The sequence below is a fragment of the Pontivivens ytuae genome, from assembly GCF_015679265.1.
In the GTDB taxonomy this organism is placed as follows: domain Bacteria; phylum Pseudomonadota; class Alphaproteobacteria; order Rhodobacterales; family Rhodobacteraceae; genus Pontivivens; species Pontivivens ytuae.
This window is the reverse complement of the sequence record NZ_CP064942.1, coordinates 57,672-171,101: the sequence shown is the minus strand read 5'-3', so window position 1 is coordinate 171,101 and position 113,430 is coordinate 57,672. Positions and strand designations below refer to the sequence as shown.

The 113,430-nt window shown below is 67.5% G+C and carries 100 protein-coding genes and 1 pseudogene (2 of these 101 running past the window's edge); 57 read left to right on the top strand and 44 right to left on the bottom strand.

Going from position 1 to position 113,430, the window contains the following annotated elements:
- The 4 genes from I0K15_RS00625 to edd all read right to left on the bottom strand — a co-directional run.
- Positions 1-82: the start of a DUF502 domain-containing protein gene (locus I0K15_RS00625; protein ID WP_196103526.1), read on the bottom strand. 647 nt of this gene lie to the left of the window's left edge; only the first 82 of its 729 coding nucleotides appear in the window; the start codon lies at positions 80-82; its stop codon lies beyond the left edge, outside the window.
- Between the two features lie 157 nt (positions 83-239).
- On the bottom strand, positions 240-959 hold the full coding sequence (locus I0K15_RS00620) for an SDR family oxidoreductase (RefSeq protein ID WP_196103525.1): 720 nt from the start codon (positions 957-959) through the stop codon (positions 240-242).
- A complete protein-coding gene (locus I0K15_RS00615) occupies positions 956-1,591 on the bottom strand; it encodes a bifunctional 4-hydroxy-2-oxoglutarate aldolase/2-dehydro-3-deoxy-phosphogluconate aldolase (RefSeq protein WP_196103524.1) in 636 nt (211 codons plus the stop codon). Before I0K15_RS00615 ends, I0K15_RS00620 begins: the two co-directional genes overlap by 4 nt.
- Positions 1,592-1,677: 86 nt before the next feature.
- Complete coding sequence (edd, locus tag I0K15_RS00610) at positions 1,678-3,495, bottom strand: phosphogluconate dehydratase (RefSeq protein WP_196103523.1); 1,818 nt, start codon at positions 3,493-3,495, stop codon at positions 1,678-1,680.
- A 274-nt stretch (positions 3,496-3,769) separates the two neighbouring features.
- Between edd and I0K15_RS00605 the strand changes: the two genes are divergently transcribed.
- From I0K15_RS00605 to I0K15_RS00565, 9 genes are all read left to right on the top strand, one after another.
- The gene (locus I0K15_RS00605) at positions 3,770-4,648 is read left to right on the top strand and encodes a branched-chain amino acid ABC transporter permease (protein ID WP_196103522.1); all 879 of its coding nucleotides are present in this window, start codon (positions 3,770-3,772) and stop codon (positions 4,646-4,648) included.
- A gap of 3 nt (positions 4,649-4,651) precedes the next feature.
- On the top strand, positions 4,652-5,749 hold the full coding sequence (locus I0K15_RS00600; RefSeq protein ID WP_196103521.1) for a branched-chain amino acid ABC transporter permease: 1,098 nt from the start codon (positions 4,652-4,654) through the stop codon (positions 5,747-5,749).
- On the top strand, positions 5,746-6,510 hold the full coding sequence (locus I0K15_RS00595) for an ABC transporter ATP-binding protein (RefSeq protein WP_196103520.1): 765 nt from the start codon (positions 5,746-5,748) through the stop codon (positions 6,508-6,510). Before I0K15_RS00600 ends, I0K15_RS00595 begins: the two co-directional genes overlap by 4 nt.
- 187 nt (positions 6,511-6,697) lie before the next feature.
- Positions 6,698-7,480 carry an ABC transporter ATP-binding protein gene (locus tag I0K15_RS00590; protein WP_196103519.1) on the top strand — a complete coding sequence of 261 codons (783 nt, stop codon included), beginning with the start codon at positions 6,698-6,700 and terminating at the stop codon, positions 7,478-7,480.
- Between the two features lie 5 nt (positions 7,481-7,485).
- Positions 7,486-9,288 carry an AMP-dependent synthetase/ligase gene (locus tag I0K15_RS00585; RefSeq protein ID WP_196103518.1) on the top strand — a complete coding sequence of 601 codons (1,803 nt, stop codon included), beginning with the start codon at positions 7,486-7,488 and terminating at the stop codon, positions 9,286-9,288.
- Between the two features lie 157 nt (positions 9,289-9,445).
- A complete protein-coding gene (locus I0K15_RS00580) occupies positions 9,446-10,606 on the top strand; it encodes an ABC transporter substrate-binding protein (RefSeq protein ID WP_196103517.1) in 1,161 nt (386 codons plus the stop codon).
- Positions 10,607-10,783: 177 nt separating this feature from the next.
- On the top strand, positions 10,784-11,266 hold the full coding sequence (locus tag I0K15_RS00575) for a fasciclin domain-containing protein (RefSeq protein WP_196105322.1): 483 nt from the start codon (positions 10,784-10,786) through the stop codon (positions 11,264-11,266).
- A gap of 190 nt (positions 11,267-11,456) precedes the next feature.
- Positions 11,457-11,945 carry a fasciclin domain-containing protein gene (locus I0K15_RS00570; protein WP_196103516.1) on the top strand — a complete coding sequence of 163 codons (489 nt, stop codon included), beginning with the start codon at positions 11,457-11,459 and terminating at the stop codon, positions 11,943-11,945.
- A 219-nt stretch (positions 11,946-12,164) separates the two neighbouring features.
- Positions 12,165-12,641, top strand: coding sequence for a fasciclin domain-containing protein (locus I0K15_RS00565; RefSeq protein ID WP_196103515.1), 477 nt, complete (start codon positions 12,165-12,167; stop codon positions 12,639-12,641).
- 293 nt (positions 12,642-12,934) lie between these two features.
- Here I0K15_RS00565 and I0K15_RS00560 read toward each other — a convergent pair whose 3' ends face one another.
- From I0K15_RS00560 to I0K15_RS00545, 4 genes are all read right to left on the bottom strand, one after another.
- A complete protein-coding gene (locus I0K15_RS00560) occupies positions 12,935-14,953 on the bottom strand; it encodes an ASKHA domain-containing protein (RefSeq protein WP_196103514.1) in 2,019 nt (672 codons plus the stop codon).
- Between the two features lie 111 nt (positions 14,954-15,064).
- Positions 15,065-15,868, bottom strand: coding sequence for an SDR family NAD(P)-dependent oxidoreductase (locus tag I0K15_RS00555; RefSeq protein WP_196103513.1), 804 nt, complete (start codon positions 15,866-15,868; stop codon positions 15,065-15,067).
- Complete coding sequence (locus I0K15_RS00550) at positions 15,869-16,609, bottom strand: DUF6134 family protein (protein ID WP_196103512.1); 741 nt, start codon at positions 16,607-16,609, stop codon at positions 15,869-15,871. It lies immediately after the preceding gene.
- Complete coding sequence (locus I0K15_RS00545; protein WP_196103511.1) at positions 16,531-17,169, bottom strand: ChrR family anti-sigma-E factor; 639 nt, start codon at positions 17,167-17,169, stop codon at positions 16,531-16,533. The genes I0K15_RS00550 and I0K15_RS00545 overlap by 79 nt, the downstream gene beginning before the upstream one ends.
- Positions 17,170-17,307: 138 nt before the next feature.
- Here I0K15_RS00545 and I0K15_RS00540 point away from each other — a divergent pair, with 138 nt between their 5' ends.
- Positions 17,308-18,441 (top strand): NUDIX domain-containing protein, encoded by a 1,134-nt coding sequence (locus I0K15_RS00540; protein WP_196103510.1) that lies wholly within the window; start codon positions 17,308-17,310, stop codon positions 18,439-18,441.
- A gap of 40 nt (positions 18,442-18,481) precedes the next feature.
- Positions 18,482-18,859 carry a nuclear transport factor 2 family protein gene (locus I0K15_RS00535; RefSeq protein ID WP_230374217.1) on the top strand — a complete coding sequence of 126 codons (378 nt, stop codon included), beginning with the start codon at positions 18,482-18,484 and terminating at the stop codon, positions 18,857-18,859.
- A gap of 6 nt (positions 18,860-18,865) precedes the next feature.
- Here I0K15_RS00535 and I0K15_RS00530 read toward each other — a convergent pair whose 3' ends face one another.
- Positions 18,866-19,093 carry a macro domain-containing protein gene (locus I0K15_RS00530; protein ID WP_196103508.1) on the bottom strand — a complete coding sequence of 76 codons (228 nt, stop codon included), beginning with the start codon at positions 19,091-19,093 and terminating at the stop codon, positions 18,866-18,868.
- Positions 19,094-19,502: 409 nt separating this feature from the next.
- Between I0K15_RS00530 and I0K15_RS00525 the strand changes: the two genes are divergently transcribed.
- Positions 19,503-20,540, top strand: a complete 1,038-nt coding sequence (locus I0K15_RS00525) for a cysteine synthase A (protein ID WP_196103507.1) — start codon at positions 19,503-19,505, stop codon at positions 20,538-20,540.
- The gene (locus I0K15_RS00520; protein WP_196103506.1) at positions 20,537-21,238 is read left to right on the top strand and encodes an alanyl-tRNA editing protein; all 702 of its coding nucleotides are present in this window, start codon (positions 20,537-20,539) and stop codon (positions 21,236-21,238) included. Before I0K15_RS00525 ends, I0K15_RS00520 begins: the two co-directional genes overlap by 4 nt.
- 28 nt (positions 21,239-21,266) lie before the next feature.
- Here the strand turns inward: I0K15_RS00520 and I0K15_RS00515 are convergent, their stop codons facing one another.
- Positions 21,267-22,808 carry an alkaline phosphatase D family protein gene (locus I0K15_RS00515; protein ID WP_230374216.1) on the bottom strand — a complete coding sequence of 514 codons (1,542 nt, stop codon included), beginning with the start codon at positions 22,806-22,808 and terminating at the stop codon, positions 21,267-21,269.
- Positions 22,809-22,919: 111 nt separating this feature from the next.
- Entirely contained in the window at positions 22,920-23,795 is an 876-nt protein-coding gene (locus tag I0K15_RS00510) for a 3-hydroxybutyryl-CoA dehydrogenase (protein ID WP_196103505.1), read from the bottom strand.
- Positions 23,796-23,941: 146 nt separating this feature from the next.
- Between I0K15_RS00510 and I0K15_RS00505 the strand changes: the two genes are divergently transcribed.
- The 3 genes from I0K15_RS00505 (at position 23,942) to I0K15_RS00495 (ending at position 25,954) form a co-directional block, all read left to right on the top strand.
- Positions 23,942-24,784: a DUF6473 family protein gene (locus I0K15_RS00505; RefSeq protein ID WP_196103504.1), complete on the top strand. Its 843-nt coding sequence runs from the start codon at positions 23,942-23,944 to the stop codon at positions 24,782-24,784.
- 58 nt (positions 24,785-24,842) lie between these two features.
- Positions 24,843-25,550 (top strand): NYN domain-containing protein, encoded by a 708-nt coding sequence (locus tag I0K15_RS00500; protein WP_196103503.1) that lies wholly within the window; start codon positions 24,843-24,845, stop codon positions 25,548-25,550.
- A 128-nt stretch (positions 25,551-25,678) separates the two neighbouring features.
- Complete coding sequence (locus I0K15_RS00495; RefSeq protein ID WP_196103502.1) at positions 25,679-25,954, top strand: hypothetical protein; 276 nt, start codon at positions 25,679-25,681, stop codon at positions 25,952-25,954.
- Between the two features lie 50 nt (positions 25,955-26,004).
- On the opposite strand, the gene I0K15_RS00490 is transcribed toward I0K15_RS00495, so the two are convergent.
- From I0K15_RS00490 to I0K15_RS00475, 4 genes are all read right to left on the bottom strand, one after another.
- On the bottom strand, positions 26,005-26,934 hold the full coding sequence (locus I0K15_RS00490; protein WP_196103501.1) for an electron transfer flavoprotein subunit alpha/FixB family protein: 930 nt from the start codon (positions 26,932-26,934) through the stop codon (positions 26,005-26,007).
- Positions 26,934-27,695, bottom strand: a complete 762-nt coding sequence (locus tag I0K15_RS00485) for an electron transfer flavoprotein subunit beta/FixA family protein (protein WP_196103500.1) — start codon at positions 27,693-27,695, stop codon at positions 26,934-26,936. The genes I0K15_RS00490 and I0K15_RS00485 overlap by 1 nt, the downstream gene beginning before the upstream one ends.
- Before the next feature lie 269 nt (positions 27,696-27,964).
- Entirely contained in the window at positions 27,965-28,537 is a 573-nt protein-coding gene (locus I0K15_RS00480) for a cob(I)yrinic acid a,c-diamide adenosyltransferase (RefSeq protein ID WP_196103499.1), read from the bottom strand.
- A 3-nt stretch (positions 28,538-28,540) separates the two neighbouring features.
- Complete coding sequence (locus I0K15_RS00475; protein WP_196103498.1) at positions 28,541-28,750, bottom strand: twin transmembrane helix small protein; 210 nt, start codon at positions 28,748-28,750, stop codon at positions 28,541-28,543.
- 149 nt (positions 28,751-28,899) lie between these two features.
- On the opposite strand from I0K15_RS00475, the gene parC reads away from it, so the two are divergent.
- The 3 genes from parC (at position 28,900) to I0K15_RS00460 (ending at position 33,586) form a co-directional block, all read left to right on the top strand.
- The gene (parC, locus tag I0K15_RS00470) at positions 28,900-31,197 is read left to right on the top strand and encodes a DNA topoisomerase IV subunit A (RefSeq protein WP_196103497.1); all 2,298 of its coding nucleotides are present in this window, start codon (positions 28,900-28,902) and stop codon (positions 31,195-31,197) included.
- An 83-nt stretch (positions 31,198-31,280) separates the two neighbouring features.
- Positions 31,281-32,474 (top strand): DUF898 family protein, encoded by a 1,194-nt coding sequence (locus I0K15_RS00465; protein WP_196103496.1) that lies wholly within the window; start codon positions 31,281-31,283, stop codon positions 32,472-32,474.
- A 2-nt stretch (positions 32,475-32,476) separates the two neighbouring features.
- Positions 32,477-33,586 carry a M48 family metallopeptidase gene (locus I0K15_RS00460; protein ID WP_196103495.1) on the top strand — a complete coding sequence of 370 codons (1,110 nt, stop codon included), beginning with the start codon at positions 32,477-32,479 and terminating at the stop codon, positions 33,584-33,586.
- Here the strand turns inward: I0K15_RS00460 and I0K15_RS00455 are convergent.
- The 6 genes from I0K15_RS00455 to I0K15_RS00430 form a co-directional block, all read right to left on the bottom strand.
- Positions 33,573-34,235 carry a hypothetical protein gene (locus I0K15_RS00455; protein ID WP_196103494.1) on the bottom strand — a complete coding sequence of 221 codons (663 nt, stop codon included), beginning with the start codon at positions 34,233-34,235 and terminating at the stop codon, positions 33,573-33,575. The genes I0K15_RS00460 and I0K15_RS00455 overlap by 14 nt on opposite strands.
- Positions 34,236-34,243: 8 nt before the next feature.
- The gene (gene nusB, locus I0K15_RS00450; RefSeq protein WP_196103493.1) at positions 34,244-34,729 is read right to left on the bottom strand and encodes a transcription antitermination factor NusB; all 486 of its coding nucleotides are present in this window, start codon (positions 34,727-34,729) and stop codon (positions 34,244-34,246) included.
- 1 nt (position 34,730) lies between these two features.
- The gene (locus I0K15_RS00445; protein WP_196103492.1) at positions 34,731-35,273 is read right to left on the bottom strand and encodes a 6,7-dimethyl-8-ribityllumazine synthase; all 543 of its coding nucleotides are present in this window, start codon (positions 35,271-35,273) and stop codon (positions 34,731-34,733) included.
- 3 nt (positions 35,274-35,276) lie between these two features.
- A complete protein-coding gene (gene ribB, locus I0K15_RS00440; RefSeq protein ID WP_422393997.1) occupies positions 35,277-36,386 on the bottom strand; it encodes a 3,4-dihydroxy-2-butanone-4-phosphate synthase in 1,110 nt (369 codons plus the stop codon).
- Positions 36,387-36,473: 87 nt separating this feature from the next.
- Positions 36,474-37,415 carry a hypothetical protein gene (locus tag I0K15_RS00435; RefSeq protein WP_196103490.1) on the bottom strand — a complete coding sequence of 314 codons (942 nt, stop codon included), beginning with the start codon at positions 37,413-37,415 and terminating at the stop codon, positions 36,474-36,476.
- A gap of 58 nt (positions 37,416-37,473) precedes the next feature.
- Complete coding sequence (locus tag I0K15_RS00430; protein WP_196103489.1) at positions 37,474-38,076, bottom strand: riboflavin synthase; 603 nt, start codon at positions 38,074-38,076, stop codon at positions 37,474-37,476.
- 81 nt (positions 38,077-38,157) lie between these two features.
- On the opposite strand from I0K15_RS00430, the gene I0K15_RS00425 reads away from it, so the two are divergent.
- The 3 genes from I0K15_RS00425 (at position 38,158) to I0K15_RS00415 (ending at position 42,578) form a co-directional block, all read left to right on the top strand.
- Positions 38,158-39,438, top strand: a complete 1,281-nt coding sequence (locus I0K15_RS00425; RefSeq protein ID WP_196103488.1) for a capsule biosynthesis protein — start codon at positions 38,158-38,160, stop codon at positions 39,436-39,438.
- Between the two features lie 85 nt (positions 39,439-39,523).
- Entirely contained in the window at positions 39,524-40,654 is a 1,131-nt protein-coding gene (locus I0K15_RS00420; protein ID WP_196103487.1) for a polysaccharide biosynthesis/export family protein, read from the top strand.
- Positions 40,655-40,658: 4 nt separating this feature from the next.
- Entirely contained in the window at positions 40,659-42,578 is a 1,920-nt protein-coding gene (locus tag I0K15_RS00415; RefSeq protein ID WP_196103486.1) for a capsular polysaccharide biosynthesis protein, read from the top strand.
- A 30-nt stretch (positions 42,579-42,608) separates the two neighbouring features.
- Here the strand turns inward: I0K15_RS00415 and I0K15_RS00410 are convergent, their stop codons facing one another.
- Positions 42,609-45,473, bottom strand: a complete 2,865-nt coding sequence (locus I0K15_RS00410; RefSeq protein ID WP_196103485.1) for an Rne/Rng family ribonuclease — start codon at positions 45,471-45,473, stop codon at positions 42,609-42,611.
- 482 nt (positions 45,474-45,955) lie between these two features.
- On the opposite strand from I0K15_RS00410, the gene I0K15_RS00405 reads away from it, so the two are divergent.
- From I0K15_RS00405 to I0K15_RS00390, 4 genes are all read left to right on the top strand, one after another.
- Positions 45,956-47,122 (top strand): N-acetylmuramoyl-L-alanine amidase family protein, encoded by a 1,167-nt coding sequence (locus I0K15_RS00405; RefSeq protein ID WP_196103484.1) that lies wholly within the window; start codon positions 45,956-45,958, stop codon positions 47,120-47,122.
- 67 nt (positions 47,123-47,189) lie between these two features.
- Positions 47,190-49,757 carry a penicillin-binding protein 1A gene (locus I0K15_RS00400; RefSeq protein ID WP_196103483.1) on the top strand — a complete coding sequence of 856 codons (2,568 nt, stop codon included), beginning with the start codon at positions 47,190-47,192 and terminating at the stop codon, positions 49,755-49,757.
- An 80-nt stretch (positions 49,758-49,837) separates the two neighbouring features.
- On the top strand, positions 49,838-50,542 hold the full coding sequence (locus tag I0K15_RS00395; RefSeq protein ID WP_230374214.1) for a class I SAM-dependent methyltransferase: 705 nt from the start codon (positions 49,838-49,840) through the stop codon (positions 50,540-50,542).
- Positions 50,543-50,669: 127 nt separating this feature from the next.
- A complete protein-coding gene (locus tag I0K15_RS00390; protein ID WP_230374213.1) occupies positions 50,670-52,145 on the top strand; it encodes an MFS transporter in 1,476 nt (491 codons plus the stop codon).
- Between the two features lie 206 nt (positions 52,146-52,351).
- Here the strand turns inward: I0K15_RS00390 and I0K15_RS00385 are convergent, their stop codons facing one another.
- A complete protein-coding gene (locus tag I0K15_RS00385; protein WP_196103480.1) occupies positions 52,352-54,130 on the bottom strand; it encodes a PQQ-dependent methanol/ethanol family dehydrogenase in 1,779 nt (592 codons plus the stop codon).
- Positions 54,131-54,303: 173 nt separating this feature from the next.
- On the opposite strand from I0K15_RS00385, the gene I0K15_RS00380 reads away from it, so the two are divergent.
- From I0K15_RS00380 to I0K15_RS00370, 3 genes are all read left to right on the top strand, one after another.
- Complete coding sequence (locus I0K15_RS00380; RefSeq protein ID WP_196103479.1) at positions 54,304-54,840, top strand: hypothetical protein; 537 nt, start codon at positions 54,304-54,306, stop codon at positions 54,838-54,840.
- A gap of 76 nt (positions 54,841-54,916) precedes the next feature.
- Positions 54,917-55,882, top strand: a complete 966-nt coding sequence (locus I0K15_RS00375) for an ABC transporter substrate-binding protein (RefSeq protein ID WP_196103478.1) — start codon at positions 54,917-54,919, stop codon at positions 55,880-55,882.
- Positions 55,883-55,884: 2 nt separating this feature from the next.
- Positions 55,885-56,499 (top strand): ABC transporter ATP-binding protein, encoded by a 615-nt coding sequence (locus I0K15_RS00370; RefSeq protein ID WP_196103477.1) that lies wholly within the window; start codon positions 55,885-55,887, stop codon positions 56,497-56,499.
- 103 nt (positions 56,500-56,602) lie between these two features.
- Here the strand turns inward: I0K15_RS00370 and I0K15_RS00365 are convergent, their stop codons facing one another.
- The 6 genes from I0K15_RS00365 to I0K15_RS00340 all read right to left on the bottom strand — a co-directional run bounded on the left by I0K15_RS00365 (position 56,603) and on the right by I0K15_RS00340 (position 61,300).
- Complete coding sequence (locus I0K15_RS00365) at positions 56,603-57,136, bottom strand: tetratricopeptide repeat protein (protein WP_196103476.1); 534 nt, start codon at positions 57,134-57,136, stop codon at positions 56,603-56,605.
- A gap of 63 nt (positions 57,137-57,199) precedes the next feature.
- Complete coding sequence (locus I0K15_RS00360) at positions 57,200-57,988, bottom strand: ABC transporter permease (RefSeq protein ID WP_196103475.1); 789 nt, start codon at positions 57,986-57,988, stop codon at positions 57,200-57,202.
- Entirely contained in the window at positions 57,985-58,698 is a 714-nt protein-coding gene (locus I0K15_RS00355) for an ABC transporter ATP-binding protein (protein ID WP_196103474.1), read from the bottom strand. Before I0K15_RS00355 ends, I0K15_RS00360 begins: the two co-directional genes overlap by 4 nt.
- Positions 58,695-59,138: a hypothetical protein gene (locus I0K15_RS00350; protein WP_196103473.1), complete on the bottom strand. Its 444-nt coding sequence runs from the start codon at positions 59,136-59,138 to the stop codon at positions 58,695-58,697. Before I0K15_RS00350 ends, I0K15_RS00355 begins: the two co-directional genes overlap by 4 nt.
- Positions 59,139-59,176: 38 nt before the next feature.
- Positions 59,177-60,133, bottom strand: coding sequence for a YVTN family beta-propeller repeat protein (locus I0K15_RS00345; RefSeq protein WP_196103472.1), 957 nt, complete (start codon positions 60,131-60,133; stop codon positions 59,177-59,179).
- A 3-nt stretch (positions 60,134-60,136) separates the two neighbouring features.
- A complete protein-coding gene (locus I0K15_RS00340; protein ID WP_196103471.1) occupies positions 60,137-61,300 on the bottom strand; it encodes an ABC transporter substrate-binding protein in 1,164 nt (387 codons plus the stop codon).
- A gap of 161 nt (positions 61,301-61,461) precedes the next feature.
- Here I0K15_RS00340 and pedF point away from each other — a divergent pair, with 161 nt between their 5' ends.
- From pedF to I0K15_RS00305, 7 genes are all read left to right on the top strand, one after another.
- Positions 61,462-62,139 carry a cytochrome c-550 PedF gene (gene pedF, locus I0K15_RS00335; RefSeq protein WP_196103470.1) on the top strand — a complete coding sequence of 226 codons (678 nt, stop codon included), beginning with the start codon at positions 61,462-61,464 and terminating at the stop codon, positions 62,137-62,139.
- Between the two features lie 5 nt (positions 62,140-62,144).
- Positions 62,145-63,035: a substrate-binding periplasmic protein gene (locus I0K15_RS00330; RefSeq protein ID WP_196103469.1), complete on the top strand. Its 891-nt coding sequence runs from the start codon at positions 62,145-62,147 to the stop codon at positions 63,033-63,035.
- A gap of 82 nt (positions 63,036-63,117) precedes the next feature.
- On the top strand, positions 63,118-63,660 hold the full coding sequence (locus tag I0K15_RS00325) for an SRPBCC family protein (RefSeq protein WP_196103468.1): 543 nt from the start codon (positions 63,118-63,120) through the stop codon (positions 63,658-63,660).
- Between the two features lie 41 nt (positions 63,661-63,701).
- On the top strand, positions 63,702-64,187 hold the full coding sequence (locus I0K15_RS00320) for a (2Fe-2S)-binding protein (protein WP_196103467.1): 486 nt from the start codon (positions 63,702-63,704) through the stop codon (positions 64,185-64,187).
- A gap of 76 nt (positions 64,188-64,263) precedes the next feature.
- Positions 64,264-66,630 carry a xanthine dehydrogenase family protein molybdopterin-binding subunit gene (locus tag I0K15_RS00315; RefSeq protein WP_196103466.1) on the top strand — a complete coding sequence of 789 codons (2,367 nt, stop codon included), beginning with the start codon at positions 64,264-64,266 and terminating at the stop codon, positions 66,628-66,630.
- A complete protein-coding gene (locus I0K15_RS00310; protein ID WP_196103465.1) occupies positions 66,627-66,851 on the top strand; it encodes a hypothetical protein in 225 nt (74 codons plus the stop codon). Before I0K15_RS00315 ends, I0K15_RS00310 begins: the two co-directional genes overlap by 4 nt.
- An 11-nt stretch (positions 66,852-66,862) precedes the next feature.
- Entirely contained in the window at positions 66,863-67,651 is a 789-nt protein-coding gene (locus tag I0K15_RS00305; RefSeq protein WP_196103464.1) for an FAD binding domain-containing protein, read from the top strand.
- A 152-nt stretch (positions 67,652-67,803) separates the two neighbouring features.
- Here the strand turns inward: I0K15_RS00305 and prfB are convergent, their stop codons facing one another.
- The 6 genes from prfB to I0K15_RS00275 form a co-directional block, all read right to left on the bottom strand.
- Positions 67,804-68,928: a peptide chain release factor 2 gene (prfB, locus tag I0K15_RS00300; protein WP_196103463.1), complete on the bottom strand. Its 1,125-nt coding sequence runs from the start codon at positions 68,926-68,928 to the stop codon at positions 67,804-67,806.
- A 150-nt stretch (positions 68,929-69,078) separates the two neighbouring features.
- Positions 69,079-69,579 (bottom strand): bactofilin family protein, encoded by a 501-nt coding sequence (locus I0K15_RS00295; protein WP_196103462.1) that lies wholly within the window; start codon positions 69,577-69,579, stop codon positions 69,079-69,081.
- Positions 69,569-70,873 (bottom strand): DUF5930 domain-containing protein, encoded by a 1,305-nt coding sequence (locus I0K15_RS00290; protein ID WP_196103461.1) that lies wholly within the window; start codon positions 70,871-70,873, stop codon positions 69,569-69,571. Before I0K15_RS00290 ends, I0K15_RS00295 begins: the two co-directional genes overlap by 11 nt.
- Positions 70,874-71,167: 294 nt before the next feature.
- Positions 71,168-71,980, bottom strand: a complete 813-nt coding sequence (locus I0K15_RS00285) for a ferritin-like domain-containing protein (RefSeq protein WP_196103460.1) — start codon at positions 71,978-71,980, stop codon at positions 71,168-71,170.
- A 90-nt stretch (positions 71,981-72,070) separates the two neighbouring features.
- Positions 72,071-72,535 (bottom strand): thioredoxin-dependent thiol peroxidase, encoded by a 465-nt coding sequence (bcp, locus tag I0K15_RS00280; protein WP_196103459.1) that lies wholly within the window; start codon positions 72,533-72,535, stop codon positions 72,071-72,073.
- 54 nt (positions 72,536-72,589) lie between these two features.
- Positions 72,590-72,967, bottom strand: coding sequence for a c-type cytochrome (locus I0K15_RS00275; protein ID WP_196103458.1), 378 nt, complete (start codon positions 72,965-72,967; stop codon positions 72,590-72,592).
- A 123-nt stretch (positions 72,968-73,090) separates the two neighbouring features.
- On the opposite strand from I0K15_RS00275, the gene queA reads away from it, so the two are divergent.
- Complete coding sequence (gene queA, locus I0K15_RS00270; protein ID WP_196103457.1) at positions 73,091-74,146, top strand: tRNA preQ1(34) S-adenosylmethionine ribosyltransferase-isomerase QueA; 1,056 nt, start codon at positions 73,091-73,093, stop codon at positions 74,144-74,146.
- Positions 74,147-74,404: 258 nt separating this feature from the next.
- Here queA and I0K15_RS00265 read toward each other — a convergent pair whose 3' ends face one another.
- Complete coding sequence (locus I0K15_RS00265; protein ID WP_196103456.1) at positions 74,405-74,653, bottom strand: hypothetical protein; 249 nt, start codon at positions 74,651-74,653, stop codon at positions 74,405-74,407.
- A 618-nt stretch (positions 74,654-75,271) separates the two neighbouring features.
- Between I0K15_RS00265 and I0K15_RS00255 the strand changes: the two genes are divergently transcribed.
- The 9 genes from I0K15_RS00255 (at position 75,272) to I0K15_RS00215 (ending at position 86,835) form a co-directional block, all read left to right on the top strand.
- Positions 75,272-75,538, top strand: a complete 267-nt coding sequence (locus I0K15_RS00255) for a hypothetical protein (protein ID WP_196103454.1) — start codon at positions 75,272-75,274, stop codon at positions 75,536-75,538.
- A 252-nt stretch (positions 75,539-75,790) separates the two neighbouring features.
- Positions 75,791-76,291, top strand: coding sequence for a twin-arginine translocation pathway signal (locus tag I0K15_RS00250; RefSeq protein ID WP_196103453.1), 501 nt, complete (start codon positions 75,791-75,793; stop codon positions 76,289-76,291).
- Positions 76,292-76,295: 4 nt separating this feature from the next.
- A complete protein-coding gene (locus I0K15_RS00245; protein WP_196103452.1) occupies positions 76,296-76,886 on the top strand; it encodes a ferric reductase-like transmembrane domain-containing protein in 591 nt (196 codons plus the stop codon).
- 306 nt (positions 76,887-77,192) lie between these two features.
- Positions 77,193-77,933: a substrate-binding periplasmic protein gene (locus tag I0K15_RS00240; protein WP_196103451.1), complete on the top strand. Its 741-nt coding sequence runs from the start codon at positions 77,193-77,195 to the stop codon at positions 77,931-77,933.
- 5 nt (positions 77,934-77,938) lie between these two features.
- A complete protein-coding gene (locus I0K15_RS00235) occupies positions 77,939-79,729 on the top strand; it encodes a methyl-accepting chemotaxis protein (protein WP_196103450.1) in 1,791 nt (596 codons plus the stop codon).
- A gap of 686 nt (positions 79,730-80,415) precedes the next feature.
- Positions 80,416-81,897 (top strand): efflux RND transporter periplasmic adaptor subunit, encoded by a 1,482-nt coding sequence (locus I0K15_RS00230; RefSeq protein WP_196103449.1) that lies wholly within the window; start codon positions 80,416-80,418, stop codon positions 81,895-81,897.
- Between the two features lie 11 nt (positions 81,898-81,908).
- Positions 81,909-84,977, top strand: coding sequence for an efflux RND transporter permease subunit (locus I0K15_RS00225; protein WP_196103448.1), 3,069 nt, complete (start codon positions 81,909-81,911; stop codon positions 84,975-84,977).
- Positions 84,978-85,001: 24 nt separating this feature from the next.
- Positions 85,002-85,160 (top strand): hypothetical protein, encoded by a 159-nt coding sequence (locus I0K15_RS00220; protein WP_196103447.1) that lies wholly within the window; start codon positions 85,002-85,004, stop codon positions 85,158-85,160.
- 178 nt (positions 85,161-85,338) lie between these two features.
- Positions 85,339-86,835: a mechanosensitive ion channel family protein gene (locus I0K15_RS00215; protein WP_196103446.1), complete on the top strand. Its 1,497-nt coding sequence runs from the start codon at positions 85,339-85,341 to the stop codon at positions 86,833-86,835.
- Positions 86,836-87,128: 293 nt separating this feature from the next.
- Here I0K15_RS00215 and I0K15_RS00210 read toward each other — a convergent pair whose 3' ends face one another.
- Positions 87,129-87,569, bottom strand: coding sequence for a hypothetical protein (locus tag I0K15_RS00210; RefSeq protein ID WP_196103445.1), 441 nt, complete (start codon positions 87,567-87,569; stop codon positions 87,129-87,131).
- 48 nt (positions 87,570-87,617) lie between these two features.
- Here I0K15_RS00210 and I0K15_RS00205 point away from each other — a divergent pair, with 48 nt between their 5' ends.
- Positions 87,618-90,974: a glycoside hydrolase family 9 protein gene (locus I0K15_RS00205; protein ID WP_196103444.1), complete on the top strand. Its 3,357-nt coding sequence runs from the start codon at positions 87,618-87,620 to the stop codon at positions 90,972-90,974.
- 520 nt (positions 90,975-91,494) lie between these two features.
- Here the strand turns inward: I0K15_RS00205 and I0K15_RS00200 are convergent.
- Positions 91,495-92,130, bottom strand: coding sequence for an OsmC family protein (locus tag I0K15_RS00200; RefSeq protein ID WP_196103443.1), 636 nt, complete (start codon positions 92,128-92,130; stop codon positions 91,495-91,497).
- 253 nt (positions 92,131-92,383) lie between these two features.
- On the opposite strand from I0K15_RS00200, the gene I0K15_RS00195 reads away from it, so the two are divergent.
- Positions 92,384-93,298 (top strand): LysR family transcriptional regulator, encoded by a 915-nt coding sequence (locus I0K15_RS00195; RefSeq protein ID WP_196103442.1) that lies wholly within the window; start codon positions 92,384-92,386, stop codon positions 93,296-93,298.
- A gap of 104 nt (positions 93,299-93,402) precedes the next feature.
- Here the strand turns inward: I0K15_RS00195 and I0K15_RS21230 are convergent.
- The 4 genes and pseudogenes from I0K15_RS21230 to I0K15_RS00175 form a co-directional block, all read right to left on the bottom strand.
- Positions 93,403-93,609: pseudogene (locus I0K15_RS21230) on the bottom strand (hypothetical protein); the annotation flags it as partial.
- A gap of 377 nt (positions 93,610-93,986) precedes the next feature.
- Positions 93,987-95,021 carry an aldo/keto reductase gene (locus I0K15_RS00185; protein ID WP_196103441.1) on the bottom strand — a complete coding sequence of 345 codons (1,035 nt, stop codon included), beginning with the start codon at positions 95,019-95,021 and terminating at the stop codon, positions 93,987-93,989.
- A 100-nt stretch (positions 95,022-95,121) separates the two neighbouring features.
- Positions 95,122-96,117 carry an SDR family NAD(P)-dependent oxidoreductase gene (locus I0K15_RS00180; protein ID WP_196103440.1) on the bottom strand — a complete coding sequence of 332 codons (996 nt, stop codon included), beginning with the start codon at positions 96,115-96,117 and terminating at the stop codon, positions 95,122-95,124.
- A gap of 65 nt (positions 96,118-96,182) precedes the next feature.
- On the bottom strand, positions 96,183-96,323 hold the full coding sequence (locus tag I0K15_RS00175) for a hypothetical protein (protein ID WP_196103439.1): 141 nt from the start codon (positions 96,321-96,323) through the stop codon (positions 96,183-96,185).
- A 116-nt stretch (positions 96,324-96,439) separates the two neighbouring features.
- Between I0K15_RS00175 and I0K15_RS00170 the strand changes: the two genes are divergently transcribed.
- Positions 96,440-97,342, top strand: a complete 903-nt coding sequence (locus I0K15_RS00170) for a LysR family transcriptional regulator (RefSeq protein ID WP_196103438.1) — start codon at positions 96,440-96,442, stop codon at positions 97,340-97,342.
- 376 nt (positions 97,343-97,718) lie between these two features.
- Here the strand turns inward: I0K15_RS00170 and I0K15_RS00165 are convergent, their stop codons facing one another.
- Both I0K15_RS00165 and I0K15_RS00160 read right to left on the bottom strand, forming a co-directional pair.
- Positions 97,719-98,561, bottom strand: a complete 843-nt coding sequence (locus I0K15_RS00165) for an FAD:protein FMN transferase (protein ID WP_196103437.1) — start codon at positions 98,559-98,561, stop codon at positions 97,719-97,721.
- Complete coding sequence (locus tag I0K15_RS00160) at positions 98,558-100,642, bottom strand: 4Fe-4S binding protein (protein ID WP_196103436.1); 2,085 nt, start codon at positions 100,640-100,642, stop codon at positions 98,558-98,560. The genes I0K15_RS00165 and I0K15_RS00160 overlap by 4 nt, the downstream gene beginning before the upstream one ends.
- A 124-nt stretch (positions 100,643-100,766) precedes the next feature.
- Between I0K15_RS00160 and I0K15_RS00155 the strand changes: the two genes are divergently transcribed.
- The 8 genes from I0K15_RS00155 to I0K15_RS00120 form a co-directional block, all read left to right on the top strand.
- Positions 100,767-101,528, top strand: coding sequence for an ABC transporter permease (locus tag I0K15_RS00155; protein ID WP_196103435.1), 762 nt, complete (start codon positions 100,767-100,769; stop codon positions 101,526-101,528).
- A gap of 105 nt (positions 101,529-101,633) precedes the next feature.
- Positions 101,634-102,617, top strand: coding sequence for a tripartite tricarboxylate transporter substrate binding protein (locus I0K15_RS00150; RefSeq protein WP_196103434.1), 984 nt, complete (start codon positions 101,634-101,636; stop codon positions 102,615-102,617).
- 51 nt (positions 102,618-102,668) lie between these two features.
- A complete protein-coding gene (locus tag I0K15_RS00145; RefSeq protein WP_196103433.1) occupies positions 102,669-103,154 on the top strand; it encodes a tripartite tricarboxylate transporter TctB family protein in 486 nt (161 codons plus the stop codon).
- A 4-nt stretch (positions 103,155-103,158) separates the two neighbouring features.
- Positions 103,159-104,676: a tripartite tricarboxylate transporter permease gene (locus I0K15_RS00140; protein ID WP_196103432.1), complete on the top strand. Its 1,518-nt coding sequence runs from the start codon at positions 103,159-103,161 to the stop codon at positions 104,674-104,676.
- Positions 104,666-105,841: a CaiB/BaiF CoA transferase family protein gene (locus tag I0K15_RS00135; protein ID WP_196103431.1), complete on the top strand. Its 1,176-nt coding sequence runs from the start codon at positions 104,666-104,668 to the stop codon at positions 105,839-105,841. The genes I0K15_RS00140 and I0K15_RS00135 overlap by 11 nt, the downstream gene beginning before the upstream one ends.
- Entirely contained in the window at positions 105,838-106,608 is a 771-nt protein-coding gene (locus I0K15_RS00130) for a citryl-CoA lyase (protein ID WP_196103430.1), read from the top strand. The genes I0K15_RS00135 and I0K15_RS00130 overlap by 4 nt, the downstream gene beginning before the upstream one ends.
- A gap of 404 nt (positions 106,609-107,012) precedes the next feature.
- Positions 107,013-108,509 (top strand): TolC family protein, encoded by a 1,497-nt coding sequence (locus I0K15_RS00125; protein WP_196103429.1) that lies wholly within the window; start codon positions 107,013-107,015, stop codon positions 108,507-108,509.
- A gap of 52 nt (positions 108,510-108,561) precedes the next feature.
- On the top strand, positions 108,562-113,430 hold the 5' portion of the coding sequence (locus I0K15_RS00120) for a DUF4347 domain-containing protein (RefSeq protein ID WP_196103428.1). Its footprint extends 31,203 nt past the window's final position; the window shows 4,869 of its 36,072 coding nt (coding positions 1-4,869); it begins with the start codon at positions 108,562-108,564; its stop codon lies off the right edge, out of view.

The window sequence follows — 113,430 nt, the reverse complement described above, 5'->3', positions numbered from 1 at the left end:
CCGTCAGGAAGTAGCCGCGCCAGCGTTGCAGCATCGAGGGGCGCGGCGCGCGCGGACGGCGATTTTTCGGCGAGCGGGCCATGGGAGTTCCGTTCCTGTGTCGTCGCAAAGAGATAGCGGCGGATCAGCCGACTGTTAAGGCTCACTCTGCATGTGTCGGGTCTTTCCGCCGGCCAAATGCCCTTCACGTCACGAAGCGAGGAGCGGATCGGCGGTGGATTGCCGGGGCGGGCCGCGCGTCAATCGGCGTAGATCATCTTCCGCGTCATCCCGCCATCCACAACTACCTGCGTGCCGGTCACGAAGCCCGCATCGGCGAGCCAGGCCACGGTCTCCGCCACATCCCGCGCCGTGCCTACCCGCCCGGCGGGATGCTGCGCATGGTCGGTCTCGGTGAGTTCCGCGGCTGCACCGCCCGGCCGCAACGCGCCGACCTCGATCCAGCCCGGCAGGATCGCGTTCGCCCGAATGTCTGGGCCGAGGCTCACGGCGAGCGCATGGGTGAAAGCGGTCAGCGCGCCTTTGGCAGCGGCATAGGCCTCCGTGTCCGGTTCGGACATCAGCGCCCGGGTCGAGGCGATATTGACAATGGAGCCCTTGGCGGCGCGCAGGGCGGGGACGCAGGCGCGGGTGACGAGGAAGGCGCCCGTGAGGTGACTGTCGAGCATCGCGCGCCAGTCGGCGAGCGCCAGCTCCTCGATCTGCCCGGTCACCGGGTTCGCGCGCCCGGCATTGTTCACCAGGAGGTCGAGCCGATCGAGCGCAAGCGTCTCCAACACACCGGCCACCGCCGCCTCGTTGCTCACATCGCAGAGATGCCCGGTGATCCCATCGAGGGCCGCAAGCGCCTCCGCGTCCGTATCCAGCACGTCGACCTGCCAGCCCTGCGCCGCGAGGTGCTGCGCCGTGCCCAGCCCGATCCCCTTTGCGCCGCCGGTAACGAGGGCCCGCCGTGTCACCGGTTGCAGAGGGCGAGGGCGGTTTCGCGGGCGAGCTTCTCGATGCCGGCCCAGTCGCCTTCGACCATCATGCTCTTGGGCGCGACCCAGGAGCCGCCGACCGTGACCACGTTGGGCAGGTCGAGATACTCCTTCGCGTTCTTCAGGCTGACGCCGCCCGTGGGGCAGAACTTGATGTGGGGCAAGGGCGAGGACAGCGCCTTGAGCATCGGCGCGCCGCCGGCGGCGGAGGCGGGGAAGAACTTCACCACCTCGAAGCCGCTATCGGCGAGGTCCATCGCCTCGGTCGGCGTCGCACAGCCGGGCAGGAAGGGCATGCCCGCGTCGATCACCCGCTCGATCAGCGCGGCCGGGGCGCCCGGCGAGACGCCGAATGCGCAGCCCGCCTCGAGGCAATCGTCCACGTCGCGCGGTGTCTTCAGCGTGCCTGCGCCCACGATGGCGCCTTCGACCCCCGCCTTGATCCGGCGGATCGCCTCCAGCGCCGCATCGCTGCGCAGCGTGATCTCCAGCGTCGTGATCCCGCCCGCGACCAGCGCCGTGGCGAGCGGAACGGCGTGGTCGGGATCCTCGATCACGATCACGGGGATCATTGGGGCGGAGCGGGCAAGCTCCAGGGTCGAGAGGGTCATGGGGTCCTCCTGTTATCCGGCCGTGCGGCCGCTTGGCCGGGGGCGGGAGCCTCCGGCGGGGATATTTCAAGACAGATGAAGCGGGATCACTCCGCGGCAAACAGGACGCTCGCGCCCCCCTCGGCCGGACCCACATTCTGGCGGAAGGCGGTGAAGAGCTCGCGCCCGATGCCGAACTGGTTGGCGGAAAGATCGGCGGTCACGGCCTCGCGCGCCTCGAAATCCTCGGCGAGGACCTCCAGCGTTCCGGCCTCGCCATCGACCCGGATCAGGTCGCCGTCGCGCAGCTTCGCGATCGGGCCGCCATCCGCCGCTTCGGGGGAGAGGTGGATCGCGGCGGGCACCTTGCCGGAAGCTCCGGACATCCGGCCATCTGTTACAAGAGCGACCTTGAAGCCCTTATCCTGTAACACACCGAGCAGCGGGGTGAGCGAGTGCAGTTCCGGCATGCCGTTCGCCTGCGGACCCTGGAAGCGGACGACGCAGACCACGTCCTGCTCCAGCTCACCGGCGTTGAACGCGGCCTTCACATCGGCCTGGTCGTGGAAGATGCGGGCGGGCGCCTCGATCACCCGGCGCTCGGGCTTCACGGCGGAGGTCTTGATGACCGCGGTGCCGAGATTGCCGGTCAGCAGCGTCAGGCCGCCGGTCGCCTGGAAGGGAGAGGCCGCGGGGCGCAGGATCATGTCATTGCCGCTGTCCGCCGGGCCGTCCTTCCACGTGATCTCCCCATTCTCGATGGTCGGCTCCTTGGTGTAGTGGGTCAGGCCCTCGCCCGCGACGGTGCGCACGTCCTCGTGCAGCAGGCCTTCGGACAGGAGCTCGCGGATCATGTATTGCAGCCCGCCCGCGGCGTGGAATTGGTTCACGTCGGCGAGGCCGTTGGGATAGACCTTGGCCATCAGCGGGGTGAGGGAGGAGAGGTCGCTCATATCCTCCCACGTGATGGCGATGCCGGCGGCCCGCGCCATGGCGACGAGGTGCAGGATCAGGTTGGTGGAGCCCCCCGTGGCGTGCAGGCCGACCATGCCATTGACGAAGGCGCGCTCGTCGAGGACCTCGCCGCAGGGTGTGAATTCGTTGCCGGCGGCGGTGATCTGGAGCGCGCGGCGAGTGGCGGCTTTCGTCAGCGCGTCGCGCAGCTCGGTGCCGGGGTTTACGAAGCTTGCGCCGGGCAGGTGCAGGCCCATGAACTCCATCAGCATCTGGTTGGTGTTGGCGGTGCCGTAGAAGGTGCAGGTGCCGGGGCTATGGTAGCTCGCCATCTCCGCCTTCAAGAGCTCGTCGCGCCCGATCTCGCCCTTGGCGAATTGCTGGCGCACGCGGGCCTTCTCGTCGTTTGGCAGGCCGGAGGGCATGGGGCCCGCGGGGACGAAGACCGCTGGGATATGCCCGAAGGTCGCCGCCGCGATCACGAGGCCCGGCACGATCTTGTCGCAGATGCCAAGATACATGGCGGCATCATAGGCGTTATGGCTGAGGCCCACCCCGGCGGCGAGCGCGATCACGTCGCGGGAGAAGAGTGACAGCTCCATGCCCGGCTGCCCTTGGGTGACGCCGTCGCACATGGCCGGAACGCCGCCTGCGACCTGCGCGGCCCCGCCTGCGGCGCGTGCCTCGGCCCGGATCATCTCGGGGAAGGTCTCGTAGGGCTTATGCGCCGAGAGCATGTCGTTGTAGGCGGTGATGATCCCGATATTCCCGGCATCGGTGAAGGAGATCGCCTCCTTGTCCGCCGTTCCGCAGCCCGCCGTCACATGCGCCATGTTTCCGCAGGACAGCGCCTTGCGGTGCGGGCCGTCATCCGCGGCCCGGCGGATCCGGTCGAGATAGGGTTCCCGAAGCGGTTTGGATCGCTCGATGATGCGGTCGGTGACGGCCTGAAGCTCGGCGCGGACGGTCATGGGAGTTCCTCCGGTGAGGCATGGCGGCGGGCAACCCGGCGGCCTGCCGCTTTTGACGTTACGTATAAGGTTGCGGTCCCATGCGAACAAGGCGGGAGCCCGGGTTCGAAGCCTGCGAAATCCCGCGCGGACCGGCAGCATTCTTGCGCGCTTTCCGCAACGTAAGGTCACATTTGTGGCGCGATAAAGCCTTGCAATGACACCGGTCGCCGTCATGCTGGTGTCACGGAGGAGCGGCGTCAGACCGCCCCCGCCCATGGGAGGGGAGCTGCGCATGGACGTGGCGCAACTGCTGATCGGCGGCATCGCCAACGGCTGCATCTACGGACTCGTCGCCCTCGGCTTCGTGCTGATCTACAAGGCGAGCGAGGCGGTGAACTTCGCGCAGGGCGACATGCTGATGCTCGGCGCGTTCCTGGGCCTCACCTTCATCAATTCGGACCGGGCGGACCTGCCCTTCGTCGTGGGGATCACGGCGGCGGCGATCTGCCTTGGCGCCTTCGCCTATGCGCTCGACCGCTTCGTGTTGCGCGCGATCTTCGGACAGCCGCATTTCGCCATGGTGATCCTGACGATCGCCCTGGGCTTCATCCTGCGGTTCGCGGCAGGCTCCATCTGGGGCTACGACCCGGTCTCGCTGGAGACGCCGTTCGCGGGCGAGATCCTGCGCTTCGGTGGGCTGACGCTGGCGGTGGCGGACCTGATCATCATCGTGGCGACCTGCGCGCTGACCATGGTGCTGTGGCTGTTCTTCGCGAAGACGCGGCTGGGCGTGGCGATGCAGGCGAGCTCGCAGAACCAGATGGCGGCCTATTACATGGGCATACCGGTGAAGCGGGTGAACTCCATCGTCTGGGCGCTGTCGGGCGTGGTCTCGGCCATTGCAGGCGTGCTCTTCGCCGCGAAGGGGGCGATTGAACCTGCGGTCGGGTTGCTCTTCGGCATCAAGGCGTTCGCGGCCGCTGTGATCGGCGGCTTCGGCTCGCTGCCCGGGGCGCTGATGGGCGGCCTACTGATCGGCGTGGTCGAGCAGTTCGCCGCCCGCTACGCGCCCTCCGGCACCGCGCAGATCGCGCCCTACGCGCTGATGCTGCTGGTTCTGATCCTGCGCCCCGGCGGGCTGTTCGCGCAGATCGCGCAGAAGAAGGTCTAGGCCATGCGGGTCCACTTCAAGAAGAGCTATGACGAGGATATCCGCCTCTTCGAGGACTGGCGGCGCGCGGCGAAATACGGCGTGCTGATCGCCCTCATGACCGCGCTGCCGTTCCTCATCAGCGACTACATCCTCGGCGAGGTCACGCTGGTGCTGGTCTGGTGCATCGCGGGGATGGGCCTGATGATCCTCGCCGGGCACACGGGGCAGGTGAGCCTCGGCCATGCGGCCTTCATGGCGATCGGGGCGTTTTCAAACCTCTGGTTCATGTCGCAGGGCATGCATTTCCTGATCGCCCTGCCGCTCGCCGCGATCTTCACAGGCGTGATCGGAGCGGTAATCGCGCTGCCGATCCTCCGCCTCTCCGGCATCTACCTCGCCATCGCGACGCTGGCGCTCTCCATCATCGTGGAGGACATCGCCATCGTCGCAGAGCCCTATACCGGCGGCGTCGCGGGCGTCTTCGCCCCGCCGATCGAGATGTTCGGCCTGACCATCGATCGCTACGGTTCGCCCAAGGCCTTCTATTGGATGTGCCTGATCTGCGTCGTCGTGGTCACGCTGGGCTACGCGAACCTGCTGCGCTCGGCGACTGGCCGGTCGTTCCTCGCCGTGCGCGACAGCGAGGTTTCGGCCCGCGCGCTGGGCGTGAACGTGACGCGGACCAAGGCGCTGGCCTTCGGCCTCTCCTGCGCGGTGACGGGGCTGGCGGGCGCGCTCTACGCCCATTTCATCCAGATCGTGAACTACGAGAGCTTCCTGATCCTGATCTCAATCACCTTGGTGCTGCAGGTGGTGATCGGGGGCCTCGGCTCGATCCACGGGGCGTTCTTCGGTGCCATCGTCGTGGGGCTCCTGCCGCAAGGCATCGCGATCCTGCGCGACTTCCTGCAAGGCTCGGTCGGCATCGACATCTCCGCCTATCCGGGCATCGACACGGCGGTCTTCGCCGCGATCATCGTCGCGATCGTGATCTACGAACCATTGGGCCTCTATGGTTTCTACATGAAGCTCAAGGCGCAGTGGCAGCTCTTCCCGCTTGCCCGCCGCGACATGTTCCGCCGCTCGAAGTCCTACCTGAAGACGGAGCGGATGCGATGAGCCTGCTCAGCGTCACCGATCTCGCGATCCATTTCGGCGGAGTGAAGGCCGTGGACGGCGTGAGTTTCGAGGTCGAGCCGGGCGAAGTCTTCACCATCGTGGGGCCGAACGGGGCTGGGAAGTCGACGATCTTCAACCTGATCTCGCGCTTCTACCAGCCGACGCACGGGCGGATCGTCTTCGACGGGGAGGACATCACGAACACGCCCGCGCACCATATCGCGGAACTCGGCATCGCGCGGACGTTCCAGAACATCGAGCTCTTCGACCATTCGACGGTGCTCCAGAACCTGCTGGTCGGGCGGCATACGAAGCGGCGGGCGACGTGGCTGGAGGATGTGCTGCACCTGCCGCGCTCCCGTTCGAATGAGCGGGAGGCGCGGCGCGCCGTGGAGGAGGTGATCGACTTCCTCGACCTCGCGGCCTACCGCGACAAGATGATCGCGGGCCTGCCCTATGGCGTGCGCAAGGTGGTCGAGATCGCCCGCGCGCTCGCCTGCAACCCGCGCCTGATCCTGCTCGACGAGCCTGCCTCGGGCCTGTCGGTCGAGGAGACCTCCGACATGGCCTTCTGGATCGAGGACATGCAGAAGGATCTGGGCCTCACGGTGCTCATGGTGGAGCACGACATGAGCCTTGTGTCCGCCGTGTCCGACCGGGTGCTGGCCGTGGCCGAGGGCAAGCCGCTCGCCATGGGCACCAGCGCCGAGGTGCAGTCCGATCCGAAGGTGATCGAGGCCTATCTGGGGACGGCGGCATGATGGGGTGGCGCAACAGAAGGCCAGCGCCCGACCTCGGGGGGGCGTTTAGAACGGCTCTGTGGCGTCGCTTTACTTCTCAAGCCCGTAGGTCGGTCTTTCTGCGCATGACCCAACAAAGCGCCCTCCCGGGGGGAGGTCGGGCGCTAGCCGGATGCTGGTCGCATCCGACCATAGGGGGAGAGACCCCATGAAAGACCTCAATCACAACGTTCTCGAGGTCCGGAATGTCGAGACCTTCTACGGCCCGATCATGGCGCTGCGCGGGGTCTCCATCGACGTGCCCGAAGGCCAGATCGTCACGATTCTCGGCGCCAACGGCGCCGGCAAGACCACGCTGATGAAGACCGTCTCCGGCGCGCTCGATCCGGAGAAGGGCACCGTCTCCTTCCTCGGCGAGCGGGTGGACGGCGACGAGCCCGACCGGATGGTCCGCCGCGGCATGGCGCATGTGCCCGAGGGCCGCGAGGTCTTCCCGTTCCTGACCGTGGAGGAGAATCTGCGCCTCGGCGCCTATACCCGCCGCGACGGCGGCATCGGCGACGACATGGAGATGGTGTTCTCCTACTTCCCGATCCTGAAGGAACGGCGCGCGCAACAGGCGGGCACGCTCTCGGGCGGACAGCAGCAGATGCTCGCCATCGGCCGCGGGCTCATGGCCCGGCCCCGCCTGATGCTGCTCGACGAACCGTCGCTCGGCCTCTCGCCGCTTCTGGTGCAGGAGATCTTCGCCATCATCCGCCGCCTGAACGAGGAGCAGGGCGTGACGATGCTGCTGGTGGAGCAGAACGCGCAGGTGGCACTGAACACCGCCGACTTCGGCTACGTGCTGGAGATCGGGCGGATCGTGATGGCGGGCGAGGCCTCCAAGCTGCTCGGCAGCGAGGACATCCAGGAATTCTACCTCGGCGGCGGCCACGCGGGCGGCCCCCGCGAGCAGAAACGCTGGAAGCGAAGAAAGACGTGGCGGTGACCGAGATGCCCCGAAACGCTATGGAGGATCCGATCACCTTCGAGGGCCACGACACCGTCGTGAAGCTTTGGGCCGCGAAATGCGCGGAGCGGGGTGGCCGGACCGCGCATCGTGAGAAGGATCTGGGGATCTGGCAGGCGTTCTCCTGGACCGACTGGTACGAGCGATCGCGCGCCATCGGCATCGGGCTTCTGAAGCTGGGGCTGACCCGCGGCACCCCGGTCTCGATCCTCAGCGAGGATTGCAAGGAGTGGCTCTATTGCGACCTCGGGGTCGCGGCTGTGGGGGGCATTCCGAGCGGGGTCTACACGACGGATTCGGCAGCGCAGCTCGAATACCTGATCAATGACAGCGGCTCGGCGTTCCTGTTCGTGGAGAATGACGAGCAGCTCGACAAGTATCTCGAAATCCAGGACCGCGTGCCGAGCCTGATCAAGGTGATCGTGTTCGATCGCAAGGGCTTGCGCACGTTTTCTCATCCTAAGGTCATGTTCCTCGACGACCTCTACGAGATCGGCGACGACGCGCCCGACGGGCCGACGCGGTTCGTGGAGGAGATCGAAAAGAGCACGCCGGACGAGACGCGGATGCTGATCTACACCTCCGGCACCACCGGGCCGCCCAAGGGGGCGATGATCAGCCACCGCAACATGCTCTTCCAGATGTGGGCGGGCGAGCAGGTGCTGCGGGTGGACCCCGATGACGAACAACTCTGCTTCCTGCCGCTCTGCCATGTGCTGGAGCGGATCGTGAGCGTGGAATACCCGATCGCCGTGGGCTCCACCGTGAACTTCGCGGAGAGCCCGGACACCGTCTTCGACAACCTGCGCGAAGTCTCGCCCCACATCTTCACCGCCGTGCCGCGGCTGTGGGAGAAGATCTATTCGCGCGTGCAGATCCTGCGCTCGGAGGCGACGCCCTTCGGCCGCTGGGCCTTCGACAAGGCGATGGCATCGGGCGCGGCGAAGCTGGCGGGGGAGAGCGCGCCGTTCCACTGGTTCTGGGACCTCGCCGTGCTGCGCAACATCCGCCAGCTCATCGGCATGGACCGGAACCGGCGCTCCACGACCGGCGCCGCCCCGATCTCGCCTGATCTGATCAAGTGGTATGGTGCCCTCGGCGTCACGCTGCTGGAGGGCTACGGCATGACGGAGAGTGCGGGCGTGATCTCAGTCAACCAGGTGGGCGACAACCGGATCGGGACGGTGGGGCTGCCGCTGCCCGGCTCCGATGTGCGGATCGCGGAGAACGGTGAGATCTGCGTGAAGGGGCCGAACGTCTTCAAGGGCTACTGGAAGAAGCCGGAGAAGACCGCCGAGGACATCCGCGACGGCTGGCTGCACACGGGCGATGTGGGCCGCATCGGCAATGACGGCGCGCTGACCATCACCGGCCGGGTGAAGGACATCATCATCACCGCCGGTGGCAAGAACGTCACCCCGGCCGAGATCGAGAGCCGGCTGAAGTTCTCCCCCTTCATCTCGGACGCCGTGGTGATCGGGGACCGGCGCAAGTACCTGACCGTGCTCATCATGATCGACCAGGAGAACGTGGAGAAGTTCGCGCAGGACAACCAGATCCCCTTCTCCGACTTCGCCTCGCTCACGCGGGCCGAGGAGGTTGTGGAGCTGATCGACGGGGTGGTGCGCGAGGTGAACAGGGACTTCGCCCAGGTCGAGCAGATCAAGTATTTCCGGCTGATCGACATCCTGCTGACGGCGGAGGACGACGAGCTGACGCCGACGATGAAGCTGAAACGCTCCTTCGTGGAGAAGAAGCACGCCGGGCTGATCGAGGAGATGTATTGAGAGCGGGGTTGGGGGCTCCGCCCCGCTCGGGCCTGAAATGCGGTGCATTTCCGGGACGGCCCGAACTCCCCGGGATATTTCGACAAGGTGGAGGGCGGGCGAACCGCCCCGGAGGACAGAGCGGGACGCCATCCCGCCGGTGCAAGGAGGAAAGATCATGAGAAAGACCCTCGCGGCGCTTGCCGCGCTCGCCATCGCCGGGGGCGCCAGCGCCCAGACCCGCGGCGTGACCGATGACGAGATCGTCATCGGCGGCTTTCACGACCTGTCGGGCGGCTTCGCGGCGTTCTCGGTCCCGGCGGTCGAGGCGGCGAACCAGCTCTTCGAGGAGGTGAACGCGGCGGGCGGCATCCACGGCCGCCAGATCCGCTACATCGTCGAGGATCACGGCTACCAGGTGCCGCGCGCGGCGCAGGCGGCCAACAAGCTCGTGAACCGTGACGAGGTGTTCGCGATGCTGCTGAGCCTCGGCACGCCGCACAACCTCGCGGCCTTCCGGGTGATGGATCCGAACAACGTGCCCTCCGTCTTCCCGCTGACCGCCGCACGGCAGATGCTGGAGGGGCCGGAGGAGCTGCGCTATGTCGCGACCGCCTCCTATTACGACGCGGTGCGGGCCGCGACCGGCTTCCTGATCGAGAGCGAGGGGATCGAGCGGGTCTGCTCGATGTACATCCCCTCCGATTTCGGGGAGGAGATCCACATGGCCACGGTCGATGAGGCCGGCGACACGGACGGGGTCGAGTACCTGACCGAGACGACGCACCGCCCCGATGAGAGCGACTTCACCGGCGCGCTCGCCCGGCTGCGGGAGGAGGGTTGCGAGCTCATCACCGTGGCGCTCACCATTCGCCCGACCATCACCGTGGTGGCGACGGCGAAGCAGATGGGCTGGGACGACGCGCGCTTCCTCGTCTCCTCCGCCGGGTTCCACACCGCCGTGGCCAAGGTGCCGGGCGGCGTGACTGAAGGGCTCTATGCTGGCGCCGGCTGGCAGGATCTGGAGGCGCGGATGGACACGCCCGAGGTCGCCGAATGGGTCGCCGCGATGCAGGAGCGGACCGGTGAGTTCCCCGGCACCGGCGCCCTGCTCGGGCGTTCTGCGGCGGAGGCGCTGATCCGCGCGCTTGAGGAAGCGGGGCCCGACCTGACGCTTGAAAGCTTCACCGCGGCGATGGAGACGCTGAACTACGACGACGCCATCGCGGGCAACCGGATGGAGATGGGGCCGGGCGACCATGCGGGGGCGACGGAGATCTTCATCTCGCAGATCCAGGACGGCGGCTGGGTCCTGATCGACAGCGTCGAGACCGAGTAAGCCCTTCTGGAAACACGCGAACGGCCCGCTCCGGCTTCCCGGGGCGGGCCGTTCGCCGTCCCGCAGGTACGGGGCGGTACATCCTGCCGCAGCCCGAAACTCCGACGCCCCATGCGCGTTAACTTTTTGTCGATGCCATGACGGCACGACGAAGTGATGGAGTTTTTGATGACCAAGATGTTCAAGACGCTCACCGCTGCCACCGCACTGGCCCTCGCGACGCCGGCCTTCGCTCAGGAAGCCGACATCGTGGCCACGGCGGAGGCCGCGGGCACGTTCGAGACGCTGCTCGCCGCGGCCTCCGCCGCCGGCCTCGTCGAGACGCTGCAGGGCGAGGGTCCGTTCACCGTCTTTGCCCCGACCGACGCGGCCTTCGCCGCGCTGCCCGAGGGCACGGTCGAGACGCTGCTGATGCCGGAGAACCGCGAGGATCTGGTCCAGGTGCTGTCGAACCACGTGGTGCCGGGCATGATCATGTCCGCCGACATCGCCGGTCAGGAGACGGAGATCACCGCGCTGGGTGGCAACCCGCTGGAGATCGACGCGACCGACGGCGTGACCGTGAATACCGCCTCGGTGGTGCAGGCCGACGTTCAGGCCTCCAACGGCGTGATCCACGTGGTCGATGCCGTGATCATCCCGGGCGAGCCGGGCGAATAATTTCAGGGTGCATGATGACGGGTCGCCTTCGGGCGGCCCGTTTTGGGTGCAGCTTTCCATAGCCGCCGCTCACGGCCTCGTGACAGCGCTACGTGTAAAAAAATTCCACAAATTCTGATCCGCCCCCGTGAGCGCCCCGTAACAGGTCCGATGCAAGACAGCATCACGCAACCAACACGGGAGATGGATCATGACCAACTTCACCAAGGGCCTCGTGGCCGCCGCCGCCCTCGCCTTCGCCGCTCCGGCCGCCGCGCAGGAAGCCGATATCGTCGACACCGCCGTCGCCGCGGGCTCCTTCGAGACGCTGGTCGCCGCCGTTCAGGCCGCGGGCCTCGTCGACGTGCTGAAGGGTGATGGCCCGTTCACCGTCTTCGCCCCGACCGACGCGGCCTTCGCAGCACTGCCCGAGGGCACGGTGGAGAGCCTGCTGCTCGAGGAGAACCGCGACCAGCTCGTCGAGATCCTGACCTACCACGTGATCCCGGGTGAAGTGATGTCCTCCGATATCGCGGGCACCGATGTGGCCGCCGTCACCGTGCAGGGCGAGGCGATCAGCGTGAGCGGCCTTGGCTCCGGCGTGACCGTGAACAGCGGTGCGAACGTGGTGCAGGCCGATGTGGAGGCGTCCAACGGCGTGATCCACGTGATCGATTCGGTGCTTCTGCCCGAGGGCTGATCCCGCGCCATCCGCGGATTTCCGCTCAGGACCCGCCTGTTCCGCAGGCGGGTCCTTTTCGTTCAGGGGCATTTCGGCGGATGTCCGCCGAGCCGAAAATCACACGATCACGAGAGCGTGATAACGCTATGTTTCAGTCGATTACACACGCGCAGGTTGAGCTTTTCCGGCATTCTGTTGCTCAAGAGATGCGGTTTCCGCCTGACCGGAGAACTCTGAATGTTTCGTACCACGCTTGCAGCGTTGGCCCTGATCGCCCCGACGGCGATGTCTGCCCAGACGGCGGATATCGTTGCGACAGCGCAGAGTGCCGGCAGCTTCGAGACGCTGGTCGAGGCCATTCAGGCAGCCGGTCTGGAGGACACCTTGAGTGCGGGCGGTCCGTTCACCATCTTTGCACCAACGGATGCCGCATTTGAAGGACTTCCGGATGGAGCGGTCGAAGAGCTGCTTGATCCGGCGAACCGCGACGAGCTTGTCGCCCTGCTGACCTACCACGTCGTGCCCGGTCAGCTTGAATCGTTCGATTTCTCCGGGACGACCGTCGCGGTCGCCACGGTAAACGGATCTCCCCTGTCGGTTGATGGCACGGCAGGGGTGATGGTCGATGACGCGGAGGTAGTGGAGGCCGACATCCTCGCTACCAATGGCGTGATCCACGTCATCGACAGGGTGCTGGTGCCTATGGGTCCTTAACCCGACACCGGTATTTGGGGGGCAGGGCGGTCTCGACCCCACGCGAGACCGCCCCACCCAATCCCCTCCATCCCGCTCTTCCAAGGCCCTCTTGAGCTCCCCACGGCTCTTGAGGGCCTCTTTTTTTGTGCGAGCGGCCGGACCGGGGCGCTGCCCCTGTTCTGGGGCTCCGCCCCGTTCGGGCCTGAAACGCGATGCGTTTCCGGGACGGCCCGAACCCCCCGGGATACTTCGAGACAGATGAAGGAGGTCGCGGACGGTAGTCGCAGCGCGTTGCGTGTCCGTTCCGAGACCTACGCCCGACGCCGGCGGCGGCGTCCTTCGCCTTCGGATCCGGTGTTGAAGCTGACTTGGGGCAGTGGCGTGGTCGCGGTCAGCCGGGGATAGGGATCGGTCGCGTGCGGGATGTTGGATGCAGCGACGAAGTGCTCCTGGAAACGGGGCTCGATCGCGGTCTCGACCTTGTGAATGCGGCGCACGGTCTGTTCGATGCCGCGGCGGGCCGCGACGTTCAGGAGCGCGATCCGGGCGCCGGTGCCGGCGGCGTTCCCGGCGCTCGTCACCTGGTCCACCTCGCAATCGGGGATCATGCCGAGGACCATGGCGTGCTTGGGCGAGATATGAGCGCCGAAGGCTCCGGCCAGCACCACGCGGTCCACCGTATCGACGCCGCGCTGGTCCATCAGCAGGCGCGCGCCGGCATAGAGCGCGGCCTTGGCGAGCTGGATCGCGCGGACGTCGCCGTTGGTGACCGTGATGCGCGGCGAGGAGCCGTCGCCCTCGTGCAGCACGTAGGAGTGGGTGCGGCCCTCGGGCACCGAGCGCACCGTGCCCGTCTGCTCCGCCGAGCCGATCAGGCCGCCCGCGTCCACGATCCCGGCCATGCGCATCTCGGCGATCGCCTCGATGATGCCGGAGCCGCAGATGCCGGTGATGGGACCCGCGGCCTCGGCAAAGCCGGGGTCGTCGGACCAGAGGTCGCAGCCGATGACGCGGAAGCGGGGCTCCTTGGTGGCGGGGTCGATCTCCACCCGCTCGATGGCGCCGGGGGCGGCGCGCTGGCCCGCGCTGATCTGCGCGCCCTCGAAGGCCGGGCCGGTGGGGGAGGAGCAGGCGAGCACGCCGTCCTTGTCGCCGAGCAGCAGTTCCGCGTTGGTGCCCACGTCCACGATCAGGACGAGGTCGTCGGAGCGGTCGGGCGCTTCGCTCAGCGCCACAGCGGCGGCATCGGCGCCCACATGGCCAGCGATGCAGGGCAGGACGTAGATCCGCGCCTCGTCGTGCAGCGCGAGCTCGAGATCGGCGGCGGCCATGTCCAGCGCCTCCGACACCGCGAGGGCGAAGGGCGCCTGGCCGAGCTCCACCGGGTCGATGCCGAGCAGGAGGTGGTGCATGACCGGGTTGGCGACGAAGGTCGCCTCGACGATGTCGGCGGGGGTGATCCCCACCTCCTCCGCCACGCCCGCGACCAGGGTGTTGAGCCCATCGCGCACGGCGCGGGTCATCTCCGCCGCACCGCCCTCGTTCATCATCGCGTAGCTCACGCGGCTCATCAGATCCTCGCCGAAGCGGATCTGCGGGTTCATCACGCCGGCCGAGGCGACGACCGCCCCGGTGCCGAGATTGCAGAGGTGCGCGGCGATGGTCGTGGAGCCGAGGTCGATGGCCAGACCATAGAGCGGCGCCTCGTAATAGCCCGGCCAGATGTCGAGCAGGCGCGCGGTGCCGCTGCCGTCGCGATGGACGGCGCAGGTGACGGCCCAGGCGCCCTTGCGCAGCACGGGTTGCAGGCGCATCAGAAGGGCGGGGGAGGCGGTGAGCCCTTCGATCTCCCACTGGTCCTTCAGCGCCACGCGCAGCCGCTCGAAATCGCCGGAGGGCTCGTGCATGTCCGGCTCCTCCACCTCGACGTAGAAGAGGCGGGTGGCGGGGTCCATAACGACCTCCCGCGTATCGGCGGACTTGCGCACGACCTGGCGGTGGACCTGGCTTTCGGGCGGGACGTCGAGCACCACGTCGCCGGTGATGCAGGCCTGGCAGCCGAGGCGGCGGCCTTCCTTCAGCCCGCGCTTCTCGTCGTACCGCGCCTCGACGGCGTTCCACTCGGACAGTGCGTCGGGCGCGGAGGTGATGCCGTGCTTGGGGAAATCGCCGAAGGCCGGGCTCACCTGGCATTTGGAGCAGATACCGCGGCCCCCGCAGACCGAGTCGAGATCGACGCCAAGCTGCCGCGCTGCGTCCAGAACCGTGGTGCCTGCCGCCACGTGGCCGCGCTTGCCCGAGGGGGTGAAGATGACAAAGGGGTCGCTCATGGCCTGCTCTCCGATACTGCGCCGCACCATACGGGTTTCACGTGGGAGGGAAAGCCGGGTTCCGGCATGGAAGCGTCGCCTGCGACATCGCGGGCGGGGAATGCGTGGCCGTCAGGAGGTCGAGCGTCCGGCTTTTCCGTCCCAGCCGGTCGCCTTGCGCACCGCAGTGATATAGGCGCGGTTGGGCAGGAGGCCGATGGTCTTGAGGATCAGCTCGAACCGGGTGGGGAAGGCGACCTCGAAACCGGGGCTCGCGAGGCCGTCGACGATACGCTTCGCGGCCTCGTCGGGCTTCATCAGGAACGGCATCTCGAACTCGTTGACCGAGGTCGCTTCCGTCTCCACGAAGCCGGGATTGACGACCGAGACGCGGATGCCGAGGTCGACGCAATCCATCGCCAGCGCTTCGCAATAGGCGATGAGGGCCGCCTTGGTGCCGGAATAGACTGCGGCGTCGGGCAGCCCGCGATAGCCGGCGACGGAGGCGGTGATGGCGAGGTGACCGTCGCCTTGCGTGATCATCGCCTTCAGCACCGGATCGGTGCAGTTTGACACGCCCTCGAGGTTCACGCGCCACATCTTCGCCGCCGTCTCCGCATCGAAATCGTTGGCGCGCATCGGCGTGTAGATCCCGGCATTGAGCAGCGCGAGGGCGAGCGGGCCCTGGGCCGTGATCTCGCTCACGATCTCCTTCATCCGGGCGAGGTCGGTGACGTCGCCGGGGGTGGGGATCACCTTGCCGTCCGGCGCCTCGGCGGCGAGCGCCTTCAGCTCATCCTCGCTGCGGGCGGTGGCGTGGACGGTCCAGCCCTTCTGTGCGAGGCGCTTGACCACTGCGCGGCCGATGCCGCCGGACGCACCGGTGACCCAGGCGGCGCCGTTGCGGGGCCGCATGACCTTGGAAAATATGCTCATTCAGGTGCTCCAGAGCGGGGCGAGGGCCGGGTTGAGGTCCTGCGGGATATAGCGCACCTGCTGGCCGCGGGCATCGAAGGTGGAGCCCACCCATTCGCCCGCATTGGAATAGTGGAGCGTCGCCTCCAGCTCCGGCCCGAGCTCCCACGCGGTCGTGGGTACGGCACCGGCGGGGGTCGGATACTGCGCGGTGCCGGCGCGTCGGGCCGCAATGTCGAGCGGCGCACCGCCTTGCGTGCTGACCCAGACGTCGCGCTGCAGGAAGGCGGGTGTCCAGTAGGTCGTTGTCCCGATCAGCCCCGGCACGGCGCCGGAGAAGGTCGAGCCCTCGACCTCCAGCACATCGCCGGTGCGGGTCGCGGTCACGAACGCATCCTCACCGTCATTGTTGGTCCGCGAGCGGATCGAGACGACCTCGCCCCCGCGCCAGCGCTCCGAATTGGTCATGGTGTAGCGGTAGGCGGCGATGCCGAGCACGCGCACAAGAATCTCGATATCGATCTCCACCGCGATCTCGTCCCCGGTGCGGGAGACGGAGATGTCGTGGTGGCCGATATCGGAACTGCCCCGCTCAAGCCGGTAGCGGCGCGTCGCGGTCGATGCCAGTGCGATGGAGGGCGCGAAAAGCGCGGCGGCCCCGGCCGCCAGCGCCGTGCGTCGTGTCAGGTGAAGAGGTTTAGCGCCCGCCCGAACGGACCCGTGAAGCGCATTCCGCCGCTCATCACGATCAGGCAGTAGCATGTCTCGTCCCCCGTGATCCGCGGCTGGTGATCGTGGTCGCCATCGGCTTCCGACACGTCACCGGCGCGCAGCACCGTATCTCCATCCGTCATTTCGCCCGCGAGGATCAGCGTCGCTTCCTCACCGCGGTGAGTGTGCTTCATGATCCCCGCGCCGGGCTTCGCGCGCAGAAGAGACACTTCCTCCCCCTCGCCGAACCCGTCGAGCACGACTTCATGTAGACCCGGCAGACGGAACTGCCAGCGCAGATCATCCACCCCGCGACCACCGACCGCAGCCGCGAGCGGGGCGGGCAGGACGCCGTTGGCGGCGGGCACTTCCTCGGGCGCGCTGGGGGCTGCATCGAGCAGGGCGAGCGTCGCATCGAGCGCGCCCTCCCGCATCGGGGCGGGGGCGGTGCCTTCGAGCAGCACGCCACCCACGCTTTCCATCTCCGCCAGGCGCGGGCGCGCGGCAGGGGCCATGGCGAGGTGCGTCTCGACAAGCAGACTCATACCCGGGCTGGCGGTGCCGCTGGCATAGGCCGCGAGCAGGGCGTCGGAAGGGGCGAAACGGGTCATCTCTTACTCAAGTCGGGTCAGTTTCAATTCGTCACTTAACAGTACGCGCAAAGGGTCAGGTCGGATCAACTCCGAAATAGGTTTCGACAAAAAAAACGCGCCGCGTTATGGGGATGCTGCACTGCGGCGGAGGGGATGATGGCGCGACGACTGTTCTTCTACGGCACGCTGCGCGATGCGGAAACCCGCGATATCGTGCTCGGCCCCTACCGCGACGCCGTGACCGTGCGCGAGGCTGTGCTGCCGGATCACGCCGTGCGCGCCGTGAAGGGCGAGGACTATCCCGTCATCCTGCGCGAGGCGGGGGCGGAGGCCACGGGCATCGTGCTCGACGGTCTGCCGGAGGAGGCGGTCGCACGTCTCAACTTCTTCGAGGACGAGTTCGATTACGAGCTGGTGGAGGCCGAGGCGCGGACCGATGCGGGTCCGATGCCGGTCGAGCTGTTCTATGTCCGCGGCGCGCATCTGAAGACCGACGGCGCCTGGGATTTCGGCGCCTGGCAGGCCACGCAGCAGCGCGCCTTTGCCGAGGCGGCCGTGGAGCTGATGGACCTCTACGGGCAGGTGCCGCCCGAGCAAGTGGATAAGATCTGGCCCGGCATCCGCTTCCGCGCCTATGCCCGCGCCCGTGCCCACGCGGAGACTGACGTGGTGAAGCTCCGTTCGAAGCTCACCCGCGATGATGTGCAGATGGAGCCGGTGGAGCGGCCTTACGTGGACTACTACGCCGTGGAGTTCCACAAGGTCACGCACCCTACCTTTTCGGGCAAAACCATGGGTCCGCTCGACCGCGCGATCTTCTGCACCGGCGATGCGGTCTGCCTGCTCCCCTACGACCCGAAGAGCGACACGGTGCTCATGCTCGAACAGTTCCGCGTCGGCGCGCTGGCCCGTGGTGCGAAGGTGCCCTGGACGATCGAGACCGTGGCGGGCCGCATCGACACCATCGAAAGCGCCGAGGAAACCGCCCGCCGCGAGGCGCGGGAGGAAGCGGGGCTGGAGATCGGGCGGGTCGTCCAACTCCCCTCTCACTACACCAGCCCCGGTACCCTGGCCGAGAAGATGACCTGCTTCATCGGCGAGGCGGACCTGTCGGGCGGCGGCGGGCTGCACGGCGCGGAGGAGGAGGACGAGGACATCCGCACCCTCATTCTCACCGTCGAGGAGGCGAAGGCCGCCTGGGAGTCCGGCGAGATCGAGAACGGACCGCTTCTCCTCAACCTCCTCTACCTCTTCATGCACCACGACCGCCTGCGCGCGGAGTGGGGGTAGAATGACGCCAAGCGATGTCGTTCGACGGTTCTGGCAAACGATGGCGACGAACGACTTCGCGGCGGCGAGCCGCCTGCTGAGCCCCGACTACCGTGGCTACTGGCCGCAGTCGCGTGAGCTGATCGAAGGGCGTGAGAATTTCATCAGGGTCAACGCCGATTATCCCGCGGAGGGGCGCTGGCGCTTCACGCTTCGGCAGCTCGTCGCCGGCGATCCCGATGTGGTGACGGAGGTAGATGTCACGGATGGCGTGATGCAGGCGACCGTAGTGACGTTTCACCGTGTGGAGCGCGGGGAGATCGTGCATCAACTCGAATACTGGCCCGATCCCTTCGACGCGCCACCGTGGCGGGCGCCGTTCGTTCGGCTGTCCGACCGGCCCGAAAGCATGGGCGGAGCCGCAGGGGAGCCGCTCTGACCTGCCTCAACGCGGTGGCAGCAGGACCAGCGTGTGATCGAGGCCTTCGAGGGCCGCGTCGATGATCGGGGCAATCTCCTCCCAGTCGCCGCCCGCGAGGCCCGCGCCGATCAGGGGATAGCCGATCCGGGCGCCCGTGTAGCGACCCCGCACGGCGTCGAAGCAGGAACGGATGGCGTCGTAGTCGGCATGCGGCCCGCGCCCGCGCCACTGGTACTGGGTGTAGGCGTTCACGACGGTGAACCGGGCCGTCTCGCGAACGATCTCGGCCGTCGTGACCGTTCCCAGCTTGCCGCGGTCGCCCTTCTCCGTCGCCTGATCGGCAGCGTAGGCTTCGGGGAACTTCTGCGCGATGGTCTTCGCGATGCCCGCCCGGAATCAAGCCGAAGGCGCCGGGCGCGCGCCTGCCCGTCGTCGTGCCGGAGGCACGCTTCCAGCGTGACGGGCTGGCGCTTTGCGATGGAGTGGAGAGTTTCGGGCGGAGCAACGACCTTGCTGAGATAAAGTGCTTCGTTCGCAGGGCTGGGGCGCCATCCCACGGGCAGGCGCGCGCCCGGCTCGGCGGTCCCCCCGGCGCGGACCCGCCTTGCCGCCTCCGACCCCACCGCATAGGTTGCCCGGACAACCAGATAGGGAGGCCGCGATGGCGAACGTGTACAGGGACCTGCCCGAGGCCATCGGGAACACGCCGCTGATCCGGCTCAACGGACCGTCGGAGGCCACGGGCTGCGAGATCTGGGGCAAGGCGGAGTTCCTCAACCCCGGCCAGTCGGTCAAGGACCGGGCAGCCCTCTACATGATCCGCGACGCGGTGGAGCGGGGCGACCTGCGCCCCGGTGGCACGATCGTGGAGGGCACCGCCGGCAACACGGGCATCGGGCTCTCGCTCGTCGGCTCCTCCATGGGGTTCAAGTCGGTGATCGTGATCCCCGAGACGCAGAGCCAGGAGAAGAAGGACATGCTGCGGCTCGCGGGTGCGGAGCTCGTGCAGGTCCCGGCCGCCCCCTACCGCAACCCCAACAACTATGTCCGCTACTCCGAGCGGCTGGCGCACAAGCTGGCGGAGACCGAGCCGAACGGTGCGATCTGGGCCAACCAGTTCGACAACGTCGCCAACCGCCGCGCCCATGCCGAGACCACCGGCCCCGAGATCTGGGAGCAGACGGGCGGCAAGGTCGACGGTTTCATCTGCGCGGTGGGCTCCGGCGGGACGCTCGCGGGCGTGGCGGAGGCGCTGCAGCACCGCGGCGTGAAGATCGGGCTCGCCGATCCCGACGGCGCGGCGCTCCACAGCTTCTACACGACCGGGGAGCTGAAATCCGAGGGCAGCTCGATCACCGAAGGGATCGGGCAGGGGCGGATCACGAAGAACCTGGAGGGCTTCACCCCCGATTTCTCCTGGAACATCCACGATGACGAGGCCGTGCAGATCACGTTTGATCTGCTGGAGCAGGAGGGGCTCTGCCTCGGCGGCTCGTCGGGTGTCAACGTTGCCGGCGCGATGCGGCTGGCGAAGGAACTCGGCCCGGGCAGCACGGTCGTCACGATCCTCTGCGACTACGGCACACGTTATGCCTCGAAGCTCTACAACCCCGACTTCTTGCGATCGAAGAACCTGCCGGTGCCTGAGTGGCTCGTGACTGAGCGCGACGACATCCCGGCCGTGTTCGAGGACGCATGACCACGCCGCTCTTTCGCGACGACGCCTATCTGCGGGAGGCGCCGGGCCGGGTCGTGGCCCATGCGGATGGCGTGGTGCTCGACGCATCGCTCTTCTATGCCACGGGCGGCGGGCAGCCGGGGGATGCCGGGCGGCTCACCTGGGAAGGTGGCGAGATGGCGGTGGCCACGGCGGTGAAGGGCGAGGGCGATGCGATCGTGCTGAAGCCTGCTGAGGGCGCCCCGCTGCCGCCGGTCGGGGCGCAGGTCACGCAGTATCTCGACTGGGACCTTCGCCACCGGCACATGCGGGTGCACACGGCGCTGCATCTGCTGTCCGTCGTGATTCCGCTGCCCGTCACCGGCGGCTCCATCGGTGCCCAGAAAGGCCGGCTCGACTTCGACATGCCGGACGCGCCGGAGGACAAGCAGGCGCTGGAGGATCGGCTCAACGCCCTTATCGCGGAGGATCATGACGTCAGCTCCGAATGGATCACCGAGGCCGAGCTCGACGCCAATCCAGGTCTCGTGAAGACGATGTCCGTCCAGCCCCCGCGCGGCGCGGGCCGCATCCGGCTGGTGCGCATCGGGGAGATCGACCTGCAGCCCTGCGGCGGCACCCATGTCCGCTCGACGGCGGAGATCGGCCCCGTCACCCTCGGCAAGTTCGAGAAGAAAGGCCGCCAGAACCGACGCGTCAGCGTGATCCTGGCGGTGTAGGGCGGCCCGCCGAGGCCGCCCCGTCAGCTCAGCCCAGAACCGGCTGAAGTTCCGTCGACCACAGCACCTCGTCGGCCATGTCGAGCAGGCTGACCGTCATGACGCGGGTGTCGGCGGCGATGTCGACCTTGCCGAAGAACTGGAGCCCGTCCGAAGGGGGCAGGTTCACGCCCTGCTCCTCGGTCGGGGCCTTGGAGAACCGGACCTCCGGTCCGAAGGTGTTGTCGTAGTCGTTGGGGCCGAAGGTGCCGGCGTGCAGCGGGCCCGAGACGAACTCCCAGAACGGCTCGAAGTCCTGGAACTGCGCGCGGTCGGGGCTGTAGTGGTGGGCGGCGGTGTAGTGTACGTCCGCCGTGAGCCAGACCGTATTGGTCACGCGGCCGTGCTTGATGAAGGACAGGATCTCCGCGATGTCCTGCTCGCGCCCCAGCGCCGGGCCGTCGCCGTTCGCGCCGTTCTCGAAGTTCTCGTCCCCGTCGCGCACGATCATCCCGATCGGCATGTCGGAGGCGATGACCTTCCACGTCGCCTCGCTCGCCGCGAGCTCCCGCTTCAGCCAGGCGAGCTGCTCCCGCCCGAGGAAGGGCGCGCCCTCCGCCTCGTCGTTCGGGGTGTTGTCGCCGCGATAGGTGCGCAGGTCGAGGAAGAAGATGTCGAGGAGCGGCCCGTAGGCGATCTTGCGGTAGATGCGATGCGGCTCCTCGGCCACCTGCCGGGTCGGCATCATCTCGTGGAAGGCCCGTGCGGCGCGGGAGGCGAGGAGGCGGGCCGACTTCTCCGTGTAGCGGTCGTCGGCGGAGAGGACCTCGTTCGGATACCAGTTGTTGGTGACCTCGTGGTCGTCCCACTGGGCCATCATCGGCACCTGCGCGTTGAAGGCGCGCACGTTGTCGTCGAGCATGTTGTAGAGGTACTGCTTGCGAAACTCGTCCAGCGTCTCGGCCACCTTTGCCTTCTGCTCGATCACCACGTTGCGCCAGGTGGTGCCGTCGGCGAGGGCGACCTCCGTCTCCATCGGGTTGTCGGCGTAGATCGTGTCGCCGGAATGGATGAAGAAGTCGGGCTCGTGCGTCAGCATCGTGGCATAGGTCCGCATCCCGCCGCGATCCTCGTCGATGCCCCAGCCCTGACCGGCGGTGTCCCCGGACCAGACGAAGGAGATGTCGCGCAGGCCCGCGGGCGCGGTGCGGAAATGGCCGATCTGCGGGGGGGAGATCGCGTTGCTGTCCGCAAGGTCCATCATGCGCACGCGGTAAAAGATGTCCTGATCCGAGGGCAGTCCGCTGAGCGCCAGCTTGCCCGTGAAGTCCGTCGGCGCGCCGATGTCGAGGGGCTGGACCGCATGAACGATGTCGAAGCCCTCGGTCGTGGACCACTCGACGAGCATCTTCGCCTCGCGGTCCGCACGCGCCCAGATCATGGCGCCGTCGTGCGCGATGTCGCCGGACTGCAGGCCGTGGGTGATGACGGGCCGCGTCTGCGCGCGGCTGAGGCCCGGCATGGCGAGGGTGCCGACGAAGGCGGCCCCGGCGGCGAGGGTCTGGCGGCGGGTCAACTTGATGCTTGGCATACTACACTCCCTGGCTGGACGGCCCCGGTCCGGGGCGCCCCCTCAGGGTTGCGCAGAGCTGCGACGGTACGGCCTCGCCACTGTTAAGCTGCGATGACCGATCTGTGACGCTCAGCGCGTCGGCACCGGCTCCTCGCCGCGATAGTCGTAGAAGCCGCGGCCGGTCTTGCGGCCCAGCCATCCCGCCTCGACATATTTCACGAGGAGCGGGCAGGGCCGGTACTTGGTGTCCGCGAGGCCGTCATGGAGCACGTTCATGATGGCGAGGCACGTGTCGAGCCCGATGAAGTCGGCCAGTTGCAGCGGCCCCATCGGGTGGTTGGCGCCGAGCTTCAGCGAGGTGTCGATGCTCTGTACCGAACCGACCCCCTCATAGAGCGTGTAGATCGCCTCGTTGATCATCGGCATCAGGATGCGGTTGACGATGAAGGCGGGGAAATCCTCGGCGCTCGCCGCGGTCTTGCCGAGCTTCTTCACCACGTCCGACAGGGTGTCGTAGGTCGCCTGATCCGTGGCGATCCCGCGAATGAGCTCCACGAGGCTCATCACCGGCACCGGGTTCATGAAGTGGAAACCCATGAACCGCTCGGGCCGGTCCGTCCGGCTCGCCAGCCGCGTGATGGAGATCGAGGAGGTGTTGGAGGTCAGGATCGTGCCCGCACCCAGATGCGGGGCGAGCCCGTCGAAGATCTTCTCCTTCACCCGCTCGTTCTCGGTCGCGGCCTCGATGATGAGGTCCGTGGGGCCGAGATCGGCGAGGGTGGTCGTGGTGCGAATGCGCTTCAGCGCCGCATCACGGTCGGTGGCGGAGATCTTCTCCCGCGACACCTGCCGGTCGAGATTGCCGCCGATCTTGTCGAGGGCGGCCTCCAGCGCGTCGGCGGAAATGTCATTGAGAAGAACGTCGTAGCCGGCGACCGCAAACACATGCGCGATGCCGTTGCCCATCTGGCCAGCCCCCACCACGCCCACCGTCTCGATCGCCATTGCACGCCTCCTATGATCGCGGAGCCACACTATGCGCCGCGTCGGAGCGGGTGCAACCGCTGTTTAGGAAACCGAAATGCCTTGCTGGTAGTTGGGTCAAGAACACGCCATGGGAAGTCTTCGCCCCGCTATTCGGAGAAGAGAATATGAGTTTCCAGTCGGTCCTCACTACAGGACTCAACTATGACGAGTATAGGTGGGGCCGTTCTCGCCAGGTGTTCAGGGGCCCGAAACCGGATCTCAGCCAGCCCTATGTCGCCTGCATCGGCGGATCGGAGACATATGGCCGCTTCGCGATGTCGCCGTGGCCCACGCAGCTTGAAAAACTGATCGAGTATCCGTGCGCGAACTGGGGCTCGCCGGGTGCGGGGCCGACCTTCTTTCTCAAGGATCCCGTGGTGCTGGAGGCGTGTTCGAACGCGCGCGCCTGCGTCATCACGGTGATGGGCGCGCATGTGACGTCCAACCGCCTCTTCTCCGTCTTCGTGCGCCGGAACATGCGCCTGCGCGAGGTGAGCGAGACCATGCGCGCGCTTTACCCGGAGATCGACTTCTCCGAGTTCCGCTTCGTCGCCAACATGCTGATCGCCTGTTGGGAGGCGAGCCCCGAGCGGTTCAAGGTGGTCGAGATCGAGCTGCGCCAGGCCTGGGTCGCGCGGATGAAGGAACTGATCGAGGATATCGAGACGCCGACGATCCTGTGCTGGCTGTCCGATAGCTCGCCGGAAATGGCCGACCGGATGGAGCCGTTCAACGCCCGCGAGAACCCGCCGAGCTTCGTCGATCGTTCGATGATCGAGGAGGTGAAGCCGCATGTGGACTACTACGTCGAGTATGTCGCGTCGGAGGAGGCAGCACTCGGCCCCCGGATCCCGGGACGTCAACGACCGGAGATCGCGCGCCGCTGCCCCTCCGACATGATGCATGCGGAGGCGGCGGAGCTCCTCTCCGACCCGGTGAGCAAGGTGCTGGGGCTGCGGTTTCTCTGACTGGACCTGACCCGTGAGCGGTTTACCATCTCGCCAGCCCAAACGCCGGGAGCCGCGCATGGCCGATCGAAGCCTCAAGCTCGCCGTCCTCATCGACGCCGACAACACCAACCACAACGTCGCGAAGGCGCTGTTCGACGAGATCGCGGCGTTGGGCGAGGCGAATGTCCGCCGGATCTACGGTGACTACACCCGCTCCGAACTCGCGGGGTGGGAGAAGAAGCTCGCCACACACGCGCTGATCCCGACCCACCAGCCGGCCTATGTGAAGGGCAAGAACGCCTCCGACATCACCATGGTGATCGACGCGATGGACCTCCTGCACAAGGGGACGGTGGATGGGTTCTGCCTCGTCTCCTCCGACAGCGACTTCACACGGCTCGCCCAGCGGATCAAGGAAGAGGGGGCGGTGGTCTACGGCTTCGGCGAGCAGAAGACGCCCGAGGCGTTCCGCGCCGCCTGCACCCGCTTCATCTACAACGAGAACCTCCTGCGCGGCGACCCGGACGGCGAGGCGCCGGTTCAGCGCCGGACACAGCCGCCCTCGGCCGCCGTTCCCCTCATCCGCCGCGCGATGTCGGAGCTGGAGGGCGAGGACGACTGGGTGCCGCTCGGCGTCCTCGGCCAGCGGATCGCCAATGCCAACCCCGATTTCGACGCGCGGACTTATGGCTGCCAGAACCTCTCGACCCTCGTCCGAAAGACCGGTGCCTTCGATCTGAACAAGGACGAGGGTAACCGCTGGACCGTGCGCCGCAAGGACTGACGATCACGTTTTGTGACGGGTCTTCCCGGCCGCCGCGGATGAGCGCATCTTTCTTTTGGGCCGCGCCTGACGCTGCCGGACCGATCCGGCGGACGGGAAACGTGGCGCGCGCCCGGACCCGTTCCGACATGCTTCTGCTCAATCGCCTGATGGGGCCGATGACGGCCCTGCTCGTCAGCATCGCGATCGCGGTGCTGCTGCTCCTGCCGGTGTGGCTCGCCGGCGATCTGCTTGGGACACCGAGCACATTCGACACCGTCGTGCTCGCCCTGGCTGCTGTCGCCGCAACGGCCATCGCCTGGCCGGTGGTCCGCCAGCTCTTGCGTGAGCCGGATGATGCGCCGGCCGACGCGTCGGCCGAGCATTCCTCCGATGATGTTTACGTCCCGCATATCGAGAAATGAAAAAGGCCCCGCACTGGCGGGGCCTTCCATATGCAGTCGATCGGAGCGGATCAGCCGAGTTGCTTTTCCAGCTCCGGCACCGCGTCGAAGAGGTCCGCGACGAGGCCGTAATCAGCGACCTGGAAGATCGGCGCCTCCTCGTCCTTGTTGATCGCGACGATCACCTTGCTGTCCTTCATCCCTGCGAGGTGCTGGATCGCACCGGAGATGCCGACGGCGACGTAGAGATCGGGTGCGACGACCTTGCCGGTCTGCCCGACCTGCCAGTCGTTCGGCGCGTAGCCGGAGTCGACTGCCGCGCGGGAAGCACCCACGGCCGCACCCATCGCATCGGCCAGCTTCTCGATCATCGCGAAGTTCTCTTCGGAGCCGACGCCGCGGCCGCCGGAGACCACGACCTTGGCCGAGGTGAGCTCGGGCCGGTCGGTCTCCTCCACCTTGTCCTCGACCCAGGACGACAGGCCCGGATCGGCGGCGGCAGCGCCGTCCTCGACCGACGCCGAGCCGCCTTCGCCCGCCGCGTCGAAGGAGGCGGTGCGGATCGTCATCACCTTCTTCGCGTCACCCGACTTCACGGTCTGGATCGCGTTGCCGGCGTAGATCGGCCGCTCGAACGTCTCGCCATCGACGATCCCCATCACGTCGGAGAGCACCATGACGTCGAGCAGGGCCGCGACGCGCGGCATCACGTTCTTCGCATTCGCGGTGGAGGGGGCCACGATGTGCTCGTAGTCACCCGCCAGGGAGGCGACGAGGGCCGCCACCGGCTCTGCAAGGTAGTGCGCCAGTGAGGCGTCGGAGACGGCCAGCACCTTCGCCACGCCGTCGAGCTTTGCGGCCGCCGAAGCGGCATCGCCCACGTCTTCACCTGCGACCAGAACGGTCACGTCGCCGAGCTGCTTTGCCGCGCTCAGCGCCTTCGCGGTCGCGTCCTGCTGGAACGCGCCGCCGGTCATTTCTGCCAGAAGGAGAACGGCCATCAGATCACCCCCGCTTCGTTCTTCAGTTTCGACACCAGCTCCTCGACGGAAGCGACCATAACGCCCGCGGCGCGCTCCGGCGGTTCGGAGGTCTTCACGATCTCCAGCCGTGGTGCTGTGTCCACGCCGTAATCGGCGGCGGTCTTCTCGTCGAGCGGCTTCTTCTTCGCCTTCATGATGTTGGGCAGCGAGGCGTAGCGCGGCTCGTTCAGACGCAGGTCTACGGTCACGATTGCGGGCATCTTCACGTTGATCGTCTGCAGCCCGCCATCCACCTCGCGGGTCACCGCGGCGTGGTCGCCGTCGATGTTCACCTCGGAGGCGAAGGTCGCCTGGCTCCAGCCCAGAAGCGCGGAGAGCATCTGCCCCGTCGCGTTCATGTCGTTGTCGATCGCCTGCTTGCCGGCGAGCACGAGGCCCGGCTGTTCCTCCTCGATCACCTTGGCGAGGATCTTGGCGACGGCGAGCGGCTCTATATCCTGGTGCACGTCGTCGGCGGCGACGATCAGGATGCCGCGGTCGGCCCCCATGGCGAGCGCGGTGCGGATCGTCTCCTGCGCCTGCTTAACGCCGATCGAGACCACGACGATTTCCTCGGCCGCGCCCTTTTCCTTGAGCCGGATCGCCTCCTCGACGGCGATCTCGTCGAACGGGTTCATGCTCATCTTGACATTGGCGAGATCGACGCCGCTCCCGTCCGCCTTCACGCGAACCTTCACGTTGTAGTCGATCACGCGTTTGACCGGCACCAGCACCTTCATCTGCGTCTCTCCACTGCGTTTGGCCGGAACGACGCCCGACCTGTTTTCTGCGCTCCGTCCTAACGGGCCACGCGGGCCGCGCCTAGAGCGAATACGGCGGCTTATTGCCTCGACACGACGATCTCGCGAGAAGTGACGTGCACGTCAATTCCAACGTCGCGTCAGAGAGGGCGGGGTAGGCGTGGCGTCAGATCAAGGAGTTGAGACTCCGGGGCTCCGCCCTTCCGGGTGCCGGTCCGTCCACTGGACGGCCCGCCGCTGGCCTTCGGTCAGCGGTTCGCACCCGGAACCCACAACACATCGTTCTTGCCGTCGTCGTTGGCGATGCGGCCGGCGACGAAGAACCAGTCGGACAGGCGATTGAGGTATTTCACCGAGGCGGGGTTCACGCTTTCCATCGTGGCAAGCTCCACCACCAGCCGCTCCGCGCGCCGCGCCACGGTTCGGCAGAGGTGCATCTGGGCGGCGAGCGGCGTACCGCCCGGCAGGATGAAGCTCCTGAGCGGCTCCAGCTTCGCATTCATCGCGTCGATCTCCGCCTCCAGCCGCTCGACCTGGCTGTCGGCGACGCGCAGGGGCGGGTATTCGCGCTCCCCGTCCTTCTCCATATCCGGCGTGCACAGATCCGCCCCAAGGTCGAAGAGGTCGTTCTGGATTGCCGCCAGCCGATCGTCCATCTCACCCTCGGCCACCTGCCGGGCGAGGCCCACCGTCGCGTTCACCTCGTCCACCGTGCCGTAGGCGTTCACCCGGATCGAGTGCTTGGCCACCCGCGCCCCGTTGCCGAGCGCGGTCTCTCCGTGATCGCCGGTCTTGGTGTAGATCTTGTTGAGCACCACCATGGCTCAGCCTCCCGTCTGCCGCGCGATCCAGACCGCCGCCACGATGATGATCACCGCGATGAACTGCAGCAGGATCCGCAGGCGCATGATCTTGTTGGCATATTTCCGATTGAAATCGCCGCCCTTGGCAAAGCCGCCGACGCCGATGAGAAGCACCACCAGCACCGCAAGGCAGGCGAAGGCGATGAGATAGAGTAGGGGTCCCTGTACCATGTCGTTCGACCTAGCCTGTCGCGCGCCTAGGGCAAAGAGGCCAGTCGGTCGCGGGCTTCTTCTTTGTCCAAATACGCAAATGCCACGGCGGCAAGCGGTGCCGCCGTTTCCGGCTTTACGCGCTTTCGCCGCCATCCTACACCATATCTATGGCCGAGATCACCGATACCCCCGACATGGACGGCAATATCAGCCGTGAGCCGCTCTCCCGCGCGATCGGCGACCGCTACCTGCAATACGCGCTCAGCACGATCATGCACCGCGCGCTGCCGGATGCGCGCGACGGGCTGAAGCCGGTGCACCGGCGGATCCTGTTCGCGATGCGGGGGCTGCGGCTCGACCCCAACGGCGCCTTCCGCAAATGCGCGAAGATCGTCGGTGAGGTCATGGGTAACTATCACCCCCATGGCGACCAGGCCATTTACGACGCGCTGGCCCGCCTCGCGCAGGATTTCAACGTCCGCTATCCGCTGGTGGACGGGCAGGGGAACTTCGGCAATGTCGATGGGGACAACCCCGCGGCCCAGCGCTACACCGAGGCGCGGCTGGCCGCCGTCGCCGCCGCGATGATGGAGGGGCTGGCCGAGAACGCGGTCGATTTCCGCCCCAACTACGACGGGTCGGAGGAGGAGCCGGAGGTGCTGCCGGCGGCCTTTCCCAACCTCCTCGCCAACGGCTCGTCCGGCATCGCCGTTGGTATGGCGACGAACATTCCGCCGCACAATGTGGGCGAGGTGATTGACGCCGCCCTCTACCTGATCAAGACGCCCAATGCGGGCATCGACAAGCTCACCGAGTTCATTCCCGGCCCGGATTTCCCCACGGGGGGCACCATCGTCGAGCCACCCGCCGCGATCCGCGAAGCTTATGCGACGGGACGTGGTGCGTTCCGCCTGCGCTCCGTCTGGCAGCGGGAGGAACTGGGCCGCGGCCAATGGCAGATCGTCGTCACCGAGATCCCCTACCAGGTCCAGAAATCGAAGCTGATCGAGCGGATCGCGGAGCTGATCAACTCCAAGAAACTGCCGATCCTCGCCGATATCCGCGATGAGAGTGCCGAGGACATCCGCATCGTGCTGGAGCCCAAGGCCCGCACCGTGGACCCGGCCACGCTAATGGAGGCGCTGTTCCGTCAGACGGACCTGGAGACGCGCTTCTCGCTCAACATGAACGTGCTGATCGACGGGCGCACGCCGCAGGTCTGCTCGCTTCGCGACGTGCTGCGTGCGTTTCTCGACCATCGGCGCGACGTGCTGGTCCGCCGCTCCCGCCACCGGATGGAGAAGATCGACCGGCGGCTGGAGGTGCTGGAGGGGTACATCGTCGCCTTCCTCAACCTCGACCGCGTGATCGAGATCATCCGGACCGAGGACGAGCCGAAACCGGTCCTGATGGCCGAGTTCGAGCTGACCGACGTGCAGGCCGAGGCGATCCTCAACATGCGCCTGCGCTCCCTGCGCAAGCTGGAGGAGATGGAGCTGCGCAAGGAACGCGACGACCTGATCGCGGAGCGCGCGGAGCTCGAAGACCTGCTCGGGAGCGAGGAGCTGCAATGGTCCCGCATCGCCGATCAGCTGCGCGAGACGCGCAAGGAGTTCGGCGCGCCCGCGAAATACAAGGGGATCACCGCGGCCGAGAGCCTCGCCGATCTCAAGCGCACCGACGGCGCCGACTATCCCACCACCGCCCGCCGCTCCGGTTTCGCCGATGCGCCAGAGGCGGCTGAAGTGCCGCTGGAGGCGATGATCGAGCGCGAGCCGATCACCGTCGTCTGCTCCCAGATGGGCTGGATCCGCGCGATGAAGGGGCACATCGCGCTCGACACCGAGATGAAGTTCAAGGACGGCGACGGACCTCGCTTCATCTTCCATGCGGAGACCACGGACAAGCTGGTGCTGTTCGGGACGAACGGGCGGTTCTACACGCTCGCCGCCTCCAACCTGCCCGGCGGGCGGGGGATGGGCGAGCCGGTGCGCCTGATGATCGACCTGCCCAACGAGGCGGAGATCGTGGCGCTGTTCGCCCATGACGCCACCCGCAAGCTGCTCGTCGCCTCGACCGCAGGTGATGGCTTCGTGGTGCCGGAGGCCGATATCGTGGCCCAGACCCGCTCCGGCAAGCAGGCGCTCAACGTGCGCGATGCGAAGGCCGCGGTCTGTCGCCCTGTCGGCGGCGATCACGTCGCCGTGGTGGGCGAGAACCGCAAGGTGCTGATCTTCCCCCTCGACGAGCTGCCGGAGATGGCACGCGGCAAGGGCGTGCGCCTGCAGAAGTACAAGGATGGCGGGCTGAGCGACGCCATGACCTTCACCCTCGCCGAGGGGTTGAGCTGGAAGGATCCGGCAGGCCGCACCCGGACGGAGACGGAGCTCGGCGACTATCTCGGCAAGCGTGCGGGCTCGGGCCGCATGGCGCCGCGCGGGTTTCCGCGCAACAATAAATTCTGAAGTGCGGTGCGGTCTGAATTCTCGTTCAGATCGCAACTGCCCCCGCTAGTGTGTCGACAAGGACGGCACCAAGGACAGAATTCATGACGACCCAATCCTCGCAAGCGCCTGTCGCGCCCCGTTTCGTGGGCGAATCGACGCCGCTGTTCTGGCTGGCCGCGCGCACGCTACTGTTCACGGTGCTGACGCTGGGCATCTATCGCTTCTGGATGCGCACGAAGATGCGCCAATACTACTGGGGTGCTGTGGAGGTCGAGGGCGAGGGCTTTGAATACACCGGCACGGGGCTCGAGAAGCTGTTGGGCTTTCTCGTCGCCATCGTGGTGCTCGCCATCATCCTCGCGATCTTCAACCTCGGGCTCTACGTCGTCGGTCTGTCGGTCTTCGACGGGAACCAGTTCGCGGGGACGCTGACGCTGCTGCCGCTGATCCCGCTCACCTACTACGCCCAGTACCGCGCGCGCCGCTATGTGCTGTCGCGTACCCGTTTTCGCGGCATCCGCTTCGGGGCGGAGCCTGCGGCTTGGCGCTATGTCGGCGTGGCGCTGGTGCAGACGCTGATCACGGTGCTGACGCTGGGTGTGCTCGCCCCGCGCCAGCACTGGAAGCTGGAGAAGTTCCGGAGTGACCGGACCTATTACGGTGATCTGAGGCTCCGGCAGGGCGGGCGCTGGCAGGCGCTGATGCGGCCCTGGCTCGGCGTGATCCTGAGCGTCGTGGCCACGACCGTGCTGATCATCGGGGCGACGGGCGCGGACTCTCCGATCGCTGCGGTGGCGTTCGGCGTGATCGGCTATCTCGCGCTGATCCTCTTCTACGTCCGCTACCAGATCGTGTCGTTCCGCATCCTGACTGGGCAGAAGGAGGCGGGGCCGATCCGCCTCCAGTCCGGCGTGCGCACGGGCCGCGTTATCGGGATCGTGCTGCTCGGCACCTTCCTCGTCTCGGTCATCCTCAGCGTCATCGGCGCGGTGCTTTTCGCGGTGATGAACCTGCTCGTCGGATCGACGATCGACTTCACCGATCCCGAGGCGATTACGACCGCGCTGGCCGGCGGGGCCGCGCTGCTCGGGTTCGTTGCGATCTACCTCCTGCTTATCGTGCTGGGCGGCGCGTTTTCGGAGATCTTCGTCTCCATGCCGCTGGTCCAGCACTATGTCGAGACGCTGCGGATCGAGAACGCGGAGGCGCTCGCCGATGTGCGCCAGCGGGCCGAGGACGACTTCATGGAGGCTGACGGCTTCGCCGATGCGCTCGATGTCGGGGCGGCGTTCTGAGCATGAACGGCACCGGCACCTATTTCGACGGCGAGATCGCCCGCGGGCGCCCGGTGCGTATCGCGCTCGGCAGCCACTCGCTGGTCATCGCGGACGAGGACGGCGGGCGGACGCTGGCGCGTTGGTCGCTGCTCGACATGCGCTTGGCCGGCCCTGCGACGGCGCGGGGGGCGGCCTTTGGCAACATCGCGGAAGGGGAGGCGCGGCTGCGCGTCTCCGACCCCGCGCTGGTCAAGGAGATCCGGGCGCGGGTGCCTGCCGCCGCCCGGCCCCTGCGGCGCGGACCCGGTGCGGGCAAGCTTTTGGCCTGGTGCGCGGCCGCGGCGGCGTCCTTCGTGTTGATCGTTTTCGTCTTGGTGCCTCTGACGGCGGAGCGGCTGACGCCCTTCATCACGGCGGAGACCGAGGCGCAGATGGGCGCGCAGGTGCGCCGCAACCTCGTGCGCGTTGCCGAACCCTTCCTTGGAGAGACGCCCCGGCGTTGCGTGGCGCCCAAGGGGATCGACGCGCTGGAGATCATGCTCGCCCGGCTCGATCCCGAGGGCGCCTATGGCGTGATGCCCGAGATCTGGGACGTCGACATGGTGAACGCCGTGGCACTGCCCGGCGGCCACGTCATCTTCTTCCGTGAGCTGATCGATGAGGCGGAGAGTGCCGAGGAGGTCGCAGGTGTCCTCGCCCACGAGATCGGGCATGTGAGCCGCCGCGACGGCCTGCGCCTGTCATTGCGCGCCGCGGGCTCCGCCGGTCTGCTCAGCATGGTCATCGGGGACTTCGCGGGCGGTGTGGTTGCGGTTGCGGTGGCCGAGCAGCTCCTCACCTCCTCCTACCAGCGGGAGGCGGAGGAGGCCGCCGACGACTTCGCCTTCGCGATGCTGACGGAGGCCGACGTGTCGACCAGCGGCATCGCGGAGTTCTTCGCTCGCCTGCACGAGGAGATCGGCGAGACGAGCGAGCTGATGTCGCACCTCGCCTCCCACCCCGACCTCGCCTCGCGCGCAGCGGCGGCCGAGGCGGCGGATCAGGCGGGCGCGGATGCGCGGCCCATACTCACGCCCGCCCAGTGGCAAGCACTGCGCGACGTTTGCGAGGAAACAGTCAGTCTGCCGTGATCCGCGGCGCGTCGCGCAACTGACCGTAGAGCTCCACCAGATAGGCGGTGGAGAGCAGCAGAAGCACCGTGTTCACGACCACCGAATACATGATGACGGCACCCGTCGCGCTGGCCGCGGGCGCCAGTGCGATCATGAGGAACAATCCCAGCGCGGCGATCACGATCAGCCCGCCAAAGGCCTGCCAGCGATAGCCCCGCGTCAGCTCCGTCGAGCGGATCATGGCGTCCATCATGCTGATCGGCCGCTCCAGCAGCAGTGCGGGCACCGAGACGCTGAACACCGTCATGGCGAAGAGGCCCGGGATGATCAGGAGCACGAAGCCAAACGCGATCATCAGCACGACGGCGAGCGTGACGCCGAGCAGGGGGAAGGCCATGCGGAAGGCGGTGTTCAGATCCTCCATCGGATCAGGGGCCGCCCCCTCCCGCGCGTCCCAGGCGGAGAGGCACAGAAGGCCGTTGATCACGGCGGAGAGGAACAGGCCGATCACGATGACCAGCACGCTCATCTCCTCGCCCACAGCGGCGCCCAGCATGTACTGGACCGCGGTCGTCGCCAGCGTGCCGACGAAGGCGATGGTGAAAAGCAGAAGGAAGTGGTCCACCACGAGGCGGACGGTGCCGCGGACCAGGTCGCCAACGGTCATGGTGAGCCTCACGAAAAGGCGTCGGGTTTGATCTCCCGCGCCATGTGATCGAGGACGGCGTTGACGAAGCGGGGCTCCTTCCCGTCGGGGAAGAAGGCCTTGGCCACGTCCACATATTCCGTGATGACGACCTTGGGCGGGGTGTCGAGCCCCGCGATCTCCGCCCCCGCGGCGCGGAAGAGGGCGCGCAGTGTCGGGTCGATCTTGCCCAGCGGCCAACGCTCGACCAGGGCGCGGTCGGTCGCCTGGTCGATGGTGGCCTGACGGTCCAGCGCCTCGCTCAGCGTCGCGCGAAAGAGGTCGACGTCGCCCTCGCTATAGGTCTCGCCATCGAGCTCCGCCCCGAAGCGGTGCGTCTCGAACTGCTCGCGCACCTCCGGCATCGGCTGGCCCGACTGCTCCATCTGGAAGAGCGCCTGCACCGCGAAGAGCCGGGAGGCCGAGCGCATCTGCCGCTTTTCCTCGCGGCTCGGTTTGGGAACGGGACGTGGCATGTCAGGCAGTATCCTTCGGACCGGCGGTTCCGGCCATGAGAATTTCGGATTGCGGGTCGGCAACCGGGGCAGGGGCGCGGAACCGGCGGTCGAGCGCGATCAGGTGCAGCGCCGCGATGGCCGCGCCGCCGCCCTTGTTCATCTGCGCGGGGTCGGCCCGCTCGACGGCCTGATCCATGTTCTCCACCGTGAGGATCCCGTTTCCGATGCAGAGCCCGTCGAGGCCCAGCAGCGTGATCCCGCGCGAGCTGTCGTTGCAGACCGTCTCGTAATGGGTGGTCGCGCCCCGAATGACACAGCCGAGTGCGACGAAGCCGTCATAGCGTCCGGTGCGCGAGGCGAGGCGGATGGCGGTGGGCAGTTCCAGCGCGCCGGGCACCTCGATCGCCTCGACCGTACCGCCGGCGCTTTCGATTGCAGACGAAGCGCCCTCGATTAGCCAGTCGGCGATGCGGCGGTAGAAGGGGGCCGTGACCAGCAGGAGGTGCGGCGCCGGGTCGAGCCGGGGCGCATCCATCGCGAAATGCTCTTCGGTGCTCGCCATGACTCAGTGCTCCCTGTCCGGAATGGGCCGCGTGCCCGCGATGGAAAGGCCGTAGCCCTCCAGCCCCACGACCTTCGGCGCGGCGGAGTTGGTGAGCAGGATCATCTCGTGCACGCCGAGCGCACCGAGGATCTGTGCCCCGATGCCGTAGTTGCGCAGGGTCTGCGGCGAGACCTCGCCGTCCATCGCCATCTTTGCGCTCATGTCGCGGAGCAGGACGACGACCCCGCGTCCCTCCTCGCCGATCAGCCGCATCGCGGTCTCAAGTTGGTGGGAGCGGCCGGGGACGAGCGCCAGCATGTCCTCCAGCGGGTTGGCGGGGTGCATGCGGACCATGACCGGTCCGTTGCTCACATCGCCCTTGGTCAGCGCCAGATGCTCCGCCCCGCCGGTGACGTCGGAGAAGACGCGCAGGGTCCACTCGCCGCCGTACTCGCTAACGACCTCCCTCGTCGCGGCCTCCCGCACGAGGTTGTCGTGGCGGCGGCGATAGGCGATCAGGTCGGAGATCGTGCCGATCTTCAGCCCGTGCCGCTGGGCAAACGCGATCAGGTCGGGCAGGCGGGCCATGGTCCCGTCCTCCTTCATGATCTCGCAGATCACGCCGGAGGGGTTCAGGCCTGCGAGGCGGGAGATATCGACCGCCGCCTCCGTATGGCCTGCGCGGACCAGCACGCCGCCTTCCTTCGCGCGCAGCGGGAAGACGTGGCCCGGCGTCGCGATGTCCTGCGGCCCGGAGGTCGGGTCGATGGCGACGGAGACGGTGCGCGCCCGGTCGGCGGCGGAAATGCCCGTCGTCACCCCCTCCCGCGCCTCGATCGAGACGGTGAAGGCGGTTTCGTGCCGCGAGGAGTTGCTCTGCGCCATCATCGGCAGGCCAAGCTGGTCGAGCCGGTCGCCGGTCAGCGTCAGGCAGATGAGGCCGCGGCCATGGGTGGCCATGAAGTTGATCGCATCCGGCGTGCACATCTGCGCGGGGATCACGAGATCGCCCTCGTTCTCCCGATCCTCGTGGTCCACCAGGATGAACATGCGCCCGTTGCGCGCGTCCTCGATGATGTCCTCGACCGAGGAGATCGCGTCCTTGAAGTCGGTGTCGCTTGGCACGGGCAAACCTTTCCTTGCAGGCGCCCCAGATAATCCAGCCACGGCCCCTTGGCTAGGGGGCCGTACCGTCATCGCGCGGACCTTGCGCCGCGTCTATTCGAAGCTGAGCTGCAGCTCCTCGCCCACGGCGAGGCGGAAGGTCGTGTCGGGCGCGAGGCGGTCGACGACCAGCGGCGGTGCCTCCTCGATCTCGGCAAGCTCCAGTCCCGCGGCAAGGGCGGCCATCGTCACCCAGTTCGCGTTGTGGCGCAGGCCGAGGGGGGCGAGGAGTAGGCGCTCGACGGCCTCGTCGGTTTCGCGCGGTCCGATCTCGAACGGCTCGTCATATTCGCTGAGAAGCCAGGACCACGTTCCGTGCGGCGCGGGCTCCGGATGCCAGATGAGCAGCGACCAGTCCCGGCGCTGGTCGATATAGACGACCGTGGCCGCATCGGACCAGTCGCGCAGGCCGCTGGGGATGTCCTCGTCCGCCGCTCCCTCGCTCGCATAGAACTCGGTGACGCTGGGCCAGCCGCGCACGTTGGGATGAGCGCCTGCGTACCACGTCATCTCGTCGAAGCTGACCGCACGGGTGGCGAAGGCTGTGAGGGGCGCAGGCAGGGTTTCGGCGGGCGGCACAGCCTCCTCCACCGTCTCCACCTCGAAGACCGGGGCGGGGAAGAACCGACCCTCCGGTCGGGGCGAGACGGCGGCATGCAGCGCCGTGCTGTTCGCGGCAAAGGCGTCGAGCTTCGCCCCCAGGTCCAGCGCGCCGTCATGCAGCGGCGCGGTCCATTCGGAGATGTCGAGCAGCCGCCAGCTTCGCGTCACCTCCGCCCCATCGACCGCGCCTGAGATGCTGAGGTCCCCCAGATCGGGCCAGTCGGAGATCACGCAGGTCGCGTCGGGTCCGGTGAGCGTGCAGATCTCGGCCCCGTCCAGCCGGACCTCCAGCGCCAGCTCCGCGGCGCCGTCCGCCTCGACGACGAGCGGCACCTGTCCCGCGGCGGCGCTCGCCAAAAGAAGGCCCGTAAAGGCCGTGAAAATCCGTTGCATGCCCCCTCCATCGCAACCGGCAGGAGAGTGGCACGCCCGAATGTCGGAACCGTGACGCTCAGCCCTGCGCGTCCGCCAGCCGGGCGACGTAGCGGGCGAGGGTGTCGATCTCCAGATTCACGGCATCGCCGGTAGAGACATCGCCCCAGGTCGTCTCGGCCTTGGTGTGCGGAATGAAATTGATGCCGAAATCGCGACCGTCAACATCGTTGACGGTGAGCGAGGTGCCGTTGAGCGCGACCGAGCCCTTGGGCGCGATGAACTTCGCAAGGCCCTCGGGCGCGCGCAGGGTGACGCGGGTGCTCTCCCCCTCGTCGCGCACGTCGATCACCTCGGCGAGCCCGTCCACGTGGCCCGAGACGATGTGCCCGCCGAGCTCATCGCCCACGCGCAGTGCGCGTTCGAGGTTGAGCCGCTTGCCCGGCGTCCATGTCCCGGCGGTCGTCTTGTCGATGCTCTCGGCACTGATCGTCACGTCAAACCAGGCCTGGCCCACGTCGCGGCCCCGATCGGTCACGGTCAGGCAGACCCCGTCGCAGGCGATGGAGGCGCCGAGATCGATCCCCTCGGGCGCGTAGTCCGTCGCGATGCGCACATGCAGATCGCCCTTCATCTCCGCCCGCACGACGCGGCCGATATCGGTGATGATGCCCGTGAACATGATGGTCGCTCCCGCTCTTTCGTGAGGCGAGAGCTATGGCCTGCCCGTTCCGTTGGCAAGCGCGGCGCGCTATGAGGGGGGATGCGTCGCAGCTTCCTGTTCCTCCAGGGGCCCCACGGTCCCTTCATTGCCGCCCTGGCCGCGCGTCTTCAGGCGGCGGGGCACCGCTGCGCGCGGATCGGCTTCAATGGCGGCGACGCGGCGGAGTGGCGGGGCGAGGGCTTCCATGCCTGCCGCGGCGGGGTGGCCGAGCTGCCGGAACTCCTCGACCGCCTGCTGCCCGACGTGACGGATGTGGTGCTCTACGGCGACTACCGTCCGGTGCACCGCGTAGCGGCGGAGGCTGCCCGCGCCGCCGGATGTCGTCTGCACTTTCTAGAGGAGGGCTACCTCCGCCCTCATTGGATCACATACGAGCGTAGCGGGGTAAACGGCAACTCCCCCCTGATGGACCTGTCGCTGGAGGAGATCGTGGCGCGCGCCGCCCGCCTCACCCGGCCCGACCGGGCCGCGCCGGACCAGTGGGGCGCGATGCTCGGCCATATGCGGCACGGGCTGACCTATCACGCCCGTATCGCCCTCGCGGCCCGTGCCTGGCCTGAAGCGCCGGAGCATCGGGAGATCGGCGCCGCGCGGGAGCGGCGCACCGTTCTGACCGCCCTCGCCGATCTGCCCGCGCGCCGCCTCCGCCGACGGTTCCGGGAACGGGCGCTGATGCGCACCGGCGCGCCTTATCACGTCGTCCTGCTCCAGCTCGGCCACGATGCGTCGGTGCAGGCGCACAGCCCCTATTCCGGGATGGCGCCCTTCGTCGCCGACGTCGCCCGCGCCTTTGCCGAGAGCGCGCCCGCGCACCATCACCTCGTCTTCAAGGCGCACCCGTTCGAGGACGGGCGGGAGAACCTGCCGCGTGAGATCCGCGCCGCCGCGCGCCGCCACGCCCTGTCTGATCGCGTGCACTTCCTCGAGGGTGAGCCGCTCGCCCGACTACTCGATGGTGCGCAGAGTGCCGTCACGGTGAACTCCACCGCCGCACAACAGGCGCTGTGGCGGGGGCTGCCCGTCCGCACCTTCGGCCGCGCGGTCTATGCCAAACCGGGCCTCGTCTCCGACCAGCCGCTGACCGCGTTCTTCGCAGCACCCGAGCCGCCGGACCATGCGGCGTACCTTGCATTCCGCCGCTACCTGCTCGCCACGTCGCAGATCAAGGGCAGCTTCTACACGCGCGGCGGGCGCGAGGCCGTTCTGCGTCGCCTCGTGGATGCAATTCTTGCGGAAAGCGACCCTTACGAGGCGACGGAACGCGGCGCGGGAGTCACAGATCGCCCGTTTTTGCAGCTTGCGACGGGGCGCGGGCGATAAAACGTTTGGGTTCGTCCGGGCCGCCGCGGTAGATGTGTGGCAGACCGGGCACAGAACTCGGCGGCCCTGAGGACAGGACAGACCCATGACCCCAGCAGTGCTCCGCCGGGCGGCGGCGATCGTGTCGCTTCTTCTCATCGCAGGCTGCAACACGCTGCCGCGCTCGGGTCCCACGATCCAGGAGATCACCGCCCAGCCCGCTGACGGCAGCGCCGCCGTCGAGATCATCGCGATCAACGACGCGGTGGCTCGGCTGACGCAGTTCGAGGAGGTTCTGGCCTTCTCCCCCGATTTCATCGGCGGGTCGGTGGAAAACATCGAGCTGATCCGCCCGCTCGACATCCTCGACATCACCGTGTGGGAGAACGGGGAGTTTCCGCTCTACGGCACGGTCGGCGGGCCGACGCTGCTCCTCGACATGCGGGTCGATCTCAACGGCTTCATCTTCATGCCGCAGGTCGGGCGGCTGCAGGTTGCGGGGCTCACCATCGAGCAGTTGCGCCAGACCCTGACCCGGCGCCTTGCGCCCATGACGCCGGAGCCTCAGGTGGAGGTGCGCCTCCAGAACGCGCAGAACAACACGGTGCGTGTCTTCGGCAGCGAGGGTGCGCTCGGCGACTTCCCCATCGAGGCTGGCACCCGGACGCTCGCGGGCCTGATCGCCAATGCGGGCGCGGCCGGCGTCGATCCCGAGGTCGCGCAAGTGAGCGTGCGCCGCGGCAGCCGGGTGGAGCGGGTCTGGCTGCAGGACATCTACACTAGCCCCAGCGCCGACATCGCCCTGCGCGGCGGCGACGTGATCAATATCGAGCGCGACCCGCGCTCCTTCTCCGCCCTGGGCGAGTTCGGCACCCAGACGCAGGTCGATTTCCCGGGCCGCGACATCTCGCTGATGGAGGCGATTGCCCGGCTCGGCGGCCTGAACGGCAGCACCGCGAACCCGCGCGGCGTCTTCGTCCTGCGTTCCGAGCGGCCCGAGGTCTACAACCGCTTCAACCAGCGCACTGCAACCGCACCGGTGCGGGTGGCCTACGCTATGGACCTGACGCGTCCGGCGGCGTTCTTCACGGCATCGAACTTCTCGGTCCGCGACGGCGACATCGTCTTCGTGTCTGAGGCGCCCTACGTCCAGTTCCTCAAGATCATCGGCTCGATCGCGCCGACGCTGAACCAGGCGAACTCGACGGCGCAGCTCCTGTCCGGCAACGCGTTCTGAGGCGATGGCGGCGCGGCGCAAGCTCGGCGTCGTCTCCCTCGGCTTCCTGCGGCAGCCCTGGCTGCGACATGCGCTCTGGAGCGCGGGGTGGGAGGTCGTGCCGGGCTGGTCGTCCTGTGACGCGATCGGCGTCTGGGGCCGCCGTCCGGTGTCGGCGCGCGGGCGGGCGCTCGCGGCGCGGCGGGGGCTGCCGGTCGTCACGGTGGAGGACGCCTTCCTTCGTTCACTCCGCCCCGGCGACGGCCCGCCGCTCGGCCTGCTGATCGACGAGGCGGGGGTGCATTACGACCCGGACGGGCCGAGCGATGTGGTGGCGGAGATTTCTTCGGCACCGGTGTTGTCGAACCGCGGGGCGGAGGCGTTGGAGTTGCTGCGTCACCACCGTCTCAGCAAGTACATGGGTCGCGCCGAGCCACCAGCGGACCTGCCGCGCCGCTACGTGCTGGTGGTCGACCAGACCGAGGGCGATGCCTCGTTGATGGGCGCGGACCGCGCCGCCTTCGCTCGGATGATGCGGGAGGCCGCGGCGGCCCATCCCGACCTGCCGCTTCTGCTGGTCCCGCACCCGGAGGTCGCCGCGGGGCGCAAGCGGGGCATGCTGAACGCCGAGGTGGTTGGAGGTGCTCGCTGGCTGTCCGCCGGCCACAGCCCCGCCGCGCTGATCGAGCGGGCGGAGGCGGTGCATGTCATGAGCTCGCAGTTCGGGCTGGATGCTGTACTGCACGGTCACAGGCCGCATGTGCACGGGCACCCGGTCTATGCAGGCTGGGGCCTGACGGAGGATGCGTGCGCGGCTCCGCGCGGCAGCGCCACCGTCGAGAGCCTGTTCGCAGCGCTCTTCGAACGCGCGCCCCTCTGGATTGATCCGGCGACCGGTGCGCGGCGAGATCTGCTGGAGACTGTGACCTACCTCGCCTCGATCACCGGCGCGGCCCGGCGCACCGGGCGCCCGATGCTGGCCCGCGGTGTCAGCCGGTGGAAGCGGCGGCGGGTCCGCGCACTCTTGTCCACTGGCGGCGCGCCGGTGCGGTTTGGCGAAGGCGCGCCGCGGCCCGGCGAAACGGCTGTCGCCTGGGCCTCCCGCGCTGACGGAGATCTGCGGATCGAGGATGGTTTTCTGCGCTCCCGCGGGCTCGGAGCGGCGCTCGTACCGCCTCTCTCGCTGGCGTTCGATGATCTGGGGATCCACTACGACCCGGCGCGCCCCTCGCGGCTGGAGGCGCTGATCGCGGCGAGCTCCGACCTGCCGGACGCCGCAAAGATGCGCGCCGCGCGGCTGCGTGCCCGGATCGTCGCGGCGGGCGCTAGCAAGTACAACCTCGGCGGTGCGTTGCCCGACCTGCCGCCGGGGCCAAAGGTCCTTGTCACAGGGCAGGTCGCCGACGACGCCTCGGTGCAATGCGGGGCAGGGGGGCGCACCGACCGAGACCTCTTGGCGGCCGCGCGGGCGGCTCATCCCGAAGCATGCCTGATCTGGAAGCCGCATCCGGATGTCGTGGCAGGGCTGCGGGCGGGTGTCATCGACGCACCCGAAGCCGACGTGACGGTCGCGCAGGGTGACATCGCCGAACTGATCCCGAAGGTCGATCGGCTCTGGACGCTGACTTCCCTCGCCGGGTTCGAGGCGCTTCTGCGAGGCGTCCCGGTCACCTGCCTCGGCTGGCCGTTCTACGCGGGCTGGGGGCTGACGGAGGATCTGGGCGAGAGCCGGCCGGAGCGGCGCCGCGCGCGCCCCGATCTTGACGGGCTCGTTCATGCGGCACTGATCGACTACCCGCTCTATCTCGATCCGCGCACCGGGCGGGCCTGCGGGCCGGAGGACCTGCTGGCCTGGCTGGAGAGCGGCGGGGTGGAGCGGTCCCGGCTGGGATGGGCGCAGATGCTGCGCCATGCGGTCCGGCCGCCTCGGACGCTCGCCGGATAAAGGAAGAGGCCCCGCAGGGCCCCTTGTGTGTCAGCTTCCGATGGTGCGCGCCCACCAGCCCTTGCGCTTGGGCCGGTCCGCATCTTCGGTCGTCGGATCGGGCGCGGTCTCGGCCGGGACGGGCTCTTCGGGGGCCGTCGCGACCTCCTCCGGCTGCTCCGCCTCGGGCATCACCTCCGGCGCCGGGCCGCTTTCGTCGACGGGTTGCGCATCGGCGATCTCGTCGGCTGCGGCGGCGGGCGTTTCCTCGCGGACCACGGCGTCGACCGGAGCCTCCTCGCTGATGGGCGCAGCTACGGTTTCGGCGTCCACCGTCTCGGCCTCGGGCTTCGTGTCCTCGGTCGCGAGCGCGGGTTCCTCGCCTGCATCCGGCGGCGTCACGTCCTCGGCGGCGGGGCCGGTGTCCTCGCGGGCCTCGGCCTCGGCGGACGTGTCCTCGGGCTGCTCCGCCTTCTTCCGGCCGCGCGAGCGGGAGCGGGACCGCTTCGGCTTCGCGGGCTTCTCCTCGGTCTCAACCTCGGTTTCAGCATCGGCGGCCTGTTCGGGCGCAGCATCCGTCGGTTCCTCTGCCGACTCCTCCGTCGAGGTCTCCTCCTCGGAGCCCTCGCCGTTCGCGTCGTCCTGCGTCTTGCCCTCGCCGTTCTCGCCGCGATTGCGACCGCCGCGCCGGCGCCGCCGGCGGCGCTTCTTCTTCGGCTGGTCCTCGTCGTCTTCGCGGGTCTCCACCACCTCGGCGACGTCTTCCTCGACCTCCTGGTCGTGGATCTCGTCGAGGTCGAGGCCGTCCACCTGGATCGCGCCGACCGTGGCGTCCTGCACCACGACGCGGCTCGCGGTCTTGAACCGCTCCATCTTGTGCTCTGGGCTTACGAGATGCGGGTCGCCGTTGATCTGGATCGCGATGCCATAGCGCGTCTCGATCATCGCGATATGCTCGCGCTTCACGTTCAGGAGGTAGTTCGCCACGCCCACCGGCGCGGTCAGGACGATTTCCTTGCAGCGCTGGCGCACGCCCTCTTCTTCCAACTCCCGGATGATCGAGAGGCCGAGGCTGTCGTTCGACCGGACGAGGCCCGTGCCGTGGCAATGCGGGCAGGGTTGGGTCGAGGCCTCGAGCATGCCGGGCCGCAGCCGCTGGCGGCTCATCTCCAAGAGACCGAAGGAGGAGATGCGACCCACCTGGATCCGGGCGCGATCGTTCTTCAGCGCATCCTTCATCCGCTTCTCGACGGCGGCGTTGTTCTTGCGCTCATCCATGTCGATGAAGTCGATGACGATGAGGCCCGCGAGGTCACGAAGGCGGAGCTGGCGCGCCACCTCGTCCGCGGCCTCAAGGTTGGTCTTGAGCGCCGTCTCCTCGATCGAGCCTTCCTTGGTCGACCTGCCGGAGTTCACGTCGATGGCGACCAGCGCCTCGGTCACGCCGATGACGATGTAGCCGCCGGACTTGAGCTGGACGGTCGGGTTGAACATCTGGCCGAGATAGCTCTCCACCTGGTGGCGGCCGAAGAGGCTGACCTGATCCTGGTAGAGCTTCACGTTCTTCGCGTGGCTCGGCATCAGCATCCGCATGTAGTCCTTGGCCTCGCGGTAGCCTTCCGGTCCCTCCACGAACACCTCGTCGATGTCGCGGGAGTAGAGGTCGCGGATCGAGCGCTTGATGAGGCTGCCTTCCTCGTAGATCAGCTGCGGTGCGATCGACTTCATCGTCAGGTCGCGGATCTGCTCCCACTGGCGGATGAGGTATTCGTAGTCGCGCTTGATCTCGGTCCGGGTGCGCTTGGCGCCCGCCGTGCGGATGATGAGACCGGCGCCCTTCGGCACCTCGATCTCGCCCGCGATCTCCTTGAGCTTCTTGCGGTCGGCCGCATTGGTGATCTTGCGGGAGATGCCGCCGCCGCGGGCGGTGTTGGGCATCAGGACGCAGTAGCGGCCCGCGAGGCTCAGATAGGTTGTGAGGGCGGCGCCCTTGTTGCCGCGCTCCTCCTTGACCACCTGGATCAGCATGATCTGGCGGACCTTGATGACCTCCTGGATCTTGTAGCGGCGCATCTTGGGACGACGGCGGGTGTCGCGGCGGACCTCCTCGACATCGTCGTCGTCGCTCTCGATCTCCTCCGCCGCGGGGACGGAGGCATCGTCGGCCTCGGCATCGGTCGGGGTCTCGCCTTCGGGCAGCGGTTCGCCCTCGGGCGTGTCCACGAGGTCGGAGGCTTCGTCGAGGCCGCTGGTCGCGTCCGGGCCGTCCCCTTCGAGCATTGGCTCTTCGAGCACGCCGCGCACGGCCTCCTCGGGCAGGGACTGTTCGGTCGCGGCGGCGGGCGTCGCCTCATCCACCACGACATCGACCGGCGGCGTGACGTCCGCGGCGGGATCGGTTACCGCCTCGGCGATGGCCTCGTCGCTGTCGGTGCGGATCGGCGCTTCCGCCGGATCGTCCGCGACGGGGGCCGCGTCCTCGTTCGCATCAACCGGAACCTCGGCACTGACGGTCTCGTCGGCCGGTGCGCCATCCTTCGCCGCCGCCGAGCGGGAGCGGGACCGCGAGCGGCCGCGGCGCGGCTTCGGCTTTTCCTCTTCCTCCTCCTCGGCGCGGCGGGCCTGTTCCTCGGCCTCCTGCTCGGCGATCAGCGCCTCACGGTCCGCGACGGGGATCTGGTAGTAGTCCGGATGGATTTCGGAGAAGGCGAGGAAGCCGTGCCGGTTCCCGCCATAATCGACAAAGGCGGCCTGGAGCGAGGGTTCGACCCGCGTGACCTTCGCCAGATAGATGTTGCCGGAGAGCTGTCGCTTGTTCAGGCTCTCGAAATCAAACTCTTCGACCTTCTGGCCGTCGACGACGACCACCCGCGTTTCCTCGCTGTGGGTGGCATCGATAAGCATCTTTTTGGGCATGCAATCTCTTCGACACGCCTTCGGGCGGCGCGGATTGCTCCGCTCTGCATCCTCGACGTGCTTTCGGTAGGGGCGATGCGCTTCGGACGGCATGCAGGAGGGGCGGTCTTTCCGCTTCCCATGCCTGCCTGTCCTGCCCGGTCGCGTTTCATCGCGTTTTCTGATCCTGGGGGGCGGACTATGCGCCCCCGGCGTTGGGGCCGGGCGCACCCGGCTTTCCTCGATACTGGCCTTCCGGCCGGTCGCGACCCGGTTCCCCGCTCTTCGTCCCGCACGGCTTGGCCGGTTCGGGCACGGTGGGCGGACGGGTCCGCGACGAATTCTCTACGAAGGTGCGACGGATCGCGCCTTGGTTCCGGTATATGACCACGAAAGCAGCAATTACAATTTGTTTTTGCGCCGCCTTTGCCGGACATGGTATCGAGAAGGCAGAAACGACGGCCTCCTGAACGGGCCGCGACAGGCACGAGCAGGTGCATGACATGCGACAGATCCTGAAGGGGCTCGCCACCGGTGCGCTTGCCCTTGCGTTATGCGGACCGGTTCTGGCCGAGCCGCGCGTCACCGGCATTTCGGCGGATACCGAAGGCTGGCTGAGCAAGACCATGACCCTGCGCATCGCGCTGAGCGAGGTCGCGCCGTTCCGCGTGGCGTTGCCGGAGGATGGCACCGTGCGCGTCGAGTTCGACGGGGCCGAGGCCGCGCCCGACCTGCGGCTGGAGCCCGACGCCTATCTGCAGCGCTACCGCGCCAGCGCCCCAGATGACGAGACGCTGCGCCTCGATATCGGCATCAACCGCGCCGCCGAGCTGGAGCAGGCACGGATCGACCGCAGTGGCGCCGCGCCCGCGCTGGTGCTGACCCTCGCGCTCGCCCGCAGCACCGTGACGCCCGGTGCCGCCCCCCAAGTCGCCGCGGCGGATGCGCTGCCGGTCATCGTGCTCGACCCGGGTCATGGCGGCGTCGATCCCGGCGCCATTCGCGACGGCGTGGCGGAGAAGGAGATCGCGCTCACCTTCGGGCTGGAGCTCGCCGAAGCCCTGCGCGCCACGGGCCGCTACGAGGTGTACCTCACCCGCGAGACCGACACCTTTCTCACCCTGCGCGAGCGGGTGCGGACCGCGCGCAGCCACGGCGCGGCGCTGTTCCTTTCGCTCCACGCCAATACGGTGACGGAGGGCAATGCCTCCGGCGCTGCCGTCTACACCCTCTCCGCCCGCGCCAGCGACCGGGAGGCCGCGGCCCTCGCCGCACTCGAGAACCGTGCCGATGCGGTGGGTGGCGCGCAACTCGCCGTGGAGGACGACGACCTCGCCGCCCTCCTGACAGATATGGCACAGCGGGAGACGAATCTGCGCTCCGTCCACCTGGCCGAGGCGTTGGTGGAGGGGTTGGGCAGCTCCGTCGGTGTGATCCGCTCCAATCCGCATCGCGCGGCCGGCTTCCGCGTGCTGAAAGCGCCGGACGTGCCTTCAGTGCTGGTCGAACTGGGTTTTCTGTCGGATTCAGAAGATCTTGCGAACATGACTTCACCTATCTGGCGGGGCCATGCCGCCGATGGGGTGATTGCGGCAGTCGACGCGTGGGCCTCGCGCGATCGTGTCCTCGCGCCGCAACTCGCAGCGACGTCCGTGCCGCTCCGGGACTGACAGTCGGCGGGCCGGATGATAGATAGACCCGAACTGCGGGCCGGGCCCGCGACGCCAGAGTAGACTTATGCGGTATCTGACTCGTTTCATCGGCTGGGTGTTCTCGGCCCTCGTCCTCGCCATTCCCATGGCGGCCCTCACCGTCGGCTTCGTGATCTGGGCCTATTCCGAGGGGCTACCGGATCCAGAGGAACTGGCGAGCTACGAGCCCCAGACGCTCAGCCGCGTCTATTCCGAGGACGGCATTCTGATGGACGAGTACCTGCGCGAGCGGCGCGTCTTCGTGCCGATCGACGAGGTGCCGGACCTGGTGAAGCAGGCCTTCATCTCCGCCGAGGACAAGAACTTCTACACCCACCCGGGCTTCGACGCGCGCGGCATGGTCTCGGCCGCCATCGACACGCTGCAGGGCAACACCCGCGGCGCCTCCACCATCACGCAGCAGGTGGTAAAGAACTTCCTGCTGTCCGGTGAGCGGGAGATCGAGCGCAAGATCCGCGAGGTCATCCTCGCCGTGCGGCTGGAGAACGTGCTGAGCAAGGATCAGATCCTGGAGCTCTATCTCAACGAGATCTTCCTGGGCCAGAACAGCTACGGCATCGTGGCCGCCGCCAACAACTACTTCGGCAAGACGCTGGAGGAGCTGACGGCGGAGGAGGCGGCCTACCTCGCCGTCCTGCCGAAGGCGCCCTCGACCTATCACCCCGTCCGGCAGGAGAGCCGCGCTATCGCCCGCCGCAACTACGTGCTGCGCGAGATGCAGGAGAACGGCTACCTCACGCAGGAGGAGTTCGAGACGGCCCGCGCGGCCCCGCTCCTCTCCGTCCAGGGCGGTGACTACCAGCCTGCGGAGCAGGTGGCGACCGACCGCAACTACTTCACCGAGGAGATCCGCCGCCAGCTCACCCGCCAGCTCGGCGAGGACCGGCTGCTGACCGGCGGTCTCACCATCCGCGCAACGATTGAGCCCGAGGTGCAGGAGGCCGCGGCCTCGGCCCTGCGCCAGCGCCTCGTGGAGTACGATCGGGAGCGCAGCGGCTATCGCGGCCCGCTCGCCCATATCGAGCAGGAGCTCGACCCGGAGAACGAGGAGCAGTGGCGCCTCGCCCTCGCCGCCACCCGCGGCGTGCGCGACGTGCCCGATTGGCACATGGCGGTCGTCCTCGACATGGACGCCGAAAGTGCCCGCATCGGCATCGAGGGCGTGGACGAGCCCGAGGAGGGCGGCCACCGCCTCTATGTCCGCGATTTCCAATGGGCCCGGCCGCGGCTGGAGGGCACGCGTGTCGGCTCCGCCCCCGACAGCCCCGACGATATCCTCGCGGTCGGCGATGTGATCCTCGTGACCGCGGGCCTCAACGAGGACGGCACCTTCCGCAACTGGAACCTGCGGCAGGTGCCGGAGCTTCAGGGCGCGTTCATGGTGATGGATCACCGCACGGGCCGCGTGCTCGCGATGCAGGGTGGGTTCTCCTACGACGCGACCAGCTTCAACCGCGCGACGCAGGCGACGCGGCAGCCAGGCTCGGCCTTCAAGCCCTTCGTCTACGCCGCCGCCCTCGACAGCGGGTTCACGCCGAACTCCATGATCCTCGATGCGCCCTTCACCATGGAGGTGCCGGGGCAGGAGGACTGGCGGCCGAAGAACTATTCCGGCTCCACTTCCTTCAACGGGCCAACGCTGATGCGCACGGGGCTGGAGCGCTCGCTCAACCTCATGACCGTGCGGATCGCCGATACGGTCGGGATGGACGTGATCGCGGGCTATGCGGAGGATTTCGGCATCTATGACGAGATGCAGCCCTACCTGCCGATCTCCCTCGGCGCGCAGGAAACCACGCTCTACCGCCTGATCTCGGCCTACGCGATGTTCGCGAATGGCGGGCAGGAGGTCGAGCCCACGATGGTAGACCGCATTCAGGATCGGCGTGGCAACACGATCTACCGCCACGATCAGCGGGTGTGCGAGGGGTGCGAGGTCACGGCCTTCTCCGACCAGCCGGAGCCCTTCATCTACTCCACTGCCGAGCGGACGATGAGCCGGATCACGGCCTTCCGCCTGATCTCGATGCTGGAGGGCGTCGTGGACCGGGGCACGGCGGCACGGCTCGCCTCCCTGCCGGTGCCGCTCGCAGGCAAGACCGGCACGACGAACGAGAGCCGGGACGCGTGGTTCATCGGCTTCACGCCGGACATCGTGGCGGGCTGCTATATCGGCTTCGACACGCCCCGCAACATGGGCGAGGGCGGCACCGGCGGCGGCATGTGCGGCCCGGTCTTCCGTGCTTTCATGGAGGATTACCTGGAGCTGCGTCCGGCCGATCCCGGCCGCTTCCAGCCGCCCACCGGCGTCGAAGCGGTCAAGATCGCCCGCGGGTCCGGCGTGCGCCTGCCCGATGCCGCGACCGGCGACTGGGTGTGGGAGGTCTTCCCGAATGGCGCGGCCCCGTCCGTGGGTCAGGCGGCCGCCGTGATCGGCGAGGCCTACGACCTCTCCGACCTGCCGGAGACCACGGGCGGCGATGTCTTTGTCGAGACGCTGCCGGGTAGCGACGCAGGCACCGGGGGCTCCGTCCCCGTACCGGCGCCGCCCTCGATCAGCGACGACGCACTAGGCGGCGGCGGGCTCTACTAGGCCCGCCAGCCACTCCGCCATGGACGCGGAGTGTTCGGCCCGCTAGGTCCTTGCAAAGACTGGATGGCGGGAGGGGTGCAGTGAGTTGGGATCAGTCCGCCGACGCCTGGATCGCGAGCCAGGGCGCGCATGGCGACTTCGCCCGACAATATGTCCTCGACACCCCTATGCTGGCCCGTGTGCGCGCCTTCGCGCCGCGCCGCCTGCTCGATCTCGGCTGCGGCGAGGGCCGCTTCTGCCGCAGGCTCGCGGGCGATGTCGAGGAGCTGACCGGCCTCGATCCCACCACCACCCTCATCGCCCGGGCCCGCGCCCTCGGCGGCGCGCGCTTCGTGGAGGGCCGTGCCGAGCGCATGCCCTTCGCCGATGACAGCTTCGACATGGTCGTGAGCTACTTGACCCTGCTCGATATCGGCGAGATCGACGCGGCCCTGGATGAGGTCCGCCGCGTGCTGCGCCCCGGTGGCCGGGTGCTGATCGCCAACCTCACCGGCTTCGCGACGGCGGCGAACGGTACGTGCGGTACGTGGTCCAGCCGACCTGATGGCAGCCGCGACATGACCGTGCGGCGCTATCTCGAATGCCGTGGTGAGATGGTCGAGTGGAACGGCGTCTCCATCGAGAACTGGCATCGGCCGCTATCGTTCTACATGCAGGCCTTCCTCTCCCGCGGCTTCACGCTCACCCATTTCGACGAGCCCGCGTGCACCGATCCTGCGCACCCCAAGGCGGAAGCCTACGACAACGCGCCCTATCACCTGATGATGGAGTGGCAGGCCCGCTGAGCGCCCGGCCTTCCAGCTTGCCGAGATATCCCCGCCGGAGGCATCTCCGCCCGCCGCACGCGAAAACACATGCCGCGACGCGCTGCCGCACTAGGTTGCCATCCAGCACCCGAGGATGGAGTCCGCCATGACCACCGCCACAGCCGCGCCCGGCGGTCAGGAAACCTTCTGCCCCAAGAAGCGCCGCCGCTTCGTCCTGATCGCCGCCATCCTCGCCTCAGCCATGGGGTTCATCGACGGCTCGGTGGTCTCGGTCGCGGTTCCGGCCATGCGCGAAAGCCTGAACGCCTCGCTCGCCGACATCCAGTGGGTGAACAATGCCTACATGCTCACCCTCTCGGCCTTCATCCTGGTGGGCGGCGCGGCAGGCGACCGCTACGGCGTGGCGCGCGTCTTCGTCTGGGGGATTGGTCTTTTCGTCGTCGCCTCCGTCCTCTGCGCGCTGGCCCCGACGGTGGAGACGCTGATCCCCGCCCGCGCGCTCAAGGGGATCGGGGCGGCGATCATGGTGCCCGGCAGCCTCGCCATCATCTCCAAGAGCTATCCGAAGGGCGAGCGGGGGCAGGCGATCGGCATCTGGGCCGCCGCCTCCGCCGTCACCACCGCCATCGGCCCGATCCTGGGCGGCGCGATCCTGAGCGCGGGCAATGCCGAGTTCTGGCGCGTGATCTTCCTCATCAACTTGCCGATCGGCGCGATCGCGCTGTGGCTGCTGATCGTGAAGGTGCCGCGCGACGAGGCCGAGCACGACGACCCGCTCGACTGGACCGGGGCGGCCCTCGCGACCCTGGCGCTCGGCCTGATCGCCTGGGCGATGACCGGGCCGGAGGGCGAGAACGGCGTGCCGGATACAGGCCATATCGCGACCTTCGGTATCGCGGGCCTCGCCGCACTCGTCGCCTTCGTGGTGTGGGAGGGGCGGGCGAAGCATCCGATGATGCCGCTCAGGCTCTTTGCCATGCCCGGTTTCGCCTCGGCCAATGCGGTGACCTTCACGCTCTACTTCGCGCTGGGTGCCGTGCTCTTCTACCTGCCGATGACGCTGATTTCGGGGTGGGGGATCAGCGAGGTGCAGGTGACGTTGCTCTTCCTGCCGCTCACGCTCTTCATCGCGCCGATGTCGGCACCCATCGGGAAGCTCGCGGACAAGGTCGGCCCCGCGCCGCTGATCGGGGCCGGTTCGGCTTGCGTGGCGCTCGCCTATGCGAGCCTCGCCTACGGGATCGGGTGGCAGAGCTTCTGGGCCCACGTCCTGCCGTCGATGGCGCTGATGGGCTTCGGCATGGGCCTTGTGGTCTCGCCGCTGTCGGCGGCCGTCATGGGATCGGTCGAGGATGAGGACAGCGGCGCCGCCTCCGGCATCAACAACGCGATCAGCCGGATGGCAGGGCTGGTGGCCGTGGCGGCTATGGGCGGCGTCGCGGCGGCGGCCTTTGCCGGGGCGGGGGGAGATGTGACCATCGGCTTCGGCGACCCGGATGCAGGCGCCGATCCCACGAGCGCGGGCTTCGCCGCCATTGCCTGGGTGACGGCCGCCCTGTCGGCGCTGTCGAGCGCGCTCGCCTTCACCACCCTGCGCTGGGGGCCGCCGCAGCCCGATTGAGTAGTGACCCGCGCCCACCCCCGAAACCGTCCCGGCCGAAGCGCCGGGACCTTTCAGAACGAAGCGCCCTCGAGCGAAAGACCCCGGATCAGGTCCGGGGTGGTAACACTCAGAAACGTCCTCCCGTCCTGCGGCGGCGCCCTCGTCGCCACATGAACAAAAAAGCGGCGCCCCGGGGGGCGCCGCAGTCTGACAGGGAGATCGTCTTACTCGCTGGCGGCCAGCTCTTCCGGCAGGCGGAAGGTCCAGAGCAGGCCACCCTGGTTCAGGTAGTTCACGGTCGCGGCCACTTCGCCACCCCAGAGCGGAACCGCGCCGCCCCAGCCGGAGATGACGGAGACGTATTGCGTCCCGTTCTGCTCCCACGTGATCGGCTGGCCGACGATGCCGGAGCCGGTCTGGAAGGACCACAGCTCCTCACCGGTCTCGTCGTCATAGGCGACGAGGTGCCCCTCGGGCGTGCCGGTGAAGACGAGGCCGCCCGCGGTGGTCATCACGCCACCCCAGAGCGGGGCGCCGTTCTGCACCTCCCACACCCACTCGCCGGTCAGTGGGTCGATGGCCTTGAGCGAGCCGATATGGTCCTCGTAGTTCGGCTTGATCGTGAAGCCGGAGCCGAGATAGGCCGCGCCGCGGCGGTAGGTCACCGGCTCGTTCCAGATATCCATGCCCCACTCGTTGGACGGGACGTAGAAGAGGCCGGTGCGCTGGGAATAGGACATCGGCATCCAGTTCTTGCCGCCGAGGAAGGAGGGCGAGGCGAAGATCGTCTCGCCGCGCGCCCCGTCGGCGGAGGCGGAGGGATCGCCGGGCCGGTTCTCCTCGACGAAGATCGGGCGGCCGTTCTCGTCGATGCCTTCGGCCCAGGAGATGTCCTTCACGAAGGGCCAGGCGTCGACGAACGCGCCGTCCTCGCGGTTCAGCACGTAGAAGAAGCCGTTGCGGTCGGCGGTGGCGTAGCGCTGGTTGCCGTCCGCATCCACGAACGGGATCACCTCGTTCACGCCGTCATAGTCCCAGCCCTCGCGCGGGGTGGTCTGGAAGTGCCACTTGATCTCGCCCGTCGCAGGATCGATGCCGAGGCGGGAGGCGGCGTAGAGCGCGTCGCCCATCAGGTCGTCGCTCTCGGTCCCGCCGGCGCGCAGCCAGGAGTTCCAGGGTGCCGGGTTGCCGGTGCCGAAGACCAGCGTGTCGGTGTCCGCGTCATAGGAGCCGCCGAGCCAGGTCGCGCCGCCGCCCGTCTGCCACATGTCGCCGGGCCAGCTCGCATTGAGCTCACCGGTCATGGTGCTCTCCTCCCCGTTGAGGGTGCCCATGTGGCCCTCGATCACGGGGCGGGTCCAGACGAGGTCGCCGTTCTCCACGTTGCGGGCCTGAACCTCGCCGACGATCCCGAACTCGCCGCCGGAGTTGCCGGTGATCACGAGGCCGTCCACGATCAGCGGGGCCGCGGTGTAGGAATAGCCGGCGCGGTAGTCGGCGATCCGGTCGCGCCAGACCACGTCGCCGGTCTTGTAGTCGAGTGCTACGATGGTCGCGTCCAGCGTGCCGAAGATGATCTTGTCGCCGTAGATCGCCGCCCCGCGGTTGACCACGTCGCAGCAGGGCAGGATGCCCTCGGGCAGGCGGGCGTCGTATTGCCAGATCTCCTCGCCTGTCTCCACGTCGATCGCGTAGAGGCGGCTGTAGGAGCCGGTGATGTACATGATGCCGTCATAGACCAGCGGCTGGGTTTCCTGTCCGCGCTGCTTCTCCCCGCCCAGCGAGAAGGCCCAGGCCGGAACCAGGTTCGCCACGTTGTCGCGGTTGAGCGTGTCGAGCGGGCTGTAACGCTGGAGGTGCCGGCCCATGCCGTTCGTCACGACCTGCGTCGTGATGGTCTGGTCGTTGGCGAGATCCTCCTCCGTGACCTGCGCCTGAGCGGCGACGGTGAGCATCGCCGTCGTCGCGGCCAACGTCGCCGCAATGGATGCGAACCGGTTCATATCATTCCTCCCGTTTGCGTTCTCTTGTCGTTGGCCGAATCGCAGATCACGGTGCGTTTCCGGCTGATGGAAGTATTCCGTGACCCCCATGAGCGCGGAATTGGCCATTGGTCGTAGGGGAAGCTTTGCCGGTTCGGAGTAGACTGGAGGCCCGGAAAAAGGAGGACGATACAATGCGTTCGACGTTGATCCTCATCCTCGCCCTGTCGCTTGTACCGCCGGCGGCGGAGGCCGGACCGCTGAGCGGCGCGCGCGAGATCTTCCTGATCGACGGGCAGGGCGAGCGGCTGCGCATCGGGCGGATCCGGTTCGAGGGGGACGGCTACGAGCTCGCCCTCGACGGCGCCGGTTTCGCCGATCATTTCCTCTCGATGCGGCCGTTCCGCTGCATCACGGCGGGTCAGCGGCAGCTCTGTCATCTGGAGTACCCTTACGCCAATGCGCGGGACCTCGGGGCGGAGCTGACGGACCTCGAATACGACCTCCTCTTCGTCTCGAAGGGGGCGGGGGAGTACGGCATCGACATGTGGAACGGCGCCTATTACCGGCTGGAGGCGGATGGCGACGGGCTGACCGGCACGCTGCACGAGGTCGACCTGCGCCCCCTCGCCGTGCCGCCGCCCGCGGGCGAGATGCGGCCGATCCGCGAGCGGGACCTTCACGCGGCCGAGCCCGCCGATCACTGGCTGCCGGTGCTGCGCATCGAATAGGCGCTCGCCTTTGGTCGTATTCAGCTTCGGTGGGCGATCGCTACTCTCAAGGAAAACTTTGGGGAGGACCGATCCAATGAAATTCGTGAAGGCCGCGATCTTCGCATCCCTGCTCGTGACACCGGTCGCGGCGGAGGAACAGCCGGTGCTCCGCGCCGCGGTGCTCGAATACGGCACGGTGAACTGGGAGCTCGACACGATCGAGCGCGAGGGCTTCGACACCGCCAACGGCTTCGACCTGCAGGTGCAGGGCGTGGGCGGCAGTGCGGCCGCGCAAGTGGCCTTCCAGGGCGGCGAGACGGATGTCATCGTCTCCGACTGGCTGTGGGTCGCGCGGCAGCGCGCGGCGGGTCGCGACTACGTCTTCATCCCCTATTCCCGCGCGGTGGGCGGCGTGATGGTGCCGGCGGACAGCGGCGTCGAGAGCCTCGCCGATCTCGCCGGGCAGACCGTGGGCATCGCGGGCGGGCCCCTCGACAAGAGCTGGCTGATCCTGCGCGCCTATGCCCAGCAGGAGCACGGGATGGACCTCGTGGCCGAGACCGAGCAGGTCTTCGGCGCGCCGCCCCTGATCTTCCAGACCGCGATGCAGGGCGAGCTGGGTGGGGCGGTCAACTTCTGGCACTTCATGGCGAAGATGGAGGCGGGCGGCATGCGCCAGATCATCTCCACCGTCGAGGCGGCCGAGGCGTTGGGCCTCGATCCGGACACGCCGCTCCTCGGCTATGTCGTGCGCGGCGAGATGCTGGAGGAGAACCCGGAGCTCGTCGCGGGCCTCGCCGCCGCCTCCCGTGCCGCAAAGGACCTGCTGGCCAGCGACGATGCGGCGTGGGAGCCGCTGCGCGAGCGGATGCGCGCCAATGACGAGGCGCAGTTCGAGGCCCTGAAAGCCGGTTTCCGCGCCGGCATCCCGGCCCCGGGTCCCGTGGACGAGGCCGCCGCCGACCGCATGCTGCGCCTGATGGCGGAGCTCGGCGGGGAGGAGCTGATGGGCACCGCGACTGAGCTGCCCGACGGCCTCTTCGTGCAGCCCGGCCTCTGAGCATGTTCGACACAGGCGGCCCCGGCCCGGTCCTCGCCCTGCAGCTGCGGGGCATGGCCTACGGAGCCGAGGCCGTGCTGGGGCCGCTCGACCTGACCGTTGAGCGGGGGGAGACGGTGGCGATCACCGGTCCGTCGGGCATCGGCAAGTCGACGCTGCTGCGCATCGTGGCGGGGCTGGAGCCCGGCTTCGACGGGCGGCGGGAGGTGCCGGGGCGCATCGCCATGGTCTTTCAGGAGCCGACCCTGCTGCGCTGGCGCTCGGCCCGCGACAACCTGCGGCTCGCCGACGGGATCGATGGCGCGCGCGCCGATGCGGCGCTGGCGGAGGTGGGGCTCGACGGTCTGGGCGACCGCTTCCCCGACCAGCTCTCCCTCGGCCAGCAGCGGCGGCTGGCTCTGGCCCGCGCCTTCGCCTCCGAGCCCGACCTGATGCTGATGGACGAGCCCTTCGTGTCGCTCGACGCGCGGCTCGCCGACGAGATGATGGGACTTTTCGAGGAGCTGCGCGCGCGCCGCCACCTCGGCACGCTCCTGGTCACGCATGTGGCGGCGGAGGCGGAGCGGCTGGCGACCCGCATCCTCACCCTCTCGGGCCGCCCGGCGACCCTCGCCTGACGCTTTCATCTTTCCGGAAAATACGCCCGCCGGAGGCGCACCTGGCCACCGGCGGTGTCGTGAGTATTTGGGCGAACTCGAAAGCCGGGATCAGAAGCCGGGATCAGAAGACGGGGGCGTAGCGCCAGTTGTCCGCGTCGGGCGTGACGACATCGAGGTCGTAGTCGGCGGCGCGCAGGCGCTGAGCGAACTCGATGCCTGCATCCGCCGCGCGGTCGACCATGGCGCGGCCCGCGGCCTCGTCCTGCGGGGTGCCGAAGCCGCGCATCAGGTCGACGCCGTGGTTGAACATGCCCAGCGGATCGCCCGCCTCTGCCGCGCGGCGGTTCCATTCGGCGGAGGCGTCGGGGTCGAATTCGCCGCCGTAGCCGTTCTGATCCATGTAGCTCATCCAGGCCATCGAGGCGGTGTAGCCCGCGTCGGCGCAGGCCTGGAACGTCTCGCGCGCCGGATCATGATCGCCGCTCTTCGTCATGCCGTAGCCCGACGCGCAGTCCATCATCGAGGTCTGGCCGTTGCGGATGTTGTCGATCACCCGGTCCAGCGACATCTCGTCGGGATTGAGGGTGCCGCCCGGATCCTCCTGAGCGAAGGCGGGCGTGGCGAGGAGCAGGCAGGCAAGCACGGTTCTGAGCATGACGGTTCTCCTTTTGCGGGACATATAGCACGAATTCGGCGCGGCCCGCAGGCGACGAAGGTGCTACCGCTTTCGTCGAACCATGCCGCGGGCCGGATCGTAGCCCCAGAGCGCGAGCGCCATGAAGGCGGCGGCGGCGAGCACGGTCCAGCCGAGCGCGTCCGGTTTCACCTCGGCATAGAGCGCGAAGCGGATGAGCTCGACTGCGTGGGTGAAGGGGTTCACCGCGCAGATGTCGCGCAGCAGCTCCGAGCTTTCCGCCATCTTCCACAGCGGGTAGAGCGCGGAGGAGAGGAAGAACATCGGGAAGATGACGAAATTCATCACGCCCGCGAAGTTCTCCAGCTGCTTGATGAATGACGAGAGCGCCAGTCCCAGCGCCCCCAGCATCAGCCCGGCGAGCAGCAGGGCGGGGAGCGCCAGCAGGTAGCCAGGCCATGGCATGGTGATGCCGAAGGCCGCGGCGATGGCGAGGAAGGCGTAGGCCTGCAGGATCGAGATCGTGGTGCCCGCCAAGAGCTTGCAGAAGAGGAGCCACCAGCGGGGCAGGGGCGAGGTGAGCAGCAGCCGCATCGACCCCATCTCCCGGTCGTAGACGAGGCTCAGCGACGACTGCATCCCGTTGAAGAGCAGGATCATGCCGCAGAGCCCCGGCACGATGTAGGTCTCGTAGGTGATGTAGGTCTTGTAGGGCGGAATGATCGAGAGGCCGAGCGCGGCGCGGAAGCCGGCGGCGAAGACCAGCAGCCAGACGAGCGGGCGCACGAGGGCCGCGATGAACCGGCCGCGCTGGCCGAGGAAGCGCAGGAATTCGCGCAGCGCGATGGCCCGGAGGGCGGTGAGCCAGCTCATGCCGGAGCTCCGGTCAGCGCGAGGAAGGTGTCGGCCACGCTGGCTGGGGCGATCTCGCCCGCGATGCCGTCGGCCAGCACCCGGCCGCGATGCACGATGACGAGGCGGTCGTCGGGGCGCACCTCGTCTGTGAGATGCGTGGCCCAGAGCACCGTGAGGCCCTCCTCGGCGCAGAGGCGGTGCACATGCTCCGTGATCGCGGCGCGGGAGGCGGCGTCGAGGCCCACGGTCGGCTCGTCGAGCAGGAGGACCGAGGGGCGGTGGATCAGGGCGCGGGCGATCTCCACCCGGCGCCGCTGTCCGCCGCTGAGTTCGCGGGCCTTGGTTTCGGCGCGATCCGTGAGGCCCGCGCGGTCCAGCGCCGCCTCGGACCGTTCGGCCGCGTCACGGCCCGAGAGGCCGTGCAGGGCCGCGAAATAGGTCAGGTTGCGCCGGACGCTCAGGTCCATGTCGAGGGTCGGCTGCTGGAAGACCACGCCGATCTCCGCCAGCGCCTTGCGCGGGGCGGTGGCGATGTCGTGCCCGGCCACCGCGATCCGCCCCTCGGTCGTGGTGAAGAGCCGGGTGAGCAGGGCGAAGAGCGTGGATTTCCCCGCCCCGTTCGGCCCGAGCAGCGCGCAGAACGACCCGCGCTCCACGTTGAACGAGAAGGCGTCGAGCGCCCGGTTCGCACCGTAGGAGAACCCGACGCCCTGGACCGACAGGGTCAACGGATGGAGATCTCCAGCCGCTGGGTCTCCCCGGTCGAGCCCGGCACCATCAGGTGGTAGCTGCCGGGCTTGATGGCGATGAAGCCGACCTCCATCGTGCCCGCCTCGTCGAACTCGACGGAGTCGAGCCCGAGCGGGCGGATCTCAAGCCCCTCGATGACGATCTCGTCGATCCAGATGGCGCGGAAGAACTCGGGCCCGACGAGGGCGAGTTCCTGGCTCCCGTCCGCCTCGATCTCGATCTCGTAATAGGTGCCCGATTGCAGCTCCAGCGGCGCGTCGGCCAGCGGCATGCCCGCGCTCAGCGTGATCGGCGGCAGGTCCTCCTTGTTGCCCGCCGACAGCAGGCCCGCGAGGCCGAAGCGGTTGTCGTCGTCATCGTCGGCCAGCGCCGGCAGTGCGGCGAGCAGTGCGCAGCCCAAGAGAAGCGTGCGAAGCATGAAGTATCCTCCCGATGGTCGTTGTTTTGGGTCTTTGGTTATTCGGTGGGCCGGTAGGCGGCCCCCCATGGGAAGCGGCCGACCTTGATCGTGTTCGTCGCCTCGCGGTTCTCCACATCGATGACGCTCACATCGCCCGAGACGCCGTTGGTGGTGAAGAGCAGCGACTTGTCGCCGTTGAAGGCCATGTGCCAGACCCGGCGGCCGACGAGGATATAGTCCTCGACCTCATAGGTCTCGGCATTGACGACGGCGACATGGTTGGAGGGTCCGAGGGCGACGAAGGCGAAGGCCTCGTCCTCGGTCAGCTCGAAGCCCACGGGCTGCACCCGGTCGGGGTGGATGCCCTGCACCTCGAACTCGATCTTGGCGAGCTCCGCCTGGCTTTCCACGTCGAAGACGCTGATGGTCCCGCCGATCTCGGCCGAGACCCAGAGCTCCGTCCCGTCCTTCACGAATTCCGCGTGGCGCGGACGCGAGTCGACGAGGGTGTTGGCGAAGAGCTCCTGCGTCTCGGTGTCGATCCAATGCGCCATGTTGGTGGTCTCGGAGGTGGTGATGGCGATGGCCCCGTCGGGGCTCACGGCCATGCCCTCCGGCTCGATGCCGACGTCGATCTGGGCGATCACCGTCCGGCTCTCGGTATCCACGACGGTGGTGATCGCGTCGTCCTCGTTGGCGATGTAGAGGTGGCGGTTGTTGGGGTGCAGCACGAACTGCTCGGGATCCTCGCCGGAGGGTAGATCGTGCAGGATCTCGCCGGTCTCGGGATCCATCACCTGCACCGCGTCGCTGTCGGAGGCGCAGATGTAGACCACGGAATAGTCGTGGGCGAAGGTGATGCCGCGGGGGCGCTCACCGGTTTCGATCGTGCGCACGACCTCCTGTGTCTCCACATCGATGACGCTGATCGTGTCGTCCTTCTCGTTCGTCACCCAGATCTCGTCGGCGAGGGCCGGGGAGGCAGCGAGCAGCAGGGGCAGGATGTAGCGCATCTCTCACTCCGTGAAGGCGGTGCAGGTGGTTTCGGGCGCGTCCGAGCCCAGCGTGTCGAGCTCGGAGGTCGGGTGCAGGAACCCCTCCAACGGGGCCATGGCGACGACGGCGCGTTCGGTGACGAGGGGGATCGGCTGGCGGAGCTGGCCGTTCCACGGTCGGAAGCTCATGGGACGGCCCTTGAAGCCCGCAAGCTCGAAGGATTCCGACAGGATGTACTCGCGCAAGGCAGGCGCCTCGGCGGAGCCCGCGCGCGTCACGGCCTCGCCGATGGTGCGCATCGCGGCCCAGGCGCCGTAATCGTCGGGGCGCATGGGGCGGCTCGCGTGCTCCTCGAACCTGTTCTGGAGCTGCGCCGCACCCCATTGCTCGACCACCGGCGCCCAGGCGACGGCGGTGAGCCCTTCGGAGCCCGCGACGGGCCGCGGCTCCCAGGTGTTGTAGGCGATGTAGCGGCCGAAATCGTGGATCTCGTCGGCGATCAGCAGGATGTCGTGATCCCGTAGCTCTTGGGTGAAGAGCGGCACCTCCTGGCTCGCGTTCCGGCGCATGTCGGCGTCGAAGGCCCATTCGGCTTCGTCGCTGAGCTCCAGTCCGAACTTCTCAAGCGAGCCGCGCAGGGCTTCGGCATAGGCGATGTCGTCGGGGTGGGTGCCGTAGACCAGCGCCGTCTCGTCCCACCGGCGGAAGACCAGGAACTGGGCAAGCGCGTCGGTGCGCATAGCGTTGGAGGGCAGGGCGTGCAGCACGTTCGCCCGGCAATCGGTGCCGCGCAGCCGGTCGTCCCCGGCGGTGGCGTTGAAGAGGATCGCGCCCGCGGCCTCCGGCAGATCGGCGACCGTCAGCAGGGCGTCGGCGGGGGCGTCCACGATGAGGAGGGAGCTGGTGCCGAGGGCCTGGACCGCCGCCGCGGCGAAGTCGCCGCCGGGCGCGACGCTCACGACCTCCAGCGCCCAGTCCTGGCCCATGAAGCGGCCCGTGGTGGCGTTGTCGGCGAGGCCGACTTCCGCGCCCGCGATGCCCTCATCCTCCGGGATCGGGTCGAGATTGGACAGGACCGGCGGGGCCTCGACCTCCTGCCGCAGGTAGACCACGTCCACCGTGACTTGTGCCGAGACGGCAGTCGCGCACAGCATCGATGCTGCGAAGATCGCGGCGTTGCGCATCGTCCTCCCCTTTTTTCGTTTTGAGAACGCTAGCAAGCGCCGCCACGCAGCCGAATACGACCAATGTCTAGGCAAACGGCCCGCCGCCTTGGCCGAAGGTCTAATTCCGCGCCGCCGGGGCGCGTGCCTATGCTTTGGGCAACAATACTTGGAGGACACCCATGGCCCGCATCATCCGCCTCGGCGCGCTCGCGCTGATCACCTCGACCGGTCTCGCCTTTGCCCACGGCGACGTGGCCCCCCAGGCGGTGGACACCAGCGGTCTGCCGGAGGTCGGCGAGGACTGGGCCTTCGAGAACCCCTATCGCGGCGATCCGGAGGTCTATGCCACCGCGATCGATATCGGCGCGTCGGGCTACAACCAGAACTGCGCGCGGTGCCACGGCCTCGGCGGCGTGTCGGGCGGGCTCGCGCCCGACCTGCGGTTCCTGGAGGCCGACGAGTTCGGCGACGAGTGGTACGTGGAGCGCTACCGCAACGGCTACACCCAGAACGGTATCACGCGGATGCCGGCCTTCGGCGAGCTTCTGGGGCAGGAGGCCGCGTGGGCCATCCGCTCCTATATCGAGACGCGGCCCGACGACCAGCAGATCACCGAGAAGACGCCGGAGCTGCGCACGATCCGCGACCAGCTCGTGGAGTGGTCCGACGGGGGCGAGGCCGATCCCGAGGCCGCGAAGGCCGAGCTGATGGCGATCGCGGACGAGATCGAGACCCTGTCGGGCGCCGATCTCGCCGACAGCGTCGCCCTGCGCGCCGCCCAGCAGATCGACGGGACCGAGGCGTCCTATGCCAAGGCGGCCGAGACGCTGACGATCGGCCTGTCGGCGGCGAACTGACCCGGATGCGGCTGGCCTTCGCGCTTCCGCTCATCGCGGCCCTCGCCCCGGCGGGCGAGGCGCTGGCCCGGTGCGAGAACTGGACCCCGCAGGCGCGCCCGCAGAACACGGCGCGCGACATCGTGGGGACCGACCTCGACACCATCATGGAGCGGGGCTTCATCACCTTCGCCGCCTACGAGGATTATCCACCCTGGTCCTATGAGGAGGGCGGGCGGCCCGCGGGCGTCGATATCGAGATCGGCGCGCTCATCGCCGAGTACATCGGCGTCGAGCCGCGCTACAATCTCGTCGCGGCGGGCGAGAACCTGGAGGAGGACCTGCGCAACCAGGTCTGGAAGGGGCCGCTGATCGGCGGCGCCGTCTCCAACGTCATGCTGCACGTGCCCTATGACAGCGAGTTCGCCTGTCGGGTGGAGCAGGTGGTCTTCACCGGGCAGTACGCGACCGAGAGCCTCGCCATCGCCTACGACCCGGCCGTCTATCCCGACGATGCGCCGACGGTGCCCTATTTCCGGTACGAGACGGTGGCGGTGGAGAACGACACGCTGTCCGACTTCTTCCTTTCCGGCGCGTTCGGCGGGCAGATGCGCGGTAATGTCCGCCGCTTCCGCACCCATGCGGATGCCATGGCGGCGCTGGCCGCGGGCGAGGTCACGGCGGCGATGGGGCCGAAGGCGGAGCTGGAGGCGGGCCTGACCGATGCTCTGGCGCTGCACCAGCCGCCGATCCCGGGCCTCGCGCGCGGTGAGTGGACGCTGGGCGTCGCCGTCCACCACGCCTACCGCGCGCTGGGCTACACGGTGGACGATGCGATCCGCGAGGGGCTGACCAGCGGTGCGATCGAGGAGATCTTCGCCCGCCACGGCCTCAGTTTCGACGCGCCGGAACGATGAGTTTCGTCGCGGCACCCTCCCTTGGTCGAATGGCGCGGCGGGGGCGGCCCGATACACTCGAACCCCAGAACAGGAGAGACCCATGGAGCTGAAGGACAGCCGCGAGATCGCCGCCCCGCGCGAAAACGTCTGGGCGGCCCTGATGGACCCCGAGGTGCTCAAGGCCTGCATCCCCGGCTGTCAGGAGATGACGGGCTCGCCCGAGGAGGGCTTCGAAGCCGTCGTCGTCCAGAAGGTCGGCCCCGTGAAGGCGACCTTCAAGGGCGCCGTGTCGCTCGAGAACATGACCGCGCCCGAGGCCGCGACGCTGACCGGTGAGGGCAAGGGGGGCGCCGCGGGGTTCGCCAAGGGCGGCGCCGACATCCGGCTGGAGGAGGTGCCCGGCGGCACGATGCTCCACTACGACGTGACCGCGAAGGTGGGCGGCAAGCTCGCGCAGCTCGGCTCCCGCATCGTGGACGGGTTCGCCAAGAAGATGGCCGACCAGTTCTTCGAGCGCTTCAAGGCGGAGATCGAGGGACCGGCGGCACCCGCGGAGGAGCCGGAGCCGGAACTCGTCGAGGCCGGTGAGGAGGCCCCGCGCAAGGGAATGTTCGGACGGCTCTTCAAGGGTCGCACCGCCTGAAAAAACTCATAACAATAACAAACACCAAGATGGAGGAATCGATGTCCAACGTGACGATGACGGTGAACGGCAAGGAGGTCTCGGGCGAGATCGAAGGCCGCACCCTGCTGGTGGAATTCCTGCGTGAGGGGCTGGGTCTCACCGGCACCCATGTGGGCTGCGACACGTCCCAGTGCGGCGCCTGCGTCGTACATGTGGACGGCCACGCCGTGAAGGCCTGCACCATGTTCGCCGCGGACGCGGAAGGGGCCGAGGTCAAGACGATCGAGGGCATGGCCAATGCCGACGGCTCGCTGGGCACGATCCAGCAGGCCTTCCAGGATTACCACGGGCTGCAGTGCGGGTTCTGCACGCCGGGCATGGTCATGATCGCCGCCGACCTGCTCGCCAAGAACCCCAGCCCGACCGAGCACGAGATCCGCGACTACCTCGAAGGCAATATCTGCCGCTGCACCGGCTACCACAACATCGTGAAGGCCATTCAGGCGGCCGCGGGCCAACAGGTCCAGCCCGTCGCGGCGGAGTAACGACAGACACACACACTCAGCAACAACGGGGCAGGGACGCGCCAAGACGCCCGCCCCCGGCAAGGGAGGATTTCACATGCCGAAGGATACCGGGATCGGGGCCAGCTCGAAGCGCCGGGAGGACCTGCGCTTCCTCACGGGCAATGGCAAATACACCGACGACATCAACGTGACGGGCCAGGCGCACGCCTTCTTCGTCCGCTCAGACATGGCGCATGGCAAGATCAATGCGCTCGACGTGAGTGCGGCCGAGGCTGCGGAGGGCGTGCTCAAGGTCTTCACCGCCGCCGACTTCGCCGAGGTGGGCGGCATCCCCTGCGGCTGGCAGGTCACCGACCGCCACGGCCAGCCGATGCAGGAGCCCAAGCACCCCGTGCTGGCCGAGGGCAAGGTGCGCCATGTGGGCGACCCCTATGCCGTGGTCGTGGCCGAGACGCTGGAGCAGGCGCGCGACGCCGCCGAACTGATCGAGGCGGATATCGAGGAGCTGCCGGCCGTCATCGACATGAAGGCCGCGGTCGCCGATGGCGCGCCGAAGGTCCACGACGATCTGACCTCGAACCTCTGCTACGACTGGGGCTTCGTTGAGGAGAACCGCGACGCCGTGGACGAGGCCATCAAGGGCGCGCACCACGTCACGACGCTGGAGCTCACCAACAACCGCCTCGTCGCCAACCCGATGGAGCCCCGCGTGGCCATCGGCGAGTACGATGCCTGGAAGGATGAGCACACGCTCTACACCACCTCCCAGAACCCGCATGTGATCCGGCTGCTGATGGGCGCCTTCGTGCTCGGCATTCCCGAGCACAAGCTGCGCGTCGTGGCCCCGGATGTGGGCGGCGGCTTCGGCACCAAGATCTTCCACTATGCCGAGGAGGCGTTCTGCACCTTCGCGGCCAAGGCGCTGAAGCGGCCGGTGAAGTGGACCGCGTCCCGGTCCGAGGCGTTCATGTCCGACGCCCATGGCCGCGATCACGTCACCAAGATCGAGCTCGCGATGGACGAAGAGGGCAAGTTCCTCGCCCTGCGCACTGACACCTACGCCAATATGGGCGCGTATCTGTCGACCTTCGCGCCCTCGGTCCCGACCTGGCTGCACGGCACGCTGATGGCGGGCAACTACACCACGCCGCTGATCTATGTGAATGTGAAGGCGGTCTTTACCAACACCGTGCCGGTCGACGCCTATCGTGGGGCGGGGCGCCCCGAGGCGACCTTCCAGCTCGAGCGGGTCATCGACAAGGCCGCGCGCGAGATGGGGATCGACCCGGTGGAGCTGCGCCGGCGCAACTTCATCGACAAGTCGCAGTTCCCCTACGCCACCCCGGTGGCGGTGGAGTACGACACCGGCGACTACCATGCGACGCTCGACAAGCTGCTGGAGATCTCCGACCGCGACGGGTTCGAGGCGCGCAAGGCGGAGTCCAAGGCCCGCGGCAAGCTGCGCGGCTACGGCATCGCCCACTATATCGAGGCCTGCGGCATCGCGCCGTCGAACCTCGTGGGTCAGCTCGGTGCCCGCGCCGGTCTCTACGAGAGTGCGACCGTGCGGGTGAACGCCACCGGCTCGATCAGCGTCATGACTGGCTCGCACAGCCACGGGCAGGGGCATGAGACGTCCTTTGCCCAGGTCGTCGCCGACATGCTCGGCATCGACGAGGGGCAGGTGGATATCGTGCACGGTGACACCGCGCGCACCCCGATGGGCATGGGCACCTACGGCTCCCGCTCCATCGCGGTCGGCGGATCGGCCATGGTCCGCGCCACCGAAAAGATCATCACGAAGGCGAAGAAGATCGCGTCCCACCTGATGGAGGCATCCGAGAGCGACGTCGAGTTCGCCAACGGCCAGTTCACCGTCGCGGGCACCGACAAGTCGGTCGCCTGGGGCGATGTCTGCCTCGCGGCCTACGTCCCCCACAACTACCCGCTGGAGGATATCGAGCCGGGGCTGGAGGAGAGTGCCTTCTACGATCCGGCGAACTTCACCTATCCCTCGGGCGGATATGCCTGCGAAGTGGAGGTCGATCCCGAGACCGGCAAGGTCGACGTCGTCGCCTTCTCGGCCGCGGACGATTTCGGCAACGTCATCAACCCGATGATCGTCGAGGGCCAGGTCCATGGCGGCGTCGCCCAGGGCATCGGCCAGGCGGTGCTGGAGAACTGCGTCTACGACGCGGACGGGCAGCTTCTGACCGGCTCCTACATGGACTACGCCATGCCGCGGGCCTACGATGTACCGATGTTCACCGTCGACCATTCCTGCCAGACGCCGTGCACCCACAACCCGCTGGGGGTGAAGGGCTGCGGTGAGGCCGGGGCCATCGGCTCTCCGCCCGCGATCGTCAACGCGGTGATCGACGCGCTCAGCGAGCACGGGGTCGAGCATATCGACATGCCGCTCTCGCCCCAGCGCGTCTGGGCCGCGATGAACTCCGCATGACGGACAACCGGAAACAGGGGGGTGGGTTCTGGTCGGGCTCGAAGAATTCGTTCTGGCTCGAGCTTTTCCTCACCTTCCCGTTCCTGATCTGGCTCGTCCTGTCGGCCGGCATCGGCATCGGCGTGTGGATCTTCATGGAGGCGGAGATCGCCTTTGGAGTATTCATCTTCGTCGGCTTCGTGGTGCCGGCCATCTTCAAATTCCTCTTAAGCCTCGGCTAGGGAGACTGAACATGTACAGCTTTGACTTCGTGAAACCTTCGACCGTTGCGGAGGCCGTGCAGGCCCTCGCGGGCGGTGAGGCACAGGCGCTCGGCGGCGGACAGACGCTGATCCCGACGCTCAAGCAGCGCCTCGCCGATCCGGGCACGCTGGTGAGCCTCGCCCATATCGACGAGATGAAATATGTCCGGCAGGAGGGCGACGCCGTCGTGATCGGCGGCGGCACGACCCACGCCATGGTCGCACGTGCGGTCGCCGACATCTATCCGGGCCTCGCCGATCTCGCGGGCCGCATCGGCGATCCCGCGGTGCGCCACCGCGGGACGATCGGCGGCAGCCTCGCCAACAACGATCCCTCGGCGTGCTACCCGGCGGTCGCCTTGGCGTCGGGGGCCACGATCATCACCGACAAGCGGGAGATCGCGGCGGACGACTATTTCGAGGGCATGTTCGCGACCGCGCTCGACGAGGGCGAGATCATCACCGGTGTGCGGTTCCCGATCCCGGAGAAGGCGCACTACGCCAAGATGCCCCAGCCCGCGAGCCGCTTCCCGCTGGTCGCGGCCTTCGTCGCCAAGTACGCGGACGGCGTGCGCGTCGGCGTGACGGGCGCGAGCGAGAACGGCGTCTTCCGCTGGACGGAAGCCGAGCAGGCGCTCTCCTCCAACTTCTCCGCCGACGCCCTGTCGGGCCTCAGCTACCCGGAGGAGGACATGATCGGCGACATCCACGGGACGAAGGCCTACCGCGCCCACCTCGTCGGCGTCATGACCAAACGCGCCGTCCAGGCGATGAGCTGATACCGGACCGGGAGCGGCGAGAGAGCCGCTCCCACCTTCATCTGTCCGAATATATCCCGGGGCCGAAGGCTGTCTCGGAAACGCTTCGGCGGAGCGTTTCAGGCCGGAGCGGGCGGAGCCCACGACCGGGGCAACGCCTCGGTCGGTCGGCCTCACGCCTCGGCGTTCGCTTCCGCGCGGCTCTTGCCGGTGGCACCCTGTGCCAGCGTGGCGGCCATGAAGCCGTCGAGATCACCGTCGAGTACCCCTTGCGTGTCGGAGGTCTCCACCCCCGTGCGCAGATCCTTCACCATCTGGTAGGGCTGCAGGACGTAGGAGCGGATCTGGTTGCCCCAGCCCGCGTCGCCCTTGGCCTCGTGCGCCTCGGTGATCGCCGCGTTCCGCTTGTCGAGCTCCATCTGGTAGAGCCGCGATTTCAGCGCCTTCATCGCGATATCGCGGTTCTGGTGCTGCGACTTCTCGGAGCTCGTCACCACGATGTTCGTCGGGATGTGCGTGATCCGCACGGCGGAGTCGGTGGTGTTGACGTGCTGACCACCGGCGCCGGAGGAGCGATAGGTGTCGATGCGGATGTCGGCGGGATTCACCTCGATCTCGATATCGTCGTCCACCACCGGATAGACCCAGACGGAGCTGAAGGAGGTGTGCCGCCGCGCCGCGCTGTCATAGGGCGAGATGCGCACGAGCCGGTGCACGCCGCTTTCGCCCTTCAGCCAGCCATAGGCGTTCTCGCCGGAGATCTTGTAGGCGGCGGACTTGATGCCCGCCTCTTCGCCCGCGCTCTCGGACTGGAGCTCGACCTTGTAGCCGTGCTGCTCGGCCCAGCGGACATACATGCGGGCGAGCATCGCGGCCCAGTCGCAGCTCTCGGTGCCGCCTGCGCCCGCGTTGATCTCGAGGAAGGTGTCGTTGCCGTCGGCCTCGCCGTCGAGCAGAGCCTCCAGCTCCTTCTGCGCGGCGCGCTCCTTCAGCGCGCGGATCGCGCCCTCGGCTTCGGCCACCACATCCGCATCTTCCTCGGCCTCGCCCATCTCGATGAGCTCGATATTGTCGGAGAGGTCCTGTTTCAGCCCCGCATGGGTGTCGATGGCGTCCGACAGCGTCTGCCGCTCGCGCATCAGCTTCTGCGCGCGGGCCGGATCGTTCCACAGCTCCGGATCCTCGCTCATCGCGTTGAGCTCCTCGAGCCGGAACGCCGCCGTCTCGCCCAGGCGCTGCTCCAGCAACGACAGGCTCTTCTCGATGTCGGTGACGATGTTGGCGATTTCGGCGCGCATGGTCGTGGGATCCCGGGGCTGCTTGAGTGACGGTTAGATAACGATCCGACCGGGGGAGGTCAAAGGGGCGGGGCCGTGATGCGAAAGCCAGCCTGCAAAGCAAAAGCCCGGCCGCGACGGGCCGGGCTCGATCAGTAGAAGCTCAGTGCGTCAGGCGGACGCCGCTTCCTTCTTCGCCGGGGCGGCAGCGCCCTGGGAGAGCGGATCGTCCGAGCGCTGGACGGAGCCCTCGAAATGCGCGCCGCTCTCGATGGCGATCGTCTTGTGGATGATGTCGCCCTCAACGCGGGCGGTGGAGGTGAGGCGGACCTTCAGGCCCCGCACCCGGCCCACCACGCGGCCGTTCACGACGAGGTCATCGGCGATCACTTCGCCCTTCACCGTGGCGCCCTCGCCGACGGTCAGCAGGTGGGCGCGGATGTCACCCTCCACGTTGCCCTCGATCTGGATATCGCCCGAGGTCTCGACATTGCCCTTGATGTTGAGGTCCGAGGACAGGACCGACGGGGATGCCTTCGGCTTCGGTGCGGCGGGCGCCGGGCTGCCGGTCGGCGGCGTCTTCGGCGCGGCGGACCCGGACGCTGCGGGCGCGGCCTTGTCGTCGGCCTTCGGCGTCTCGATCGGGTCGTTGATCTTGCTTTTAGAGAACATCTTCAGCAGCCTTCAAATAGGTCATCGGGTCAACGGGCTCACCGCCCAGGCGGATCTCGTAGTGTAGATGGGAGCCGGTGGACCGACCGGTGGAGCCCATGTCCCCGATACGGTCGCCGCGCGTCACTTCATCACCCACCGCGACGTGAATCCGATGCAGGTGAGCATAGACGGTTTCGAAACCGAAAGCATGCCTGATCTTGACAACGTTGCCATAGGCGCCCTGACGGTTCGCATAGGTCACGGTGCCCTCGGCGGCCGCGGTGATCGCGGTGCCGACGGGCCCGGCGAAGTCCAGCCCCTCGTGCCGCCGGATGCGCCCGTTGATCGGGTCGCGGCGGTTGCCGAACCGGCTCGATGTGCGGTGCGGGCCCGCGACCGGGTGGTCGAAGGGCATCCGCTCCATCGCGATCCGGCGCATGTTGAGCTGGTCGATCTGGCCCAGCAGCAGCATCAGGCGCGCGGCCTGCGGGTTCTGCATGATGAGGTGTGCTTCCTCATCCTCGGACATGACCTCGGGACCACCCTGGCCGACATAGCTGCCCTGGAGCTGGTCCATCAGCGCGTCGACATCGGTGCCCGCCCGCTGGAAGACGCCGTCGAGCTCGGCGATGCCGCCTTCGACCGCCTGCTCAAGCCGGGTGAAGACCCGCTCCTGCTGTTGCTCGGCGAGGATCGCGCGGGTCTCCAGCGCGGTCTTCACTTCGTCGAAGGCCGCAACCTCGGCCGCCATCATGTCACGATCGGCCGCGGTGCGGTCGAGATTGTCGAGGAGCAGCGAGACGGTGCGCACCAGATCCTCGGCCTCCATCTCCCGCGCGACGGCGCTGCGCTCCACGGCGGCGAGCCGCTCAACGCTGGCCGCAAGATCCGCCTCGCGCTCCGCCAGCTCCCGCGCCCGGGCGTCGAGCTTGGCGTGCATGTCCTCGCCCGCCGTCTGCGCCTCGGTCGCCGTCTCGGTCAGGGCGATCAGATCGGCCTGCTGTGCGGCGAGAAGGGCGGTGGCCTGCTCGGCCCGGACCCGCGCTTCCTCCGCGGCCGCGGCATAGGCGGCGCGCTGTTCAGTCAGTTCGGCAATGCGGCTTTCGTGCATGCCGCGGACGACCGTGGTGGAGGTTCCGCCCTCCGGTCCGCTCAGTGCGGCGACCGACAGGGCGGTCGCCGTCAGCGTCCAGCCCGCGAGCAGAACCCCGCCCGCGCAGGCCGCCGCCTGGGTCAGTGGCGTCAGGCGCACATGCGCTACATCGTCACCAGATTTCAGATAGACACGTTTCTCCGGCAGAAGCCGGTCCAACAGCCCTTGAGATCCCATCCCTAGCCCCTCGTTTTGCCCCACCACCGCAGGCGTGTTCTTGCGATGGCCCGCTCTCCGCCCCCGTCTCGCGACGAGGTCCCCTCGGTTTGCGGTGATTCACGGCTAGACGACGGAAAAGGCAGGTTCAACCGTTCAAGGGCTCTCACAGGGCCGTGTACCACCAAGGATTGCGATCATCCGAGGAACACGACGCAAGATCGGCGAGAATTTGCCGATACTGTCGCAAAAGGCGAATTGTTGTCCTGTCTCTAAACTTGCGCGATTCTGCGCCGGTCACGCGTCGGCGAGCGGCCAGTAGAAGTCGAGCGGCAGTCCGGCCTCCGCCCGCTTCTCGTCATTGAAGGGCGGCTTGAGCGGACCGTGGAAGTAGCGGGTCACCAGGTCGTGGAACGCGTCCCGCGGATCGCGCTCGTGCCGACCGCAGAGGAAGTGGAACCACTTCGAGCCATAGGCGACGTGGCCGACCTCCTCCGCATAGATGGTCTGGAGGGCCGCGACCGTCTCCGCATCGTCCGCCTTCTCGAAGAGGGCGATCATGCCGGGCGTCACGTCGAGTCCGCGCGCCTCCAGCACCATGGGCACGACGGCGAGGCGCGCCTCGATGTCGTGCGCCGTATCCTCCGCCGCGCGCCACATGCCGGCATGGGCGGCGAGCGCGCCGTAATGGCTGCCCATCGCCTCCAGCCGGTCGGCGAGCAGATTGAAATGCTTCGATTCCTCGTCCGCCGCGCGGACCCAGTCGTCGTAGAAGCCCGAGGGCATCGGGATATGGGTGAAGCGCGCGACGATGTCCCAGTGCAGGTCCACCGCGTTGAGCTCGATATGCGCGATGGCATGCAGGATCGCGATCCGCCCCTCCGGCGTGCCGGGCCGCCGCCGCGGCACCTGGCGCGGGTCGAGCAGTTCCGGCTGGTCCGGCCGGGCAGGGCGGTCGGGCGGGCTCGCGGTCCCGACCGGCATCCGATCGCCGTCCCAACGCCGCTGCCATTCGGCGGCACAGGCGCGTGACAGAGCCGTCTTCTCCCGCGGGTCCGGAGTGCGCAGCACGGCCTCCGCACATTGGGCGAGGGTGTCGGGGATCAGCATGGCGAGGCTCCGCAATCGATACGCGCCCGCCTTATCGCGCTGCGGCGCGGCCGCCGCAACGCTTCTTCTCTCAGTGGATACGTTCGGCCCTCAGAGGCCCTTCACCGCCGTCAGCACGTCCTCGACATGGCCCGGCACCTTCACCTTGCGCCATTCCTGCAAGACCTTGCCGTCCGGCCCGATCAGGAACGTGGAGCGCTCGATGCCCATGTAGGTCTTGCCGTACATCTGCTTTTCCTTCCAGACGCCGTAACGCTCGGATACGTCGCCCTCCTCGTCGGACATCAGCGGCATGCCGAGGGAGTGCTTGTCGGCGAACTTGTCCTGCTTCTTCACCGGATCCTTTGAGATGCCGATGAGCGCGGCGCCCGCCGCCTCGAACTCGGCCTTCGCTTCGGTGAAGCCCACGGCCTCTTTCGTGCAGCCGGAGGTGTCGGCCTTGGGGTAGAAGAACAGCACGACCGGTTTGCCCGCATAGTCGGCGAGGCTGACGGTCTGACCACCCGAGGCGGGCAGGCTGAAATCGGGGGCGGCTTGGCCGGTCAGGTCGGTCATGGGGGTCTCCTTCTGGTCTGTCCGATGCGGATACGGCGCGGGCGCGCGCCCGGTTCAGCGCGGCTGCAATTCGGACAGATAGGCAACCAGGTCCTCAATGTCCTGCGGGCTGAGCAGACCGTCAGCCCCGAAGGCGGGCATCGCGGTCTCATCGCCGAAGACGCTGCGGGCATCGACGAGGATCGCGCGCAGCTCCGCCCGGTCGTAGAGCGCGCCGAGCAGGCCGACCTCCGGTCCCAGATCGCCGCCCGGACCCATCGCGGCGACATCCGGGTTCGTGTGGCAGTCTGTGCAGCCCGCGTCGCCCGCATAGAGGTTCACGCCCCGCCAGCCATCGCCGCGCGTCTCGGTCAGCGGCGCCTCGATGCGAGGCGGCGTGTCGGCGATGGCGAGGGTGGGGAGGAGGCATGCGACGAGGATGGCGAGACGCATCGGGAAAATCCTTCTGGACGTATTGTTAATGCGTGCACCGATCACGGACCTGCGGCGGGTCGCCTTGACCTCGATCAAGTGCGGCCTTGCGTCCCGCTGCGGGCGGTGGCAAGGCCCGTCGCCATGAAGCTCTCCGATTTCGATTTCGACCTGCCCGAGGAGCTGATCGCGCTCCGCCCCGTGAAGCCGCGCCCGGCCTCGCGCCTCCTGTTGGCGGAGGGGCCGCGGCTCTCCGATCGCCATGTGCACGACCTGCCGGAGATCCTGCGCCCCGGCGACCTCCTGGTCTTCAACGACACCAAGGTGATCCCGGCGCGCCTCTTCGGCACCCGCACGCGGGAGACGACGGACGGCCCCGGCACGGCGAAGATCGAAGCGACGCTGCTCGAACGCCTGTCGCCCGAGAGCTGGTCGGCGCTGGCAAAGCCCGGACGGAAGCTGCGGGAGGGCGACGTGATCGCCTTCCGCGACCTCTCCGCCGAACTGGTGGAAAAGGGCGAGGGTGGCCGCGTCACCCTGCGTTTCGACCGCTCAGGCCCCGATCTCGACGCCGCCATCGCGCTGGCCGGCGAGATGCCGCTGCCGCCCTACATCGCCTCCAAACGCGCCGCGGACGAGGCGGATCGGGAGGACTACCAGACCGTCTTCGCCGAGAAGCCGGGCGCCGTGGCCGCGCCCACCGCCTCCCTCCACTTCGACGCGGATCTGCTGGAGCGCCTGACCGCGCGCGGTGTCGAGAGCACGCGGGTGACGCTCCATGTCGGCGCCGGCACCTTTCTGCCGGTCACCGTGGACGACGTCTCCGACCACAAGATGCACGCCGAATGGGGCGAGGTGACGGAGACCGCCGCCGCGACCATCGCCCGGGCAAAGGCCGAGGGCCGCCGCGTAATTCCGGTCGGCACCACGGCCCTGCGCCTGATCGAGAGCGCAGCCGCCTCCGGCACCATCGCACCGTGGCGGGGCGAGACCGACATCTTCATCACGCCGGGCTTCCGCTTCCGCGTCACGGACGGGCTGATGACCAATTTCCACCTGCCGAAGTCGACGCTGATGATGCTCGTCTCCGCCCTGATGGGCATGGAGGAGATGCGCGGGGTCTACGCCCACGCCATCGCGGCGCGCTACCGCTTCTTTTCCTACGGCGACAGCTCGCTGCTGCTCCCCGCGCGCGACTGACCTTCATCTGTCCAAAAGTATCCCGGGGTTTGGGGGAGGCCCCACCGTTGTTCACCAGATTGGATGGGTCGGTCATTCGGAGGGCCGTTTGCTCAGTCTTTTGCAGACCCAGGTAGCTTTCTACGAGCTTTGCGTCACACGGTAAAGGGCGCGAACGGATGGTTCGTGCCCTCTCTCATCGTTCTTTGGAGTGTCGAGTGAGCCCCGCGATAAGCCACCGGCTTAGGGACCGGAAGCGGATCACCGGGCAGAATACTGTTACTCAGGATAGCCGTCTTTCGATTGCGCTTGCGACGGTGAGCGGGCAGGCCGGGCGCTTTGCGATGCGGCGGGCGCGGGCGGCGGTGGCTGTGCGCGAAGGCGGCGAAGAGGTCGTTTCGCGTTCTCTTCATCTTCGAACACGGCATCGAGGGTGTCGCGCATGGCATCCAGGGTCGCGGCACGCTCCTTCTCTTGATCGGCACCGATCTTCGCGCCGACATTGGCGATCCGCTCGATCTGCTTCATCTGTGCCGTGGAGAGCTGGTCGAAGTCGATCTTTCTGAGGAGGTCGCTCGGAAGACAACGCGCAATGGAGACGATGGCGTTGTTAGCCTACCGGATCGCCTCGAACTCGTCCTTTAGAGCCGCGGGAGCCGTTTTTTCGGTGCGAGCATTCAGAACGCGCATTGCGCGCGCGAAGGTCGTAATTGTGGCGCCGTGATCAGTCTCTGCGTCGGATGACATACTATCTTCGGTGTCTCTCGCAATCCGACTGAGACCGTCGCTCGTGATCTCGCCGTTGGCGATCTGCTTGGCGGTTCTCAGAACAGTGTCCGCCCGCCGCTTTTGGGTTTCGGCAATCCTTTCTCTCGCGTCCAGATCTCTGGTGCGTCGGGACACAGCCTCCTCTTTTCGGGTGACCGCTTGATCCCGTCTCATGAGGTTCGTTTCCTGAGCCTTGCGCCATTCACTTGGACTGAAATGCGTGTGGTGCTCCGGCACCTCGATCAGATCCGCAACGACCTGGGCCGGGTTCCTGTATCTCGATGTCGTCCTCCTGCGGTCGTCACTGTGCTTGAGCAAATGGTGCATCCATGATTCGCCGTCCGCTGGGCTATGGGGATGAACTTGGAGGCGCAATTCGTGCTCGACGCGATGAACATGGTGATCGGCCAGCACAAGCCGTCGGACGTGATCCACGATAGAGACCGGGGGGCGCAATACACGTCCGTGACGTTCAGTCTGAGGTGTGCAGAGACCGGCGCCAAGTCGTCGCTGGGATCGGTCGAAGGTGCCTGTGACGGCGCCATTTGCGAGAACTTCTTCGCCATCCTGCAATGCGAGTTCCTCGACCGGCGCAGGTTTCGAACCAACGCGGAGGTTCTCATGGCCATCTTCGAGATCGTCTAGAACTAGTACAATCTTGACCGCCATCACCCGGCTTAGGGATATCTCTCGCCCATCGACTGCGAAGGGACCGCCCGCGAAAAGTCACCGCGCTTTCCGACGTAACCGTCAACAGAACGGGGGCAAATCCGACTGCAATGCAGGTTGAGGAGATGTCACCCTTCCGCTTCGTGAAGCCGTCCCGGTGGCCCTTGAGGAGCACAGCCACCATATCCCAGGTGATCATTCGATGCCCCTTGAAGAGGAGAGACCGAGATGACGATCACGAACGCAACGCGTCGCGTCCTGCTTGCGACCGCCGGCGCGGCCCTCGTCACCGGCACGTCGGGGTTGATGGTCCCGGCCAGGGCCCAGTCGCTCGCACCAACGCCCACGATGCGGGGCGGGGCAAACAACTATCGTCCCGGCGCGCCCATCGTGGACCGGATCGGAGGCGGGGGCTTCTGGACGACGGGGACCGTGCGGCGCGCAGGCGACGGTGCGCCGCTGGCCGGGCGGCGGATCCAAGTCTGGGCGCACACGACCGAGGGACATGAGCGCGACGAGCGTTCGCACGGCGCCACCCTGACGGACGCCAACGGGGTCTTCCGCATCGAGATGCCGCAGATCGTACCGGCCTTCGGGCAACCGCACGGGCACCTGGCCTACGACGCCGAGTATGACGACGGCGGGTTCGAGACCGTCTTCCTGCGTCCGATCATGGGAAGTGCGTCCGATACCAGCCTCGACGTCGAGTTCGTGCTGCGCCCCGTCTGAAGGCATGCGTCCGGCCCTGATCTGGTTGACCGTGGTGCTGGTCATCACGGTCCCCCTGATCGCGGCGGCCGCAAGCCCCCTCCTCGCATGGCGGCAGCCTGTGTATATCGCCGCGGGCTTCGCCGGGATCATCGGTCTCGCACTTCTGCTGCTTCAACCCCTGTTGGTTGCCGACACGTTGCCGGGCATCCGTGGCCGCCGTGTGCATCCATGGATCGGCGCGGCACTCGTCCTCATGGTGCTCGTCCACGTGGCGGGTCTCTGGATCACGAGCCCACCGGACGTCATAGACGTGCTGCTGTTCCGGTCGCCCACACCCTTCGCTATCTGGGGCGCACTTGCGATGTGGGCGGCGTTCGCCGCCGCGCTGCTCGCCCTGGTTCGAAAGCGGATCGGTCTGCGCGTCTGGCGCATGGCCCATACCGCGGCCACGACCGTCATTGTGATCGGCACGGTGGCGCATGCGATGCTCATCGAGGGGGCGATGGAGATCCTCTCGAAGAGCGTCCTCTGCCTGCTCGTGATCGCCGCGTTCGCGTGGGCGCTGCTGCAGCGCAGGGTGTGGCGGGTGCTTCCACAGAAAAGCAGGAAATGAAGCGCGCTGTGTTGTCCTCGACTCGCTGCCGTTTGCCCGTACGGGCAGCGAGAGCTTGGGCTTCGAGGCCAAAGCCTGAGCCCTGGAACACCGCTGCCCCGATCCGGTTGCAGCATCCGCAAGCTCCGTCGCCTTGCGTCAGCGTCCGGCGCGGCCCGAGGGGTCAGGTCGTCAAGCTGACAGGAGGCAGCGTCCGGCGCCAAGCCTCGAAGAGCAAATCACCGCTGGCCCGCGCTCGGACTTAAGGGAGTTTTAGGATCGCTTTGCTAGCGCTTCAGTCTTCTGACCCTGGTTCGGAGATACGCTATGCTGAGAATTGCCCTGACCCTGGCGACCTTGCTCCTGTTCGGATCCGTCGCTGGCGCACAGACGATCCGCGTTTTCACCAGTACGGATCTCGATCCGATGGCGCGCGGTACCGATATGGACCCGCCCGGTTTCAGTCATGAACTCATCCATCTTCTCGCCGATCGGGCCGGGCTGACGCTGGACCTCGTCTACCAGCCTTGGGAGCGGGCTCAGCAGGAGGTCCAGAACGGCGCCGATGCCTATCTCCTCGCACCCACGCGCAATGCCCGGCGCGAAGAACTCTACGCCTGGATCGTTCCCATTCTGGAAGTGGAGCAGGCCTTCCTGAGCACCGGGCCGCAGCTCGACTCGCTCGAGGCGGCGCGAGACGTCGGCAGCATTGCCGCGCGGGGAAACTATGAACGGATCCTGCAGGGCGCCGCATTCGACAACGTCCAACATGTCGAGACCGACAATGCCCTCCGGATGCTGGAAGCCGGCCGTATCGACGCCGTCTTCACCCTGCGGGAGCGTGCGGTGTTCATGTGGCGCGACTTCGGCTTCGAACCGGATCGCCTCGTCATTGGCGATGCCGTCAAGCGCTCCACGCTGTGGCTCGCCGGGCCGAAGGACGCCGATCCGGAGATCACGCGAAGGCTCGCCACCGCGTTGGCGGAATTGCAGGCGGATGGCACCTATGACGCGCTCAGAGCATCGTATTTCGGTGGCGCCGCGGCTCTGCAGACGGCAAGCGAGTAGCATCATTGGAGGCCGTCCGTTCACGACTGTCAGGACTGCTCGCGCTGTTCCCGCGCCACGGGATCGGCCGAAGGCTGCTGCTGACGCTGCTCGCGGGACTGGCCGTCTTGAACGTCGTGATGACGGCCGTCAGCACGGCGCAGCTCTCCGGTGCGCTGGAGGAGGCGATCCGGACGGAAATCGCCCTCGCGGAAACGCTCGTCGCCCAGCCGGTGAGCGCAGCGCTTTGGCAACTGGATCCCGGCGGCGCTGAGAACGGACTGCGCGGTCTCAGCGCGATGACCCATTTCGCCGCGGCAAAGGTCATTGCCGAGGACGAAGTCTTCGCCTCCCTTGCCGCAACCGCGGCGGTGCCGGAAGAGGCGGTGGTCAGCCGCGTGCCATTGCTGTCACCGGACGAGGCCGTCATAGGTATGCTGGAGCTGACATTCGACGCGGGCCCGATCCAGGACCGCGTTGCATTCGTCCGGATCAGGACGATCCTCTTTGGCGTCACTGTTTTCCTGCTTGCGGGCCTCATCGTCGCCGCGCTCTCGATCTCGATCGTACAGCCCATTCGCGCGGCCGTCGTCGAGATCGAAGGGCTGCGGGACGGCCGCACCGAAGACCGTATCGAGAGCGCGGCGCGCCGTGACGAGGTCGGGCAGGTCGGCCGCGCACTCGATGTGCTTCGGCGAGCACTCCTCGAAAAGCAGGAACTCGAACGCGAGAAGCAGCATCGCGACGCTGAAGAGGCGCGCCTTGCGATCAAGCGAAACGAAGAGAATGCACGGGCCGAAGCGGAACGAACCGCACGGATGCAGGAGCAGGAGCGGGTCGTGACCACCCTGGCGGCTGCCCTGCAACGGGTCGCGGCAGGCGATCTGCGATGCACCCTGACCGAGCCCTTCGACAGCATCTACGAGCCCCTCCGGCACGACTACAACGCCGCAATTCATCGCCTGTCGGATGTCGTGGCGAAGATCACCGAGAGTGCAGGGACGCTGAGCGCTCAGGCGAAGACCATGTCGTCCTTTGCGCACGATCTCTCGCAACGCTCCGAAACCGCCGCGGCCGCCCTTCGCCAGACCCGATCCGCCACAACGTCGCTCGCAAAGACCGCCTCCGATGCCGCGAGAGATACGGAGAGCTTTGCGAAAGTATCCGAACAAGTGCGGCAGATCACGGCGGAGAAACGAGACGTCGTGCGCAACGCCGTCGGTGCCATGGACGACGTCGAAATGTCGTCCACCGAGATCGGAAAGATCACGCTGATCATCAGCAAAATCGCGTCGCAGATCTCCATCCTGTCGATCAACGCGAGTATCGAGGCCGCCCGCGCTGGACCATCCGGCGCCGGCTTCGCCGTGGTCGCTGAATCCGTGCGCGACCTGGCGAGCCAGACAGCGCGCGCCGCTGAAGAGATCGAGGGCTCGGTGGAGCGGCGCTCGACCATCGTGACGGACGGTCTCACCTACATTCGCGAGGCGGATACCGCGCTCGAACGGATCGGAAACGATGTCGTCAGCCTCTCCGAAGGTACGCAGTCGCTGTCGACAACGGTCTCGGCCCAGTCGGAAGACGTGGCGAGCATCGACAGCGCCATGGTCGAGATCGAAGGCACGATCCGAGAGGGCGCCATCATCTCAAACGATGCCGCACGAGCCAGCGCAACGCTTTCTCAGGAAGCCAGCCGGCTGGACCAGCTGGTGTCACAATTCCAGATAGAAAACGGCAGTTCGGCATTAACCAGCATTTCCCAACGAAACGCTGATTTGGGCCTCAACTCGTCCGAGCCCAAAGCCGCCCGACACTAGCTTTCGGAGCGCCCAAGCCGTGCCGTGGAGGGCAATAAGTGTGACTGCTATTTTCGAGTTTCACTTGCTTTCACAATTCAAGTCTTGCCATGAGCATCTTCGTCGCGCTTGCGAGAAATGGACAAACTACGAGCAGGTCGAAAACCTGTTGTGACGGGAGCCTATTGCCGTGATCTCTTGGGCTATCTCGAGGCGCGCTGCTCGCTCACTGACTGATCATCAGCTAGTCGGGGCAATTACTCCGTCTGGTTCGAAACTCGGAAATTCAAAGCAGTCCATCAGCAGCACAATCTGACATCGTGAGCGGCTCGATCCTCTGAGTAGCGCCTGATTGATCAGCCGCGCATTGCTTCTCTTCTTGCGAACTGGTTCGGACGCCGTCCCCAGAGTGAGGTATCGGCCGAACACAAGATGCGTACGAGCGGCAGTCCGCTTCTCGCAGCAGAAGGACTCGCCGAAGGTCGTTCAGGCCGGCGTCAAAAATCTGCACCAGAATATGGTTCACATTTCAGGCGTTCCGATTGCGGAACGCCATGTCTACGCCTGTCCTCTTTTCCGGGAAGCTTTCTCAGCCACCTTCTCAGCCAACAGGTATTCACGAGGAGTATTATTCATGCGGGAGCGTGTGGATTCATCGCTGGAATGCAGCGCTATGATTTCGGTGTTAGCGATCGAAGGAGTATCCCATGCTCTTTGATCTGGCCTTCGCATTCATTGTCACCATCGCCGCTTTACTTGGACTTCGCGGTGGAGTGCTGCCGACACTCGTCGCAGCGGGTGTGCTTTCTCTGGCTGCGATTGCCGGCATCGCTGCACACGCGTGGCTGGCGCTTGCAGGCCTGGGAGCATGGCTCGCTCTCTTCGCCGTCCTGACCCTCGCTCTCGGATCAGCGGATCAGCGTTTGACCGTACGCTTCGGAATGCTGGGCCTTGGCCTCGTGCAAGGTGTTGTGGCGGTTGTGCTTCTCGCGGGCCTTCTGCTTGGGACTGTTTATCGCGAAACTCCGGCCGCTGCTGAAAAACTGCGTCTTGCGACGCTCTACGCGCCCGTCGCGGCTCTCGGAAGTCGTGTTGCGCCGGAGGAACAATCGGTAGCACTCGCGTTTCCAACGCCGGTCGATGATGTGGAGTTGGCAAACGAGACGCCCGTGCCCACAATCGATTGGGCAGACGTTCGGCCCTTCAACGACGACGCGATCCGAGCGCTCCCCGGTGAAATCCGGGCGATCGACCGCACGCCGCTGGCCTTCGAAGTCGAGGGCCGGGTCACCGAGGTCAATGTCGATATCGGCGAGCATTTCGAGGAGGGGGATACCCTCGCGCAACTGGATACGTACCAGCTCGAAATCGCGCTGCAGGAGCGCCGCGCCGCACTGATCGAGGCCGAGGCCCGCTTCGAGGAAGCTCAACAGGAATACGAGCGTCAGAGCGCCCTGTTCGAGCGGGATGTCGTCGCCGAGACGATCGCGGAAACGGCGCTGGCAAGCCTCGATGCGGCGCGCAGCCGCTATGAGATCGCCCTGCGCGGCATCGAAACGGCCGAGGACCGGTTGGAGGATGCGACGCTCCGCGCGCCTTATGACGGCTCCGTTGCGACGCGCCTGATCGAGCCGGCGCAGACGATTTCGGCCGGTGCTCCGGCCCTCGAAATCCAGAGCAATGGCGGCGGTTTCGAGATCACCGCGACGATTCCGGACACGCTCGTGTCGCAGTTGCAGGTCGGGACCTCGCATGAGGTGACGCTGCTCGACGGCTCCGACATTACCTTCTCTGCCGAGTTGCGCGATATCGGAAGCCGCGCCACGAGCACCTCGGGCTTTCCGGTCACGCTGCGCATTCCGTCTCCGAACGACGCCTTGCGCGCCGGCATGAGCGTCGAGATCGCGTTTCGCCTGTCGTCGAACGAAACCGGAGCGTCCTTCCTCGCGGTGCCGGTCAACGCGATCTGGTCCAATGACGACGGCGGCTTCAGCGTGTTTCGCATCGATCCGGAGACCAGCACGCTGGTCGGCAACGAGATCACACTGGCCGGAACGGAAGCCGGTCTCGCCCTTGTCGCCGATGGCCTGAGCGAAGGCGACATCGTCGCGACCCGAGGCATCCCGTTCCTGGACGACGGCATGGCGGTGCACCTGCGCGGAACGGGCGTGGCCCGCTACGACGACTGAGGAGAGTACGCATGTTGACGCGATTTGCACATACCTACCAACGCCTTGTGTTCTTCATCGTGGCTGTCCTGATGGGCTTCGGCGCCTACAGCTACTTCACGCTGCCAGCGCAGGAAGATCCGCAGATCACCATCCGCGAGGCGATCGTCACGACCTCCTATCCGGGCCTGTCGCCCGAGCGGGTTGAGCAGTTGGTGACGAAACCGCTCGAGCGCGCGATCCGCCGCATTCCGGAGGTCGAGGAGATCCGCTCCTCGTCCCTGCCGGGCACATCGATCATCCATGTCGAAGTGTTCGACCGTTACTTCGAACTGGACCAGATCTGGGACGATCTGCGCGCCGAAGTGGACCTTGCCCGGGCCGATCTGCCAGAGGGCGCGCGCCGCCCCATCGTCGCCGACGATGTAGGTGACGTGGCGGTCGTGACGGCTGCGCTGCGCTCCAGCGACCATACGCTCGACGAGTTGGGCGATATGACCAACCACATTCGGGACCAGCTCTACGGTGAAGACGGGGTCAAGAGCATCGACATCGTCGGCGAGCAGCCCGAGCGCATCTATATCGAAACCCGAAACGCCCGGCTGGCCGAACTGGGCGTCAGCACGGATGCCATCGTCGCCACGCTCGCAAACCAGAACATCATCCGGCCGGGCGGTCAGATCGATATCGGTCCGCGTGCCCTCATCATCGAGCCTACGGGCGATTACCGCAGTCTCGACCAGATCGGGGAGACGCTGATCGCGTTGCCCGACGGCACGTCGATCCCGCTGCGCGACATCGCGCGGATCGAACGGGAACTGGTCGATCCCGCATCGCAATCGGCCTTCTACCAGGGTGATCCGGCGATCGTCTTCGCCGTTGCCATGCAGGACGGGAACAACGTTCTCGATTTCGGTCCGCGGATTGCGGAGCGGCTGGAGGGGATTCAAGCCGGATTGCCCGTGGGCATGACGCTCGACGTCATCACCTTCCAGCCCGAGCAGGTCGAGCAGGCCGTCTACGGCGTCACGATCAACGTGCTGCAGACGCTTGGCATCGTGCTGGCTGTCGTGGTTCTTCTGCTGGGTCTGCGCACCGGGCTGATCGTGGGCGCCATCGTGCCGATCGTGATGCTGTCGACGCTCGCCGTCATGGGCTTTCTGGGCCTGCCGTTGGAGCGCATGAGCCTCGCGACCCTCGTGATCGCGCTCGGCCTTCTGGTCGATGCGGGCGTGGTCGTGGCCGAGGATTACAAGACGCGGCTCGGCGAAGGGACGGACCGCGACGCGGCGTTGGAACAGACCGGCGGCGAGCTCTCGCTGCCGCTGCTCTCGTCGACCGCGACGACGATCCTGGTGTTCCTGCCGCTCATGCTGGCCGAACATGTGGCCGGGGAGTACACGCGATCGATCTCCATCGTGATCGCGATCACCCTGTCCATTTCGTGGCTGCTCGCCATGACCGTGACGCCGGTCCTGTCCCACCGTTTCGCCGAAGCGGATCGCGGCGGAAAGCGCCCCTATTACGAGCGCATGTTCGACCCGCTGATCCGCGGTTACGGCCGCCTGATCGAGGGTGCGCTGAAGGTGCGTGCGCTCTTCGTCGGCGTCATGCTTGCCGGTCTGGCCGGCGGGGTCGCGCTGGTCGCGACGTCTCCGCAGAGCTTCTTTCCGGACAGCGACCGGGCCCAGCTCATTACCTACATCTATCTGCCCGCGGACGTGACCACCGAGGCGACCGAGGCCGAGGTCGAGGCGCTGCTTCCCACCCTGACGCAGGACCGCTTCGATTGGCTGGAGGACCACGTCGCCTATGTCGGCACCGGCGGCCCGCGCTTCGTGCTGTCTCTGACGCCGGTCGACCCGGCGCCCAATCGTGCCGTGATGGTGATGAACGTGGACAGGTCCGAGAATCTCGACCGGGCCATGTCCGAACTGAGGGACCATCTGGCAACGGACTTCAGCCACCTCCAGGCGCATGTGACGCGCATGTTCCTCGGGCCGACCGACAGCGCGATCCTCGAGGTCCAGGTGAAGGGGCCCGACCGCGCCTTCGTCTACGAGACCGCGAGCCGGATCGAAGAGATCATCGCGACCGTGCCCGGCGCCCGCGACATCCGCCAGGATTGGGAGAACCGCATCCCGCGCGTCGTCGTCGAGGTCGATCAGACCCGCGCCCGCCGCGCCGGTGTGACCTCGGCCGATGTGGCGCAATCCATGTCCGCCTACTTCTCGGGCCGCAACGTGTCGGAGTACCGGGAGGGTGACGAGACGATCCCGATCGTGGCCCGTGCCGTCGATGAAGAGCGCATGGACATGGACCGCGTGCGCAGCCTCTCGATCTTCGGCGCCGACGGGACCGTGGTGCCGCTGATGCAGGTGGCGGAGGTCTCGCTGCAGAACGGCTACGCCCGGATCGAACGTGAAGGGCTGACCCGCACGGTCACGGTCGAAGGCCGTTCGACCCTGATGGGAGCGGAGGACATGGCCCCGATGATCGCAGACCAGCTCGATGAATCGCGCGCCGACCTTCCGCCGGGCCACTCCATCGAGTTCGACGGCATCCTCGTGCAATCGGGCGAAGGCCGTGCGGCGCTGATGGTGAACATGCCGCTGTGTCTGGCCATCGTCGTGGTGCTGCTGATCGCGCAGTTCAACTCGTTCCGCCGTCCGCTCATCATCCTGGCCACCGTGCCGCTGGTGGTGGTCGGCGCCGGCCTCGGGCTGCGGCTGTTCGATGCGCCGTTCGGCTTCATGCCGATCCTCGGGCTGCTGAGCCTCGCCGGGATCATCCTCAACAACGCCATCGTTTTGATCGACCGGATCGACATCGAACGGGCGGAAGGACGCGAAGGCAATGACGCCATCGTCGAGGCCGCGAAGCGCCGCCTTCGCCCAATCCTGATGACGACGGTCACGACGATCCTCGGCCTGTTGCCCCTGATCCTGTCCAACGACCCGCTGTTCTACGGCATGGCCGTGGTGATGGCAGGCGGTCTGGCCGTGGGCACGGTGCTCACGCTGGGCTTCGTCCCGGTGCTCTACTCGCTGCTCTTCAAGGGTGGCGAGACGCAAGCCGTCGCGGAGGTGAAAGCTGCGTGATGCCGTGGTGCCTTGGCAAACTGAATGGCGTCTGCCCCTCCCGCGCCGACCGTCAATCGGCAGACGATCGGCGGCCCGACCCACCGCGACAGCTACGGCGACATCGCCAGGGTGGCCGTCGCGCTCCCGCTGACCGCTCTCGTTGCCGTCGTGCTTCTGGGATCGGCCTTCGGCTCATTCTAAGCAGGGATTTCTTCACATGACCTTTCGAACATTCATTGCGCTCTTTCTTTTGACCCTCTCGCTTGCAACGGCGCCCGGTGCCGTGGCTCAGATACCCGCGCCCGCATCAGATCAGGCAGAGGCGGGGACACCGGAACCGGCCCCGGACATTGCGGGGCGGGAGACGCCGCGGGGGCTCGTGACGGGTCTCATCCAGGCCCTGTCGAGCGAGGACCATAACCGTGTCGCGCTCTATCTCGAAACGCCGGAAGAGTTGCAGGAGCGCGGCTTCCGGACGTTCCACGTCTTGCGGATCGAAGCGGCTCTCAACGCGGCCGCGCGTCTGGATACGCCGACCGAACTCAGCCTCGCACCGCAAGGCGTGCTCGAGGATGGATTGGATCCGTTCCGGGAGACTATTGGCAGCCTTGCGCATGAAACCGGTCAGCGGCCGCTCTATGCGCATCGCAGCGAGGTGAACGGAACCGAAATCTGGCGCATCGAGGCCGAGAGCGTCGCAGCACTGCTGGAGTGGCGCGCCACGGAGACATCGGGCCTGACCCGGGCGCGGGATATCCTCGCCGGTTTGCCAGCAGGGCCGGACGTCTTCGGGATCACGGCACGCGACGCCCTGATCCTGGTCGGGTTTGCCATCGTCAGCTACGGGCTGGCCTGGCTGGTTCTGAGGTTTCGCCGGTTCGTGTCGCATGTGGTGCGCCGAAGGACTGCGGAAGTCCGCTTCTCGCGCTTCGTCGAGGTGTCCGAGCCGCCGCTTCGCCTGCTGCTCGCCTCGCTGATCTTCTCCGCCGGCATCGCGTCTCTCGGCGTGTCCATGGTGGCGCGGTTTCAGGTGGTGTGGATCGTGGAGCTCGCGGCCTGGCTTGCCGGGATCTGGTTCCTCTGGCGCCTGATCGACACGATCGCCGAAGCGACCCTGAGCGGCATGTCGCGCCGCGGGGCCATCTCCGCTTATTCGGCCATGTCCTTCTTTACGCGCATCCTTAAGGCGGTCCTGATCATAGTCTTCGCGGCTTTCGCGCTGCGCGCCCTGGGCGTCGATATCACGGCGGGCCTGGCCGCGCTGGGGGTGGGCGGTATCGCCCTTGCCCTGGGCGCGCAAAAGCTCATCGAAAACCTGATCGGATCCGTGTCGCTGATTGCGGACAGACCCGTGCGCGTGGGGGATTTCTGCCGCTTCGGCCAGACCCTGGGGACGGTCGAGGAGATCGGGATCCGCTCCACCCGCATCCGGACCCTCGATCGGACCGTCGTCACGGTGCCCAACGGCGAGTTCTCCTCGCTGCATCTCGAAAACTTCAGCAAGCGGGATCAGTTCCTGCTGCGACACAACATCGGCCTGCGCTACGAAACGCGCCCGGGCCAGCTGGGCATCGTCCTGACCGCGTTGCGGGAGATGCTGGCGGAGCATCCCCGCGTCGTCGACGACACAGCGCGTGTCCGCTTCGTGGGCTACGGCGCCTATTCCCTCGACCTTGAAATCTTCGCCTATGTCGAAGCGAGGGAGTGGACCGAATTCCTCGAAATCCAGGAGGAGTTGCTGATGCGCACGATGCACGTCGTCGACGTAGCCGGCGCCGGGTTCGCCTTCCCGTCGCAGACTGTCTATCTGGGGGAGGACGACATGCGGCCGCTTAGTCGCCGTTCTCTTGCCGGATCCCGGCGGGAGGCTGCCTGACGCGATCTGTCGGCGACGATTATCTCGATCGCAGGCGGGTCTTCCGGTCCCGGCTCAGCCGCTGCAGAACCAAGCAACCTACGAGCGATCCTTCGGCACAGCGTGATGAGGGCCGTCCTTTGCAGGCCGATCCGTCGTCGGGCGGGCGAACGGGTCGGCAGTCGAGATCAGGAAACAAATGCAAACTTAATATTTTTGCATAAGTCGCACAGCGGCGCAGTGTACAGGTTTGTTTACACGATGTTCGCACGTCGGCGAAATAACTCTTATAGACTTCGACGCAGATACTGGCATCATTTCATTGTGAGTTTCGTCGCTTCTTGGGCAAGGAGCGGGCGGACCTTGGCCATTTTGGGGGATTGAATATGGCGATCACGTCTTTCCATACGGCGCGTCCACGCGCTCAGCTTGACACTTTCCGACATAGCATCGCCCTCCAGGGGTTCGCATTCAGGCGGGGTGAGACGGCTCCCTGACATCCGGTCGAAGATCACGAACCAGGCTGGCTGACCGAACCCGGGCACGTTGAGCTGTCCGGGGCGCCTTAGGGCGTGCAGGGCAACCGGCCGGGCGCTGATCCGACGCCACCGGGGCTCGCACAGCACCTCCTTTGAACGGACCGTGCGCGTCATCGCCGCTTGAAACAGCGCAATGGACGGACGCGGTCGATCTCGATGGCACCAGCCGGAGCCGTCGAACCCATTGACATCGGCGCCCACGAGCAGGGCGCGCATTCTTCAGAGCAGACCCCCGAGAATTGCGGGGAACATGGGAGACCGGACATGATTTCCGACTTCGACAGCAACGGCACAGGCGTTTTCGAGACCGCGGAGGGCCGGTTCGAGATCACCATACGGGACACGTGGAACGGTGGCTTCGTCGCAGACTCCGTGTTGACCCTGCCCGTCGCGACGGACGCCTGGGCGGTCGAGTTCACGCTGGCGGGCAATGGCGCCATCGCGCCGGACGAGATCTGGGGCGCGCAGCTCACCGATCTCGGTGGCGGACGCTACCGGATCGAGGGGGATGGGGAGACGCCGGCGGACGAGGTCCGGTTCACCTTCGTCGCGCGCGGCGACACGGACCGGATCGAGCCGGCGAGCATCACGCTCGCCGATGTCTCGGACGCCGGCACCGCGGACGCAGATCTCGACATCGCCGTCAGGGAAAGCTGGAACGGCGGCTTCGTCGCGGACGCGACCCTGGAGAGCAATGCGTCCATCGCGGACTGGCGCGCCGAGTTCGTGCTGGAGGGCGACGGGACCATCGCAGATGACGAGATCTGGGGCGCGCGCATCGTCTCCCGCGACGGGAACCGCTACATCGTTGAGGGGACGGGCTCGAACGAGGACGTCTCCGCCGGGGAGACAATCCCCTTCACCTTCGTCGCGCGGGGCGACACCACCGGCATCGAGGCGGGCAGCATCCGCGTCGGCGGGCCGGATCTCGGCACCGGAACCCCGGCCGAGCCGACGCCGCCCGACGCGCCGGGCGGCGAGACGCCGGCACCCTCCGCACCCGGCGCGGACGCCATCATCGTGGATTTCGAGAACCACGCGAACGGCACGCGCTACGACCGCGCGACGCAGGATGCGGACTGGGACATTCAGTTCGCCGGGCAGACCGGGCAACATGCGGTGGTGAGCAGCGAAGACGCCGTCTCCGGCAACAACGCGCTCAAGGTGACCTATCCGACCAACGCCTCCCAGGGGCTCGGCTCGGCCTATGAGCTGCCGGAGGAGGACGAGTACTACCTGTCCTACTGGGTGAAGTTCGAGGAGGGCTTCGACTTCGACGGCGATGTGCACAGCGGCGGCAAGCTACCCGGCCTTGCCTCCGAGGGTTGGGCCAGCGGGGGCGCGACCGTGGACGGCACCAACGGCTTCACCGCACGCTACATGTGGCGCGAGGACGGCGAGGCGGAGCTCTACCTCTATCACATGGACAAGGCCTCGCCCTGGGGCGACAGCTACAAGTTCCGCGGCGAGAACGGCAACCCGGTGAAGTTCCAGGACGGCGAGTGGCACCAGCTCGTCCAGCGGGTGAAGATCAACTCCGACAACAACCGCGACGGCGAGATCGACGTCTGGATGGACGGGCAGCAGGTGCTGCAGCTCGACGGGCTGAGGATGGTCAATGACGGGTCGGGGATCGACTCCTTCTACCTCTCCTCCTTCTTCGGCGGATCGGGGCCGGACTGGTGGCCGGACCGGCCGGTGGACGCCTATTTCGACGATTTCATCGTCTCGACGAACCCGGCCGATGTGGGGCTCGCCGATGTGAGCGACGGCTCCTCGCCGCCGCCAACGGACCCTACGCCGCCCGTCACCCCGCCGGAGCCGGAGGGTGACGGCGAGATCCGCTTCGAGGTGGTGGAGACCTGGAACGGCGGCTTCAAGGCGGAGCTCGTGATCGTCAACGACACCGGGCGCGACATCGAGGATTGGGCGATCACCTTCGCCGACCAGGGCTTCGACATCCGCAACATCTGGGGCGGCAGCGTCAGCCAGCAGGGTGACACGCTGCGCATCGACGGGCAGGACTGGGCGACGAGCATCCCCGCGGGCGGGGAGATGACCTTCGGCTTCGTGGCCGACGGGCCGGTGCCGATGCAGCTTTCGGGCGCCACGCTGATCCCCAGCTTCGACGGCGCGCTGGAGGAGCCGGTGACCGAGCAGCCTCCAACCACGCCGCCTGCGGATGGCGGCGATCCGCCGCCCGCAACGCCACCGGGCGACGTCATCATCGACGGGCCGGGCGGACCGTTCGACGCGGCCGACTATGCGCAGGTCCTGAACATGTCGATGGAGTTCTACTACGCGCAATACGCGGGCGACCTGCCCGACGATCATCCGGTGGACTGGCGCGGCGACTCCGCGCTGAACGACGGTCAGGACGTGGGCCGCGACCTGTCGGGCGGTTGGTTCGACGCGGGCGACCACGTGAAGTTCGGCTTCCCGATGGCCGCGACCGCCACGATGCTCTCCTGGGGCGGGCTCGAGTTCGAGGAGGGTTACCAGACCGCAGGGGCTTACGACGACCTCTCCACCCACCTGCGCTTCGTGAACGACTATTTCCTCAATGCCTATGACGACAAGGGCACGGCGGACATCTCCGACGACGTGTTCCATGCCCAGGTCGGCGACGGCGACGTGGACCATGCCTGGTGGGGGCCGCCCGAGGAGATGGACATGTGGCGCCCCACCTATTCCATCGACGCGCAGAACCCCGGCTCGGACGTCGCGGCGGAGACGGCGGCGGCCATGGCCTCGGCCTCGATCTTCTTCCGGGAGCAGGGCGACACGGCCTATGCCGATACGCTCTTGGAGAAGGCCATCAAGCTCTACGACTTCGCGGAGACCTATCAGGGCAAATATTCCGACTCCGTGACCGACGCGCAGAAGTTCTACAACTCCTTCAGCGGCTTTCAGGACGAGCTCGCCTGGGGCGCGAACTGGCTCTACCAGGCGACGGGCGACGAGAGCTATCTGGAGAAGTCCAAGAGCTACTACAACGGCAACTGGGCGGCCGGCGCGCAGCAGTGGGACGATAAGTCGAACGGCACCGCCATGCTGCTCGCGCATCAGACCGGTGACGCGCGTTATGTCAACGACGTCAACAACCACCTGAACCACTGGATGTACAACATCCAGACGACGCCCGGCACGTCGACGAATGACGGTCTCGGCTATCTCGATCTTTGGGGCTCCAACAGCTACGCGACGACGGCCGGTTTCATGGCATCGCTCGAGGCGAAGCATCTCTCGGAGACCGGCGGCGACGAGGGCCGGATCGCCGAGCTCGGGGCGTTCGCGACCGATCAGCTCGACTACGTGATGGGCGACAACCCGAACGGGCAGAGCTTCATCGTGGGCTGGGGCGACGACTACCCGGAGTATCCGCATCACCGGGCGGCGTCCGGCACCTACAACATGCTCGACCCCGATCCGAACGAGCACGTCATCAGCGGGGCGCTGGTCGGCGGCCTCGACGCGGATGGCAGTTTCAACGATGCCCGCAACGACTGGGTCCACAACGAGGTGGCGATCAACTACAACGCCGGCCACTCGGGATTGGTCGCAGGGGTGGTCGAGGGCTTCACCGGCACGGAGGACGACGCCGGTTGGTGGATGGGCTGACGAGGCCTCAAATGGGGGCTGCGCCTCTGCGCGGCCCCGCTGTGCCCGGGATCGCAGTCTGAAGTTCGGTGGCGCGCGGTGTGCTGCGAGACGATGCACCCGGGTCGCATCAGCACCAACCTGTGCCACGCATTTCCGTCGTGGCACTGAAAATACGCTGGGCGACAAGGTGACGCAAGAATGTTCAATTTAGTGCATCATTAAATAAAATATTGTAATCGTCTTATGGGGAATCTTTAAGGACGGTTACATGGCCAGCAACTTAATAACAAGATTTCTATACTGGATTGATAATGAGCCCGCGAAACTACCTGAGGATGAGTGTGCAGAGTCCTCGGAAGAGCTGCATACGGGCAGCTTGGACGATATAGAGATTGTCGCGTCCTGCTTTGGCGACGGCTTTGCGGTGGAGCAGCGAAAACGGGGCCAAGCGTCTAGCTGAAGGGCGACCGCTCGCCGATCCTAATTGTCGCCGCCGCCGGACCGTTGCCCGGCGGTGGCTTCTGATGCGACGCGAAGCTCAGGCGGCCTTGAAGGCCCCCGTGCCGCCGACCTCACCGACCTCCTGGCCATTCAGGTAGAGACCCGTGACGACCGGTGTTTCGGCGGCGATGGCCTGCAGCGCCATGCAGGCCTGCCGGCAATAGCCCACGAACTCTGCGATCCTCGCCGGGCTCTCGGGGCTGTCGATGAGGAGGTTCATCTCCATCCCTTCGGCCTTGCCGAACACGTCCTGCGGCGACACCGCGCCCAGATCGAGCGTCGTGGTCCAGGTCGAGCGCTGCTCCAGGCGCGCGCCATCGATCCTGAAGCCGCGCCCCTTGGCCAGCATCTCCACGTGGCTCATCAGGCAGAGGCCCAGCCCCGCCGCGAAGTACATCAGCGGCGACGGCGCGGTGCCGCGGCCGCCCACGGCGGTGCCCTCGTCGCTGATCACCTCCCAGGTGCCGCCATCGGGCACGTTGGAGAAGATCGTGACCTTCTTCAGGTGCTTGCCCTGCGGCATCATCTCGACATTCACATGGGCGTCGAAGCGCATCCGTTCGCCCTGCTTCACCTTTTCGAGGGACGGATCGGGCAGCGTGCTCTGCGCGGCGGTATCGTCCACGCGGCGCACGATGGTGTCCTCGTTCATGGTCCAGTTGACGTCGCTCATAACCTTTACTCCTTTCTGGTCAGGTCTGCGGAACGGCCGCGGAGGCGCGTTCCGCCCTCGACAGGCGGTCGAAGAACAAGGAGTGCATCGAACGGGTTCGGAGATCGCGATCGTGCCGAACACCAGATGCATCCGCCCTTTGGGGCCGCCTGTACTTCAGATGGGCGCGCACTATCGTTGCGGAATGCGCCGAATCCGAACGCTTCGTTCCGCATTCGGAACGGACTGCTCCTGAACCGAGGAGATCCACATCATGCCCCTGAGCGGCGTCAGCAGCCTCGACGATCTCCGCCTGTTCTTCATGATCCACGAGGCGGGCAGCATCAGCGGCGCCGCGCGGCGCTTCGGCGTCTCGAAGGCGACCCTGTCGCGCGCTCTCGCCCGGTTGGAAGAGGAGGTGGGTATGCCGCTCTTCGACCGTCTCAGCAGCGGGCTGAAGCCGACCCAGACCGCGGAGATGCTGCTACCGGCGGCCGAGGAAGCCACCCGCGCCGGCAGCCGGGCGGAGGATCTCCTGCGCCGCGCGCAGGGCACCCCGAACGGCGAGTTGCGGATCGCGGCGAGCGCGCTCTCCGCCCGCCAGGTGCTCGGCCCGGTCCTCGCGCGCATGGCCGAGCGCTATCCGGAGGTTCAGACCACGGTGCAGATCACGGCATTGGGCCCCGATCCGCTCGCCGAGGATCTCGACGTGGTGCTGCGCCTCGGGCGGCCGCCGGAGCCCTACCTGATCGCGCGTCGCATCCTCAAGACGGAGCGGGCGCTCTACGTCTCCCGCCAGGTGGCGACGCGCGTGGACCTCGACGATCCCAAGGCAGTGGCGCAGATCCCCAGGATCCAGAGCGGCGTTCCCGGCTCGCCGTTCACATGGACCCTGACGGATGATGGGGGCACCCGGATCGAGATCGACAGCCCGCCCGCCTGCATCGTCGGCGATCCGTCGGTGGAACTGGAGATCGTGCGCAGCGGATACGCGATGGCGCTACTGCCGAAGCTCTACATCGAGGCCCAGCGCGACGGAGGCGACCTCGTCCGCGCGCTGCCCGTCTATGCCGGCCCCGACGTGGAGATCTACGCATCGTTCCCGCCGAAACGCGCCAGCGTCCCGGCCGTCCGCGTCTTCATCGACCTGCTCGTCGAAGGCGCGTCCGAGGCATTGCAGGGCGACTGACGGTCCGGGCCGGGCGGTGCACGGATCTCAGGTTGGGGCTATGTAGAAAGGGGCGTCGCCCCGCAATACCGCGAGGCGAAAAGGAAGCGCGGCCCGGGGATGGGTCAGAACGCTAGCTGCGGGTCGACCGTATGGACGGCGCGCTTAAAAGCGGGGTCGAAGCCGACCAGTTCCTTAGCCTTGGCCCGCCGCGTGGCAGACATCGGGCAGCGATGTCTTGGGCGGGGGCGAGCCGCTCCGGTCATAGACGGAATGCCTGCGTTCGCCTCGATGAGCGCTGCAAACAAAGTCATGCTCAACCATTCGTCGCGAAAGCCACCGACGAAGCCCTCGGGAAAAGCATTCTGCCTTGGCTTGCCCGGCGCATGTGATCCGAGACGACACGGGCTTACTCACACCATCTCGACACTGCCGGACCTGTCAGTTCGATGTCGTCATCGCTGAAGACAGGCGTTGGGGCGTCAGCAGCTAGAACCGATGTGCCAAAGTCGGCTAAGCGGGACAAACTGGACCTTCGGGGTCTTACTTCGACGTGAAACAGTGTCGGTTTCCAAAAGCATACACCTCCGTGTCAACCGAAGTGGAGCGTCAGGTGCGTGTGTCCCCTACATCAGGCGAGACGAGTTGGGTCGGCACCGATCATCCATCTCGTGACCTACAAGACCCAAAGCTTTGGGAAGGCCGTTCGTTACTCAGCGTCGATCATGGCCTGACGGCTCTCGCCTTGCATCTCGATCATCCAACCGGGGTATTCGGGCTTCAGCGCGCTGGCGGCGTTCAGGGCGTCTAGATCGTCCTGTTCGAGGATCACTGTTGTCGCGCCGATGTTGTCCCGGAGTTGATCGACACGCTTCGCGCCGACGAGCACGCTCGTCACGATTTTCTGGTGGAGCAGCCAGGCCAGGGCCGCCTGGGCGACGGTGCAGTCGCGGCGGCGGGCCACGGCGTCCAGGACGTCGATGATGTCGAAGGCGCGGTCCTTGTCGACGGGTGGGAAGTCGAAACTCGCGCGGCGCCCCTCGGCCGCCTCGCCGTCGCGCCGGAACTTGCCCGACAGGAAGCCGCCGGCCAGCGGGCTCCACGCCATCAGGCCGATCCCCTCGGCACGGAGCATCGGCAGGATCTCCCGCTCCAGGTCGCGGCCGGCGAGGCTGTAGTAGGCCTGCAGTGAGACGATGGGTGCGAGGCGGCGCGCCTCAACGATCCCGACCGCCTTGACCACCTGCCACGCCGCCCAATTCGAGAGGCCGAGATAGCGGACATCGCCCCGGCGGACGAGTGTATCGAGCGCCTCCAGCGTCTCGAGGATCGGCGTCGCCGGGTCGAAACCGTGGATCTGGTAGAGGTCGATATGGCCCGTTTGCAGGCGCCGCAGGCTCGCCTCGACCTGGGTCATGATGTGCCCTCGCGAGGCGCCGCGCGCGTTCGGGCCATCGCCCATGGTGCCGTGAACCTTGGTGGCGATCACCACGTCATCGCGGGCGACGTTCAGGTTCCGGAGCGACTGGCCCAGGATCTCCTCGCTGCGGCCCTCGGCATAGACGTTGGCGGTGTCGATGAAGGTGATCCCGGCATCGATGGCGACGCCGACGATGGCGTCGGCCTCCTCCTGTCCCAACTGGCCGATCTGGCCCCACATCCCTTCGGACCCGCCGAAGGTCATGGTGCCGAGGCAGAGTTCCGAGACGAAAAGGCCGGAGTGGCCGAGACGGCGATAGCGCATGGGGAGTGCTCCTTGTATGGGCGGCGCGGGTCGGGACCGCGCAAGGGACGCGCGCCGGCTTGGTCGGCAAGCCGGCGCGCAGGAGGGCTTGGCGTGGCGATCAGCCGATGTTACGGGCCGCCGAGCCGTAGCTGACGTCGAGGACCTCGCCCGTCATGTTCCTGGTCGCATCCCCCGCGAAGAACATCACCGACTTCGCGACGTCCTCGACTTCGAGGTGCCCGACGGGGATCGGGTTGAACGGCTCCAGGAAAGCGGAGACGTCGTCGAAGGTGGGGTTCGCCGCATCCGGCATCATCGCGCGCAGAACGACCTCATTGTCGGCCAGCGGCGTCCTCACGAGACCGGGCGCCACGACGTTGCACATGATGTTGTCGCGGCCATAGGAGACGGCGGCGCTCTTGGCGAAGCCGATGACGGCCCATTTCGTGGACGTGTAGACCGGGAAGAGATCGTTGCCCACGCGGCCGAGGCCCGAGGAGACGTAGATCAGACGCCCGCCCCCGGCATCGCGCAGATGGGGCACCGCGGCCTGTGTCGTCTTGATCAGGCCGGCGACGTTGATGTCGTAGACGGTCGCGATGTCCTCGGGGGAAAAGCTCTCGATCGGTCCGACCTGGCTCACGCCGGCATTCGCCAGAACGATGTCGAGGCTGCCGAAGCGATCCACGGCCTGTTGCATCGCCGCCTGCTGGTCCTCGAGGCTGCGCACGTCGCCGCGATAGGTCATGCAGCTCACGCCGTGGGCTTCGACGGCGGCCTGTGCGGCGGCCAGATCGTCCGGTGTGGACAGCGGGTACTGCACATTGGGCAGGTTCGGCGTAGCGATATCGAAGAGGACGATGTTGGCACCCGCCCGCGCCAGCTCCTCGGCGGAGGCGAGGCCGATGCCCCGGGCCCCACCGGTGATGAAGGCGGTCTTGCCCGCAAGCTCCTTCGGGACCTCCCCCGACGTCGCGGTCTGAGCCGAGGCTGCGCCGGCGCCCATGAAGGCGGCCGCGGCGGCGCCGAAGCTGCCGCCAAGGACCCGGCGGCGGCCGAGATCGGCCGGCTGGTCGGCGGTGCGGGGCGCGGGGGTCTGGATGTCGGTCGTCATGATCTCATCTCCTGAACTGGTTGGTGGTCGTGCTAAGCGGCAGTGGCCGAAGGCACGGGTGGACGTCACTGCGCCGCGAATACCGCTTCGAAGGCCGTCGGGATCGCGGGCGCGGCGATCGTGTTTTCCGGGAAGAACAGCAGCATATCGCTGGGCCGGGTCGCGCCGACTGCAATGGCGAGAGTGTGGGTCGCGGCTTTCAGCATGTCTGGCTCCTGCGTGTGATCCGGGTCTTCCGTCTGCGATGAGCGACAGATGGCGTTTGCGCATTTCTCCGTGTAGGCTGTAATTCTGCATTCATTAATTGCGGAAAGTGCAATCAATGCCGGACCCGAATGTCGAGCTGTTCATCCGCGTGGTGGAGACCGGCAGCCTGAAGGCCGCCGCGGCGGAGGCCAAGACGGATCCGTCCTCCGTGACACGGAAGATCGCCAGCCTGGAGGCGCGGCTGGGCGCCAAGCTGTTGATCCGTTCGACCCGTCGTTCGCGGCCGACGGAAGCGGGCCAGGCCTACTACGAGGGCGTCCGTCGCCTGGTGGAGGAACAGGCGGCCCTGGAAGCGGAGATCGCGGGACTGTCCGACACGCCGAAGGGCCTGCTGCGCGTCGCGGCACCCGTCGATTTCGGCGCCCGGTTCGTGACCCCGGTGGTGGACCGGCTGCTGTCAGAGCATCCTGATTTGTCAGTCGAGTTGAAGCTGGGCAGCGAATTCGCCGATCTGCGCGAGGCGAACGTGGACGTGGCCGTCCGGATTGGAACCCTCTCCGACAGCGCGCTGATCGCCCGCCGGTTCGGCGACGTACCCCGGGCCATCGTCGCGGCACCGTCCTATGTCGCGCGCCACGGGCTGCCCGACCGGCCCGAAGACCTGCCGAAGCACGACTTCATCTTCTACCGCCCAAGGCCGGAGATGAAGCTGCGCCTCGTCCGGGGCGATGAACGCGTCTCGGTCGCCGTCGATCGGACGCGGATCACGGTGAACAGCATGGCGGCCGTCCGGGAGCTGATGTTCTCGGGGCAGGGCATGGCGCTCTCGCCGCTCTGGGCCTGCGAGGACGCCCTGGCGGACGGCCGGGTCGTGCGGGTCCTGGAGGACTGGCAAAGCCCGGCCTTCCCGCTGCACGGCGTCTTCCTGCCCGGCCCCTTCCGCCCCGCAAAGCTCCGCGTCTTCCTTGACGCGATGGCAGCTCAGACCAAGGCGGAGCCTTCGCTGGTCGCCACTTAGGTTTGTATGGCTCCTCCGATACGTGGCTCGGTGCCTCGCCCCAGCAAAGGGGTGCGAACTCTCAGAAAAGGATCGATAACCAATAACCCGACGTTCAGCGGGTCACCTGGCGGGACGACCGGGCGCAGCGCTCTAGCAGAGCTTCGGAGCGTTCGGGAGACGGCTCATACGTAATGCCGCTATGCACGCAACGCATGTTAACCGAAGTCGGCATTCGTTCATCCTGCGGCATCTGGAAAAGAAGGCTTGGAAGGGACTTTTCTCGCCATGACCTAAGCGGAATTCGAATGCAATATTCACTCAACCTCAGGCTCAACTTCGTAGTCGACAGTGCCTGTCCACTCGTAAAAAATGGCGAGGTCCGGGACCTTGGCCGCTAATCGAATCGTTGGGTTCTTAGCGCCCCGGTCGCATCCACGACGGCGACGCGCCGCACGCCTGCTTGCCGGCCGGCCATCGCGAAGGGATCCTCCGCCAGCGTCAGCGCTGTTGAAAGCCCGTCGGCGAGGACGGCGCGGTCGGCCTCGACGCTGACCGTGGACCAGCGCGGGCTGCCCGGGGTCGGCGCAAGGATGTGCTGCATCTCGTCCACCATCGGGCTCGAGGTGGCGAGGGCGGCATTCTCCAGCGTCAGGTGGCCGAGCGTCCCGTGCACCGGATCGGCAAGGCCCAGGCGATACGGCCCGCCCAAAGCCGAGTGCTCGCCGATATGCACCAGCGCCTGACCGTAGCCCGCGCGGCGCAGGCAGGCGACGATCCGGTCCGTGGCCCAGCCCTGCGCGATCCCGTTGAGCGTCAGCGCCTGACCCGGCCCGAGTCGGATCCGCGCCGCACTCACCTCCACCCGATCCCAGCCCACCAGACCGCGACCGCCGCCGGTCCAGAGCGCCTGCACCGTCGGGTCGAAGAGGCCGTCCGTCGCCCGCCACAGCGCGTCACACTCATGCAGGAGCTCCACCATCTCCCGCGGCGGGGCGAAGAGCTCGCCGGTCGCGTTCAACTGGGTCAGCGCCGACAGGCGGTAGAGCGAGAACAGCGCCTCGGCCCGTGCGAGCTCCGCCCGACACTCGGCCAGCACCAGCTTCGCGTCGGGTGCAGGGCCGTCGAGCCGGATCGACGCCTCGGCCCCCAGCGCCATGCCGTCCCACCGTGCACCGGCCTGAGCCGCTGGGGCGGCCAGCGCGCAGGCCGAGATGGCGAGGAAGCGCCGCCGCTTCATGCGGGCATCTCCTCCATCAGCTTCGGCGGGCGCCGGACGCCCTTGCGCGCCTCCAGGACCAGCGGCACGCATTGCTTCGCGTCGTCGTGGATGCTGACGCAGTCGAGGCACTGGAAACACTCCGAATACTGGATCTCACCGGATTTCTTGATCGCACCATAGGCGCACTGGACCTTGCAGAGCTGGCAGGGCGAGCCGCATTCGGCCCGCCGCGCGATCCAGTCGCGGCCCCGCAGCATGCCCCCGATCGCCATGACGGCGCCCAGCGGGCAGACATAGCGGCAGAAGCCCTTGAAGAGCATCGTGCCGAGCACCAGCCAGACCGCCGCGTAGAGAACGTAGTACCACTCCCGCACGAAGTAGACGGTGATGGCGGTCTTGAACGGTTCGACCTCCGCCACCGTGTCGATCTGGGCGGGGGCGATGAAGACGGTTGCGACGAGGCCCGCGAGCAGCACGTACTTCACCCCCTTTAGCCGCCTGTCCCACGCCGCCGACGGCTCGATCCGCGGCAGGCGCAGGAGTCGGCCGAGGTGGTGCGCGAACTCCTGTAATGCGCCGAAGGGGCAGAGCCAGCCGCAGAAGAGCCCGCGGCCCCACAGTACGAAGCCCAGGATCGCCGCGCCCCAGATCAGCAGCGAGAACGGATCGTAGAGCAGGAAGGCGAAGGACGCGCCTTCGATGGCGGTGCGCAGTGCGCCGAGCACCGTGACGATGGACAGCTGCCCCTGACCCCACCAGCCGATGAAACCGGTGACGAAGGAGAGGATGCCGAGGCGCACGGGTGTGAAGAAGCGCTGGCTCGCCAGCCACGATTGTCCGGCGAGCAGCACTCCGACGAGGCCGGTCAGGAACACGCCCGCCACGACGAGATCGGTTTGCCGATTGCGAAGCGCCTCCAGCCACGGTGGTACGGGCTCGATGACTTCGGGTCGGGTGAAGAACCGTTCCGGCGTCGCATGGCTGACCGGCAGTGTGACCGTGCCGACCTCGGCGGCGAGCATTCCATGGGTCCGGGTGGCAAGCACGTTGAGCGTCCATTCCCGCGACGGATCGAAACCGAGCCGCCGATCGGTGCGCAGGATCATCGCGGTGCCCATCGGCGCATCCGGCACGACATCGACCAGCAGGTCCGCATCGCGCAGCGCCACGGGCAGGCCGTCCTGCTCGGCGGAGATCAGGTCGGGCGCGGTGTTGCGCACGAAGTCGGGACCCGTGAGTCCATGCCGTCCGCTCTCGATGACGAGGATCATCTCGTCGGCCGTGGCGATGGTCTGGAAGGCCTGCAGCTCGCGATAGGTCGACGGGGACAGCGCTGCCCGTGCAATGGACGGCGGACCCAGATCGACGATCCAGAGGTCGAGGTAGGGCGCGTCGGGATCGGAGAGCGCCTTGGGATCGTCCCGCTCCCACCGCGTGCCGGCGAACTGCTCCTGCACCTCCGCATTGGTGACGACGTGGTGGGTGGCGAGGCCCTGTTCGACGAGGTCGTTCCAGGTCAGCTCCTCCACGTAGTCGAGGTCGGGATGCGCCGGCGGCCCGCTGGCGAGACCCTGCATCCGCTCCCGCGCGACAGCACGGGTGGCGGCGAGGATGGACTCGTGTGCGATCCGCACGCTCGCCGTCGCCTTGGTCACGCCGTCGAGATAGACCAGCGCCGAGCCGTCGTCGCCCTCGCCATAGGGCGTGCCCACCACCAGCGACTGGGAGATCGAGAGCCCGCGATACTGTTCGAAGAACTGGTGGAACGGGGCCTCGCCAAGACCCGAGACGAAGATTGGCTCGTTATGCTCGATCAGCTTCACGTCGATGAACGTGCCTTCGAGATCCAGCACGACGAGCAGATTGATGATGGCGCCCGAAAAGCCGGGCAGGGGCGCGAGCGGCCCGGTCTCGAAGACGTAACCCGAATGCGCGCCGCCGGAGTTCAGAAGCTCCCACACCCCGTTCTCGCCGAGCGGCTCGCCAAGCGACATGGGCGGCACGATCATCTCCGCCACGGCCTCGCGCGTCAGGGGCTCCGCCCGCAGCGGTGCGGTCAGCAGCATCAGGCAGAGCAGGACCCGGACAAAGGCAGCCATGCGCCCGAGCCTACATGCGAGCCGACGCGCGCTCCCATTAGACCAAGGTCGGGGCAGGGTGCCGCACCGGTTGACAGGGCGGAAGGGGCGCGGATCGTGGTGGGATGAGACCCGGACAGCGCCCATGACCGACGCCCGCAACCCGCTGATCTTCGCCGCATCGCTGCTGGCGCTGGTGCTCGTCTGGCAGGTCGCTGCCGTGCTGACCGCGGACCCGCTGGTGCTGCCGAGCCCGCTGCGCGTCGCCGAGATCCTGTGGGGCGAGGCGGTGTCGGGCACGCTCTGGCGGCACATGGTCCCGACGCTGCTGCGGGTCGCCGCGGCCTTCACGCTCGCCATGGTGCTGGGCAGCGCGCTGGGCCTTGTCCTCGGTTTGATGCCGCGGATGAACCGCTGGGCCGATCCGTGGGTCGTGGTCTTCCTCAACATGCCCGCGCTCGTCGTGATCGTGCTCTGCTACCTCTGGATCGGATTGAACGAGACGGCGGCGATCGTGGCCGTGGCCGCGAACAAGGCGGCGGCGGTGCTCGTCACGGTGCGGGAAGGCGCGCGCGCCCTCGATCCGGCCGTGGCCGAGATGGCGCGGGTCTACCGCATGAGCCCGCTCACCCGCCTGCGCCACGTGATTCTGCCGCAGCTGGCCCCCTTCTTCGCGGCGGCGGCACGCGGCGGGCTTTCGATCATCTGGAAACTGGTGCTGGTGGTGGAGCTTCTCGGCCGCCCGAACGGCATCGGCTTTCAGATCCACCTCTACTTCCAGCTCTTCGAGGTGGGCTATGTGCTCGCCTACGCGCTCTCGTTCATCGGGGTGATGCTGCTGATCGAATACGCCCTGATCCAGCCGGCCGAACAGCGCGCCTCCCGCTGGCGGCGCCGGATCGCGTGAGCGCTTTCCCCTTTAACTGACGTTAGGTTCATGCAAGCTTTCTGGCGCTAACTACCAGTGCGCGAACCGCGACAGACGGTGTGCACCCACAGGGAGGACCTACCTATGACACTTTCACTGAGCCGCCGTGCTCTCGTTCTGGCTGCAGCCGCCACGCTGAGCTTCGGCGCGCCTGCCTTTGCGGATGACCACCAGATGGTCGACGAGATCCACTTCCTGATCCCGGGCGGCGCCGGGGGCGGTTGGGACGGCACCGCGCGCGGCACCGGCGAGGCGCTGACGGAGAGCGGGCTCGTGGGCTCCGCGTCCTATGAGAACATGTCGGGCGGCGGCGGCGGCCGGGCCATCGGCTACATGATCGAGAACGCCGAGAGCCTCGAGAACACGCTGATGGTGAACTCCACCCCCATCGTGATCCGCTCGCTGACGGGCGTGTTCCCGCAGAGCTTCCGCGACCTGACGCTGGTGGCCGGCACGATCGGTGACTACGCCACGCTCGTCGTGAACTCCGACAGCGATATCGAGAGCATGGAAGAGCTGGTCGCCGCGTATCAGGAGAACCCTAACCGCTTCGCGATCGGCGGCGGCTCGGTGCCCGGCGGCATGGACCACATCGTGGCGGCCATGGTGATGAAGGCGGCGGGCGAGGATCCGACCGGCTTCAACTACATCGCCTATGACACCGGCGGGCCTGCGATGGCTGCTCTGCTGTCCGGCGAGATCCAGGCGCTGTCCACCGGCTTCTCCGAAGCTGTCGCGATGGCCGAGGCCGGTGAGGTCCGCATCCTCGGCGTGACGTCGGACGAGCGGGTCTCGACCTTCGAGGATGCGCCGACCATGGCCGAGCAGGGCATCGACATGGAGTTCGTGAATTGGCGCGGCTTCTTCGCCGCACCCGGCCTGCCGGACGAGACGCTGGCTGCCTACCAGGCCGCACTCACCGAGATGTACGAGACCGAGGCCTGGGAAGAGGTCCGCGCCCGCAACGGCTGGGTCAACATCCACAACTCGGGCGACGATTTCCGCAGCTTCCTGGAGGCCCAGGAGCAGGAGATCGGCGATCTGATGCGCGAGCTCGGCTTCCTCTGATCTGACCCTTCGCCCGCCCGGCACGTCCGGGCGGGCCGACCGGAGGATACCATGACCCTCGACCGCTGGATCGCGCTGGTGATCCTCCTCATCTGTCTCGCCTACGGCTATGCCGCCTTCTTCACGATGGACCACCTGCTGCCGCCGTTCATGCAGCGCAATCCGATCTGGCCATCGACGTTCCCCAAGGTCCTCGCCGTGCTCGCCTCGCTGACCGCTCTCGTGGTGCTGCTGGGGCTGGAGCCTGCGCCGAAGGACAAGGGAACGCCCGACATCGATTACCGGCGGCTGGGCGACTACAAGATCGGGCAGGCGCTGATCCTGCTGGGGCTGATGGTGCTTTATGCGCTGATGCTGCGGCCCGCGGGTTTCATCATCGCCACGATCCTCTTCATCACGCTGAGCGCCGTCACGCTGGGCGAGCGCAAGTTCCACTTCCTCGTGCCCATCGCGGCGCTCGCCACCGGCATCGTCTGGTGGCTGGTGCAGGGCGTGCTGGGCATCTTCCTACGGCCGTTGCCGTTCTTCCTGGGGTAGGGCCATGATCGAAGGACTTATGCTCGGCCTTTCGACGGCCTTTTCCATCCAGAACATCCTGATGGTGATCGGCGGCTGCCTGATCGGCACGTTCATCGGGATGCTGCCGGGCCTCGGCCCGATGTCGATCATCGCGATCATGATCCCGGTCGCCATTTCCATCGGCGATCCGTCCGCCGCGCTGATCCTGCTGGCGGGCGTCTATTACGGTGCGATCTTCGGCGGCTCCACCTCCTCCATCCTGCTCAACGCGCCGGGGGTCGCGGGCACCGTCGCCACCAGCTTCGACGGCTACCCGATGGCGCGGCAGGGCAAGGCGGGCAAGGCGCTGACGATCGCCGCCATCGCCTCCTTCGCCGGCGGGTCGCTCGGCGCCATCTACCTGATGATCTTCGCACCGGCGCTGAGCTCGGTGGCACTGCTCTTCCACTCCGCCGAGTACTTCGCGCTGATGGTGCTGGGGCTCTCTGCCATCGCGGCCTTCGCGGGGTCGGGGCAGGTGGGCAAGGCGATCCTGATGACGCTGGTCGGCCTGATCCTCGCCACCGTGGGCGAGGGGGCGCTCTTCAATATGCCGCGCTTCACGATGGGGCTGATGGACCTGCAATCGGGCCTTTCCTTCATCACGCTGGCCATGGCGATGTTCGCGCTGCCCGAGGCGCTGTTCCTCGTCCTCAACCCCGCGCGGTCCAAGACGGAGGGCGGCGGCGGCAAGATCGACAACCTGCGCATCACCCGGGCCGAGGCAAAGGCCATCGCACCGGTGGTCGGGCGCCAGTCGGTCCAGGGTTTCTTCATCGGCGTGCTGCCGGGGGCGGGTGCGACCATCGCCTCCTTCCTCGGCTACGCGGTGGAGCGGAACCTCGCGCCGAAGAAGGAGCAGGAGGAATTCGGTAAGGGCTCGGTCAAGGGCCTCGCGGCCCCCGAGACGGCGAACAACGCCGCCTGCACCGGCTCCTTCGTGCCGCTGCTCACGCTCGGCATTCCGGGCTCGGGCACCACGGCGATCCTGCTCGGCGCGCTGATCGCGCTCAACGTGACGCCCGGGCCGCGGTTGATGATCGACGAGCCGCAGATCTTCTGGTCGGTCATCATCTCGATGTATCTGGGCAATCTGGTGCTCCTTGTCCTGAACCTGCCGCTGATCCCCTACATTGCGAAAATCCTCGCGGTTCCACGGAATTACCTGATCCCGTTCATCCTCTTCTTCACCCTGATGGGAGCCTATATCGGGCAGAACAACGCGACGGAGCTGCTGCTGCTCGTAGGTCTCGGCGTCTGTGCGACGATCCTGCGCTTTGCCGACTATCCGCTGGCGCCGCTGCTGATCGGCTTCATCCTTGGGCGGATGCTGGAGGACAACTTCGCGCGGTCCATGCAGCTCTATGGCGGCATCGACTTCATCTGGGAGCGGCCGATGACCTTGGGCCTTCTGGTGCTCGCGGTCGGGCTGGTGCTGCTGCCGGGCTTCCGCGCGCGGCGGGCCAAGGCGCGGGCCGCGGGCGTGGCGGATGGGGACTGAGCCGCTTGCGGGGATCCGCGTCCTCGACCTGACCAACGTGCTCGCGGGGCCCTATTGCTGCTACCAGCTCGGGCTGATGGGGGCGGAGGTCATCAAGGTCGAGCGGCCGGGAGGCGGTGACCTCGCCCGGCAACTCGGCGCGGATCCGGAGCGGAACGCGGCGGGCATGGGCGTGAGCTTCCTCGCGCAGAACGCCGGGAAACGCTCGGTCACCCTCGATCTGAAGGCGGAGGAGGGCAAGGAGCTGCTCCGCCGCCTCGTGCGCACCGCCGACGTGCTGGTGGAAAACTTCCGCCCCGGCGTGATGGAGCGCCTTGGCCTCGGGCCCGAGACGCTGCGCGCCGAGAACCCCCGGCTGATCTACTGCGCCATCTCCGGCTTCGGTCAGGATGGGCCGTGGCGCGGCAAACCCGCCTATGACCAGATCGTGCAGGGCGTCTCGGGCGTGATGTCGGTCACCGGCGACGCCGACAGCGCTCCGCTGCGCGTCGGCTATCCGCTGGCCGACACGATGGGCGGCATGACCGCCGCCTTCGCCATCGCGGCGAAGCTGGCGGAGGAACCGCGGGGCGGCGTGCTCGACATCTCGATGACCGAGGCGGTGATCTCCTCTATGGGTTGGGTGGTGTCGAACCATCTGCTCGCCGGCACCGATCCGCAGCCCGTGGGCAACGAGAACCCGACCTCCGCGCCGTCGGGCTGCTTCGCGACCGCCGACATGCCGATCAACATCGCCGCCAACCGCGATGAGCAGTGGGAGGCGCTGGCCCGGCATCTGGGTCTGCCGGAGCTGATCGAGCGGCCGGACTACGCGACGCGGGAGCATCGCAAGGCCAACCGCCACGCGCTGCGGGCGGAACTGGAGGCGGTGCTGACGACGAAGCCCGCGGAGCACTGGATCGACCCGCTCAACGCACTCGGCGTGCCGACGGGGCCGGTGCTGAGCGTGCCGCAGGTGCTGGAGACCGAGCAGGTCCGCGGCCGGGGCCTCGTCGCCGAAGTGGAGGGCCTGCCGCTCCTCGCCTCGCCGGTGGTCAGCGACGGCGTGCGGCCGGTGGCAGGCTCCGCACCGCCCGCGCTGGGACAGGACAACGAAGCGGTGTTCGGCGCGCTGGGGCTCAGCCCCGACGAGATCGCGGCACTCGCCGGGAAGGGCATCCTATGAGCGACGTTTCGGACTGGTGGCGCACGGCGATCATCGACATGGAGCCGGGCCGCATCGCGTTTCGCGGCCGTCCCATCGAGGAGCTGATCGGCACGCTGACCTTCCCGCAGATGATCTGGCTCATGCTGCGGGGCGACGTGCCGAGCGACGGCCAGGCGCGGCTGCTGGAGGCCGCGTTGGTGGCCGCGGTCGACCATGGTCCGCAGGCACCCTCCATCGCCGCGGCGCGGATGGCCGCGACCTGTGGCGTCGGGCTGCAATCCGCCATGGCCACCGGCATCAACATGCTGGGCGACGTGCATGGCGGGGCAGGGGAACAGGCCGTGGCGCTCTACCAGTGCGTGGCGGCGCGAGGTGATCTGGACGCCACCTTGCAGGACTGGCGGGCGGAGCATGGGAAGTACGTGCCGGGCTTCGGCCATCGCTTCCACAAACCCACCGATCCGCGGGCACCACGCCTGATGCAGCTCGTCCGCGAGGCGCGTGACGGGGGCCATTGCGACGGCCGGTTCGTTGAGATTGCAGAAGGAATCGAGGCGGCGCTCAGCCGTGCCGCCGGCAAGCCCATCCCGATGAACATCGACGGCGCGACGGCCGTCATCTTCGCCGAGCTCGGCTTCGACGCGCCGCTAGCGCGCGGGATCTTCGTGCTCTCCCGCTCGGTGGGGATCCTTGCTCACGCGTGGGAGCAGACGCAGCAGGGCGGCCGCAACAAGGGGCCGACGCCGCCGGGTTACCGGTGGACCTACGATTCGTCCGGATCGTAGACGTTAACCTTTCTCCGGGACCGCTTTTCACAACCCTGCCGCGAGCGCCCTATGACGTGGCCTGGCGGCAGAGGCTACCGCGTTTCTGCTAATGCGACGTCGTGGCGCCGATCCGCCGTTTCAGTCGTCATCTTCGTCGCGCTTCGAGCCGGATCTTTTCTCGCAAATACAACAGGTCCATCAGCCTGTGCCGCCTCTGCCACATGGCGATCACGGCCGTAGAGCTGCCTCATTTCCGCCGGATCTAATGTCGATACCAGTTATAGGCATAGAACAACCATAGGTTGTGCGATTTAACTATTTGCAAGTGTGTAGTAATTCGCACAAATAAATTGGAAACGATCGATATAATGACCAGAGATAGAGGCCGCCGACCGCGGCTGTTCGTGGGGACGGAAATTGGAATGAAGGGACAGGCGCGTTTCGCGGCCTGCGGGGTGCTCGTAGCTGCACTCTGCTCTTGCCAGAACTCTTTCACGGCGACGCAGGCATCATCGCCCGAGCTGATCGTGCCGCCGGTGCTGCGCGCCGAGGCTGCGGCCGAAAGCCAGCCGGTCGTCGAGCCTGTTCCCCTGGGGTCGACCGTGCCCGAGGGTGGGACCAACCTGCTCCTCTTCGCGCAGCAGGCTGTCGATCAGAGCCCGCGGGTCGTCGCGGCCCAGTTCGCGGTGGACGGCGCGCAGGCCCGGATCCGCGAGCAGCGCGCCGCCTTCCTGCCGTCGCTCGCACTCAACTTCGAGCGGGAGCAGGTGAACCAGGACATCCTCTTCTCCTCTCAGCCGTCGTTCAGCGGCAACCAGAGTGATTTCGAGGTCGACACGCAGAGCCTCAACCTCTCCCAGACGATCTACGACGCGTCGGCCAGCGCCGATATCGACGTGGCGAAGGAGGAGCGTGAGGCGGCTGCCGCCCTCGCCGAGGCGGCCGTGCAGGACGAGCTCGACCAGGTGCTGACGCTCTATCTCGATGGGGTGGAGGCGCTGGAGCGGTTCCAGCTCGCCGATGCCGCCTACGACTATTTCCGCGCGCTCAACATCGTCCAGCAGCGCGAGGTCGAAGCCGGCCGCCTGCGCGCCTCCGAGCGCGCCGACACCGTGGCGGACCTCGCCCAGGCCGAGACGGATCGCGAGGTCGCGGCGCGGGATTACGCCAGCCGCACCGATGCGTTCTGCCGCGCCGCGATCGAGACGGCGTGCCCCCGCATCCTCGGTCTCAGCCGCGACGGCGCGCTGCCCGAGCCCGGCCCTCTGACCGAAGAAGAGCGGCAGAAGGTGCGGGAGAACCCTGACATCCGCGCCCTCGAACGCTCCATCGCCGCCGCCGTGCGGGAGATCGACAGCGCCCGCGGTCAGTACTACCCGCGCATCACGCTGGACATCGCGCAGGAGAATGTGGACCGCGGCGGCTCGCTCTTCGACGGGGCGAGCGAGACCGAGACGCAGACCATCGCGCTCAACGCCAACTGGGCGCTCTATCAGGGTGGTCGCCGCGGGGCGGCTGCGCGGCGGGAGCGGGCCGAGGCCTCCGAACTGCGCCACCTGCGCGAGGCGGACCTGCGCGACATCCTGCGCACGCTCGACACTGCAACAGACGCGCAGGCGACGCTCTGGGACAATGACCGCCGCCTCGATCGCGTCATCGACGCCCGCGCCGTCGCGCTGCGCCTCGCCCGGCAGGAGTTCGACGCGGGCCTCGCCAATGCCGTGCTCACCGCACAGACCCGCTACGCGATGATCGACGCCATGGTCGCGCAGCAGACCGCACGCCGGAATTTCCTTCTCGCCATGATCGCCCGGAAGCGGGCCACGGGGGAGCTCGACCTGGAGATGGTCGAGCTCGTCGCGGGGCTCGCCACCAACGGAGCGCCCGCCGAAGACGCGGTGGCGATGCTGAACAACTGAAGACCCAACTAACCGCCTGATTGCGTGGGGCAATGAACAGGGAGCGGACAGAATGAACAGAATGCTCAGAGGGCCGCGTGCCGGCCGGACCCGTCGGAAGCTGCACGTCGAAAGCCTCGAACAACGGGTCCTTCTGTCCGTCGATCTGATCCCACTTGCGCCGGAGCTCCCTGACGAGCCTCCGGCGTTCGAGCGTGAGATCGATGCCCCCGCGCCGTCGCCCGAGACCACCGCCGCCTCGACCGAGCAGGAGACCGCCGCCCCACGCGAGCTGGCCCTGATCGACACGCGCGCCGGCAGTCTCGACGACATCGTGGATGCGCTGGAGGCCGCGGGCTTCAGCGCCGATCCGTCGGCTGAGAAGAGCTTTGCCATCGTCTCCTCGGCGGAGGAGATCGTGGCGGCGCTGGGTGAGGGTGGGGAGCGCGACGCGATCCACTGGCTCACCCACGGCAACGCGGCGGGTTTGACGCTCGGCACGGAGCTGATGTCGGCCGAGGTGACCGGCGACGATCCGGTGGTGCAGGCGCTTGGCGATGCGCTGGCACCGGGCGGTGACCTGATGCTCTATGCCTGCGACCTGGCTGACGGGCTGCTGCCGAAGCGGCTGGCCTCGCTGACCGGCGCCGATGTGGCCGCGTCCGACGATGCGACGGGTCATGCGACCCTCGGCGGCGACTGGGTGCTGGAGAGCCACTGGGGCGACATCCAGGCCTCCGCCCTGTCGCTGGAGGAGGTCGCGGGCCTGCGCCTCGACGATGTGGCGACGTCCAACCTGCGCCTGATCGAGGATCTGCTGAAGGACCGGGCGGCGACGGACGTGGCCGACCGGCCCGCCATCGACGCGGCCCTTGCCGCGCTGACCGACGTCTTCGAGGCCAGCGGCGCGTTCGATGGCATCACTGTGCCCACCGACGCGAACTGGGCTCTGTCCGCAATCGAAAGCTCGCTGGTGGCGAAGCTGGGCGGAGAGACGGATCCGTTCGATTGGCTGGCGAACGGGCTTGCCGACGTGACCGATGCGATTTCGGCGGCCGCGCTCGATGCTGGCCACGCCGCTTTTGCTGCGCGTGTGGCCGAACTCGAGGCGGAGCGCAGTGACGTCATTGCGAATTTCGTCACCGATCTGAGCAGCGCGGAGCGGGCGAGCCTCGTCGCCGCCTTCCTCGGCTCGGCACAGGACCTCGACGCTGTGCGCGCGGGGATCGAGACGCGCCTTGCGGCGGCCGTGACCTCCGGTACCTTCTCCACGCTGACCACGGCGGAACAGACCACGGCGCAGGGCGTCCTGACCGATCGCGTGCTGTCCCTCTTCAGCGGCCTTGCGCTGTCCTTCGACGGGACGGGTGAGCTGACGGCGGAGCTGATCCTCGACGGGACCATGGCCGATCTGCCGGCGGATATGCTGCCGGAGACGGCCGACTGGACCGCGCTCGGCCTCTCCGCTCTCGACGGAGCCGCGGCCGAGGGGCAGGCGCGTCTCGCGAGCCGGGTTGCGCTGACCTACGCGGCGGCGTCGACCACGCAGGTGATGTCGCACGCGGCGATGCTAGACCTGTCGCCTGCGACGTCGCTGAGCGTCGAGGCGACGCGCGATGCAACCGGGCAGGCGGCCTCCGCGCAGACGGTGAGCTTCGATCCGGCACTTGAGGCTGGCGACTACACTCTGACCATCGGCGCGACGAGCGTGACGGCGAGCTTTACCTCCGCCCCGACGCTGGCCGAGCTGATCTCCGGCCTGCGCGCCGAGACGGGCTACGATGACCTGCCCGCCAAGCTGACCGCCGTCGACGGCCTGCTGACGCTGGTCTGGGAGGAAGACGGCGTGCAGTCCGAAAGCGCCACGCTTGCCGGACCGTCCGGCGCCGTGACGCCGACCCTGACCGCGGGACAGGACGCTGTCGTTGAGGTCCAGCGCCTCGCCGCCACGCCGCGCGCGGGCACCGGCTACAGCCTCAATGCGGGCGGGCTGACACTCGAAACCGAACGGCTCGCCGACGCCACCATTGATGCGCTCGCCGAGGCGCTGCGCGCGGCGGAGGGCTATGACGAGAGCCTCTTCACCATCGACACGGATGGTGGCGCGCTGCGCCTGACCTGGGCCGATCCGCAGGCGGTCGCGGCGCTCGCGACCCTCACCCCCTCCCGCGCGAGCTTCACCGACGGGCCGTTCGCCGTGGCGCCTGAGGCCGGGCTCGATCGCATCCGCCTTTCGGTCACACAGGACACCACCGACGGCACCACGAACAACGCATGGATGATGCGCCTGCCGCTCGACTTCGGCGAGGGCGACCTCGCGGACATGTTCACCGGCGACTACGTGATCGGCAGCAGCGGCACGGGGGCGCCCAGCTTCCTGCTGAGCGACAGCCAGCTCCTCGGCACGACCGAGCCTTCGGCCCGCGCCGTGCTTCAGGCGGCGCGCGACGGCGATGCGGGCGCCTGGGTCGATGCGACCTGGGCGGGCGACGTGCTCGACCGGCTCCCGGCGAACCACCCGGTGGCCGCCGATGGCATGGCCGCGATGGGTCTGCTGGCGCTGGAGCGGCAGCTTGCCGAAGCGCCCGTCGGCGGCAACGACAAGACCGTGGTCACGCCCGGCTTGCGTCCCGAGGCGGTGCCCCAGACGCAGGTTCCGATCCTGCGCGTGGGCGAGACCGACGGCACCGGGACCGACGACATCGTCAGCCTCGCCGACCTCGCCGGAGTGGGGCAGGCGGACGGCGCGCTGCCCGCGCTCATCGCGCGCGTCGGAACGGAAATTGCGGATGCCTGGGCGACGCTCGACCCGGCCAGCCGCACCGGAGCCGCGCTGCAATCCATCATCGCGGGTATCACCCAGTCGCAGTTCCGTGGCGAGAGCACGGTGGACGACGCGGCCCTCGGCTGGACGCCGGGCAGCGGCACGTTCCTCAGCTACGACACCGCCACCCGCGCGCTGACGCTGGCCTTCGACGAGTTCGAGCTGCGCGACATCGCGGCGGCCCGCGGACTCTATGACGAGATCGCGATGTTGCGCGGCGTCGGGGAGCGCACGACAGAAGCGACGGTCGGCCTCGATCTGACCATGAGCTTCGCGGCCGGGGACCTTACCCCTGACACCGACCTCAGTATTGGGCTGAAGATGCGCCCTGCGCTGGAGATTGCGAGCGATGGCGACCCGATCTGGGCGCGCCTCGACAGCGACCTGCCGGGCGAACCGTCGGTGCTTCTGGCGCAGGCCGAGGGAGGTACCGGCACGATCCTGACCGTCGAGATCCGGCAGGGGCTGGAGCTGACGGGCGGTATCTGGCAGCCGGAGACGGACACCACCGCCACAGCGACCTTCGAGCTGTCCTTCGCCGATCCGCGCAATGCGGGCGGGCTGACGGCGGCGCTGGCGGAGCTCAACGGCGTCTACACGCTCAGCTTCTCCGGCGCCGATGCGCTGCGCGACCTGCGCGCGCTCGACACCGGGACGGCGGGCTTCCTGGATGCGGCGGACGATATCGCGGCGCTCTACCAGCTCAAGCTGTCCACCGTGGATGCGGATTTCGCGGGCGCATGGCTCGATGCGCTGGGGGCGATCCCGGACCTCGCCGCCACCGTTCCGCCGCTGGGCGTTTCCCTTTATGACCTCGCAACGGGGGCCGCCGGGGCCGACGACCTCGATGAGTGGATGCGGACGGCGCTGACCGACGCGATCGAGGCGGGGGCCGGCAGTGACACGCTCTCCGACTTCCTCGCCGATCTGAACGCGCTGACCGGCTTCGGGATCAGCGGCGACGCGGCCTCGGGCTACACGGTCGATTTCTCGCGCTCGAACGTGGCGCTGCCCGACCGGGTGCTCGACTTCTCCGCCATCTCGGCGCTGTCCTTCGCCGTCGGCGGGGCCCTCTCGTCCCGGACCGCGAAGACCCGGCTGAGCGCCAAGGCGCAGGCCAAGGTCGAGCTGGTGACCGAGGATGGCAAGCTCACCTTCCGTACCACTTTCGCCGATCTGGACGAGGCGCTGAGCCTCGACGTCGTCATGGGCGATCAGGCGCTCGGCACCTTCTCCCCCGATGCGCTGGCAGATGGCAGCGCGGGGCTCAGCGGCAGCGCGGCGCTGACCCTGGACCTCGGCGGGATTGGGCCGGTCACGACGACCGGCGGCGCCTTCGCGCTGAGCGCGGTGGTCGAGACGGCGGCCCCCGGCAGCGACCTGCCCGGCGGGGCGGTGCCGCTGATGACGTTGGACGACAGTGCATCGGCGGGCTGGCTGATGCGCCTGCCCACGACCATCGGCGGTGAGGCAACGGTGCTCGACTTCACCGCGGACGGCTTCGCGGCGCTCGGCATCGACGGGGTGGAGCGCTTCCTCGTCAACGATGCGGAGGCGGAGCTGACTGCCGCGCTGAACGAGACCGCGGACCGGATCACCGATGGCTGGCTCACGGGTGCGGGCACGGCGGATGATCCGCTGACGGCACTCCTGAAATCTGCCGTGGATACAGGGGCTTCCGACAGCGACTTCATGTCGGCTCCGATCCCGCTCCTGGGCGGGCGAAGCTTCCTTGATATCCTCGACACGGACGGGGCCACGCTCGACACGCTGGGCTCGGAGGTCGCGACGCGCCTCGCCGCCGCCGTCAGTGCCGCGGCCCATGCGGGCGTCGAGGATGCGCGCGACACGGCCGCGCTGATCGCAGCGCTCGACAGCATCGCCGGCATGACCGGCGCGCAGACGGTCAATGACGGGCTCCTCGACGAGCTGCGCTACTCGGTGGCGCTGGAGGATGTGCTGAGCACCGTGATCGAGAGCGGCGTGGCCGACCTCTTCGATCTGGAGGGCACGGGCCTCGACCTCGAGAACATAGCGCTGCCCGACGCGCTGCGCCTTGTCGCCGATCTCGACATAACGGTGGATATAGGGCTGAAGCGCACGGGCGCGCAGTTCGAA

Bases quoted from the DNA above. Each gene is read 5' to 3' on its own strand.
- I0K15_RS00615 (WP_196103524.1), bottom strand. From the start codon at position 1,591: ATGACCCTCTCGACCCTGGAGCTTGCCCGCTCCGCCCCAATGATCCCC.
- edd (WP_196103523.1), bottom strand. From the start codon at position 3,495: ATGACCGTCCGCGCCGAGCTTCAGGCCGTCACCGACCGCATCATCGAG.
- I0K15_RS00605 (WP_196103522.1), top strand. From the start codon at position 3,770: ATGGACGTGGCGCAACTGCTGATCGGCGGCATCGCCAACGGCTGCATC.
- I0K15_RS00600 (WP_196103521.1), top strand. From the start codon at position 4,652: ATGCGGGTCCACTTCAAGAAGAGCTATGACGAGGATATCCGCCTCTTC.
- I0K15_RS00595 (WP_196103520.1), top strand. From the start codon at position 5,746: ATGAGCCTGCTCAGCGTCACCGATCTCGCGATCCATTTCGGCGGAGTG.
- I0K15_RS00590 (WP_196103519.1), top strand. From the start codon at position 6,698: ATGAAAGACCTCAATCACAACGTTCTCGAGGTCCGGAATGTCGAGACC.
- I0K15_RS00585 (WP_196103518.1), top strand. From the start codon at position 7,486: ATGCCCCGAAACGCTATGGAGGATCCGATCACCTTCGAGGGCCACGAC.
- I0K15_RS00580 (WP_196103517.1), top strand. From the start codon at position 9,446: ATGAGAAAGACCCTCGCGGCGCTTGCCGCGCTCGCCATCGCCGGGGGC.
- I0K15_RS00575 (WP_196105322.1), top strand. From the start codon at position 10,784: ATGTTCAAGACGCTCACCGCTGCCACCGCACTGGCCCTCGCGACGCCG.
- I0K15_RS00570 (WP_196103516.1), top strand. From the start codon at position 11,457: ATGACCAACTTCACCAAGGGCCTCGTGGCCGCCGCCGCCCTCGCCTTC.
- I0K15_RS00565 (WP_196103515.1), top strand. From the start codon at position 12,165: ATGTTTCGTACCACGCTTGCAGCGTTGGCCCTGATCGCCCCGACGGCG.
- I0K15_RS00560 (WP_196103514.1), bottom strand. From the start codon at position 14,953: ATGAGCGACCCCTTTGTCATCTTCACCCCCTCGGGCAAGCGCGGCCAC.
- I0K15_RS00555 (WP_196103513.1), bottom strand. From the start codon at position 15,868: ATGAGCATATTTTCCAAGGTCATGCGGCCCCGCAACGGCGCCGCCTGG.
- I0K15_RS00550 (WP_196103512.1), bottom strand. From the start codon at position 16,609: ATGCTACTGCCTGATCGTGATGAGCGGCGGAATGCGCTTCACGGGTCC.
- I0K15_RS00545 (WP_196103511.1), bottom strand. From the start codon at position 17,169: ATGACCCGTTTCGCCCCTTCCGACGCCCTGCTCGCGGCCTATGCCAGC.
- I0K15_RS00540 (WP_196103510.1), top strand. From the start codon at position 17,308: ATGGCGCGACGACTGTTCTTCTACGGCACGCTGCGCGATGCGGAAACC.
- I0K15_RS00535 (WP_230374217.1), top strand. From the start codon at position 18,482: ATGGCGACGAACGACTTCGCGGCGGCGAGCCGCCTGCTGAGCCCCGAC.
- I0K15_RS00525 (WP_196103507.1), top strand. From the start codon at position 19,503: ATGGCGAACGTGTACAGGGACCTGCCCGAGGCCATCGGGAACACGCCG.
- I0K15_RS00520 (WP_196103506.1), top strand. From the start codon at position 20,537: ATGACCACGCCGCTCTTTCGCGACGACGCCTATCTGCGGGAGGCGCCG.
- I0K15_RS00515 (WP_230374216.1), bottom strand. From the start codon at position 22,808: ATGCCAAGCATCAAGTTGACCCGCCGCCAGACCCTCGCCGCCGGGGCC.
- I0K15_RS00510 (WP_196103505.1), bottom strand. From the start codon at position 23,795: ATGGCGATCGAGACGGTGGGCGTGGTGGGGGCTGGCCAGATGGGCAAC.
- I0K15_RS00505 (WP_196103504.1), top strand. From the start codon at position 23,942: ATGAGTTTCCAGTCGGTCCTCACTACAGGACTCAACTATGACGAGTAT.
- I0K15_RS00500 (WP_196103503.1), top strand. From the start codon at position 24,843: ATGGCCGATCGAAGCCTCAAGCTCGCCGTCCTCATCGACGCCGACAAC.
- I0K15_RS00495 (WP_196103502.1), top strand. From the start codon at position 25,679: ATGCTTCTGCTCAATCGCCTGATGGGGCCGATGACGGCCCTGCTCGTC.
- I0K15_RS00490 (WP_196103501.1), bottom strand. From the start codon at position 26,934: ATGGCCGTTCTCCTTCTGGCAGAAATGACCGGCGGCGCGTTCCAGCAG.
- I0K15_RS00485 (WP_196103500.1), bottom strand. From the start codon at position 27,695: ATGAAGGTGCTGGTGCCGGTCAAACGCGTGATCGACTACAACGTGAAG.
- I0K15_RS00480 (WP_196103499.1), bottom strand. From the start codon at position 28,537: ATGGTGGTGCTCAACAAGATCTACACCAAGACCGGCGATCACGGAGAG.
- I0K15_RS00475 (WP_196103498.1), bottom strand. From the start codon at position 28,750: ATGGTACAGGGACCCCTACTCTATCTCATCGCCTTCGCCTGCCTTGCG.
- parC (WP_196103497.1), top strand. From the start codon at position 28,900: ATGGCCGAGATCACCGATACCCCCGACATGGACGGCAATATCAGCCGT.
- I0K15_RS00465 (WP_196103496.1), top strand. From the start codon at position 31,281: ATGACGACCCAATCCTCGCAAGCGCCTGTCGCGCCCCGTTTCGTGGGC.
- I0K15_RS00460 (WP_196103495.1), top strand. From the start codon at position 32,477: ATGAACGGCACCGGCACCTATTTCGACGGCGAGATCGCCCGCGGGCGC.
- I0K15_RS00455 (WP_196103494.1), bottom strand. From the start codon at position 34,235: ATGACCGTTGGCGACCTGGTCCGCGGCACCGTCCGCCTCGTGGTGGAC.
- nusB (WP_196103493.1), bottom strand. From the start codon at position 34,729: ATGCCACGTCCCGTTCCCAAACCGAGCCGCGAGGAAAAGCGGCAGATG.
- I0K15_RS00445 (WP_196103492.1), bottom strand. From the start codon at position 35,273: ATGGCGAGCACCGAAGAGCATTTCGCGATGGATGCGCCCCGGCTCGAC.
- I0K15_RS00435 (WP_196103490.1), bottom strand. From the start codon at position 37,415: ATGCAACGGATTTTCACGGCCTTTACGGGCCTTCTTTTGGCGAGCGCC.
- I0K15_RS00430 (WP_196103489.1), bottom strand. From the start codon at position 38,076: ATGTTCACGGGCATCATCACCGATATCGGCCGCGTCGTGCGGGCGGAG.
- I0K15_RS00425 (WP_196103488.1), top strand. From the start codon at position 38,158: ATGCGTCGCAGCTTCCTGTTCCTCCAGGGGCCCCACGGTCCCTTCATT.
- I0K15_RS00420 (WP_196103487.1), top strand. From the start codon at position 39,524: ATGACCCCAGCAGTGCTCCGCCGGGCGGCGGCGATCGTGTCGCTTCTT.
- I0K15_RS00415 (WP_196103486.1), top strand. From the start codon at position 40,659: ATGGCGGCGCGGCGCAAGCTCGGCGTCGTCTCCCTCGGCTTCCTGCGG.
- I0K15_RS00410 (WP_196103485.1), bottom strand. From the start codon at position 45,473: ATGCCCAAAAAGATGCTTATCGATGCCACCCACAGCGAGGAAACGCGG.
- I0K15_RS00405 (WP_196103484.1), top strand. From the start codon at position 45,956: ATGCGACAGATCCTGAAGGGGCTCGCCACCGGTGCGCTTGCCCTTGCG.
- I0K15_RS00400 (WP_196103483.1), top strand. From the start codon at position 47,190: ATGCGGTATCTGACTCGTTTCATCGGCTGGGTGTTCTCGGCCCTCGTC.
- I0K15_RS00390 (WP_230374213.1), top strand. From the start codon at position 50,670: ATGACCACCGCCACAGCCGCGCCCGGCGGTCAGGAAACCTTCTGCCCC.
- I0K15_RS00385 (WP_196103480.1), bottom strand. From the start codon at position 54,130: ATGAACCGGTTCGCATCCATTGCGGCGACGTTGGCCGCGACGACGGCG.
- I0K15_RS00380 (WP_196103479.1), top strand. From the start codon at position 54,304: ATGCGTTCGACGTTGATCCTCATCCTCGCCCTGTCGCTTGTACCGCCG.
- I0K15_RS00375 (WP_196103478.1), top strand. From the start codon at position 54,917: ATGAAATTCGTGAAGGCCGCGATCTTCGCATCCCTGCTCGTGACACCG.
- I0K15_RS00370 (WP_196103477.1), top strand. From the start codon at position 55,885: ATGTTCGACACAGGCGGCCCCGGCCCGGTCCTCGCCCTGCAGCTGCGG.
- I0K15_RS00365 (WP_196103476.1), bottom strand. From the start codon at position 57,136: ATGCTCAGAACCGTGCTTGCCTGCCTGCTCCTCGCCACGCCCGCCTTC.
- I0K15_RS00360 (WP_196103475.1), bottom strand. From the start codon at position 57,988: ATGAGCTGGCTCACCGCCCTCCGGGCCATCGCGCTGCGCGAATTCCTG.
- I0K15_RS00350 (WP_196103473.1), bottom strand. From the start codon at position 59,138: ATGCTTCGCACGCTTCTCTTGGGCTGCGCACTGCTCGCCGCACTGCCG.
- I0K15_RS00345 (WP_196103472.1), bottom strand. From the start codon at position 60,133: ATGCGCTACATCCTGCCCCTGCTGCTCGCTGCCTCCCCGGCCCTCGCC.
- I0K15_RS00340 (WP_196103471.1), bottom strand. From the start codon at position 61,300: ATGCGCAACGCCGCGATCTTCGCAGCATCGATGCTGTGCGCGACTGCC.
- pedF (WP_196103470.1), top strand. From the start codon at position 61,462: ATGGCCCGCATCATCCGCCTCGGCGCGCTCGCGCTGATCACCTCGACC.
- I0K15_RS00330 (WP_196103469.1), top strand. From the start codon at position 62,145: ATGCGGCTGGCCTTCGCGCTTCCGCTCATCGCGGCCCTCGCCCCGGCG.
- I0K15_RS00325 (WP_196103468.1), top strand. From the start codon at position 63,118: ATGGAGCTGAAGGACAGCCGCGAGATCGCCGCCCCGCGCGAAAACGTC.
- I0K15_RS00320 (WP_196103467.1), top strand. From the start codon at position 63,702: ATGTCCAACGTGACGATGACGGTGAACGGCAAGGAGGTCTCGGGCGAG.
- I0K15_RS00315 (WP_196103466.1), top strand. From the start codon at position 64,264: ATGCCGAAGGATACCGGGATCGGGGCCAGCTCGAAGCGCCGGGAGGAC.
- I0K15_RS00310 (WP_196103465.1), top strand. From the start codon at position 66,627: ATGACGGACAACCGGAAACAGGGGGGTGGGTTCTGGTCGGGCTCGAAG.
- I0K15_RS00305 (WP_196103464.1), top strand. From the start codon at position 66,863: ATGTACAGCTTTGACTTCGTGAAACCTTCGACCGTTGCGGAGGCCGTG.
- prfB (WP_196103463.1), bottom strand. From the start codon at position 68,928: ATGCGCGCCGAAATCGCCAACATCGTCACCGACATCGAGAAGAGCCTG.
- I0K15_RS00295 (WP_196103462.1), bottom strand. From the start codon at position 69,579: ATGTTCTCTAAAAGCAAGATCAACGACCCGATCGAGACGCCGAAGGCC.
- I0K15_RS00285 (WP_196103460.1), bottom strand. From the start codon at position 71,980: ATGCTGATCCCCGACACCCTCGCCCAATGTGCGGAGGCCGTGCTGCGC.
- bcp (WP_196103459.1), bottom strand. From the start codon at position 72,535: ATGACCGACCTGACCGGCCAAGCCGCCCCCGATTTCAGCCTGCCCGCC.
- I0K15_RS00275 (WP_196103458.1), bottom strand. From the start codon at position 72,967: ATGCGTCTCGCCATCCTCGTCGCATGCCTCCTCCCCACCCTCGCCATC.
- queA (WP_196103457.1), top strand. From the start codon at position 73,091: ATGAAGCTCTCCGATTTCGATTTCGACCTGCCCGAGGAGCTGATCGCG.
- I0K15_RS00265 (WP_196103456.1), bottom strand. From the start codon at position 74,653: ATGAAGCAGATCGAGCGGATCGCCAATGTCGGCGCGAAGATCGGTGCC.
- I0K15_RS00250 (WP_196103453.1), top strand. From the start codon at position 75,791: ATGACGATCACGAACGCAACGCGTCGCGTCCTGCTTGCGACCGCCGGC.
- I0K15_RS00245 (WP_196103452.1), top strand. From the start codon at position 76,296: ATGCGTCCGGCCCTGATCTGGTTGACCGTGGTGCTGGTCATCACGGTC.
- I0K15_RS00240 (WP_196103451.1), top strand. From the start codon at position 77,193: ATGCTGAGAATTGCCCTGACCCTGGCGACCTTGCTCCTGTTCGGATCC.
- I0K15_RS00230 (WP_196103449.1), top strand. From the start codon at position 80,416: ATGCTCTTTGATCTGGCCTTCGCATTCATTGTCACCATCGCCGCTTTA.
- I0K15_RS00225 (WP_196103448.1), top strand. From the start codon at position 81,909: ATGTTGACGCGATTTGCACATACCTACCAACGCCTTGTGTTCTTCATC.
- I0K15_RS00220 (WP_196103447.1), top strand. From the start codon at position 85,002: ATGGCGTCTGCCCCTCCCGCGCCGACCGTCAATCGGCAGACGATCGGC.
- I0K15_RS00210 (WP_196103445.1), bottom strand. From the start codon at position 87,569: ATGCGCGCCCTGCTCGTGGGCGCCGATGTCAATGGGTTCGACGGCTCC.
- I0K15_RS00205 (WP_196103444.1), top strand. From the start codon at position 87,618: ATGATTTCCGACTTCGACAGCAACGGCACAGGCGTTTTCGAGACCGCG.
- I0K15_RS00200 (WP_196103443.1), bottom strand. From the start codon at position 92,130: ATGAGCGACGTCAACTGGACCATGAACGAGGACACCATCGTGCGCCGC.
- I0K15_RS00195 (WP_196103442.1), top strand. From the start codon at position 92,384: ATGCCCCTGAGCGGCGTCAGCAGCCTCGACGATCTCCGCCTGTTCTTC.
- I0K15_RS00185 (WP_196103441.1), bottom strand. From the start codon at position 95,021: ATGCGCTATCGCCGTCTCGGCCACTCCGGCCTTTTCGTCTCGGAACTC.
- I0K15_RS00180 (WP_196103440.1), bottom strand. From the start codon at position 96,117: ATGACGACCGACATCCAGACCCCCGCGCCCCGCACCGCCGACCAGCCG.
- I0K15_RS00175 (WP_196103439.1), bottom strand. From the start codon at position 96,323: ATGCTGAAAGCCGCGACCCACACTCTCGCCATTGCAGTCGGCGCGACC.
- I0K15_RS00170 (WP_196103438.1), top strand. From the start codon at position 96,440: ATGCCGGACCCGAATGTCGAGCTGTTCATCCGCGTGGTGGAGACCGGC.
- I0K15_RS00165 (WP_196103437.1), bottom strand. From the start codon at position 98,561: ATGAAGCGGCGGCGCTTCCTCGCCATCTCGGCCTGCGCGCTGGCCGCC.
- I0K15_RS00160 (WP_196103436.1), bottom strand. From the start codon at position 100,642: ATGGCTGCCTTTGTCCGGGTCCTGCTCTGCCTGATGCTGCTGACCGCA.
- I0K15_RS00155 (WP_196103435.1), top strand. From the start codon at position 100,767: ATGACCGACGCCCGCAACCCGCTGATCTTCGCCGCATCGCTGCTGGCG.
- I0K15_RS00150 (WP_196103434.1), top strand. From the start codon at position 101,634: ATGACACTTTCACTGAGCCGCCGTGCTCTCGTTCTGGCTGCAGCCGCC.
- I0K15_RS00145 (WP_196103433.1), top strand. From the start codon at position 102,669: ATGACCCTCGACCGCTGGATCGCGCTGGTGATCCTCCTCATCTGTCTC.
- I0K15_RS00140 (WP_196103432.1), top strand. From the start codon at position 103,159: ATGATCGAAGGACTTATGCTCGGCCTTTCGACGGCCTTTTCCATCCAG.
- I0K15_RS00135 (WP_196103431.1), top strand. From the start codon at position 104,666: ATGGGGACTGAGCCGCTTGCGGGGATCCGCGTCCTCGACCTGACCAAC.
- I0K15_RS00130 (WP_196103430.1), top strand. From the start codon at position 105,838: ATGAGCGACGTTTCGGACTGGTGGCGCACGGCGATCATCGACATGGAG.
- I0K15_RS00125 (WP_196103429.1), top strand. From the start codon at position 107,013: ATGAAGGGACAGGCGCGTTTCGCGGCCTGCGGGGTGCTCGTAGCTGCA.